Origin of the sequence: Achromobacter xylosoxidans (assembly GCF_014490035.1) — a bacterium.
GTDB classification, from domain to species: Bacteria; Pseudomonadota; Gammaproteobacteria; order Burkholderiales; family Burkholderiaceae_B; genus Achromobacter; species Achromobacter bronchisepticus_A.
In genome coordinates this window covers 3832273-3943540 of record NZ_CP061008.1, presented here as the reverse complement: position 1 = coordinate 3943540, position 111268 = coordinate 3832273, and the positions used below count along the sequence as shown (strand labels likewise).

General features: G+C 65.8%; 111 protein-coding genes (2 of these 111 running past the window's edge). 71 read left to right on the top strand and 40 right to left on the bottom strand.

Annotated elements, in window-relative coordinates; all coding sequences use genetic code 11:
- The 5 genes from cheZ to flhF form a co-directional block, all read left to right on the top strand.
- A protein-coding gene (cheZ, locus tag IAG39_RS18340) for a protein phosphatase CheZ (RefSeq protein WP_054456663.1) crosses the window boundary here: on the top strand, nt 1-589 show its 3' portion. 44 nt of this gene lie to the left of the window's left edge; only the last 589 of its 633 coding nucleotides appear in the window; its start codon lies beyond the left edge, outside the window; its stop codon occupies nt 587-589.
- A gap of 234 nt (nt 590-823) precedes the next feature.
- On the top strand, nt 824-2371 hold the full coding sequence (locus IAG39_RS18335) for a methyl-accepting chemotaxis protein (RefSeq protein WP_223283474.1): 1548 nt from the start codon (nt 824-826) through the stop codon (nt 2369-2371).
- A gap of 186 nt (nt 2372-2557) precedes the next feature.
- Entirely contained in the window at nt 2558-3712 is a 1155-nt protein-coding gene (gene flhB / locus IAG39_RS18330; RefSeq protein WP_059374432.1) for a flagellar biosynthesis protein FlhB, read from the top strand.
- A 3-nt stretch (nt 3713-3715) separates the two neighbouring features.
- Nucleotides 3716-5836, top strand: coding sequence for a flagellar biosynthesis protein FlhA (gene flhA, locus IAG39_RS18325; protein ID WP_059374434.1), 2121 nt, complete (start codon nt 3716-3718; stop codon nt 5834-5836).
- Entirely contained in the window at nt 5833-8694 is a 2862-nt protein-coding gene (flhF, locus tag IAG39_RS18320) for a flagellar biosynthesis protein FlhF (protein ID WP_118934093.1), read from the top strand. The genes flhA and flhF overlap by 4 nt, the downstream gene beginning before the upstream one ends.
- Before the next feature lie 123 nt (nt 8695-8817).
- Here flhF and IAG39_RS18315 read toward each other — a convergent pair whose 3' ends face one another.
- The 3 genes from IAG39_RS18315 to flgA form a co-directional block, all read right to left on the bottom strand.
- Entirely contained in the window at nt 8818-9297 is a 480-nt protein-coding gene (locus IAG39_RS18315) for a flagella synthesis protein FlgN (protein WP_165867943.1), read from the bottom strand.
- Between the two features lie 31 nt (nt 9298-9328).
- Entirely contained in the window at nt 9329-9622 is a 294-nt protein-coding gene (gene flgM / locus IAG39_RS18310; RefSeq protein WP_118934097.1) for a flagellar biosynthesis anti-sigma factor FlgM, read from the bottom strand.
- Nucleotides 9623-9751: 129 nt separating this feature from the next.
- A complete protein-coding gene (flgA, locus tag IAG39_RS18305) occupies nt 9752-10465 on the bottom strand; it encodes a flagellar basal body P-ring formation chaperone FlgA (protein WP_118934117.1) in 714 nt (237 codons plus the stop codon).
- A 175-nt stretch (nt 10466-10640) separates the two neighbouring features.
- Between flgA and flgB the strand changes: the two genes are divergently transcribed.
- From flgB to IAG39_RS18225, 16 genes are all read left to right on the top strand, one after another.
- Nucleotides 10641-11048 (top strand): flagellar basal body rod protein FlgB, encoded by a 408-nt coding sequence (gene flgB, locus IAG39_RS18300; RefSeq protein ID WP_118934099.1) that lies wholly within the window; start codon nt 10641-10643, stop codon nt 11046-11048.
- Between the two features lie 23 nt (nt 11049-11071).
- A complete protein-coding gene (flgC, locus tag IAG39_RS18295; RefSeq protein ID WP_054456669.1) occupies nt 11072-11491 on the top strand; it encodes a flagellar basal body rod protein FlgC in 420 nt (139 codons plus the stop codon).
- A gap of 20 nt (nt 11492-11511) precedes the next feature.
- Entirely contained in the window at nt 11512-12210 is a 699-nt protein-coding gene (locus IAG39_RS18290; RefSeq protein ID WP_118934101.1) for a flagellar hook capping FlgD N-terminal domain-containing protein, read from the top strand.
- Nucleotides 12211-12281: 71 nt separating this feature from the next.
- Complete coding sequence (locus IAG39_RS18285) at nt 12282-13775, top strand: flagellar hook-basal body complex protein (protein ID WP_118934103.1); 1494 nt, start codon at nt 12282-12284, stop codon at nt 13773-13775.
- 37 nt (nt 13776-13812) lie between these two features.
- The gene (locus IAG39_RS18280) at nt 13813-14577 is read left to right on the top strand and encodes a flagellar basal body rod protein FlgF (protein ID WP_059374449.1); all 765 of its coding nucleotides are present in this window, start codon (nt 13813-13815) and stop codon (nt 14575-14577) included.
- A gap of 65 nt (nt 14578-14642) precedes the next feature.
- Complete coding sequence (flgG, locus tag IAG39_RS18275) at nt 14643-15428, top strand: flagellar basal-body rod protein FlgG (RefSeq protein WP_054456673.1); 786 nt, start codon at nt 14643-14645, stop codon at nt 15426-15428.
- Nucleotides 15428-16117, top strand: coding sequence for a flagellar basal body L-ring protein FlgH (locus IAG39_RS18270; protein WP_118934105.1), 690 nt, complete (start codon nt 15428-15430; stop codon nt 16115-16117). Before flgG ends, IAG39_RS18270 begins: the two co-directional genes overlap by 1 nt.
- Nucleotides 16118-16119: 2 nt before the next feature.
- Entirely contained in the window at nt 16120-17256 is a 1137-nt protein-coding gene (locus IAG39_RS18265; RefSeq protein WP_059374452.1) for a flagellar basal body P-ring protein FlgI, read from the top strand.
- 5 nt (nt 17257-17261) lie between these two features.
- Nucleotides 17262-18239 (top strand): flagellar assembly peptidoglycan hydrolase FlgJ, encoded by a 978-nt coding sequence (gene flgJ, locus IAG39_RS18260; protein ID WP_118934107.1) that lies wholly within the window; start codon nt 17262-17264, stop codon nt 18237-18239.
- 70 nt (nt 18240-18309) lie between these two features.
- On the top strand, nt 18310-19983 hold the full coding sequence (gene flgK / locus IAG39_RS18255) for a flagellar hook-associated protein FlgK (RefSeq protein WP_118934109.1): 1674 nt from the start codon (nt 18310-18312) through the stop codon (nt 19981-19983).
- Nucleotides 19984-20030: 47 nt separating this feature from the next.
- A complete protein-coding gene (flgL, locus tag IAG39_RS18250; protein WP_118934111.1) occupies nt 20031-21290 on the top strand; it encodes a flagellar hook-associated protein FlgL in 1260 nt (419 codons plus the stop codon).
- A 141-nt stretch (nt 21291-21431) separates the two neighbouring features.
- Nucleotides 21432-23321, top strand: coding sequence for a methyl-accepting chemotaxis protein (locus IAG39_RS18245; RefSeq protein WP_187774048.1), 1890 nt, complete (start codon nt 21432-21434; stop codon nt 23319-23321).
- A gap of 98 nt (nt 23322-23419) precedes the next feature.
- Nucleotides 23420-25279, top strand: coding sequence for a methyl-accepting chemotaxis protein (locus IAG39_RS18240; RefSeq protein ID WP_118935244.1), 1860 nt, complete (start codon nt 23420-23422; stop codon nt 25277-25279).
- A gap of 29 nt (nt 25280-25308) precedes the next feature.
- Entirely contained in the window at nt 25309-25776 is a 468-nt protein-coding gene (locus IAG39_RS18235; RefSeq protein ID WP_118935242.1) for a hypothetical protein, read from the top strand.
- 139 nt (nt 25777-25915) lie between these two features.
- Complete coding sequence (locus IAG39_RS18230) at nt 25916-27649, top strand: methyl-accepting chemotaxis protein (protein WP_187774047.1); 1734 nt, start codon at nt 25916-25918, stop codon at nt 27647-27649.
- Between the two features lie 295 nt (nt 27650-27944).
- Nucleotides 27945-29540, top strand: coding sequence for a PAS domain-containing methyl-accepting chemotaxis protein (locus IAG39_RS18225; protein WP_118935216.1), 1596 nt, complete (start codon nt 27945-27947; stop codon nt 29538-29540).
- Between the two features lie 53 nt (nt 29541-29593).
- Here IAG39_RS18225 and fliR read toward each other — a convergent pair whose 3' ends face one another.
- The 13 genes from fliR to fliF form a co-directional block, all read right to left on the bottom strand.
- Entirely contained in the window at nt 29594-30382 is a 789-nt protein-coding gene (gene fliR, locus IAG39_RS18220; RefSeq protein ID WP_059380382.1) for a flagellar biosynthetic protein FliR, read from the bottom strand.
- 34 nt (nt 30383-30416) lie between these two features.
- On the bottom strand, nt 30417-30686 hold the full coding sequence (gene fliQ / locus IAG39_RS18215) for a flagellar biosynthesis protein FliQ (RefSeq protein WP_008163193.1): 270 nt from the start codon (nt 30684-30686) through the stop codon (nt 30417-30419).
- Nucleotides 30687-30705: 19 nt separating this feature from the next.
- Nucleotides 30706-31497, bottom strand: a complete 792-nt coding sequence (gene fliP / locus IAG39_RS18210; protein ID WP_059380381.1) for a flagellar type III secretion system pore protein FliP — start codon at nt 31495-31497, stop codon at nt 30706-30708.
- Between the two features lie 27 nt (nt 31498-31524).
- Nucleotides 31525-31848, bottom strand: coding sequence for a flagellar biosynthetic protein FliO (fliO, locus tag IAG39_RS18205; protein ID WP_059380380.1), 324 nt, complete (start codon nt 31846-31848; stop codon nt 31525-31527).
- 10 nt (nt 31849-31858) lie between these two features.
- Nucleotides 31859-32401, bottom strand: coding sequence for a flagellar motor switch protein FliN (fliN, locus tag IAG39_RS18200; RefSeq protein WP_059380379.1), 543 nt, complete (start codon nt 32399-32401; stop codon nt 31859-31861).
- Complete coding sequence (fliM, locus tag IAG39_RS18195) at nt 32394-33401, bottom strand: flagellar motor switch protein FliM (RefSeq protein ID WP_118935218.1); 1008 nt, start codon at nt 33399-33401, stop codon at nt 32394-32396. Before fliM ends, fliN begins: the two co-directional genes overlap by 8 nt.
- A 2-nt stretch (nt 33402-33403) precedes the next feature.
- Nucleotides 33404-34030 carry a flagellar basal body-associated protein FliL gene (gene fliL, locus IAG39_RS18190; protein WP_059380377.1) on the bottom strand — a complete coding sequence of 209 codons (627 nt, stop codon included), beginning with the start codon at nt 34028-34030 and terminating at the stop codon, nt 33404-33406.
- 170 nt (nt 34031-34200) lie between these two features.
- The gene (locus IAG39_RS18185; protein ID WP_187524005.1) at nt 34201-35592 is read right to left on the bottom strand and encodes a flagellar hook-length control protein FliK; all 1392 of its coding nucleotides are present in this window, start codon (nt 35590-35592) and stop codon (nt 34201-34203) included.
- 24 nt (nt 35593-35616) lie between these two features.
- Nucleotides 35617-36066: a flagellar export protein FliJ gene (fliJ, locus tag IAG39_RS18180; RefSeq protein ID WP_118933647.1), complete on the bottom strand. Its 450-nt coding sequence runs from the start codon at nt 36064-36066 to the stop codon at nt 35617-35619.
- Nucleotides 36059-37549: a flagellar protein export ATPase FliI gene (gene fliI, locus IAG39_RS18175; RefSeq protein WP_059380375.1), complete on the bottom strand. Its 1491-nt coding sequence runs from the start codon at nt 37547-37549 to the stop codon at nt 36059-36061. The genes fliJ and fliI overlap by 8 nt, the downstream gene beginning before the upstream one ends.
- The gene (fliH, locus tag IAG39_RS18170; protein WP_118933648.1) at nt 37546-38289 is read right to left on the bottom strand and encodes a flagellar assembly protein FliH; all 744 of its coding nucleotides are present in this window, start codon (nt 38287-38289) and stop codon (nt 37546-37548) included. The genes fliI and fliH overlap by 4 nt, the downstream gene beginning before the upstream one ends.
- On the bottom strand, nt 38282-39292 hold the full coding sequence (gene fliG / locus IAG39_RS18165) for a flagellar motor switch protein FliG (RefSeq protein WP_054456694.1): 1011 nt from the start codon (nt 39290-39292) through the stop codon (nt 38282-38284). Before fliG ends, fliH begins: the two co-directional genes overlap by 8 nt.
- Nucleotides 39282-40943, bottom strand: coding sequence for a flagellar basal-body MS-ring/collar protein FliF (fliF, locus tag IAG39_RS18160; RefSeq protein ID WP_118933649.1), 1662 nt, complete (start codon nt 40941-40943; stop codon nt 39282-39284). Before fliF ends, fliG begins: the two co-directional genes overlap by 11 nt.
- A gap of 330 nt (nt 40944-41273) precedes the next feature.
- Between fliF and fliE the strand changes: the two genes are divergently transcribed.
- A complete protein-coding gene (gene fliE / locus IAG39_RS18155; protein ID WP_054456696.1) occupies nt 41274-41606 on the top strand; it encodes a flagellar hook-basal body complex protein FliE in 333 nt (110 codons plus the stop codon).
- Nucleotides 41607-41701: 95 nt separating this feature from the next.
- Here the strand turns inward: fliE and IAG39_RS18150 are convergent, their stop codons facing one another.
- The 7 genes from IAG39_RS18150 to IAG39_RS18120 all read right to left on the bottom strand — a co-directional run bounded on the left by IAG39_RS18150 (nt 41702) and on the right by IAG39_RS18120 (nt 46963).
- Entirely contained in the window at nt 41702-42505 is an 804-nt protein-coding gene (locus IAG39_RS18150; protein WP_118933650.1) for a flagellar brake protein, read from the bottom strand.
- A 24-nt stretch (nt 42506-42529) separates the two neighbouring features.
- The gene (locus IAG39_RS18145; protein WP_118933651.1) at nt 42530-42847 is read right to left on the bottom strand and encodes an EscU/YscU/HrcU family type III secretion system export apparatus switch protein; all 318 of its coding nucleotides are present in this window, start codon (nt 42845-42847) and stop codon (nt 42530-42532) included.
- On the bottom strand, nt 42847-44208 hold the full coding sequence (locus tag IAG39_RS18140) for a flagellar hook-length control protein FliK (RefSeq protein WP_118933652.1): 1362 nt from the start codon (nt 44206-44208) through the stop codon (nt 42847-42849). The genes IAG39_RS18145 and IAG39_RS18140 overlap by 1 nt, the downstream gene beginning before the upstream one ends.
- On the bottom strand, nt 44205-44558 hold the full coding sequence (locus IAG39_RS18135; RefSeq protein WP_118933653.1) for a flagellar protein FliT: 354 nt from the start codon (nt 44556-44558) through the stop codon (nt 44205-44207). Before IAG39_RS18135 ends, IAG39_RS18140 begins: the two co-directional genes overlap by 4 nt.
- Nucleotides 44559-44605: 47 nt before the next feature.
- On the bottom strand, nt 44606-45034 hold the full coding sequence (gene fliS / locus IAG39_RS18130) for a flagellar export chaperone FliS (protein WP_118933654.1): 429 nt from the start codon (nt 45032-45034) through the stop codon (nt 44606-44608).
- Between the two features lie 18 nt (nt 45035-45052).
- The gene (gene fliD, locus IAG39_RS18125; RefSeq protein ID WP_118933655.1) at nt 45053-46441 is read right to left on the bottom strand and encodes a flagellar filament capping protein FliD; all 1389 of its coding nucleotides are present in this window, start codon (nt 46439-46441) and stop codon (nt 45053-45055) included.
- 144 nt (nt 46442-46585) lie between these two features.
- Nucleotides 46586-46963 carry a flagellar protein FlaG gene (locus IAG39_RS18120; RefSeq protein ID WP_118933656.1) on the bottom strand — a complete coding sequence of 126 codons (378 nt, stop codon included), beginning with the start codon at nt 46961-46963 and terminating at the stop codon, nt 46586-46588.
- Nucleotides 46964-47105: 142 nt separating this feature from the next.
- Here IAG39_RS18120 and IAG39_RS18115 point away from each other — a divergent pair, with 142 nt between their 5' ends.
- Nucleotides 47106-47843, top strand: a complete 738-nt coding sequence (locus IAG39_RS18115; RefSeq protein ID WP_118933657.1) for an IclR family transcriptional regulator — start codon at nt 47106-47108, stop codon at nt 47841-47843.
- Between the two features lie 34 nt (nt 47844-47877).
- Here the strand turns inward: IAG39_RS18115 and IAG39_RS18110 are convergent, their stop codons facing one another.
- The 4 genes from IAG39_RS18110 to IAG39_RS18095 all read right to left on the bottom strand — a co-directional run bounded on the left by IAG39_RS18110 (nt 47878) and on the right by IAG39_RS18095 (nt 51726).
- Entirely contained in the window at nt 47878-49044 is a 1167-nt protein-coding gene (locus IAG39_RS18110; protein WP_118933658.1) for an acyl-CoA dehydrogenase family protein, read from the bottom strand.
- Nucleotides 49044-50273: a CaiB/BaiF CoA transferase family protein gene (locus IAG39_RS18105; RefSeq protein WP_118933659.1), complete on the bottom strand. Its 1230-nt coding sequence runs from the start codon at nt 50271-50273 to the stop codon at nt 49044-49046. Before IAG39_RS18105 ends, IAG39_RS18110 begins: the two co-directional genes overlap by 1 nt.
- Nucleotides 50270-51241, bottom strand: coding sequence for a Bug family tripartite tricarboxylate transporter substrate binding protein (locus IAG39_RS18100; RefSeq protein ID WP_059380362.1), 972 nt, complete (start codon nt 51239-51241; stop codon nt 50270-50272). The genes IAG39_RS18105 and IAG39_RS18100 overlap by 4 nt, the downstream gene beginning before the upstream one ends.
- Nucleotides 51242-51309: 68 nt before the next feature.
- The gene (locus IAG39_RS18095; protein WP_118933660.1) at nt 51310-51726 is read right to left on the bottom strand and encodes a cupin domain-containing protein; all 417 of its coding nucleotides are present in this window, start codon (nt 51724-51726) and stop codon (nt 51310-51312) included.
- Between the two features lie 164 nt (nt 51727-51890).
- Between IAG39_RS18095 and folC the strand changes: the two genes are divergently transcribed.
- From folC to purF, 4 genes are all read left to right on the top strand, one after another.
- A complete protein-coding gene (gene folC, locus IAG39_RS18090) occupies nt 51891-53201 on the top strand; it encodes a bifunctional tetrahydrofolate synthase/dihydrofolate synthase (RefSeq protein WP_118933661.1) in 1311 nt (436 codons plus the stop codon).
- A gap of 63 nt (nt 53202-53264) precedes the next feature.
- Nucleotides 53265-54080, top strand: a complete 816-nt coding sequence (locus IAG39_RS18085) for an SPOR domain-containing protein (protein WP_118933662.1) — start codon at nt 53265-53267, stop codon at nt 54078-54080.
- The gene (locus IAG39_RS18080) at nt 54080-54568 is read left to right on the top strand and encodes a CvpA family protein (protein WP_054456710.1); all 489 of its coding nucleotides are present in this window, start codon (nt 54080-54082) and stop codon (nt 54566-54568) included. The genes IAG39_RS18085 and IAG39_RS18080 overlap by 1 nt, the downstream gene beginning before the upstream one ends.
- Before the next feature lie 30 nt (nt 54569-54598).
- Complete coding sequence (gene purF, locus IAG39_RS18075; RefSeq protein WP_118933663.1) at nt 54599-56119, top strand: amidophosphoribosyltransferase; 1521 nt, start codon at nt 54599-54601, stop codon at nt 56117-56119.
- A gap of 83 nt (nt 56120-56202) precedes the next feature.
- Here the strand turns inward: purF and IAG39_RS18070 are convergent, their stop codons facing one another.
- From IAG39_RS18070 to IAG39_RS18045, 6 genes are all read right to left on the bottom strand, one after another.
- Nucleotides 56203-56724 carry a M48 family metallopeptidase gene (locus IAG39_RS18070; RefSeq protein ID WP_118933664.1) on the bottom strand — a complete coding sequence of 174 codons (522 nt, stop codon included), beginning with the start codon at nt 56722-56724 and terminating at the stop codon, nt 56203-56205.
- A 78-nt stretch (nt 56725-56802) separates the two neighbouring features.
- Nucleotides 56803-57288 (bottom strand): disulfide bond formation protein B, encoded by a 486-nt coding sequence (locus tag IAG39_RS18065; RefSeq protein WP_059380356.1) that lies wholly within the window; start codon nt 57286-57288, stop codon nt 56803-56805.
- Nucleotides 57289-57339: 51 nt separating this feature from the next.
- Complete coding sequence (locus IAG39_RS18060) at nt 57340-58053, bottom strand: MarC family protein (protein ID WP_059380355.1); 714 nt, start codon at nt 58051-58053, stop codon at nt 57340-57342.
- 75 nt (nt 58054-58128) lie between these two features.
- Entirely contained in the window at nt 58129-60735 is a 2607-nt protein-coding gene (locus IAG39_RS18055) for a [protein-PII] uridylyltransferase (RefSeq protein ID WP_059380354.1), read from the bottom strand.
- An 18-nt stretch (nt 60736-60753) separates the two neighbouring features.
- The gene (map, locus tag IAG39_RS18050; protein ID WP_059380353.1) at nt 60754-61575 is read right to left on the bottom strand and encodes a type I methionyl aminopeptidase; all 822 of its coding nucleotides are present in this window, start codon (nt 61573-61575) and stop codon (nt 60754-60756) included.
- 407 nt (nt 61576-61982) lie between these two features.
- Nucleotides 61983-62375, bottom strand: coding sequence for a hypothetical protein (locus IAG39_RS18045; protein ID WP_124260384.1), 393 nt, complete (start codon nt 62373-62375; stop codon nt 61983-61985).
- Between the two features lie 46 nt (nt 62376-62421).
- Here IAG39_RS18045 and rpsB point away from each other — a divergent pair, with 46 nt between their 5' ends.
- The 18 genes from rpsB (at nt 62422) to IAG39_RS17955 (ending at nt 79304) form a co-directional block, all read left to right on the top strand.
- A complete protein-coding gene (rpsB, locus tag IAG39_RS18040; RefSeq protein WP_054456717.1) occupies nt 62422-63171 on the top strand; it encodes a 30S ribosomal protein S2 in 750 nt (249 codons plus the stop codon).
- Nucleotides 63172-63349: 178 nt separating this feature from the next.
- Complete coding sequence (tsf, locus tag IAG39_RS18035) at nt 63350-64228, top strand: translation elongation factor Ts (RefSeq protein ID WP_059380352.1); 879 nt, start codon at nt 63350-63352, stop codon at nt 64226-64228.
- Between the two features lie 97 nt (nt 64229-64325).
- Nucleotides 64326-65042, top strand: coding sequence for a UMP kinase (gene pyrH, locus IAG39_RS18030; protein ID WP_013393440.1), 717 nt, complete (start codon nt 64326-64328; stop codon nt 65040-65042).
- Between the two features lie 15 nt (nt 65043-65057).
- Nucleotides 65058-65618, top strand: coding sequence for a ribosome recycling factor (frr, locus tag IAG39_RS18025; RefSeq protein WP_059380351.1), 561 nt, complete (start codon nt 65058-65060; stop codon nt 65616-65618).
- A 179-nt stretch (nt 65619-65797) separates the two neighbouring features.
- Nucleotides 65798-66559, top strand: a complete 762-nt coding sequence (uppS, locus tag IAG39_RS18020) for a polyprenyl diphosphate synthase (protein ID WP_118933665.1) — start codon at nt 65798-65800, stop codon at nt 66557-66559.
- A 56-nt stretch (nt 66560-66615) separates the two neighbouring features.
- On the top strand, nt 66616-67473 hold the full coding sequence (locus tag IAG39_RS18015) for a phosphatidate cytidylyltransferase (protein WP_118933666.1): 858 nt from the start codon (nt 66616-66618) through the stop codon (nt 67471-67473).
- The gene (locus IAG39_RS18010; RefSeq protein WP_118933667.1) at nt 67470-68669 is read left to right on the top strand and encodes a 1-deoxy-D-xylulose-5-phosphate reductoisomerase; all 1200 of its coding nucleotides are present in this window, start codon (nt 67470-67472) and stop codon (nt 68667-68669) included. Before IAG39_RS18015 ends, IAG39_RS18010 begins: the two co-directional genes overlap by 4 nt.
- A gap of 58 nt (nt 68670-68727) precedes the next feature.
- Nucleotides 68728-70059, top strand: a complete 1332-nt coding sequence (gene rseP, locus IAG39_RS18005) for an RIP metalloprotease RseP (RefSeq protein ID WP_118933668.1) — start codon at nt 68728-68730, stop codon at nt 70057-70059.
- Nucleotides 70060-70112: 53 nt separating this feature from the next.
- Nucleotides 70113-72446: an outer membrane protein assembly factor BamA gene (gene bamA / locus IAG39_RS18000; protein WP_059380346.1), complete on the top strand. Its 2334-nt coding sequence runs from the start codon at nt 70113-70115 to the stop codon at nt 72444-72446.
- A gap of 109 nt (nt 72447-72555) precedes the next feature.
- Entirely contained in the window at nt 72556-73116 is a 561-nt protein-coding gene (locus IAG39_RS17995; protein ID WP_059380345.1) for an OmpH family outer membrane protein, read from the top strand.
- 17 nt (nt 73117-73133) lie between these two features.
- Nucleotides 73134-74231: a UDP-3-O-(3-hydroxymyristoyl)glucosamine N-acyltransferase gene (gene lpxD, locus IAG39_RS17990; protein WP_118933669.1), complete on the top strand. Its 1098-nt coding sequence runs from the start codon at nt 73134-73136 to the stop codon at nt 74229-74231.
- A gap of 70 nt (nt 74232-74301) precedes the next feature.
- On the top strand, nt 74302-74757 hold the full coding sequence (gene fabZ / locus IAG39_RS17985) for a 3-hydroxyacyl-ACP dehydratase FabZ (protein ID WP_008167730.1): 456 nt from the start codon (nt 74302-74304) through the stop codon (nt 74755-74757).
- Nucleotides 74758-75552 carry an acyl-ACP--UDP-N-acetylglucosamine O-acyltransferase gene (gene lpxA / locus IAG39_RS17980; RefSeq protein WP_118933670.1) on the top strand — a complete coding sequence of 265 codons (795 nt, stop codon included), beginning with the start codon at nt 74758-74760 and terminating at the stop codon, nt 75550-75552.
- Nucleotides 75549-76745: a lipid-A-disaccharide synthase gene (gene lpxB, locus IAG39_RS17975; RefSeq protein WP_059380342.1), complete on the top strand. Its 1197-nt coding sequence runs from the start codon at nt 75549-75551 to the stop codon at nt 76743-76745. The genes lpxA and lpxB overlap by 4 nt, the downstream gene beginning before the upstream one ends.
- Complete coding sequence (gene rnhB / locus IAG39_RS17970) at nt 76732-77340, top strand: ribonuclease HII (RefSeq protein ID WP_118933671.1); 609 nt, start codon at nt 76732-76734, stop codon at nt 77338-77340. The genes lpxB and rnhB overlap by 14 nt, the downstream gene beginning before the upstream one ends.
- Entirely contained in the window at nt 77337-78125 is a 789-nt protein-coding gene (locus IAG39_RS17965; protein ID WP_118933672.1) for a TrmH family RNA methyltransferase, read from the top strand. The genes rnhB and IAG39_RS17965 overlap by 4 nt, the downstream gene beginning before the upstream one ends.
- A 133-nt stretch (nt 78126-78258) precedes the next feature.
- Nucleotides 78259-78729 (top strand): DUF2846 domain-containing protein, encoded by a 471-nt coding sequence (locus IAG39_RS17960; RefSeq protein WP_059380339.1) that lies wholly within the window; start codon nt 78259-78261, stop codon nt 78727-78729.
- A gap of 95 nt (nt 78730-78824) precedes the next feature.
- Nucleotides 78825-79304, top strand: coding sequence for a DUF2846 domain-containing protein (locus tag IAG39_RS17955; protein ID WP_118933673.1), 480 nt, complete (start codon nt 78825-78827; stop codon nt 79302-79304).
- A 51-nt stretch (nt 79305-79355) separates the two neighbouring features.
- Here IAG39_RS17955 and IAG39_RS17950 read toward each other — a convergent pair whose 3' ends face one another.
- On the bottom strand, nt 79356-80183 hold the full coding sequence (locus IAG39_RS17950) for a pyruvate, water dikinase regulatory protein (protein WP_059380337.1): 828 nt from the start codon (nt 80181-80183) through the stop codon (nt 79356-79358).
- A 192-nt stretch (nt 80184-80375) separates the two neighbouring features.
- Here IAG39_RS17950 and ppsA point away from each other — a divergent pair, with 192 nt between their 5' ends.
- On the top strand, nt 80376-82742 hold the full coding sequence (gene ppsA / locus IAG39_RS17945) for a phosphoenolpyruvate synthase (RefSeq protein WP_059380336.1): 2367 nt from the start codon (nt 80376-80378) through the stop codon (nt 82740-82742).
- 72 nt (nt 82743-82814) lie between these two features.
- Here ppsA and IAG39_RS17940 read toward each other — a convergent pair whose 3' ends face one another.
- Together IAG39_RS17940 and IAG39_RS17935 are read right to left on the bottom strand one after the other, a co-directional pair.
- Nucleotides 82815-83657, bottom strand: a complete 843-nt coding sequence (locus tag IAG39_RS17940; RefSeq protein WP_118933674.1) for a bifunctional transcriptional activator/DNA repair enzyme AdaA — start codon at nt 83655-83657, stop codon at nt 82815-82817.
- 101 nt (nt 83658-83758) lie between these two features.
- A complete protein-coding gene (locus IAG39_RS17935) occupies nt 83759-84496 on the bottom strand; it encodes a glutamine amidotransferase (protein ID WP_059380334.1) in 738 nt (245 codons plus the stop codon).
- A 169-nt stretch (nt 84497-84665) separates the two neighbouring features.
- Here IAG39_RS17935 and IAG39_RS17930 point away from each other — a divergent pair, with 169 nt between their 5' ends.
- The 3 genes from IAG39_RS17930 to IAG39_RS17920 all read left to right on the top strand — a co-directional run bounded on the left by IAG39_RS17930 (nt 84666) and on the right by IAG39_RS17920 (nt 87309).
- A complete protein-coding gene (locus IAG39_RS17930; protein WP_059380333.1) occupies nt 84666-85100 on the top strand; it encodes an NfeD family protein in 435 nt (144 codons plus the stop codon).
- Between the two features lie 69 nt (nt 85101-85169).
- Nucleotides 85170-86096, top strand: coding sequence for an SPFH domain-containing protein (locus IAG39_RS17925; RefSeq protein WP_059380386.1), 927 nt, complete (start codon nt 85170-85172; stop codon nt 86094-86096).
- Between the two features lie 25 nt (nt 86097-86121).
- Entirely contained in the window at nt 86122-87309 is a 1188-nt protein-coding gene (locus IAG39_RS17920) for a GGDEF domain-containing protein (protein WP_118933675.1), read from the top strand.
- Here the strand turns inward: IAG39_RS17920 and smpB are convergent, their stop codons facing one another.
- Entirely contained in the window at nt 87310-87783 is a 474-nt protein-coding gene (gene smpB, locus IAG39_RS17915) for an SsrA-binding protein SmpB (RefSeq protein WP_059380331.1), read from the bottom strand.
- A gap of 106 nt (nt 87784-87889) precedes the next feature.
- Between smpB and IAG39_RS17910 the strand changes: the two genes are divergently transcribed.
- The 7 genes from IAG39_RS17910 to IAG39_RS17880 all read left to right on the top strand — a co-directional run bounded on the left by IAG39_RS17910 (nt 87890) and on the right by IAG39_RS17880 (nt 93376).
- On the top strand, nt 87890-88324 hold the full coding sequence (locus IAG39_RS17910) for a type II toxin-antitoxin system RatA family toxin (protein WP_042793335.1): 435 nt from the start codon (nt 87890-87892) through the stop codon (nt 88322-88324).
- Nucleotides 88314-88661, top strand: a complete 348-nt coding sequence (locus IAG39_RS17905) for an RnfH family protein (RefSeq protein ID WP_059380330.1) — start codon at nt 88314-88316, stop codon at nt 88659-88661. Before IAG39_RS17910 ends, IAG39_RS17905 begins: the two co-directional genes overlap by 11 nt.
- Before the next feature lie 195 nt (nt 88662-88856).
- Complete coding sequence (locus tag IAG39_RS17900; protein WP_118933676.1) at nt 88857-90011, top strand: acyl-CoA dehydrogenase family protein; 1155 nt, start codon at nt 88857-88859, stop codon at nt 90009-90011.
- A complete protein-coding gene (locus IAG39_RS17895) occupies nt 90008-91183 on the top strand; it encodes an enoyl-CoA hydratase/isomerase family protein (protein WP_118933677.1) in 1176 nt (391 codons plus the stop codon). Before IAG39_RS17900 ends, IAG39_RS17895 begins: the two co-directional genes overlap by 4 nt.
- Before the next feature lie 100 nt (nt 91184-91283).
- Complete coding sequence (gene mmsB, locus IAG39_RS17890) at nt 91284-92174, top strand: 3-hydroxyisobutyrate dehydrogenase (protein WP_059380327.1); 891 nt, start codon at nt 91284-91286, stop codon at nt 92172-92174.
- A gap of 1 nt (nt 92175) precedes the next feature.
- Nucleotides 92176-92613, top strand: coding sequence for a PaaI family thioesterase (locus tag IAG39_RS17885; protein WP_118933678.1), 438 nt, complete (start codon nt 92176-92178; stop codon nt 92611-92613).
- Nucleotides 92614-92686: 73 nt separating this feature from the next.
- Nucleotides 92687-93376 carry a VIT family protein gene (locus IAG39_RS17880; RefSeq protein ID WP_118933679.1) on the top strand — a complete coding sequence of 230 codons (690 nt, stop codon included), beginning with the start codon at nt 92687-92689 and terminating at the stop codon, nt 93374-93376.
- A 30-nt stretch (nt 93377-93406) separates the two neighbouring features.
- Here the strand turns inward: IAG39_RS17880 and IAG39_RS17875 are convergent, their stop codons facing one another.
- Entirely contained in the window at nt 93407-94405 is a 999-nt protein-coding gene (locus IAG39_RS17875; protein WP_187774046.1) for a YgfZ/GcvT domain-containing protein, read from the bottom strand.
- A 152-nt stretch (nt 94406-94557) separates the two neighbouring features.
- Here IAG39_RS17875 and mltG point away from each other — a divergent pair, with 152 nt between their 5' ends.
- From mltG to IAG39_RS17850, 5 genes are all read left to right on the top strand, one after another.
- Nucleotides 94558-95727 (top strand): endolytic transglycosylase MltG, encoded by a 1170-nt coding sequence (gene mltG / locus IAG39_RS17870; RefSeq protein ID WP_118935234.1) that lies wholly within the window; start codon nt 94558-94560, stop codon nt 95725-95727.
- Nucleotides 95724-96347, top strand: a complete 624-nt coding sequence (gene tmk, locus IAG39_RS17865) for a dTMP kinase (RefSeq protein ID WP_059380322.1) — start codon at nt 95724-95726, stop codon at nt 96345-96347. Before mltG ends, tmk begins: the two co-directional genes overlap by 4 nt.
- Nucleotides 96344-97435 (top strand): DNA polymerase III subunit delta', encoded by a 1092-nt coding sequence (holB, locus tag IAG39_RS17860; protein WP_118935232.1) that lies wholly within the window; start codon nt 96344-96346, stop codon nt 97433-97435. Before tmk ends, holB begins: the two co-directional genes overlap by 4 nt.
- A 68-nt stretch (nt 97436-97503) precedes the next feature.
- Nucleotides 97504-98274 carry a TatD family hydrolase gene (locus IAG39_RS17855; protein WP_059380320.1) on the top strand — a complete coding sequence of 257 codons (771 nt, stop codon included), beginning with the start codon at nt 97504-97506 and terminating at the stop codon, nt 98272-98274.
- Nucleotides 98275-98312: 38 nt separating this feature from the next.
- Complete coding sequence (locus IAG39_RS17850; RefSeq protein WP_187774045.1) at nt 98313-99215, top strand: ankyrin repeat domain-containing protein; 903 nt, start codon at nt 98313-98315, stop codon at nt 99213-99215.
- 44 nt (nt 99216-99259) lie between these two features.
- On the opposite strand, the gene IAG39_RS17845 is transcribed toward IAG39_RS17850, so the two are convergent.
- Entirely contained in the window at nt 99260-99958 is a 699-nt protein-coding gene (locus tag IAG39_RS17845) for a GntR family transcriptional regulator (RefSeq protein ID WP_059380318.1), read from the bottom strand.
- Between the two features lie 164 nt (nt 99959-100122).
- On the opposite strand from IAG39_RS17845, the gene gabT reads away from it, so the two are divergent.
- The 10 genes from gabT (at nt 100123) to IAG39_RS17795 (ending at nt 110571) form a co-directional block, all read left to right on the top strand.
- Complete coding sequence (gabT, locus tag IAG39_RS17840; protein WP_118934168.1) at nt 100123-101481, top strand: 4-aminobutyrate--2-oxoglutarate transaminase; 1359 nt, start codon at nt 100123-100125, stop codon at nt 101479-101481.
- Nucleotides 101482-101491: 10 nt separating this feature from the next.
- Nucleotides 101492-102472, top strand: coding sequence for an aminopeptidase (locus tag IAG39_RS17835; protein WP_059380317.1), 981 nt, complete (start codon nt 101492-101494; stop codon nt 102470-102472).
- Nucleotides 102469-103242 carry an enoyl-CoA hydratase/isomerase family protein gene (locus IAG39_RS17830; RefSeq protein WP_059380316.1) on the top strand — a complete coding sequence of 258 codons (774 nt, stop codon included), beginning with the start codon at nt 102469-102471 and terminating at the stop codon, nt 103240-103242. The genes IAG39_RS17835 and IAG39_RS17830 overlap by 4 nt, the downstream gene beginning before the upstream one ends.
- 29 nt (nt 103243-103271) lie before the next feature.
- Nucleotides 103272-104471, top strand: coding sequence for a CaiB/BaiF CoA transferase family protein (locus IAG39_RS17825; RefSeq protein WP_059380315.1), 1200 nt, complete (start codon nt 103272-103274; stop codon nt 104469-104471).
- A 119-nt stretch (nt 104472-104590) separates the two neighbouring features.
- Nucleotides 104591-105826, top strand: a complete 1236-nt coding sequence (locus IAG39_RS17820; protein ID WP_223283476.1) for an ABC transporter substrate-binding protein — start codon at nt 104591-104593, stop codon at nt 105824-105826.
- A gap of 27 nt (nt 105827-105853) precedes the next feature.
- Nucleotides 105854-106729 (top strand): branched-chain amino acid ABC transporter permease, encoded by an 876-nt coding sequence (locus IAG39_RS17815; protein WP_059380313.1) that lies wholly within the window; start codon nt 105854-105856, stop codon nt 106727-106729.
- A gap of 4 nt (nt 106730-106733) precedes the next feature.
- On the top strand, nt 106734-107636 hold the full coding sequence (locus IAG39_RS17810) for a branched-chain amino acid ABC transporter permease (protein WP_054456758.1): 903 nt from the start codon (nt 106734-106736) through the stop codon (nt 107634-107636).
- On the top strand, nt 107633-108394 hold the full coding sequence (locus IAG39_RS17805) for an ABC transporter ATP-binding protein (protein WP_054456759.1): 762 nt from the start codon (nt 107633-107635) through the stop codon (nt 108392-108394). The genes IAG39_RS17810 and IAG39_RS17805 overlap by 4 nt, the downstream gene beginning before the upstream one ends.
- Nucleotides 108391-109137 (top strand): ABC transporter ATP-binding protein, encoded by a 747-nt coding sequence (locus IAG39_RS17800; protein WP_118934172.1) that lies wholly within the window; start codon nt 108391-108393, stop codon nt 109135-109137. The genes IAG39_RS17805 and IAG39_RS17800 overlap by 4 nt, the downstream gene beginning before the upstream one ends.
- Nucleotides 109138-109218: 81 nt before the next feature.
- The gene (locus tag IAG39_RS17795; RefSeq protein ID WP_118934173.1) at nt 109219-110571 is read left to right on the top strand and encodes an amidase; all 1353 of its coding nucleotides are present in this window, start codon (nt 109219-109221) and stop codon (nt 110569-110571) included.
- 41 nt (nt 110572-110612) lie between these two features.
- Here IAG39_RS17795 and IAG39_RS17790 read toward each other — a convergent pair whose 3' ends face one another.
- On the bottom strand, nt 110613-111268 hold the 3' portion of the coding sequence (locus tag IAG39_RS17790; RefSeq protein ID WP_118934175.1) for a LacI family DNA-binding transcriptional regulator. 424 nt of this gene lie beyond the right edge of the window; only the last 656 of its 1080 coding nucleotides appear in the window; the start codon falls outside the window, past its right edge — the gene reads right to left on this strand; it ends in the stop codon at nt 110613-110615.

Genomic DNA, 111268 nt, shown 5'->3' with positions numbered 1-111268 from the left:
GATCCATCGCATCGCGTCGCTGACGCGCATGCTGCGCGACAGCATGCGCGAGCTGGGGCTGGATCAGGCCATCAAGGACGCCGCCAACGCCATTCCCGACGCCCGCGATCGTCTGCGCTACGTGGCGCAGATGACGGAGCAGGCCGCCAACCGCGTCTTGAACGCCACCGAGCAAGCCGGTCCCATCCAGGACGGCCTGTCGCGTTCGGCGCAGGCGCTGGATGCGCGCTGGCAGCAGTGGTACGACCAACCCCTGGAACTGCCCGAGGCGCGCGAACTGGTGAAGGACACCCGCGCCTACCTGCAGGATGTGCCGAAACAGGCGCAGCAGACGCAATCCCAGCTGATGGAAATCATCATGGCGCAGGATTTCCAGGACCTCACGGGCCAGGTCATCATGCGCATGATGGACGTGGTGGGCGCGATCGAGCGCGAACTGCTGCAGGTGCTGCTGGACAACGTCCCGCAAGAACGTCGCGACGAAGCGAACAGCCTGCTCAACGGGCCGCAGATCAGTCCGCAAGGCAAGACCGACGTGGTGACCAGCCAGGATCAGGTCGACGACCTGCTGGCCAGCCTGGGCTTCTAGCCGGGAGCCGCGCCGCCGGACAGGGTCTCCGGCGGCGCGTTTTCCTGGTGGTGCCGCCGCGCATGAAGGTAGTCCGCATGAAGGTAGTCCCTAAGGGCGCAAAGAGCGCCTCATGGATAGACTCCCCTCCAGAACAATAATCAGGGGCTGTGCAGCGTGAATCATGGCGCGCAATGCGCGCCAGGCAACGGATGCCCATAGAAGGCGATCCGGGCCGGCACAAGGAGGTTGATCATGGCCAGATCCGTATTCCGCCTGGGCGGCATGTGGCGGTTGTTGCGGCGGCTCAATCGCGGCGACGCGACACTGTCGGAACGCACGCTATCCATCAGTCCGGCTGTTTGGCCGCTGTACGGTTTCATGACGCGCATACGCAGCCGCATCATGACCGTACGCCAGTCCAGCATAGAAATCGCGCTGAATGCCGCGCGCACGCAGTTCCAGGCGGGCCATTGCTCGATCCTGGCGCAGGAGCAGGCGCGGGCTGCTGAGGCGCTCGCCGCCAGCGGCGCGCAAATCGCCGCCTTGTCGACATCAACATCCACCCATGCGCGCGAGATTGCCGAGGTGTCGGGGCAGAATCTGCACGCGGCGCAGCAGGCGCTGGCCGAACTGTCGGACGTCAAGGCGCGGGTAGAGCGCATGACGCGGGAGATGGCTTCATTCACCGAGGTGGTCGGGCAACTGACGGACCGCGCCCAGTCGGTCGGCGACATCAGCAAGCTGATCAAGGAGATCGCCCTGCAGACTCAGCTCCTGGCCTTGAACGCCGGGGTCGAGGCGGCCCGGGCAGGGGACGCGGGAAGGGGGTTCGCGGTGGTTGCCAGCGAGGTCGGGCGGCTGGCCGAACGCGTGAACTCGGCCACCAGCGATATCGGCCGACATACCGCCGAGATGTTGGAGCTGGTGGAGACGACCCAGCATCAGACCGGCACGCTGCGCGAGGACGTCAACGCTTCCGGCGTAGTGCTGGATCGGACATGCTCAGGCTTTGAGCGTTTCGTGCGCGACTTCGACAGCATGAACCGCCAGGTCGGCGACGTCGTTCAGGCCATCGGCGAGGTGGACTCGACCAACCACGGCATGAGCGAAGAGGTGGGGCGGATTGCCGCGCTGAGCGCCGACGTGCTGAAACGCGTGGGCCATATGTCCGGCGAAATCGACCGCATCCGCCGCCAGACGGAAAGCGTGCAGGAGGTGCTGGCCGACATGCGCACCGGCAATACCGCTTTTGACGGCCTGTCCCAGGCTCTCGAAGCCTTCCGGGATGCCGCCGTCAACCTGCTGGAAGACGCCAGGAGCCGCGGAGCGGACGTGTTCGACCGCCACTACCGGCGCATTCCCGGCAGCGAACCCGCGCGCTACCACACCAGTTACGACCGGCAGATCGACGAGACGGTGACGCAGCTGCTGGATAGCGTGCTGGATGGCGTGCCGGGCGGGATCTACACGATCCTGGTGGACGGCCGGGGTTACGCGCCGGCCCACAATCGCCGCTTTTCCCAGGCGCCTACCGGCGATCCGAAGCAGGACATCCTGCGGGTGCGCAACAAGCGCATCTTCGATGATCCGGTGGGCTTGCGCCTGGCGACCAATACCGGCGGAATGCTGCTGCAGACCTATTCCCGCGATACGGGCGAAATCGTCAATGACATATCCATTCCGGTCTATCTGGGGTCGGAACATTGGGGCGCGGTGCGGATCGGCCTGGATTTCGGCCGCTTCCAAGCGGCGGCCGGAGAGGGCGAGGCAGACCGGCTGGCGGTCGCCACGGGCGGCTGACGCCGCTGGCCCACCCGGGGCCGGGCGCGTTCCGGGCGGGCCTGGAACGCGCTGCCTGAAACGCATCCGGGAATAGCGCCGCTTTCCCCCCGTTTCTTGGCTTATCGCCGAGCCCCTGGGCCTCCTAGAATCTCGGCGGGCAGCTCGTCATTCCATAATCCGCGAGCCGCGACAATACCGCAGAGCATGGCCGAAGAAAGCGACCTCGAAAAAACCGAAGCCGCCTCTCCCAGGCGCCTGGAAAAGGCGCGCGAGGAGGGGCAGATTGCGCGTTCCCGCGAATTGGGAACGTTCATGATGCTGGCGGCGGGCGTGGGCGCCATCTGGGTGGGCGGCAGTTCGCTCTACCAGACCCTGAGCGGCGTGTTGCGAAACGGCCTGGCGTTTGATCAACGTATCGTCCTCGATCCCGGCGTGATGGTCGAACGCGCGGTCGAAGGTTTCGGCGAGGCGTTGCTGGTGCTGCTGCCGATTTTCGGGCTGCTGGCTGTCATCGCGGTGCTGTCCAGCGTGCTGTTGGGCGGCATCGTCATCTCGGGCAAGCCCCTGCAGTTCAATTTCTCCAAGCTCAGCCCCATTGCGGGCGTGAAGCGGATGTTCTCGTCGCAGACGGTGGTGGAGCTGATCAAGGCGCTGGCCAAGGCCGCGCTGGTCGGCGGGGTGGCGGTCTGGGTCATCTGGCGCTACCACGACGACATGCTCAGCCTGATGCACGTGGCGCCGTCGGCGGCGCTGATCAAGGCGCTGACGCTGGTGGCGATGTGCTGCGCCTTCATCGTGGCTTCGCTGATGGTCATCGTCATGCTGGACGTGCCGTGGCAGATCTGGAGCCACCTGAAGAAGCTGCGCATGTCCAAGGAAGACGTGCGCCAGGAGCACAAGGAAAGCGAAGGCGACCCCCACGTGAAGGCGCGCATCCGGCAGCAGCAGCGCCAGGCGGCGCGCCGCCGCATGATGGCGGAAGTGCCCAAGGCGGACGTGGTGGTGACCAACCCCACGCACTACGCCGTGGCTCTCAAGTACGACGAGGAAAAGAGCGGCGCGCCGCGCGTGCTGGCCAAGGGTACGGGCCTGATCGCGGCCAAGATCCGCGAGCTTGCCGCCGAGAACCGCATCCCGACATTGGAAGCGCCGCCCCTGGCGCGCGCATTGCATCAACACGTGGAGATTGGGCAGGAAATTCCGTCCGAACTCTACACCGCGGTGGCAGAAGTGCTGGCGTGGGTCTTCCAGCTGCGCTCCTGGCGGGCCGGTTGGGGCGCCGAACCGACGGCCCCGACCCGGTTGCCCGTGCCGGTCGAGCTGGACCCGCAAGCCAAAACCGCAGCACAAGGAGCTTAAGGAATGAGCGCTTTGCTCACCATGTTGAAGAGTAACGGGGCCACGCATGCGCGGCTGCTGGCAGGGCCGATCCTGATCGTGATGGTGCTGGGCATGATGGTCTTGCCCCTGCCCACGTTCCTGCTCGACCTGCTGTTCACCTTCAACATCGCGTTGTCGGTGATGATCCTGCTGGTGGCCATGTTCACGCGCAAGCCGCTGGATTTTGCGGCATTCCCGGCCGTGCTGCTGTTCGCCACGCTGCTGCGCCTGTCGTTGAACGTCGCCTCCACCCGCGTGGTGCTGCTCCATGGCCATACCGGGCCCGACGCTGCGGGCAAGGTCATTGAGGCCTTCGGCCACTTCCTGGTCGGCGGCAACTTCGCCGTGGGGATCATCGTCTTCGTGATCCTGACCATCATCAACTTCATCGTCATCACCAAGGGCGCGGGCCGTATCGCCGAGGTGGGCGCGCGCTTCACCCTGGACGCGATGCCGGGCAAGCAGATGGCGATCGATGCGGACCTGAATGCCGGCCTGATCGGCGAAGACGAGGCGCGCAAGCGCCGCGCGGAAGTCTCTCAGGAATCCGACTTCTTCGGCTCGATGGACGGTGCCAGCAAGTTCGTGCGGGGCGACGCCATCGCCGGCCTGCTGATCATGGCGATCAACATCATCGGCGGCCTGATCGTGGGCGTGGCCCAGCATGACATGTCGATGGGTGATTCGGCGCGCGTCTACACGCTGCTGACCATCGGCGACGGCCTGGTGGCGCAGATCCCGGCGCTGGTGATCTCCACCGCCGCGGGCGTGGTGGTATCGCGCGTCTCGACCGACCAGGACATCGGCCAGCAGATTCTCAGCCAGCTGTTCTCCAACCCCAGCGTGCTGTTCCTGACGGCCGGCATCGTCGGCATCATGGGCCTGATCCCCAACATGCCGCACGTCGCGTTCCTGACCCTGGCCGGCGCGCTGGGCTGGGGCGGTTGGATGCTGTACAAGCGGCAAACTGCGGCGGCGGCCGCGGCGGCCGAGGTGCCGCCGCAGGCCGTTACGCAGGCTCAGGCCGCGGCGGCCGAGGCCAGTTGGGACGACGTGTCCATGGTGGACCAGCTGGGCCTCGAGGTCGGCTACCGCCTGATCCCGCTGGTGGATCATGCCCAAAACGGGGAGCTGCTGCACCGGATCCGCAGCCTGCGCAAGAAATTCGCTCAGGACGTGGGCTTTTTGCCGCCGGTCGTGCATATCCGCGACAACCTGGAACTCAAGCCCAACGATTACCGCATCCTGCTGTCCGGCGTGGAGGTCGGCCACGGCGTCGCCATGCCGGGCCAGTGGCTGGCCATCGACCCGGGCGGCGTGACCGTGCAGATCAAGGGCACGCCCACGACCGATCCCGCCTTCGGCTTGCCGGCGCTGTGGATCGACGGCAGCCTGCGCGATCAGGCGCAGGTGGCGGGCTATACGGTGGTGGATGCCGGCACCGTGGTCGCGACGCACCTGAATCACCTGATGCACCGTCACGGTTCCAATCTGCTGGGCCGCCAGGAAGTGCAGCAATTGCTGGACCGCATTGGACGCGACGCGCCCAAGCTGGTCGAGGACCTGGTGCCCAAGACCCTGTCGCTTACGGCGCTGCAGAAGGTGCTGCAGGGCCTGCTGTCGGAAGAAGTGCCGATCCGCGACATGCGCACCATCATCGATACCTTGTCCGAACATGGTCCGCGCCTGGCGGCGCTGGCAGCCGGCACCGGCAGCCAGCCCGACATCAACGAACTGATCGCGCTGACGCGCCGTTCGTTGGGCCGCGCCATTACCCAGCAATGGTTCCCGGGAGAGGGCGAGCTGCGGGTAATCGGCCTGGACGTGAAACTCGAGCGTGTGCTTTCGCAGGCGATGACAACCAGCGGCGGCCTGGAACCCGGGTTGGCCGATACGTTGTTGCGCGAAGCGCAGGCCGCGGTCGAGCGCCAGGAATCGCAAGGCAATGCGCCGGTGTTGCTGGTGTCTCCGGTCTTGCGTGCGCCTTTGTCGCGCTTCCTGCGGCACCATCTGCCGCAGCTGGGCGTGTTGTCGAATACGGAAATACCCGATGAGCGCATGGTGCGTGTTACCGCGCTGATCGGCGGAGGTAATGGGGCATGAAGATAAGCCGATTTTTCGGGGCGAACAGCCGCGATGTGATGCGCCAGGTCCGGCAGGTGCTGGGACCGGACGCGCTGATCGTGTCGAACCGTAGCGTCGATGGCGGCGTCGAGGTACTGGCTACCGTCGAAGGCGCTTTTGACGATGCCGCTCACGAGACCGCGCCGCGCCAGGAAGCTGCGCCCGTCCGGCCGCTCGAAGCGCGGCCGCTGCCACCTGCGGGCGCGCCGGCAGGCATGCGTTTCGATGCGTCTGAGCAGGCGGGACGTGCGCCCGCGCCCGTGATGCCCCAGGGCGGATACGCGGCGCCGTCGCGTTCGATCGCCGCATACCAGACCGCTTACGCATCTTCGACACAGCCTGAAGATGAAGCGCCCCAGGTTGCTCCTATCGCGCCCCAGCCGGCGGCGCCCGTGCGGGTTGAATTGCCATCCCTGCCGCCGTTGCGCCAGGTCCCCGCTGATCAGTCCGCCGCATCCGCTGCCGCGCCTGGCGCTCCTGCGGCATCATCCGCGTATGCTGTTGCGCCCGCCGGGCAGGCCCCGGCGGCTGCCGCTGCCTATTCGGGCGTGCCTGCAAGCGCGGCTCCGGCGCCTGCGGCTTATACGCCAGCCACGCCCCAATCGGCACCGGCGCCTTACACGCCGGCCGCCCCTCAACCGGCACCCGCGCCTACGATGGCCCGCATGCCGGATGCGCCGTTGCGCCAACCGCCGGTTTTGCCGCCTGCGGCGATGCCGGCTGACGCCGCAGCGGGACTGCAGGACGCCATCAGCGCACTGCGTGGCGCTCTGGAAAGCCGCATGGACGGCCTGCTCTGGGGCGGCCGCCAAGGACCGGGCCGGGAACCCGCGGGCGCGGCGCTGTTCCGCAGCCTGCTGGACGCGGGGTTCAGCACCAAGCTGGTGCGCACCCTGGTGGAGCGCCTCCCGGAAGGAATGACGCCGGAAGCGGCGCTGAGCTGGGCCCGCAACGAGCTGGTGACCCACCTCCCGGTGCTGCGTTCCGAAGATGAGTTCCTGGCCGGCGGCGTATACGCCCTGGTCGGCCCGACTGGGGTGGGCAAGACGACCACGCTGGCCAAGCTGGCCGCGCGTTGCGTGGCGCGCGAGGGCCGCGAGCAGGTCGCGATGCTGACCACCGACAATTTCCGGATCGGCGCGCTGGAACAGTTGCAGATTTACGGACGCTTGATGGGCGTGCCCGCCCATTCGGTGCGCGATGCGGGCGAGCTGCGCCGCATCCTGGCTGAGTTGGGCAGCCGCAAGATCGTGCTGATCGATACCACTGGCATCAGCCAGCGCGACCGCCAGGTGGCGGAGCAGGCGGCCATGCTGTGCAATGCGGGCAAGCCGGTGCGCCGGCTGCTGGTGCTCAACGCGGCCAGCCAGGGCGACACGCTGGATGAAGTGGCGCATGCGTATCGCAATGGCGTGGGCGAGGATGTCGCCGGCTGCATCATTACCAAGCTGGACGAGGCTACCCGCCTGGGCGCGGCGCTGGATACGGCCATCCGTCATCGTTTGCCGATCCATTACATGTCGGTCGGGCAAAAGGTGCCTGAACACATGGAGCTGGCTCGCGCCGACGTGCTGATCGACCGCGCTTTCTCGATGGTCGAGCGCGCCCGCGCGCTATACACCCCTAGCGAGGCCGACCTGGCGACACTGGTGTCCGCGTCGCGGGAACCCGAAAGTGCGGATCCTGTCCGCAAGCGGCAATTGCTGGCATCGGCCATCTTGCGGCCGCAAGGCGGCGCAGGCTCCATCGAGGCCGCGCAGAATCTGGACGATGCCATTGCCTGGCTCGAAAGCGACCCGGCCTGCGTGCAGGCTCGCGCATCCTGGCGTGGCTATGTCGGGGATGGTTCTGGCGCAGGCCTCGCCGCGCTGGGTGACGAGCCTTTGGCGATGGCGCGCCGCGAATTTTCCTCCGTCTGCGGACGGCATCTGCTTGCCGTGCACGGCAAAGCCTCCTTGACGGGCGAGGGGTTGCCTGGAGGTGCACTGCTGGGCGCGCTGCTGATGAGCGATCGCGGGACCGCCCTGGCGGCACCCGCGCAGCAGCTAGTGTTGCCGCACGGCATGCTGTCCTCATTCGCGCCGGCGGCGCCCGCCCAGCCGGATGCGGCCCTGGCGTTGCAGACGCGCGTGACCTGGCTGGCCGAAAAACTGGCGCGAGTGCCCGTCGTGCACATGCTGGAAGCCGGCACCGCCGCCTTGTGGCCGACCCTGAGCGAACAAGGCGTCGCCTGGGTGGCGCGTAGCGCCGGCGGCCAGCGTGTCATCCAGGATGACTGCCCGACCAATCTGAATGCCGTGGGCAAGAGCGTGGGCTATCTGCCGGTCGGTCAGCCCGGGGATATGCCGGGGCTGCACACCGTGCAGGGTGGCAAGCGTGTGCCGCTGGCGTTGTGGGCCTCCGGCACGGAAGTGACGTTGCCGGGCCGCAGCGGCGGCGAACCTGTGAGGCTGGTCTGCGCACGCTTGATCGATACGGTCAGCGGCGAGGTGGCGGGACAATTGTTCGGCATGACCAATCTTCCTGCGTCTCAGGCAGACGCCGCTACCGTGGCGCGCTGGCTGGTGTTGCAGGATGAGGCCAAGGCGGGCTTTCGCTATATGGCGAGCGCATGGCAGGCTTTGCCCGCCGTGGATGGCGCTGACGCGTTGGCACGCCAATCCCTGATGGCGGGCCAGATGGGCGCGGCTTGCTGGCAGTTGGCGCATACAGCTGGGGCGGATATGGTGCGCGCCCCTCTGTCAGGCATCATGGGAACGGACCGCAAGCTGTCCGGCCGTGTGCTGCCGGTGGCCTTGTTGAAGATGTACGCGATGCTGGAGATGACGGGGACGTAGTGACAATGGCCGCCGTAGTCCGATTGCAGGAGCTCAGGGCTGGGATTCTGGCGGAAGGACGGCGCGTGCGCGGCGTCCGTCCAGTAGCCGATCAATCAGCGCTGATTCGGCCCGTACCGCAGTTCAGCCGGCAACGATAGGCTTGCGGCCAGGGGTGCCACGGGCGCCGCGGCCGCGTGCATCGTACGTGGACGGAGCTCCGCCAGCCGCACCCACATTGCGCAGGGCGTCCAGCGATTGCTGCGTATAGCGCAGGTGAACGTCGATGAGGGCGCCGTTGCGCAGGTTGATTTCGTTGGCGGCCGCCGATTTGCTTAGCAGGGATTGCCACACGCCCGACAGTTGCGGGTGCAGAACGGCTGCTTGTTCGGTGCCGGTGTGCCCAGCCGGCAATCCAATTTCTGCGAGCAGGGAATCACGGACCTGACTCAGATCCACGAGCTTGCGGGCGAGGCCGCCCTTGCGCTCCGTAATTTCCTGCAGCACACCGACGGTTCCCAGCCCCACCAGCACTTCAGTCTCTTCTTCCAGAACGGTCGAGAACTCGGTGATCAGAGTGTCTTCCTGCTGCATGCAGGATTGCAGGGCGTCTACGGTGCTCATGGTCATGCTGCTCGGATCGGAAGGTTGCGGGTTACTTCAACAGGTCTCGGGCGCTGGCGATCAGGCTGTCCGCGATGCGGCCCGTGTCGATCTTGAGCTGACCCGAAGCGATGGCGGCGCGGATGGCGGCCACGCGTTCGACGTTGATGTCATTGGATCCGTTCTGCAGCGCCAACAGCTTGCGCGATGCCGAACTCAGCGCCACCTGCGAGCTGCTGGAGCCGCTGGCGCTGCCGGCGCCATAGGCCTGGGCAACCGCCGAGTCAGCGCGGGGCGCGACGGTGTCAGCCGAAAGGGGGCGGTTGGTGGTGGAATTGATCTTCAAGATTATCTCCGCAGGGCGTCCTGGGTCGGTTGTGCGACGGATTCGCCTACTTATGCCTCTGTAACGGCAGGGCCGGACGGAACTTTAGGGGAGGGCGGTTTCCTGGTGCAATGCAATATGTAACAGTAATTACAGTTGTATTTCGACCAGGCCGGCATTGCGCACCACGCCGCTGACCACTTGGCCGCCCGCGGTCCGCACCTGTACGGTGGCGCCCGGCGCAGCGTTGTCCAACGCCTGGCCTTCGCTGCTGACTACGAAACCTTTGCCGCGAGCGTTGATGCGGACATTGGCGCCCCGGATCACCGATTGTGCGTTGCGCAACCCGGAGCCCCGCACCGCTTGCCCGGCGTTGATCCGGTGAACGGCGGTCATGCCTACCACGGTCTGTGGATCCGTGATCGCGCCCGGGGGCAGGGTGACCAGATCGCCGTCCCTAGGGGCGAGGTCGTCCGGTGTCAGGGCCTGTCCGGCGGCAATCATGCGAGCGGCGACGTAATAGTGGCCCGGGACGCTGACTGTCGCCTGGACATAAGCCGTCCATGGTTTGGGCGCGTTGCAACGTATCCCGACCGTCATGCGCGAGCGCAGCTTCATGCCAGATGGCATGAACGGGGACATGGCGTCGCAAGGCGTCAGGCGTTCTGCGCGCGGAGGATCGATCGCTACCGAAGGCTGCCCGGGCAGGCCAGCCAGTTGGTCCAGTAGATAGGTCTGCGCCGCAAGGGCGATGGCCTCGGGAGCCTGAGTCGCCGCTTCCTGTCCCTGCGCGGCAGCCAGGGGCAGCAGCAGGGCGGCCAGGCAGATGGCGCGCGCGCGGAGTCGGGGTGCGGATATTTTCATGATGGAGGAATTGTAGAAGTCCGCGGCATTCGGCAATACGTGAATTGGATGAGAAATGGCGGGTTATTTGGCTGATTGTGTCGCCTCCCCGGCCCCTATGATGCCGTCATCCAATGGGATAACGGTCTGTCCGGTCCCTTGTTTTGTCCGAATTGCAACGCACCAAGGCGCCCCGATGCTAGACAGGCTCAATGAAGATTTCCGGTTTTACCAGCAGGCCCTGGGGCTGCGCGCGCAACGCCAGGAAGTGCTGTCGTCGAACATCGCCAACGCCGATACCCCCAACTACAAGGCGCGCGATTTCGACTTCAAGACGGCCATGGCCAACGCCATGGAAGGCACCAAACGCTTGCCCGATACCTCGCTCACGCTGACGTCCGCGCGCCATATTCCGGCCAAGGCCGTATCCCAGGGGCCGACCGACCTCCTGTACCGCTTGCCGTACCAGCCCAGCATGGATGGAAACACGGTGGACATGGACATCGAACGGGTGCAGTTCGCGGATAACACCCTGCATTACCAAAGCACGATGCAGATGCTGTCTGGCCGTATCCGGACCATGATGGCCGCAATTCAGGAATGATTCTTTAAAGGGAGCGGCAGGCAATGTCCTTGTTGAGCATTTTCGATATCGCTGGTTCGGCGCTCAGCGCGCAATCGCAGCGCATGAACGTGGCGGCCAGCAACATGGCCAACGCCGACAGCGTGGTCGGCCCCGACGGCAAACCCTACCGCGCCCGTCAGGTGGTATTCCAGGTGAATCCCCCGGCCGGTCAGGCGCTGGGCCAGGAGATCGGCGGAGTGCGCGTGGCTGGCGTGGTCGAAGACCAGTCTCCCTTGAAGCAGGTCTATGACCCGCAGCACCCCATGGCCGACGCCCAGGGCTACGTCAGCATGCCCAATGTCGACCCGGTGGCCGAAACCGTGAACATGATCGCGGCCTCGCGCTCTTACCAGGCAAACGTGGAAGTGCTCAACACCGCCAAGGCGTTGATGCAGAAGACCCTGACCATCGGCCAGTCCTAATTTCCGGAACCAGTTAATCCATGACCACTATCGACCAATCGACGAGCAAAACCGGCTTGGGCCTGGCTCAAACTGGCGCCAATAGCAGCAGCACGGCGCAAGGCCTGCAGGACCAGTTCCTGAAACTGCTGGTCACGCAGCTGCAGAACCAGGATCCCCTGAATCCGATGCAAAACGCCGAGCTGACCTCCCAGCTGGCCCAGATCTCCACGGTGGAAGGCATCACCAACCTGAAGAACACCATGCTCGCCATCAGCGGCCAGATCGACGTGTCTCAGTCGATGAACGCCGTGGCCATGATAGGCAAGGGCGTGCTGATCCCTGGTTCCAAGATCAAGTCCGGCGTGGATGCGGAACATCCCGAGGCCCGTGTCGTCACGCCTTATGGTCTGGACCTGCAGGGCGATGCCCAGAAGGTGCAGATTCGCATTTCCGACTCCAACGGCGCGGTCGTGCGCACGATCGAAACGAAGGACCAGAAGCCCGGCGTGTACACGTTGTCGTGGGATGGCAAGAACGATAACGGCGTGGTGCTGGAACCGGGCGCGTACACCGTGTCCGTCCTGGCCACGGATGCCGACGGCAAGAAAGTGAATGCGGAAGTCCTGAGCTACGGCCAGGTCAAGAGCGTCGCGTACTCCACTGAAGGCCTGAGGCTGGATCTGGGCCTGGAAGGCCAGACCAGCATGCTGGACGTGCGCAAGGTGATCGGCGCCTGAAGCTGGCGCAATGCATTGGTGCCGGCGCATGGGCGGCGGCTTCCCCTAGTTAAAGATTAGCGAGAACAAACATGGGTTTCGGACAAGGATTGAGCGGCTTGAACGCCGCGGCGCAGAACCTGGACGTCATCGGCAACAACATCGCCAACTCCGGCACGGTCGGCTTCAAGTCGTCGACTGCGTCGTTTGCTGACGTCTATGCCAGTTCGCGCGTTGGCCTGGGCGTGAAGGTTGCCGGCATCAGCCAGCGCTTCACGGTAGGGGCGGTGAACGGCGGTGGCGGCGAGTACGACATCGCGATCGATGGCGCCAAAGGCATGTTCCGCGTCACCGACCAAAGCGGCGCCGTGATGTACACCCGCAACGGCGAGTTCATGGTCGACAAGAACAACTTCATCGTGAACGCGCAGGGCTATCGCATGACGGGCTATCCGGCGGGCGCGATCGGGGCGAATCCGGTGGAATTGCAGCTTCCGACGGCCAACGTGGCGCCCAAGGCGACGTCGACGGGAACGACCGTGGCGAACCTGGATGCCAATGCGAAGGTCATCTACGAGGTGGATACGCAAACCAAGGCTCCAGTCCCTGGAACGGTCACGTTGGGCGCGGCCCCCGGCACCGTGTATTCCTTCACTCGCGACGCTACCGGCGTCGCCACGCTGGTGGATACGGTTCCCCCGGGTGGTGGGTTGCCCCCCGCCGGTACTTTTACGAATGGTGCGGATAGTGTGACGGTGAGCGCCACGGGCGTTGTCACCGGCGATCTGTCGAAAATGGCATCGTTCACCGAGTACGTGGCGGCCGTGGTCGAAACCGGCAAGCCGTTCGACCCCAAGCTGTCCAGCACCTACACCAACGCGTCGCCGATGACCGTGTTCGACTCGTTGGGCAATTCCCACCAGGTCATGCAGTACTTCGTGAAGCGTCCGGCGGACGCGGCGGGCAACAGCATCTACGACGTCTATTACACAATGGACGGCCAGGCCATGGCGCCTACCACTGAAGCAGCCGGCGTCTGGGGCAATCCCCAGAAGTTCACGTTCAACAAAGCCGGCGTGATGACCAGCGCGCCGGTGGTGAACCTGTCGTTCGCCGCCCCGGGGGGCGGCGCCACGCCCGCCGATCCGATCAACATCGCGATGAACTACGCAGGCACCACCCAATACGGCAGCGCCTACAAGCTGGTGGCCAAACCTGACGGCTACACCTCGGGTGAATTCAGCGGCATCAATATCAGTGCCGACGGCAGCCTGGTCGCCAGCTACACCAACGGCGAGACCCAGGTCGTTGGCACTATCGTGCTGGCGGACTTTTCCAACCTGCAGGGCCTGCAGCCCGTGGGCAACAACGCCTGGACTGAGACGGCCGCTTCGGGTCAGCCCATCCTGGGCCAGCCCGGCACCAACGGCCTGTCCCGGGTCGTGGGCCAGGCTACCGAAGCGTCCAACGTCGACATGAGCAAGGAACTGGTCAACATGATCATTGCCCAGCGCACCTACCAGGCCAACTCGCAGACCATCAAGACCCAGGACGAAATCATGCAAGTCCTGATGAGCCTGAAGTAAGCCCGGCAGGCACGAGAAGACACCGACGGAATAGGCAATGGACCGTATCATCTACACCGCCATGAATGGCGCGGCGCGCATCACCGAGCATCAGGCCGCGCTTTCCAACAATATGGCCAACGTGAACACGGCGGGCTTCCGCGAGCAGATCGCGCTGTACCGTTCCGTGCCCGTCACGGACGGGACGAGTCTGCCCACGCGTGTTTCGACGGTGGCGTCCACGCCGCGCAACAGCTTCCAGATGGGCAATATGCAGACGACGGGCCGGGATCTGGACGTGGCGTTGTCCAGCGAGCGCGGCTGGATCGCCGTGCAGACGCCGCAAGGCGAGGCCTACACCCGCGCCGGCAGCCTGCAGGTCGGCATCAATGGCCTGTTGCAGACCTCTCTCGGTCAACCCGTGCTGTCGGACCAGGGCGGTCCCATCGACGTACCCGACCAGGCTGCGCTGACGATCACCGCGGACGGCACCATTACCGCCATCGGCGCCGGTGACGCGCCGAACAACATTCTGAACCTGGGCCGGATCAAACTGGCCAACCCGCAGAACGAGCAGCTGGTGCACGGCGACGACGGCGTGTTCCGCATGGCGCCCGTCAATGGCCAGCCTGCGCCTCCGGTACCCGCCGACCCCAGCCTGCGGCTGTTGTCGGGCGTGCTGGAAGGCAGCAATACCAATCCGATGGCGGCGATGGTGGGCATGATCGCCAACGCCCGCCGCTTCGAGCAGCAGATGCAGGTGATCCAGCAGTCCGACCGCAACGCCGAGCGCGCCAACGGCATCCTGTCGGTAAGCGCCTGATACGGCAACTGAACTAGAAACAATTTTTGCGCGCGGCCGGGCCGCGACACCAGGAGTACTTCATCATGATGCGTTCGTTGTGGATCGCCAAGACGGGTCTGGAAGGTCAGCAGACCTCCATGGACGTGATTTCGAACAACTTGGCCAACGTTTCGACCAATGGCTTCAAGCGCGGCCGCGCCGTGTTCCAGGACCTGATGTACCAGACGCTGCGTCAGCCTGGCGCCCAGGTCGGCGACGCCACCCAGTTGCCGTCGGGCCTGCAACTGGGTACTGGTGCGCGCGTTGCAGCGACCGAGCGCATCCACACTGCGGGCAACCTGAACAACACCGGCAGCGAGATGGACATCGCCATCAACGGCCGCGGTTTCCTGCAGGTCGAACTGCCTGACGGCACCCAGGCCTACACCCGAGACGGCGCGTTGCAACGCGACCAGAACGGCCAGTTGACGACCGTCAGCGGCTACGTGATCCAGCCGCCGATGAACATCCCCGACAATGCGCTGTCGATCTCCATCGGCAACGACGGCATCGTTTCGGTTACGCAGCCCGGCGCCGCTGGCATCAACGTACAGATCGGTCAGCTGCAGATCGCGACGTTCATCAACCCCACCGGGTTGCAGAGCGTAGGTGAAAACCTGTACCTGGAAACCGACGCTTCGGGACCCGCCAACCTGTTGCAGCCTGGCGTGGATGGCGCCGGTTCGATCATGCAGAAGTACGTTGAAACCTCCAACGTCAACGTCGCCGAAGAACTGGTCAACATGATCACCACGCAGCGCGCGTACGAAATGAACAGCAAGGCCGTCAAGACCTCGGACGAAATGCTGGCTCGCCTGACTCAACTGTGATGCTTATGTCTGTTCTGCGCCTGGTATCGAGTGCGGCCCTGGCTATGCTGGTGGCCGGTTGCGCCATGATCCCGCCCGAGCCCATCGTGACCGGGCCGACGACGGCGGTGCCGCCGCCTCCGCCTACGGCCATGGCGCAGCCCACGGGCTCGATCTATCAGCCTACGACATACGGCAACTATCCCTTGTTCGAGGACCGCCGGCCGCGCAACGTGGGCGACATCGTCACCATCGTCCTGAACGAGAAGACCAACGCTTCCAAGAACGTCGCCACCAACACCAACCGTAGCGGCAGCGCCTCCCTGGGCATCGCGGCTGCGCCGTCCTTCATGGACAGTTGGGCCAACGCCAACCTGAACACCGACGCCAAGGGCGGCAATGTGTCGCAGGGCAAGGGTGACAGCACGGCGAACAATGCCTTTACCGGCACCATCACCACCACGGTGGTGGGGGTGATGTCCAATGGCAACCTGCAGGTCGCGGGCGAAAAGCAGATCGCCATCAACCGGGGCAGCGAATTCGTGCGCTTCTCCGGCGTGGTCGATCCGCGCTCCATCACCGGCACCAACACCGTGTCGTCCACGCAGGTGGCCGACGCCCGCATCGAGTACCGCAGCAAAGGCGTCATGGACGAAGTCCAGACCATGGGCTGGCTGCAACGCTTCTTCCTGATCGCTTCGCCGTTCTGAACATGAAACAACCGAATCCGATATCCGCCTTGGTGTCCTTGTTGGCGCGCGTCTGCATTTCGGTCGGGCTGGTGGCCGGCGCGGGCGCGGCACACGCCGAACGGCTCAAGGATCTGGCTTCAATCCAGGGCGTGCGGGGCAACCAGCTGATCGGCTATGGCCTGGTCGTGGGCCTGGACGGCAGCGGTGACCAGGTGCGGCAGACGCCGTTCACGCAGCAAAGTCTGACCAATATGCTGTCGCAGCTGGGCATCACCGTTCCGCCCGGCAGCAATATGCAGTTGAAGAACGTGGCCGCGGTCATGGTCACGACCACGCTGCCGGCTTTCGCCCGCCCGGGGCAGACGCTGGACGTGGTGGTGTCGTCCATGGGTAACGCCAAGAGCCTGCGCGGCGGCACGTTGCTGATGACTCCGCTCAAAGGCGCCGACAGCCAGGTCTACGCCATCGCCCAGGGCAATATCCTGGTGGGCGGCGCGGGCGCCTCCGCCGGCGGTTCCAGCGTGCAGATCAACCAGTTGAACGGCGGACGCATCAGCGCCGGCGCCATTGTCGAGCGCGGCGTGCCCACCACGTTCTCGCGCGACGGCTACGTTTACGTGGAACTGAACAACACCGATTTCGGTACGGCGCAGAATGTGTCCATGGCGTTGAACCGCAAGTTCGGCCAAGGCACCGCTACCGCCCTGGACGGGCGCGTGGTGCAGGTCCGTACGCCGATGGACCAGGCGTCGCAGGCGCGTTTCCTGTCGCAGCTCGAAGATTTGCAGGTGACGCGCGCGCCCACCGTGGCCAAGGTCATCATCAATGCGCGCACGGGTTCGGTCGTCATGAACCGTACCGTCATGATCGAAGAGGCCGCCGTGGCGCACGGCAATCTGTCGGTCATCATCAATCGCCAGAACCAGGTGTCTCAGCCTGACACGCCGTTCACCGAAGGGCAGACGGTAGTGGTGCCCAATACCCAGATCGAGGTGCGCCAGGAAAACGGCTCCCTGCAGCGCGTGAGCACCAGCGCCAATCTGGCGGACGTGGTCAAGGGCTTGAACGCCTTGGGCGCCACGCCGCAGGACCTGCTGGCGATTCTGCAGGCCATGAAGACGGCCGGCGCCTTGCGCGCCGAACTGGAAATCATCTGACGGCCATGGCTTACACCAATGATGCGGCGCGCGGCGCCAGCCGGCAGGATTCGGTCTTCGACATGGGCCGCCTGTCGGACTTGAAGCGCGACGTCAAGAAAGATCCTGAGGGGACGGAGCAGCAGAAGCAGGTCGCCAAGCAGTTCGAGGCCCTGTTCCTGCAGATGATGGTCAAGCGCATGCGCGAGGCGACGCCCAAGGAGGGGCTGTTCGACTCGCAGCAGACGCAGATGCTGCAGTCCATGGCGGACGAGCAACTGGCCTTGCATCTGGCGTCGCCCGGCATCGGATTGTCTGGTGCCATCTTGGCGCAGATGCAGCAGGGCAAGCCCGGCGAGCTGGGCGCGGATGCCGTCAAGCGCCTGGGAGAGGGTTCGGATCTCGATTTCCGCTCGGCCGGCTCGCGCGAAGTCTCGGCCCTGTTGAATGTGATGCGCAACAACAGCGCGCAGAACCGGGCGCTGGCCGCCGCGGAAGGCGCGCCCGACCACGTGGTCTCTTTCGTGTCCAAAATGTCGCGCGCCGCCAATCTCGCTTCCCAGCAAAGCGGCGTGCCGGCCCGCCTGATCATGGGCCAGGCGGCGCTGGAGTCGGGCTGGGGCAAGCGCGAGATCAAGCACCAGGACGGCAGCACCAGCTACAACCTGTTCGGCATCAAGGCGGGTTCCAGCTGGAAGGGTCAGGTCGTCAACGTGTTGACCACCGAATACGAAGATGGCGTGGCGAAAAAGGTGACGCAACCTTTCCGCGCCTACGCGTCCTACGAGGAATCGTTCGCGGATTACGCCCGGCTGATCGGCAACAGCCCGCGCTACGAGGGTGTCACGCAGGCGCGAAACGAGATCGAGGCGGCGCGCCGGATCCAGGATGCGGGCTATGCGACCGATCCGCAGTACGCGCAAAAATTGATCGGCGTGATGAGCCAGCTGCGAGGCGCGGCATCCAAGGTGGAAATTTCTCGCCAGATGCTGGAAGGACTCTAAATTCCGATCACCTCCTGCCGTTAATTGGATATCCAGGCATATCAGCGGTTAAATACGGGGCATTGTCAGCATGAACATGTATAAATTGGCACTGGGCGGGCTGAACGCCGCTCAGGCAGGCTTGGCCACCACCAGCCACAATATCAACAATGCCACCACGGCCGGGTACAACCGCCAGCGCGTCATGGTTTCGACCGCCGGCGCTCAGGCCACCAGCAACGGCTTCATCGGCCGTGGCGTGCAGGTCGACACCGTCGTGCGCAGCTACGACAGTTTCCTGTACAAGCAACTGGTCGGCGCGCAGGGTAGCGGCGCCCAGCTTCAGACCCAGTTCGACCAGGTCTCGCAGATCAATAATCTGTTTGCTGACCGCACGGTGGGCATCGCTCCCGGCCTGACCAATTTCTTTACCAGCATGAACACGGTCGCCAGCAAGCCGGCTGACCCGGCCGCACGCCAGGATCTGTTGGGAAAAGCCAATAGCCTGGCCACGCAGATCCGTTCGGCTTATTCGGAAATGCAGAACCAGCGCATGGGTTTGAATGCGCAGATCACGACCACGGTCGACCAGGTCAACAGCTATCTGTCGCGTATCGACGACTTGAATCAGCAGATTTCGCTGGCGACGGGCAAGGCTGGCGGCAGCCCCCCGAACGATCTCCTGGATCAGCGCGACCAGGCGGTGATGGAACTGAACCAGCTGGTGGGCGTCACCACCTACGAACAAGGCGACAAGATCAGCATTTCGCTGGCCAACGGCGGCCAGGCGCTGCTGTCGGGCAATACGATCTACCCCTTGCAGGCGGTGTCTTCGTCCCAGGATACTAGCCGTACTGTCATCGCCTACACCTTGCCTGCCGGCGCCGGCAAGACGGTTGCGGTGGAATTGAATGATGCGGAAGTGACCGGCGGCAAGCTCGGCGGCCTGCTCCAGTTCCGGGCATCGTCCCTGGACGTCATGCAGAGCCAATTGGGCCAGATGGCGGTAGGCCTGGCTTTGTCCTTCAACGAACAGCATAAGCAAGGGCTCGACCAAAGCGGCAAGCCCGGCACGGACTTCTTCGGCATCAGCAACCCGCAGGGCGTGCCGAACGCGAACAACAAGGGCAACGCGCAGATTTCCGGTCAGTTCACCGATCTGAACAACATCAACGCCAAAGACTACGAAATCTCGTTCGATGGCAGTTCTTACCGGGTGTTGCGCATGCCGGAAGGCACGCAAGTCTACAACGGCCCGGCCACCGGCACGCCGCCCTCGGCGACGCTCGACCTGCGGTCCGAAATGGGCGTGACCTTGACGATCGACGCACCGCCTCAGGCGGGTGACAAGTGGTCCTTGTCCCCCACGCGCGACGCGGCCCGCGACCTGCAAGTGCTGATCACGGATCCCGACAAGATTGCCGCGGCTGACGCCGCCGGCGGCGACAGCAACGGCAAGAACGCCCTGAAGCTGGCTCAACTGCAAACTGCAAAGGTGTTGGGCCGCGGCACGATGAACATTACCGAGATGTTCTCCCAGGTGGTCAACACCGTTGGCGTGCAGACCGCGCAAATCAAGACTGCTGCCATCGCGCAGGGGAATCTGATCGCGCAGAAGACCGCAGCGCAGCAGGCCGTGTCGGGTGTCAACTTGAACGAAGAGTACGTCAGCCTGTCGCTGTACCAGGAACAGTATCAAGCCAGCGCCCGCATCATTGATGTGGCCAGCACCATGTTCGACACGTTGCTGGGTCTGCGCGGCTGATCGAATCATTGACTCGTGACCAATAAAGATAAATCCGGAGCTTCACCATGCGCCTGAGCACCTCGATGATGTACTCGAATGGCCTGAAGGGCGTTCTCTCTCAGGAATCCGACATGAACCGCCTGGTCGAACAGGTGGGCAGCGGCCGCAAGTTCCTGAGTCCGGCGGATGATCCGCTGTCGGCGTCGCTGGCGATCAACGTCGCCCAGACGCAGGCAATGAACTCCACCTACCAGCTGAACCGCAATACTGCCAAGACCAACCTGTCCCAGGAAAACAACATCCTGGATTCGGTTACGACCGCGCTGACTGATGTGCGCACCCGGGTGATCAATGCAGGCAACGGCACGTTCGCGGACAGCGACCGTCAATCCCTGTCGACGGCCCTGAAGAGTGCGCGCGACGCCTTGCTCGGCCTGGCGAACAGCACGGACGGCAACGGTCAGTACCTGTTCTCAGGCTACCAGGGCGGACAGATTCCTTACGCGCAAGACGCCACGGGCAAGATCGTGTATAGCGGAGCCACCGGCGAACGCACCGTGCAGATCGACCAGTCGCGCCAGGTTTCCTCCAGCGACATTGGCAGCGACGTGTTCAGCCGGGCTAACCCTGGTTCGCAAGCCTACGTCAGCACCGCTGCGGCGGCGAACACCGGCACCGCCCAGTTCAGCACCGTATCGGTGACGCCCGGCAGCGCCAACATCGGCAAGAATTTCAGCTTGCAGTTTGAAGCGGACCCGGCCACGGGCACCATGGGCTATCGGGTGACGACGACGGATCCGAACGCGAATCCGCCTGTTCCGCCTGTGATCACGCCGATGCCGCCTGCAGCTCCCACGGCTTATACCGAGGGCTCCGCGATCGATCTTGGCGGAATCTCGGTGGTAATCAAGGGGGCTCCCCAGAACGGTGACGTGATCAACGTGGAGAGCATCCAGTCGGCCGACGTGGACCTGTTCAATACGCTTGACAGCCTGATCAAGGTGCTCGATTCCCCCATCGCGGGCGACGAGGTTGCGCTTGCGAGGCTGAACAACGAATTGGCGACCGCCAATAAGAAACTGGCGAGCAATTTCGACAATGTGCAGACCGTGGCGGCGTCTGTCGGCGCCCGCGTGAATGAAATTGAAGCGCTGGACGCGACCGGCACGAACAAGGGCCTGTCCTATAGCAAATCGCTGTCCGATCTCGAAGACCTGGATTACTACGCGGGCGCTAGCCAGCTTGCGCTGCGCCAGGTGGCGTTGCAAGCGGCCTCGGCTGCGTTCATGACCATCCAGGGATCGAGCCTGTTCAGCCGCAAGTAGCAATGCGGTAGGTCCAAAAGCGCGCCCTCGGGCGCGTAGAGTTGCGCCTTTGCGGACGCTACTGGCCAGGGGCCGGGGCGTCCGTGTGTGCGTGCAGGGTAGGAAATTGTCGTCTCACATTGCTTAACGCTCGGATATTCCATGCTTGTCAACTTGAAAGTCCGCACCTGTCTCGTTCTGGTGTTGCTGCTCTTCACGGGCGCCATGTTCATATCCAATGGCGTGGCGTGGATGGGGCTGAACTCGAGCAATGAGAAGCTGGAGCGGGTCAACGACGCCTACTCCACGCAAGCCTCGCAGCTGAACCGTGCCTACATCCTGTTCCTGCGCGGGCGCTTGTTGCTGGCGACTTCCCTGATGGATCTGCAACAAGGAAAGACCGAACAGGCGATCTCGCAGGCCAAGCGTGCGGAAGGCTTGATGCAGGAGGGCGCCCAGGCGCTGGATGCGTACCGCAAGGCACCGCGTCTGGAAGGCTCGGATGCCCTGAATCAAAAGCTGGAAAGCGCCTACAAACAGTTCGACGGCGTGGTCAAGCGTCAGGCGGCCGCGTTGTCGACCATGGCCGTGCAGGATTACCTGGACCTGAACGATGCCGGCAGCGCGGCGAACACCGCGCTGAGGGAAGCGGTGGGCGGTGTGCTGGCGCATATCGACTCCACCACCGACGAGCTGGTGGTGCAGGCCGAGACGGCCCACGGCGTGTCGCGCACGGTCACGATCGTGATGCTGGCGATCGCTCTGGCCCTGGCAGTTGGGTGCTGGCTGTTCATCAGCCGGACCGTGCTGCGCCCGCTGCGTGAAGCAGGAGATCATTTTGAAAAGATTTCGGCCGGCGATTTCACCGGTCGCATCGATGTGCGCAGCACCAACGAGATCGGCCAGTTGTTTGGCGCGATCAAGCGTATGCAGGAAAGCCTGACCCGCACCGTGGCGCTGGTGCGCCGTGGCGTGGACGAGATCAACGTGGGCTCGCGCGAGATCTCGGCGGGCAACACGGACCTCTCCAGCCGCACTGAGCAGCAGGCGGCTTCGCTGGAGGAAACCGCGGCCTCGATGGAAGAGCTGGCGTCGACCGTGAAGCAGAACGCGGACAACGCGCGCCAGGCCAATCAGCTGGCGGCCAGCGCGTCCGACGTGGCGGAGCGCGGCGGTTCGGCCGTGTCGGAAGTGGTCAGCACGATGCAAGGCATCTCGGCCAGCTCGCGCAAGATCTCCGAGATCGTGTCGGTGATCGACGGCATTGCGTTCCAGACCAACATCCTGGCGCTGAACGCGGCTGTGGAAGCGGCTCGCGCGGGCGAGCAGGGCAAGGGCTTTGCCGTGGTGGCGGGCGAGGTGCGCTCGCTGGCGCAGCGCAGCGCCCAGGCGGCCAAGGAAATCAAGGGCCTGATCGAGGATTCGGTGAGCAAGGTCGGCGCGGGCTCGCAGCAGGTGGAGCGCGCGGGCGCAACGATGCAGGAGATCGTGGCGTCGGTGAAGCGCGTGACGGACATCATGGGCGAGATCTCGGCGGCGTCCGAAGAGCAGTCCAGCGGCATCGACCAGGTGAACCGCGCGGTGTCGCAGATGGACGAGGTGACGCAGCAGAACGCGGCGCTGGTGGAAGAGGCTGCAGCGGCTGCGGGGTCTCTGCAAGAGCAGGCGCAGCGCCTGGCCGAAGCGGTATCCGTGTTCAAGATCAATGCGGGCGAAGTGATTGAAGTCCCCGCGCAGCAACTGGCGTCGCAACGCGCCGCGCCGCGCATGCCGGCTCCGTCCGCGCCGCAGGCAGCAGCGGCAAGCAAGGTGTCCACCGAACCTGCCAAGGCAGAAGCGCCTCAGCCGGCGGAACCTGCGCCGAAGGCGGCGCCTGCGCCCCGCCTGACGCAGGTCGCCCGACCCAAGCCAGCGCCGGAAGCAGCCACTACCGTTCGTCCGCTACGCCGGCCGGCCAGCCGCCCGACGAGTGCCAAGGACGCCGCGCCTGCGGCACCAGCCGCCAGCCGACGTCCAACGCCTGTGGCGGACGACGATTGGGAGTCTTTCTGACGGAGGGATCCGTCAGCGCAGCACACGCAGTAAAGCTACCCCCTATTTACGGCTTGGCGGCATGAATGCCGCCGGGACGACTACCGGAATATACGGAAATGTTTAGCAATCTGAAGGTGCGCACGGGCTTGATGCTCGCCCAGTTGGCCGTGGCGCTGGCCGCGCTGGTGTCCATTGTCCTGGGCTGGAACAGCATGCGTTCCAACTCCGAGGCGATCAATGCGCTGGACACCTTGAGCGTGCAGCAGGCGAATCTGATCAAGGACGCTTACACGCAGATGTTGCGCGCGACCATACGCGCCGACATCGCCGCCGCGCAGCGGGCCACGGGCGACGCCAACGGCGCCAGCGAGAACACGCGCACGGTGCAGCAGCTGGTCGCCGATGCCAAGAAGAAGATGGAAACCTTCAAGGCCATCCCGAAGACTACGGCGCTTGGCAAGAGCGCCGAAGGCGATCTTATTTCGTCCTTCAACGGGTTCGCCGACGCGCTGCAAGCCATGATGTCGGCCTTGGACAAGGGCGATTCGGCGGCTTACCTGGATCTGAAGAACACCAGGGCCGGCGCCGCGAGTGGGGCATTCTCGAAGCAACTGACCGAATTTGCCAAGGACATCACCTCCTATAGCGAAGAGATGGTGTCGTCTTCGCGTTCGCAGGCGGCGACGATGGCGATTGTGTACGTCGCGCTCGCCGTGCTGATCTTGGCCGTATGGATGGGAGCCTTCCTGTTCATGAACCGCATGGTGCTGCGTCCCTTGCGCGCTGTCAGCGACAGTTTCGATAAGATCGCCGGCGGCGATCTCACCGTGCGCGTGGACGCGACCTCCACCAATGAGATCGGCATGCTGATGGCGGCGGTCAAGCGCATGCAGGAAAGCCTGACGCGCACGGTGGCGTCGGTGCGTCGCGGAGTGGATGAAATCAATGTGGGTTCGCGGGAGATTTCCGCGGGCAATACGGATCTCTCCAGCCGCACGGAGGAACAGGCGGCTTCTCTGGAGGAAACCGCCGCCTCGATGGAACAGTTGGCTTCGACCGTCAAGCAGAACGCGGACAACGCACGCCAGGCGAACCAGTTGGCCGCCAGTGCCTCGGACGTGGCCGAGCGTGGCGGTTCGGCGGTGTCGGAAGTGGTCAATACCATGCAGGAAATCTCTGCCAGCTCGCGCAAGATTTCTGAAATCGTTTCGGTGATCGATGGCATTGCGTTCCAAACCAACATCCTGGCGCTGAACGCCGCGGTGGAGGCTGCGCGTGCGGGCGAGCAGGGCAAGGGTTTTGCCGTGGTGGCGGGCGAGGTGCGCTCGCTGGCGCAGCGCAGCGCCCAGGCGGCCAAGGAAATCAAGGGCCTGATCGAGGATTCGGTGAGCAAGGTCGGCGCGGGCTCGCAGCAGGTGGAACGCGCGGGCGCAACGATGCAGGAGATCGTGGCTTCGGTGAAGCGCGTGACGGACATCATGGGCGAGATCTCGGCGGCGTCCGAAGAACAGTCCAGCGGCATCGACCAGGTGAACCGCGCGGTGTCGCAGATGGACGAGGTGACGCAGCAGAACGCGGCGCTGGTGGAAGAGGCGGCTGCCGCCGCAGGTTCGCTGCAGGAACAGGCCGAACGCCTGGCCGAAGCGGTGGCCGTGTTCAAGATCAATGCGGGCGAAGTGATCGAAGTCCCCGCACATCAGTTGGCGGGGCGACGCCCGGCGGCGCGCGTGGCTGCCCCGGTTGCTCCCTCCGCCCCGGCGGCGCAGGCGGACGCGCCCGCGGCAGAGGCCAAGGCGGTACCGGCCGTGCGTTTGACGCATTCCGCGCGGGCCAAGCCGGCTGCGGCCGAAGGGGCGACTGCGGCACGGCCGCTGCGCCGTCCCACTGTGCGTCCGGCCGCTGCGCCAGCGGCGAAGCCCGCGACGACGCCAAGCCGCCGATCGGCGCCTGCGGATGACGATTGGGAATCTTTCTGACACCGGCCTTGCCGGTAAATGGGTAGGGTATGCGAGGCTATATACATCTTCTGGCAACGGCCGTGTTGGCGGTCTTTCTGGTTGGCTGCGCGGCGACCGGGCACAATTTCGACCCGGACAAGCTGTCGACCTTGACCCCTGGGCAAACGACGCTGGAAGAGGCCTCTCGTGCGCTGACCGCCCCGCCCGACAAACTCTATAAGCAGACCGACGGTACGTTGCTCGCGCTCTGGGCCTTCAAAATCACCTTCGTCGCGGACGGCTTGTACAGCCGCAAGGAAGCGCTGCTGCAGTTCGGCCCGGATGGCCGGCTGCTGCGCCTCGTCGACAGCACCAATATCTTGCTGGAACCCTGGGAACGCCAGAAGCTGCTGGGACCCGCGCCTGTGCCTGACCTGCGTCAGGATATGGCGCCGCCCGCTGCGGCTCCCGAGGTGCAGACCATCTACATACCGGGTCCGGGTGAACCGGCCGGCTTGCAGCCTCAGGGCAAATAACGCCCTGTAGTCCAGCGGGGAGCATCGCGGCGCGCGCCGCGATGTACGTCGCCCGGAGTTCGTGCCTCGTGTAACAAGGCATGTCCACCGGGTGGTTTTTCATTTGGTCAGAGTAGTTCCTGAGGGATGGGGAAATAATATGGAAGCGAGTCTCGAGTCCGGTACGAAATCCGGAAAAGTCGGCAAGAAGAAGGCCGCGCGCGCACCCAAGGTGAAGCGCAAGCTGCGGTTGCGCGATGCCCGCGTCGGCACCATGTTGCTGTGGGTCATGGCGTTTTTCGCCGTGTTGATCGCGGCGGTGGGCGGTCTGGCCGCGTATTTCCTGCAGAACAACTATGAGTCGATCCGCGAAGTCAATGCCTTGACCGAGCGTGCGAAGCAGGTCGAAGTGATCAACAGCGACATGTTGCGCGCGCGCGTTGCGCTGATGGTCGCCGCGCGCCACCTGCAGGAATCCGGTTGGGGCAGCGGCGAGAACTCGGCCCGCGATGCCGCAGCGGCCTTGAAGGGCGCCACGGACCTGCTGACCGGCGTGCGTAGCCGCTTCGCCGATTTCCAGAAGAACATGCTGCAGGACGATACGGGCCGTCAGTTGTCGATGAACCTGGTCCGTCGTTATCGTTCGTACATCGACGATGGCGTGGATACCATGGTCGAAGCCCTGCGCAGCGAAGACTATTCCACCTTCTACATGGTGAACAACGAGTACGGCACGCCGCGTAGCGCAGCCTTCATCGAGGCGCTCAGCGAGTTCGGCAAGTACATCGGCGACCAGCAGCAGGAGACGATCAACGAGGCGGAAGCCAACTTCAACCTCGCCATGGTGGCGGTGGGCGTCGCCGTCGGTCTGGCGGTGTTGCTGATGATTCTGGCGCGTCTGGTGTTTGGTCGCCTGGTGGTGCGCCCCTTGGTGGAAGCCGGCCAGCACTTCGACAAGATTGCTGCCGGAGACTTGACCAGCCGCGTGGAAGTGCGTTCGCACAACGAGATCGGCCAGTTGTTCGCCGCACTCAAGCGCATGCAGGAAAGCCTGACTCGTACGGTGTCCGCGGTACGCAGCGGCGTGGACGAAATCACGGTGGGCTCGCGCGAGATTTCCGCCGGCAACACGGACTTGTCCAGCCGCACGGAAGAGCAGGCGGCTTCGCTGGAGGAAACCGCGGCCTCGATGGAAGAGCTGGCGTCGACCGTGAAGCAGAACGCGGACAACGCGCGCCAGGCCAATCAGCTGGCGGCCAGCGCGTCCGACGTGGCGGAGCGCGGCGGTTCGGCTGTGTCGGAAGTGGTCAGCACGATGCAAGGCATCTCGGCCAGCTCGCGCAAGATCTCCGAGATCGTGTCGGTGATCGACGGCATTGCGTTCCAGACCAATATCCTGGCGCTGAACGCGGCTGTGGAAGCGGCGCGCGCGGGCGAGCAGGGCAAGGGTTTTGCCGTGGTGGCGGGCGAGGTGCGTTCGCTGGCGCAGCGCAGCGCCCAGGCGGCCAAGGAAATCAAGGGCCTGATCGAGGATTCGGTGAGCAAGGTCGGCGCGGGTTCGCAGCAGGTGGAGCGCGCGGGCGCAACGATGCAGGAGATCGTGGCGTCGGTGAAGCGCGTGACGGACATCATGGGCGAAATCTCGGCGGCGTCCGAAGAGCAGTCCAGCGGCATCGACCAGGTGAACCGCGCGGTGTCGCAGATGGACGAGGTGACGCAGCAGAACGCGGCGCTGGTGGAAGAGGCTGCAGCGGCTGCGGGGTCTCTGCAAGAGCAGGCGCAGCGCCTGGCCGAAGCGGTGGCCGTGTTCAAGATCAACACGGGCGAAGTGATCGAGGTCCCCGCGCACCAGTTGTCGGGCGGTTATGCCGCGCCGACGCTGACGCAGGCTTGATGCCCGTCTTCTAACGTCTGCAACAGGACCGCGGCCGCGCTGATGCGCGGCCGCGGTCCATGTGCTTTACGCCTTGGTGTGCGCAAAATTCATGCGCGCGTTAAGTTTTCGAAAATTTGGTCGTTAACAACAATAACGCCTGAAAAGGGCGGTGAACAGTGTTCGAAAATGCGGGGGCCATGTCGTCCCGGAGCCTGACGAACCTGGCGGGGGAACACGTCTATGCGGGGCGTCAGATCCGGTTTGCTCGCCGATATTCATTCGCTGCTCGACATGATGTATCCGGAGACAAGCTGTGCGCGTCAACCTACCTGTCCACAATGTAGAAACCAAGCTGCGCGAGGATCAATACCTGATCTCGCGTACTGATACCAAGGGCCGGATCGTCTATGCGAACCCGGCCTTTGTCGAAGTCAGCGGTTTTTCCCGAGAAGAGCTCATCGGCAAGCCGCACAATATCGTGCGTCATCCCGACATGCCGCCCGAAGCCTACGAAGATCTGTGGGAAACGCTGCAGGCCGGAGAGTCCTGGCTGGGGCTGGTGAAGAACCGGCGCAAGGACGGCGGTTACTACTGGGTGCTGGCCAACGCGACGCCCATCGTCGAAAACGGCGAGGTCGTGGCGTATTCCTCGGTGCGGGTGCGCCCCTCCGAAGAACAGATCGAAATGGCTGAGGATTTGTATGCCCGCATTCGCGAGGGCACGGCCAAGGGCGTGCGCATCCTGCGCGGGCGTCCCGTGCGGGCAGGCTGGCGCCGCGGCGTGGACGTGCTGGCATTTCCGTTCCGGCGCAATGTCCGCAGCCGCATGCTGCGCCACGCGCTGCTGTCATCGGCGATCATGGCCGGCGCCGGTATTTACGGCCTGCGGGCCAACTGGGCGGAACTGGGCACCTTGGGCGCGAGCGTCGGCTGCGCGGCCATCGCGCTGGGCGTTATCGCCATCTTTGGCATGGGCTGGCGCCTGTCGCGCTCGCTGCTGGATCCGATGGTGGATGCCGCCAATATGGCGCGTCAGGTCGCCGCAGGCAATCTGACCACGCAGATCGTGGCGGATTCCGATGATGAAGTCGGAAGCTTGAAATTTTCGCTCGATGTGATGCGCAAGAGCCTGATCGGGATCGCGCAGGATGTGTATCGCGGCATCGAGGGTACGACCCATGCCGCGGCGCATATCGCGCGCGGCAACCAGGAACTCGCGGGCCGTACCGAAGGCCAGGCGGCGTCCTTGCAGCAGACCGCGGCCAGCATGGAACAGCTGACCTCCACGGTGCGGCAGAACGCGGACAATGCGCGACAGGCCAATCAGCTGGCCGCCAGCAGCATGGAAGTGGCGCGCAAGGGCGGTGTGGCGGTCGGGCAGGTGGTGAGCACCATGCACGGCATTTCGGACAGTTCCCGCAAGATTGCCGACATCGTCAGCATCATCGAAGGCATTGCATTCCAGACCAACATCCTGGCGTTGAACGCTGCCGTGGAAGCGGCTCGCGCCGGAGAGTCGGGCAAGGGCTTCGCGGTGGTGGCGGGCGAGGTGCGCAGCCTGGCGCAGAAGAGCGCCCAGGCAGCCAAGGAGATCAAGGGCCTGATCGAAGACTCGGTGGAACGCGTGACCGAAGGCTCCCTGCAGGCCGAGCAGGCGGGCGCGACGATGCAGGACATCGTGGCCGCCGTGCATCGTGTCACCGACATCATTGGCGAGATTTCGCAGGCCTCGCAGGAACAGTCCAGCGGCATCGAGCAGGTGGATACGGCGGTGTCGCAGATGGACGTGATGACGGTGCAGAACACCGCGCTGGTCCAGGACCTGGGCGGCGCGGTGGTCCAACTGGGCAACCAATCCGGCGCGCTGCGCGAGACGATCCGGGTGTTCCGTCTTACCGGGCAGCAGTGATCGGGCGCGGGGCGGTGTCACACACCGCCCCGGCGGTCCCTATGAGTCCAGTCCTACTTGCCCGCCAGGGCGTCGGCGACGCGGCTCATCGCGGTGAGGCCGGATTCGAACAGCGATTCCAGGAAGGGCCCGGCGTGCGGCAGGACGACCGCCAGAATGGTGACGCCGATGATGAGCGTCACGGGAAATCCGATCGAGAACACGGATAGCTGCTGCGCCGCACGGTTCAGGATGCCCATGGCCAGGTTGATGGTCAGCAGCGCGCAGATCAGGGGCAGGGCCAGCAGCAGACCCGATACGAATATGGTCTTGCCCCATTCCACCACCACGCCAAAGCCGTTCTGATGCAGCTGGATCATGGCGACGGGCAAGGTGTCGAAGGAGCGGACCAGTGCCGCCAGGACCAGCAGATGGCCGTCCAATGCCAGGAATGTCAGCATCGCAATGATGTTGAACAGACGCGACAGCACCGCGGTATTGGCGCCGGAGCTCGGGTCGAAGAACGACGCGAACGACAGGCCCATCTGCAGGCCGACGAATTCACCGGCGGTCTGCACGGCGGCGAACACCAGGCGCATGGTGAATCCCAGCGCGATGCCGATCAGCACCTGCTGCATCACCATCCACAATCCGGCAAACGAACCGGGCGCAATGGGCGGCACGGGATCAAGCGCCGGACTGATCGCAACGGCCAGGACGAAGGACAGCCCGACCTTGACCTTGATGGGAATCAGCGATTCCGAGAACAGCGGGGCGGTGCCCACGAGCGCCAGAATGCGCACGAACGGCCAGAGAAACTGGCCGATCCAGCCGTTGAGCTGCTCGAGCGTGAAGGCGATCATGGGGAAAGGTCCGGTGTCCGGCGGCGGGCGCCGCTCAGGACACCAGCATGGGGATCTGGCCGATCAGCTGCCGTATGTAGTCGACCATGACGCCGATAAGCCAGGGACCGAGCAGCACCAGCACGCCGCACATGGCCAACAGCTTCGGAATGAACGACAGCGTCATTTCGTTGATCTGCGTGGCGGCCTGGAAGATGCTGATGACCAGGCCCACCACCAGTGTCACGAGCAGCAAGGGCCCAGCCATCGCAAGCACGATCTTCATTGCCTGGTAGGTCATGGTCATGACGGTTTCGGCGGTCATGGCGATTCTCCTCCAGGCGTTACTGATAGAAGCTCTGGGCCAGGGAGCCCATGAGCAGGTTCCAGCCGTCGGCCAGCACGAAAAGCATCAGCTTGAAGGGCAGGGCCACCGTGACCGGAGGAACCATCATCATGCCCAGCGCCATCAGCACGCTGGCGACGACCAGGTCGATGATGAGGAAGGGAATGAAGATGGTGAAGCCGATCTGGAAGGCGGTCTTGAGTTCGCTGGTGATGAACGCCGGCACCAGGATGCGCAGAGGCACCTGGGTAGGGTCTTCCAGGGCGGGCTGCTTGGCCAGGTTGGCGAACAGCGACAGATCGTTCTCGCGCGTCTGGTGCAGCATGAAGGTGCGCAGCGGCGCGGCGGCGCGCTCGACGGCTGCCTCGAACTGGATCGAGCCTTCGGACAGCGGCTTGTAGGCGTCGGTGTATATCTTGTCGAATACCGGCGACATCGTATAGAAGGTCAGGAACAGCGCCAGGCCGATCAGCACGTGGTTGGGCGGCGACATGGCCGTTCCCATGGCGCTGCGCAGCAGGCCCAGCACGATGATGATGCGGGTGAAGCCCGTCATCATGAGCAGCGCGGCGGGCAGGAACGACAGCGAGGTCATCAGCAGCAGCGTCTGCATGCTGAGCGAATAGGTTTCAGAACCGTTCGGACCCGGCGTTGCGGTCAGCGCGGGCAAGGTGGCCTGCGCGACGACACCCGCGGGAAACAGGGCCAGGCCTAGCAGGGCGGCGGCGCCGAGCAGGTGTAGCGCGCCGGGCCGGGCGCGGACGGGTGTCGTGCTGGTGAGCAAACTCATGGGTGTCGCTTGGAGGGCGCGGCAGCGCTAGCGGCGCTTGAGCGCCTGGCCCAGCTTGGCCGCGAAGGCGGCCGCGGGCAAGGTCGAAGCCTCCGGCAGTTGGCCGGCGGGCAGGGTATGCAGGGTATTGAGCTGGTTCGGGCCGACGCCCACCACCAGCCAGGTGTTCTCGACTTCCACCACCACGATGCTCTGGCGCGGACCGACGGGCAGGCTTGCGACCTGCCGCAACAGGTTGCCGCCGCCGCGCTGTGTCAGCCCGGCGCGGCGCGCCAGCCAGGCCGAGGCCAGGATGGCGGCCACGACCAGGATCAGGCCGGCAAAGACGCGCAGGAGGGCGGAATCGTCCATGACGCCAGGATCAGCGGCGGTTGTTCAAGCGGTTGATCCGCTCGGACGGCGTGATGATGTCGGTCAGGCGGATACCGTACTTGTCTTCCACGACCACGACTTCGCCCTGGGCGATCAGGTAGCCGTTGACGAAGATGTCCATCGGCTCGCCTGCCAGGCCGTCCAGCTCGACCACGGAACCCTGGCCCAGCTGGAGCAGGTTCTTGATGGTCAGGCGGGTGCGGCCCAGCTCGACCGTCAACTGGACGGGTACGTCCATGATCAGGTCGATATCCGCGCCCGCGCCGCCGGTGGCACCGGCCAGGGGTTTGAATACGGATTGCGCGGCAGGTTGGGCGGCTGCGGCAGGAGCGGCAGGCGCCGCCGCTGCGGGAGCCGGCGCGGCAGCGGGCGCCGCCGCACTGGTCTGCTCGGCCATGGCTGCGGCCCAGTCGTCCTGGGGCTTCAGGCCGTCGGCCTGGGTGGGCGGATTGGCGCGGGATTGTTCGGCGAGCGCGTCGGCCCAGTCGTCGGCCGGGGACGAGCCGGTACCGGGCTCGTTCTTGTCAGTCATGGTCAGAGGCCTCGTTGGATTCTGTATCGTGGGTAAACATGTTCTGTACGCGCAAGGCGTACTGGCCATTGAAGACGCCGTAGCCGCATTCCATCAACGGCACGCCGTCGACGCTGGCGACTATGGTTTCGGGTACGGTCACGGGAAGGACGTCGCCGACTTTCAGGCTCATCAGTTCGCGGATCGACGAGGGAATGCGGGCAAATTCCGCAACCACGTCGATATCGGCGCTGCGCACCTGGCGCGAGAGCTGCTGCGCCCAGCGCTGGTCCACTTCTTCGAGTGTGGTTTCCTGCAGCGGGCGCGTCAGCAGGTCGCGCACCGGTTCGATCATGGAATAGGGCAGGCAGATGTTCAGGTCGCCGCCGGTCGCGCCGAATTCGATGTGGAACGAGGTGACGACCACCACTTCATTGTTGCCGGTGATGCTGGCGAACTTGGTGTGCATCTCCGAGCGCACGTACTCGAATTCGATCGGGTAGACGGGATCCCAGGACTTGCCGTAGCTTTCCAGGGTCAGGTTGAGCAGGCGCCGGATGATGCGCTGTTCGGTCGTGGTGAAGTCCCGGCCTTCGACGCGCGTGTGGTAGCGGCCATCGCCGCCGAACAGGCTGTCGATGACCAGGAACACCAGGTTCGGGTCATAGGTGAAGAGGGCCGTGCCGCGCAGGGGCTTCATCTGAATCATGTTCAGATTGCTCGGCACGGGCAGGTTGCGTTCGAAATCCGCGTACTTCTGGATCTTGATCGAACCTACGGTAATGTCGGCGCTGCGGCGCATGAAGTTCAGCAGCACATGGCGCATCTGCCGGGCGAAACGCTCGTTGATGAGCTCCAGCGTCTGCATGCGGCGCCGCACGACGCGGTCCGGCGAACTCAGGTCGTAAGCGCGGGCGCCGGCGTTCGGGTCCGCGGCGGTAGTTTTGCTGTCGCTTTCGCCGGTGACGCCCGCCAACAGCGCATCAACCTCGTCCTGCGAAAGAAATGCCTCGTAGGCCATGCTTATTGCACCACGAACGCCGTGTACAGTACGTCGGTGACATACTGGCCGTCCGGCAGGGGCGAGAAGGGGCGATTCACGGCCTGCTTGATCGCGTTGGCCATGTCGGTCTTGCCTTGCTGAGTCTGCACGCCGGTGGGCGATTGCGACGACAGCACCATCAGGATGCGGCTGCGCACTTCAGGCATGTACTTTTCGAGGCGCGTACGGGTCTGCTCGTCGCTGACGCGCAGCGTCAGGCCCACATGCATGATGCGTTCCGTATCCGGATTTTGCAGCGTGACCGTAAAGGGTTCGATCGGCACGAAGATCGGAGCGGGCACGGCGACCGGGTTGGCCGGCGGCGCGACAAAGGTGGTCGGGGTGGCTTGCGGGCCTTGTTCCGGCTGACCCGGCTGGCCGGGTTGGCCAGGCTGTCCGGCGGGCACTTGACCGACGCCGAGCTGCACGGTTGCGCTGTTCTGCGGCTGCATGCGTTGGGTGATGAACCAGGTGGCGCCGGCGCTGGCCGCGGCAACGATGAGCAGGACCAGGATTGCCAGCAAGGGGCGAAGAATACGGCCCATGCCGCCGGAGCGGGAAGAAGGCGCGCCGCGCGCAGGCATGGGTGAAGGTTTGGAAGTCGCCATCTCGGTGTCGATGCGTGTTTTGCCGCTGATGAAAACGGGTTCTTAGTGGATGAAAGCATTCTGCCCCAAATGCCGCTTCCGCTTGGAGGCGAAAAACAGGGCGAAAGCCGCGTATCTCAAGCTATTGCTGCACCGCCCGCAGCCGTGGCCAGAGGCGATGCGTTGCTTTGTCAGGCGAAGGTGTCCACCAGCGCGTTGGCGTTGCGCGGGGTTGCCACCGCAACGGGGGCTTCAGCCGCGGCCTCGGCGCCAGTCTGGCTACCGCCGGCATGGCGCTGCGAGCCGTTGCCGCCTTGCTGCGCGAACTCCTGTTGGGCGGCTTGTTCACCCACGCTGGTCTGACCCAGCGAGATGCCGGCCTGGGCCAACGCCTGCTGCAGTTGCGGGATCGCGGTTTCGATCGCCTGGCGGACCGAGGCGTGGGCCGACACGAACGAAGCGCTGGCTACGCCGTCCGTCAGGTTCAGGCTGACGCGCAGCGGACCCAGATCGGGCGGATCGAGGCGCAGTTCGGCAGTTTGCATGCCCTGGCGTGCGCTGTGGCTCATCATGACGACTTGTTGGCCGAGCTCTGTGCCCCAATGGGTGCCGCCCACGGGAGTGGCGACTTGAAGCACCACCGGTACGACGGGTGCGGCTACGGCTGCCGGATTTGCAACCGGAGCGGCGGCAGGACGCTGCGCGGCTGCGGCAAGCGCCTGGGCCAGGTGGTCCTGGGCCGAGGCGCCATGTTGCGGCGCCTGGAATTGCTGTTGGGCGCTGGCCAGGGCCGGCGTTTCGTCGGTCTGTTCAGGCATGGCGGCGTGGTCCGCAGCCGGGCGCGCATCGCGCGCGGGACGGGGCAGCGCGACTTCCGCGGCGAGTCGCGGCGTTTCGGCCTTGACGGGCGCGGCAGCGGCCGGGGTGCGGACCGGCGCTTGCGCGACTGCCGCCGCGTCAGTGCCGGGCTTGGCTGCCGCGGTGACGACCGGCACGGCGATTTCGGCCTCGCGGGCGGCAAGCGCGGCGGCAGCCTCTGCTTGCGGAGCGGTCAGGCCGACAGCGCCAGAGGCGGCGATGGCAGCGGCCTGCGCCTGCGTTGCGGGCGCGGCGTCGGCGGCATTCAGCGCGGCGGTCAGAACGGCGGCGCCGCTGCTCATCGCTGCGGCGGCAGCGGCGGCGTTGCCGCGTGCGAGCTGCACTTGTTCTGCGGCCTGGGCCGCGATTTCCAGGGCTTGCTGCGGGAGAATGACCGCGGGTTGCGCGGCCGCGACGGCCAGCGCGCCTGCCTCGGCCTGCGCGGCGGTTTGCACCGCCTCGTCGATGGCGCCGGCGGCGGCGCCTTCGGCGCGGGCGGCCGGGTCGCTGGAAGTCTTGCCATCAGCGGACGTCTTGGCGCCGTTGTTCGCGGGCCGCGAATCGGCGGCCTGGCTGGGGCGTTGTTGCGCGGGACGCTGCTGGGCCAGCACGTCGGAGAAGCTGGGGCCCTTCTTGTTTACAGGCGCGCTCTTGGCGCCGAGCGCGTCGGCGATCGACGAGGGCGCGGCGGGCGCGATGGAGGGCAGGGGCAGGGGAGCGTTCATCTGGGGCTTCCTGTGAGGTATTGCTTAATGCATGCCGGTCTGGCGTTGGACCAGGCGGGCGGAGTATTCATCGTTGGCGCGCTGTTCGCGGCGGGATTCCACGACGGCCTGGGCGCGCAGTTCGCGCTGCGCCAGGGCGTCGTAGGAGTTGAGCTTGCGTTTTTCCTGTTGCCAGTAAAGCCGGCCCTTGGCGAGGTTGTCGTCCGCCTGGCGCAACACGCTTTGTTGCTGGCTGATGGCGTCGTCCAGCGTGCTGATGAAGCGCTGGTAGTTATGGCAGTCGCTGGCCGACATTCCGCTGGTCATCGCCTGTTGCAGCCGTTCCAGGTAGTCCTGGCGGTAGTCGTGCAGCATGGATAGCTGGCGTTCGGCGTTGGTGCGTTCGGCGCTGAGCCTGCCGAGCAGGCGGGCGGCTTCGTCCGTGCTCTCTTTGGCCAGGTTGATCAGCATGTCCAAAGGCAATTGGCTAGGCATAAGCGTTCCTCAATTCGAAACTGGCCTGCAGTTGGTTGACGGCGGCTTCATAGCCGACGTTTTCGCCTATGTCTTGCTGCAGGAAGGCTTCCAGGCGCGGATAGCGGGCGATGGCGTCGTCCAGCTGCGGGTCATTGCCGGCGGCGTAGGCGCCCACCGCGATCAGATCGCGGTTGCGCTGGTAGCGCGACAGGCTTTGCTTGAAGCGTCGCACCACGGCGAACTGCTCGGGCGTGATCAGCGAGGTCATGGCGCGCGAGATCGACGCTTCGATGTCGATGGCCGGGTAGTGGCCGGCTTCGGCCAGGTGGCGTGACAGCACGACGTGGCCGTCCAGGATGGCGCGGGCCGAATCCGCGATCGGATCCTGTTGGTCGTCGCCTTCGGCCAGCACGGTGTAGAACGCAGTGATCGAGCCTGCTTTGCCGGACGGTCCGGGCGCGCCCATGCCCGCGCGTTCGACCAGCGTCGGCAGCTTGGCGAAGACGGAGGGCGGATAGCCCTTGGTGGCAGGCGGCTCGCCGATGGCCAGCGCGATTTCGCGCTGCGCCATGGCGTAGCGGGTCAGCGAATCCATGATCAGGAGCACGTCCAGGCCCTGATCGCGGAAGTGTTCGGCCAGGCGCGTGGCGTAGGCGGCGCCTTGCAGGCGCAACAGCGCCGACACGTCGGCCGGCGCAGCCACCACGACCGAGCGCGCCAGGCCTTCGGGGCCGAGGTTGTGCTCGATGAATTCCTTGACTTCGCGGCCGCGTTCGCCGATCAGCCCGACGACGATCACGTCGGCCTTGGTGTAGCGGGCCATCATGCCGAGCAACACGCTCTTGCCGACGCCGGAACCGGCGAACAGGCCCATGCGCTGCCCCCGGCCCACGGTGAGCAGGCCGTTGATGGCGCGCACGCCGGTGTCGAGCACCGTATCGATGGGTGCGCGCGACAGCGGGTTGATCGGCTGGGCGGACAGGGGGGCGAGTTCGGCGCCATTGAGCGGACCCAGTCCGTCCAGCGGCCGGCCGGCGCCGTCCAGCACCCGGCCCAGCAGGGCGTTGCCGACCGGCAGGTGGCGGCCCAGCTGCGGCTTGGCGTTGCCGTTCAGTTCGGCCTTGCGCGGCAGCGGGATCTGGCGTTGCACGGGAGGCTCGCCGGGCACGACGCGCGCGCCGGGCGGCAAGCCGGAAATATCCGCCTGCGGCATCAGATAGAGGGTGTGGCCGTCGAAGCCTACGACTTCTGCATCCGCCCAGTGGTCGTGGCCGCGGGCGATTTCGATGCGGGCGGCCGCCCCGACGGGCAGACGCAGGCCGGTGGCGTGCAGCACCAGGCCGGTGGCGCGCGTGATCTTGCCGCTGACGAGCCACGGGTCGGTCGAGGCCGCGCGGATCGAGCCGATCTGTAGCTGAGTCTGCCAGCGGTCGATGACCGGCACCGCGGTAGCGGGCGCGGCCGGCTGGCCGGGCAGGGCGGGAGCCGGATTGGCGCTCACACCGGCTCCTCCCAGGAGACGTTGCGGCCCAGCGAGGCCGCGACCCGGCGCCAGCGCGTCTGCAAGGTGGCGTCGATGTCGCCGAAGGGCGTTTCGGCGCGACAGCCGCCGCGCGAGATGGACTCATCGGCCAGGACGCGCCAGTGGCCTTCCTTGAGCTCGTCCGCCAGATGCAGGCGGATCAGTTCGATGTCGTCGGGGTTGGCCCACAGGCGCATCTGGCCGCCGGCGGTGGGATTGATGTGCAGCACTTCGCGCACCGCGTTGACGACGGTTTCCGGCTGGTCGGCGAGCGTGGTGCGCACGACCTGCTGGGCGATGTCGAGAGCCAGGGTCAGCAGGCCTTGGCCCATTTTTTCTTCGAGCGAGCCTAGGGACGCGGCGCAAGCTTCTACCAGCGCATGCAGGCGCTGCGCTTCCGCGGCGCCCTGTTCGCGGGCCTGGACGAGGCCTTCTGCGTAGCCTTGTTCGCGGCCGGCGGCGAGCCCGGCCTCATAGCCAGCCTGTTGGCCAACTTCGAGGCCGGCGGCGTGGCCCAGCGCGTGGCCTTCCTCGCGGCCTTCGGCAAGCGCCTGGGCGCGCAGCTGGGCCATCACCACTTCGGGATCCGGCCCGGGGTCGGGTTCGGGTTCCGGCTCGGCTTCGACGACCGCGGGCTCGTCGAACGACAGCATCTGCCAACGCCGCCAGGCGGCGCTGCGCGAGATGAGCGCCGTGGCGCCGCTGTCGACCTCAGACATAGGTGTCGTCTCCCTGGTTGCCCAGGACGATCTGGCCGCTCTCGGCCAGGCGGCGCGCGATCTGCAGGATCTTCTTCTGCTCGGTCTCGACCTTGGACATGCGGATCGGACCTTGCGCGTCCAGGTCTTCGCGCAGCATTTCGGCGGCGCGGCTGGACATGTTGCGCAGGAACTTGGCGCGCAGCTCTTCCGGGGCGCCCTTGAGCGCAACCATGAGCGTGTCGTTGTCGATTTCCTTGAGGATGAGCTGGATGGCGCGATCCTCGACGTCGAGCAGGTTGTCGAAGACGAACATCTCGTCGATGATCTTCTGCGCCAGGTCGTTGTCGCGCTCGCGCAGGCTGGCGACCACGGTTTCTTCCTGGGTCGAGTTCATCATGTTGAGGATCTCGGCCGCGGTGCGCACGCCGCCCATCTTGCTGCGCTTTGCGCCCTGGCCGGCCAGGACCGAATTCAGGACTTCCGTGAGCTCGGACAGCGCGGCTGGCTGCACGCCGCCGAAAGTGGCGATGCGCAGCATCACGTCGTTGCGCAGACGGTCCGTCAGGAGCGCCAGCACGCCGGCGGCGCGGTCGCGCTCCAGATGCACCAGGATGGTCGCGATGATCTGCGGGTGTTCGTCGCCGATCAGTTCTGCGACGGTGTTCGGATCGAGCCAGTTCAGCGCATCGATGCCGCTGCCGCCTTCGCCGGCTTCGAGGATGTCTTCGATCAGGCCGGCCGCGCGGTCGCTGCCCAGGGCCTTGGTCAGCACGGTGCGGATGTAGTCGTCCGAACCCAGCGTTACAGCCATGAACTGGTCGGCCTCCTGGCGGAACTCTTCCAGCACCACCGCAACGTCGCTGCGCGTGACCTGTTTGAGGCTGGCCATGGCGGCGCCGACCTGCTGGACTTCACGGGCGCCGAGGTACTTGAAGACCTCGGCCGCCGCATCTTCGCCCAGCGACATCATCAGCACGGCGCTGCGCGTCATGCCGTCCAGCGGAGTGGAATCATTTTTCATCTTTGTTCATCCAGGTGCGCAGAACCATCGCGACGGCGCGCGGATCCTTGGTGGCCATCGTGCGGGCGCGTTCCAGGTTGTCTTGGTAGCGGTCCACTTCCTTGGCGCGGGCCGCGTCCTGGGCCTCGCGTGCGGCTTCGATGCGCTCGGCTTCAGCCTGCTCCGGATCGACCGGCGGGTAGAGGTAGTCGCCCACCGTGCGGCGCAGCAGGCGATACAGCCACAGCGCCAGCACGCCACCGACCAGCCAGGCCAGGATCGTCTTGAACAGCGAGATCATTTCCGGATCGCGCCACATCGGCACCGGCGGCGGGCCGTCGTTGAATTGGCTGTTGACCAGGTTGAGCGAATCGCCGCGGGTCTCGGAGTAGCCCATGGCTTCGCGCACGAGGTTGGTCAGCTTGTTCAGTTCTTCAGGCGGAAGGGGCTGCAGTTCGCCGTCCTTGTCGCGCATGTAGTTGACGACCACGGCGACCGACAGGCGCTTGAGGTTGCCAACCGGCTGCTTGATGTGGCTGATCGTGCGGTCTACTTCGTAGTTGGTGGTGGCGTCGCGGCGTTCATTGAGGTTGCCGGTGACCGCCTGCGTGCCGGTCTGCTGCTGGGCATTGGCCGGTTGCTGCGGCTGGCCGGGGCGGGGCGGCTGGGGTTGCGGCGGGTTGGCGATGGGAGCCTGCGGATTGGCCGGCGCCTGGTTCGACAGCGCGCCAGGCACGCCTTGCGCGGGATTGATGCCGCGCTGGGTCGAGTCGCTGGTTTGCTGGCTGCGCACGGCGGCCTGGCCGGGCTCCTGGTTCGGGCGGTAGACCTCGGAGGTTTCTTCGCGGCGGGCGAAGTCGACGTCGGCGCTGGCCTGGGCGTGCACATTGCCCGGGCCGACCAGCGGATTGAGGATGGTGAGGATGCGTTCGACCGTGCGCTGTTCCATTTCGCGCACGAAACGCATCTGGTCGGCGTCCATGCCGCGGCCTTCGCCCATCGGCGCCGACAGCAGGCGGCCGTTCTGGTCCACGATGGATACGTTTTCGGCGGTGAGTTCGGGGACGCTCGAGGCCACCAGCCAGGAAATCGCGGAGACCTGGGCGTCGCTCAGGCTGCGCCCCGGATGCATGTTCAGCAGCACCGAGGCGGTGGGCGCCTGGCGTTCGCGCACGAACAGCGACTGGCGCGGCATGGCCAGGTGCACGCGGGCGTGCTGCACGGTGTGCATGGCTTCGATCGAACGCGCCAGCTCGCCTTCCAGGCCGCGCTGGTAGTTGATCTGTTCCGTGAACTGGCTGGCGCCGAAGCGGGCGTTGTCCATCAGTTCGAAACCGACGGAGCCGCCGCGCGGCAGCCCCTGGGACGCCAGTTGCAGACGGGCGTCGTACACGCGGTCGGCCGGAACCAGCACGGCGGTGCCGGTTTCGTTGTAGCGGTAGGGCACGTTCATCGTGCCGAGCGCCGCCACGATGGCGCCGCCATCGCGGTCGTCCAGGTTCGAGAAGAGCACCTTGTACTTGGGCTCGCTGCTCCACATCGCCACGGCGACGATGACCGCGACGAGAGCCGCCGCCGCGCCCAGCAGGACAGGCTTGGGCAGCGCGCGCACCTTCTCCAGCACGGGGAACTTCGTCAGCAGCGACGAACTCAGGGTGGCCTGCTGGTTCATTGGCGGCCCCCGCTGGCCACGCGGAGCTGGAATTGGGACTTCATGTCTGGGTAGGGCAGATTACACATGCAACGTGCTTCTGGTCTGGGGAGAGCGTGGATTATTGCCCCTGAGACGTCCATCCCAATCGTTGAAAACGGCCGGTTTTTGGCGTTACTTATCTCCTATGTCCCCGACAAGGCGGACAAAGCCGCGGCCGCCCTGACGGCAAGCGGCTGCATTCGTGGAAATGTCGGGTTTTTTGGCGGTTCTTGTCGGCTATGAACCGGCTGAGTTGGCGTTACGCTGTGCGCACAATTGGTGTAATCCCAACCAGCAAGGAATCAGGTAATGGCTGTATCAGGCTTGTCCGGCATCGAAAGCATGCTTCAGCAGATGCGCGCGGTAGTGAGCAAGGCGGAGACCGGTAATCTCAGCGCGGGTGAAATGGTCGGTCAGCCGGACGGCTTTGCCGCGGAGCTGCAACGCTCCATCCGTCGCGTCACTTCCGCCCAGAATGCCGCCACGGCCCAGGCCAAGGCGTTCGAGCTGGGAGCGCCCGATATTTCCCTCAACGACGTCATGATCGACATGCAGAAGGCCAGCATCGGCTTCCAGACGGCGGTGCAGGTGCGCAACAAGCTGGTTGCGGCCTACAAGGAAATTTCCTCGATGGCGGTCTGAGTCCCGTCGCGGGAACAGCGCTTGCGTGTACGCCGCAAGCGCAGCAGGCATCAGGGGCGGGGCGCTTGCAGCGCATGGCCCCGCCAAACCAGGTATCAATTGCGCTGGGCGCCTCTTTCCAGGCGCCAGACTACCTGCTGCAGCCAGTTTTCCTGGCGCGCATCCAGATTCAGGAAGACGGCTCCCAGGTGGCTGACGGGCGGTTCGCCAGTCAGCGAAACATGCCTTGCCGCCGGTTCGTCCGGATCGGCGGATGAGACCATGGGCTGGCCGGAAACCGGGTATACATTGCGCACTTCCAGGCTGGCGTTGAGCTTGCCCTGGTCGCCAAAATCCAGTTGCACATTTTCCAGCACGGTGCCGCGTTCCGGCAGGGCGGAGACCGCGAGTCCTGCGCGCAGGCCTACGCCGTCGACCGAGATGTCGCGTATCGTGAACGCGTAGGGCTTGTCGTTGGGCGTGGCTTGCCAACTGGCGCGGCATACGTTGGCGGCCGCGATCAGGGACGCGCGGAACATCTTGCGGCGCTGGATGCGGGCCAGGCGTTCCGGGAACGGCGATACCAGCGCGGCGCTGCCGTCGTCGAAATGAATGATCTGGGGCCGCTGCACGCGAAAGCGGATCTGCACGCCGCCATAGGCGGTGGCATGGAAGTGGAAGGTGGTGCCGCTCAGCAAGCCCATGGAGTCGGACTGCTCGAAGTCCGCGCCGGCGTAATCGCGCGGCCTCCAGAAGAATTCGCCGGCCTGCTTGTCCACGCCGAGGATCAGCACGGCCATCTCCCGGTCCGCGGCGTCGCGTACCAGGATGTGGCTGTCGGGGTGGGTGAGTTCGAACAGGGCCGAACGCATCTCGTCAGGCCGGGTCAGCAGGAACTCCGGGTCGCTGGCATCCAACACTTTGGTCTTCCTCAGGTAATAGGGTCAGGCGGGTGGGGCGGGTTCGGGGAACTCGCGCGATTCCAGGCGGTAGAGCCAGGCCAGCAATTCTGCCACCGCTACATAGAGTTGGGGAGGAATATGTGCGTCCAGGTCCACCTGCATCAGCAGGCCGACCAGTTCGCGCGACTCGTGGACGTAGAGGCCGTTTTCCTGCGCGGCGCGGACGATGGTGTCCGCGAGCTGGCCGTAGCCCTTGGCGACGACGCGCGGAGCGCCGTCCTTTTCTTCGTAGGAAATGGCGACCGCCGCGTTGCGGCCGGCGTTCGGGTCCGATTCCGGATGGGGGGTGAGGCGGCTCATCAGATATCGGCGGGAATGTCGAGGCGCGGTTCGACCACGCTCACCGACAGATTGCTCAAGGTCAGGCCGGCTGCCAGCAGGCGCGAACGCAGCGCGTCCGAGGAGTCATTGATCTCGGCCGCGCTGTGCGGCGCGACGAGTTGCAGGACGATCTGATCGCCGGCCAGGTTCAGTCGGGCATCGACCAGGCCCAGGCGGGGCAGGTCCAGCTTCAGGCGCGTGGCCCAGGTGGAAACTGCCGACTCGGGGTCGCCGCCGTAGGGGTCGCGCTCGACTTCCCATTCCATGGGCGCGCCGGGCCAGGCTTCGCCTTGCCAGGTCAGCGCCTGGTTGGCCAGCACGTCCAGTTGCTGGCGGACGAGTACGGTCAGGTCCTGGTGTATGCCGGTGATGGGCGTGCCGGGGGCCGATGAGGTAGAGGAGGCTGCGCCGCCCGGCGCGGGGTCGGCGCCTGCGCGGCCGCTGGGGGCGTTGCCCGCCCGCGGCCGCGAGGGCGCGGTATCTTGCGCTGGCGGATTCTTGCCGAGCACGGCCTGCGGTTCGTTGCGCAATTGCTCAGGGTTGGCGCGGCCGAAGACCATGTCGGTCAGATGGGACTCGTAAAACAGGCCGCTGCCTTGCAGCGCCTGGCGCAGAGCCTGTCCCAGCGCGCGCGCGGAAGGTCCGCCAGCCGCCAGGGCGGCATGCGCTGCGGCGTCGGGTCCTTTGGCTGCGCCGGGATTTACGCCGGGTCCGGCGGGCCGATCCTGTTTGGCGCCGGTCGCCGGCGTGTCGCCGTCAAGGGTTGCCGCGGCTGAGGCGGCGAGCGCGGAGGCTTGCTGGGAGGGAGCCTGTGCCGATGCCTGGCCAGGCATCGGCTGGAGGGTTTGCGTAGCGGTTTGCGCTGTTTGTTGGCCTGCTTGCGGTGCGGGCGTGGGGTTGGCGCTGGCGGCGGATTGTCCCGGCTGCGCATCGGTGGTCCACAAGGGCGCGCGGCCCTGTACCGCTGGCGCGGCCTCCGGAAATTGGGCGAGCAAGGCAAGAATCGTGCGCGCCGTCGTGCCCAGCGTGGTTGGGGCCGAGGCGGTGGTGTCGCTGCTGGTGACCAGGCCACGCGCGGCCAGCGCCAGCGCCGCGGCGATTTTGGGGTCGACGACAGTATTGGGGCGGTCGCCGCGGGCGCCGCCGGGCTGTATGCCTTGCCGCGGATCGCGTGTCGATCCGTCCGAAGCGCCGGGTTTTTCCAGGCTGCCAGGCTGGCTGACTGCGTCGGGGCGGGCGCCGGAGACCTGGTTGGCGCTGGCGGCGGACATCGTCGTGCCCAGCACGGCGTCCAGCCGCTGCACCAGGACGTTGCCGAGTGCGGCAGGACCTACGCTCATTCTTCAGGCGCCTGGTAGCCGTAGGCGGACAGCAGGGTTTGCTGGCGCTTCATGCGTCCCAGCAGGTCGCCCAGGCGGGCCAGTTGCGGCAGCGCCAGGTCGCGGGTGAGCGCGTCGTTTTCCAGTATCCGGACCAGCAGGTCGTACTTCATGGCGCGCCCGGCTTCGTCCAGAGGCATGCTGCTGTCGGTCAGCCGCAGGCGCTCGACTTGTTCGCAGTATTGCTGCCCAAGAACCATCGCGGCATCCCAGTCACCCGCTTGCGCAGCTGACAGCATGTCGTTCGTGATATGGGCGATCTCCTGGTAGTGCTCCAGGATGGGGTGGGTGTACTGGGTCAGGGACGTCATGGAAATCTCGGGCGGTCGATGGCTGGCTAAATTTGTATTCCGGGCCATCAGGGCTGCATCCCGCCGGCAGGCCGATCTATGGAGGTCTGCCAAGCTTCGGCCAGATCCGCCAGCAGACGGTCGGCTATGTCCAACTGTTCGACGTCAGCCTTGAGATTGGCCATCAAAAGAGTGCGGACGATGTAGTCGTAAAGCAGCGAAAGATTGGCAGCGATATCGCCGCCCGCCTCCATGTTCAGGCCCATCTTCAGGCCTTCGTCAACGATCTTGATCGCTTTCGAGATTGCCGCGCCGCGTTCGGCGATCCGCCCTTCCTGCAGGTGTAGGCGCGCCTGTCCGATGGCCGCGCGCGCGCCCATGTAGAGCAGGGTGATCAGCCGCTCGGGGCTTGCGCCCAGAATCTGGGTTTCCAGGCCGATATCGGCGTAGGAGCGGACAGATTGGGACCCTAGGGGGCGGCGGGCGGCATAAGTCATTTAATGCATCTTCTAGGTTTACTTGGACGATTTGTTCATCGCCGCAAATTGCTGAGTCAGGTAGTTGCCGGTGACGCCCAGCTGCGAGACGAACTTATCCAGCTGAACAAAGCGCGTGCGCAGCTGGTCCATTTCGGCATCGCTGCTGGCTTTGGCGCGAGCTTTCTGGGCCGCGAGGTCGTCGATGGTCTTGGTCAGTCCGTCTTGACGGGTTTTCAGCGAGCCATTGGCGCCGAGCACGTCCTTGAAGGCGGCTTCCATCTGCTTGGCCAGGCCGTTTTCGCCCGTCAACAGTTTGGTGACGTCGGCAGAGTTTTCCTTGAGCGCCTTGTCGAGCTTGGTCTGGTCCAGCTTCAGCTGACGGTTCATCGGGTCGGTCGTGATGCCCAGATCCGCCAGGGATTTCACGACGTTTCCACCCAGGACGCCCTGCAGTGCATTGCTCAGGGCCCATTGGATCGAGCGGGTCGTGCCATCGCCCGTCAGGGGCTGATTGGTCGCCGCCTTGGCGTCGAATGCGGTCAGGTCCTTGATGGTGGACTGCAGCGTGTTGTAGACGGTGACGAAGTCCTTCACGGCCTTGGTCGCCACGGTCGGGTCCGCTTCCAGCTTGAGCGTGATGGGTTTGTCCGCCGGGGTTTCCTCGGACAGGTTCAGCGTCACGCCGTCGATTGCCTTGTCGATGTTGTTCGAGCCGCTCTTCACGGTGATGCCGTTGATCACGACCTCCGCGTCCTGCGCCTTCGTGTTTGCCATGCCGGTGGTTACGCCGCCGGCATCGGTGCTGAAGCTCAGGATGTCCTTGAGCGACTGGTCGCCCGTGACGGTGATGGACTTGACGGAAGCCTGGACGCCGGTGTCCTTGGCGGTCAGCATCAGGTAGTTGTTGCCGTTACCGTCGTTGATGACCGTGGCGCGCACGCCTGCCTTGTCATCGGCGTTGATGGCCTTGACGATACCGTTGAGCGAGGTGTCGCCCTTGAGGTCTATGGTCTGTTTGGTACCGTTGCTCAGCTCGATTTCGAAGGAACCTGCATCGCCGTTCTTGGCGGTGCGGTCACTGACGCTGCTGGATTGGAGGGTCTGGGACTTGGCCAGCTTGTTGACCGCGATGGTGTACTGGCCCGCGACGACACCCTCGGCGGCCACGGTGGCCGTCAACGCGGTTCCGCCGGTGACGCTGCCCTTGATCGCCGCCAAGGTTTCGGCCTTACCCAGGACCCCGGCGGCCTTCTGGACCGCTTCCAACGCGCTCTGCAGCTTCGAATATGCGTCGATGCGGGTCTTGTAGCTTGCCGTGCGCGTGTCGTAGATCGAGAGCTTTTTGTCCTCGGCGTCCTGCAATTTCTTCAGGGTTTCTTCCAGAGGCAAGCCGGAAACCGAGCCGAGGTTGGTGATAGAGGCCATGTGAAATTCCTTCCTAGCGATGCGATTTTGTCAAAAATACGGTGTCAGCGATTGGCCGGGTAAGGGCATTAGGCGGGCCTAATTCGACGCTTCCATGGTTGGCCCGCTCGATGGCGGCGGACGGCGCAGGAAATCAGGGTCGAATCAAGCCGTCGTTTTAATGCCATTTCCTTGCATGTTCACGATCATTTTGGCGATTTTCAGCAGTGTTTCGCTGGGGATCGTGCGTATGACGTCACCCGATTCCGCGTCGATCACCGAAACCACTACCTGGTGCACGTTGGGGTCGATTTCGAACTGGAGCTGGGTGGACCAGGCCTTCATCTGATCATTGATTTCATCCAGGGCCTTGTCCAGGGGGAGCTTCTGCGAATCGGATTGATCCGATGTCGCGCTGTCCGAAGCCCCGCTGTTCGTTGCGGCGGCCGCGGGCGCGACGCTCACGGCGGGGTCTGGAGCAACCGGCGGGGTCGCGACCGGCGCTGGTGCAAACGATGCGGGGGCTAGGGGGGTTACGGCCATGATCACTCCAACGGCGATGTGGGCGTCTCGGAGGAACGCGCTGTTTTCAGGGAATTCTCAGCTACGATAACGGCAGGCCCGTAGGGAACTTTAGCCACCGGCGGTCCAGATGTTTCACGTGCTAAATAGTTCGGATCGGGTAATGAGTGTCAAGACGGCGCTGCGAGTCATCGAAATCATCGAAACCTATGCCCGCGAAAAGCGCGCGCTGCCGCTATCGGAACTGGCCCGGCTGCTGGATGTGCCGGTGTCCAGCTGCCTGGCCCTGATCCGTACCCTGACGGGGCTGGGCTATCTGTATGAAACCGGCCGACGCCAGGGCTACTACCCGACCGGCAGGTTGCTGGCCATGGCACAGCGCATCGCCCGCGCCGACCCGGTGCTGGACCGGGTCTATCCCAGCCTCACGGAATTAAGGGACGCTACGCGCGAAACGATTGTTTTCGCCAAGCTGAGCCAGGACGGGCGGGTGGTCTACCTGGATGTGCTGGACTCCCCGCATACGATCAGATACGCGCCGGTTGCGGGTGAATTCAAGGACGTACACGCGAATTCGCTGGGTAAGGCGCTGCTGTCGCTGTTGGACGCGCCGACCCGCGACGCCATGCTCGCGGACATGACCATGACCCGCCACAACGAGCGCACCCTGGTCACGCGCGAGGCGCTGCTGGCGGATCTGGAGCTGTCGCGTCAGCGCGGCTGGTTCATGAACAGCGGCGAATCCATTGCGGACGTGGGTGCGATCGCCTGGCCCGTTACGCTGTCCGGCGAACACTATGCAATTTCGGTGGGCGGGCCGATCTACCGGATCGAGCCGCAGCAGGAGGCCTACGCGCGTATCCTGCGCTCGGCTTGCACCGCGCTGGAGCAGCAGGCCTGACGGGCAGGCCTGGGCGCCTATCGAGCGCCGCTACTCAGTAGGACTTGGGCAGCCCCAGCACTTTTTCCGCAATGAAGCACATGATCAGCTGCGGGCTGACCGGCGCGATGCGGGGAATGAAGCTTTCGCGCAGCAGGCGCTCCACGTGGTACTCCTTGGCGTAGCCCATGCCGCCCAGGGTCATGACCGCGGTCTGGCAGGCGTTGTAGCCGGCCTCGGCCGCCAGGTACTTGGCCGAGTTGGCGTAGGGGCCGCAGGGCTTGCCGGCGTCATACAGGCTGGCGGCCTTGAATACCATCAGGTCGGCGGCTTCGAGCTGCATCCAGGCTTGCGCCAGGGGGTGCTGGACGCCCTGGTTCTGCCCGATGGGGCGTCCGAACACGGTACGTTCGCCGGCGTATTTCACCGCTCGGTCCAATGCGGCGCGACCGATGCCCACCGCTTCGGCCGCGATCAGGATGCGTTCGGGGTTCAAGCCGTGCAGGATGTATTCGAAGCCGCGGCCTTCCTCGCCGATGCGGTCGGCCACGGGGATGCGCAGGCCATCGATGAACAGCATGTTCGAGTCCACCGCCTTGCGGCCCATCTTCTCGATTTCACGCACTTCTATCTTGCTGCGGTCCAGATCCGTATAGAACAGCGACAAGCCCTGGGTGGGCTTGTCGACGTCTGACAGCGGTGTGGTGCGGGCCAGCAGCAGCATCTTGTGGGCGACCTGGGCGGTCGAGATCCAGATCTTGCGGCCATGCACCACGTACTCGTCGCCCTGGCGCACGGCGCGGGTGCTGAGCTTGGTGGTGTCTAGCCCGGCGTCGGGCTCGGTGACGGCGAAGCAGGCCTTTTCGCGGCCGGCGATCAGGGGCCCGAGCCAGCGCTGGCGCTGCTCGTCGCTGCCGAAGACCACCACCGGGTTCAGGCCGAAGATATTCATATGGACCGCCGAGGCGCCGGTGAAGCCTGCGCCGGAGGCCGCGATGGTCTGCATCATCAACGCCGCTTCGGTCATGCCCAAGCCTGCGCCGCCATATTCCTGCGGCATGGCGATGCCCAGCCAGCCGTCGCGCGCCAGATCGGCATGCAGGGGTTCCGGAAAGCCGCCTTCGCGGTCGCGTTCCAGCCAATATTCGTCCGGATAGCGTTCGCAGATGCGGGACACGGCGTCCCGCAGCGCCAACTGGTCGGGGGTGAATTCAAAGTCCATCAGTCGTTTCCATTCAGGGTGATGCCGCGGGCCGCCATGGCGTCGATCCGGGCGGGGTCATAGCCGGCTTCGGCCAGCACCTCGCGGCTGTGCTGGCCCAGCCTGGGAGCGGGGCGGCGTATCGAGGTGGGGGTGCATTCGTATCTGCCCAGCGGCGCGGTCGTGCGTATCGGGCCCTCGCTGGGGTGGTCCATGGTCCGGATGAAGCCGGTCGCGGCCAGATGCTCGTCCTGCAGCAGGTCGTCCACGGAATAGAGCGGCGAGGCGGGAATGTCCGCCTGCGCCAGGCCTTCCAGCCAGTCCTGGCTGTCCCGGGTGGCGATGACGTCGGCGACGAAGGCGTAGACCTCGCCGATATGGGCGGCGCGTGCGCCGTGAGTGCTGAAGCGCGGGTCCCGCGACAATTCGGGCCGGTCGATCAGGTCGAAGAAGTTGCGCCAGTGCTTGTCGTTATAGATCAGCAGGCTGATGTAGCCATCGGCCGTGGCGTAGGGGCGGCGATGCGGCGCCAGCAGGCGTGCGTAACCAGTGGGGCCGAGCGGGGGATCGAAGGTGGCGCCGCCGAGATGGTCTCCCAGCACGAGGTGGGCCATGCCCTCGAACATGGGGATTTCCACCTGCTGGCCTAGCCCCGTGCCGCGCGCGTGCAGCACCGCTGACACCAGCGCAATGCCGACGTGCAACCCGACCGCGCGGTCGGCCAGGGTCAGCGGCGCGTAGCGCGGCACGTCTCCACTGTGCTGGGCAGAGAGGGCGGCGATGCCGGTCTGGCCCTGGATCAGGTCGTCGTAGGCGGGACGCCCGGCGTACGGGCCGGCCTCGCCATAGCCGTAGGCGCCCAGGTAGACGATGCGCGGATTGCGCGCCGCGACCGTCTCGTAGGACAGGCCCAGCCGGGCCATCGCCTGCGGACGGATGTTGTAGAGCAGGGCGTCGCAGCTTTCGGCCAGCTTCAGGCAGGCCTCCAGTCCCTCCGGCGTCTTCAGGTCCAGCACGACCGATCGCTTGTTGCGGTTCAGGTGCAGATAGATATGGCCCATGCCGGGGTTGCGCATGGGGCCGACGGCCCGCATGTTGTCGCCCGCCGGCGGCTCGACCTTGATGACGTCGGCGCCCAGGTCGGCGAGAACCTGGGTGGCATAGGGACCCATCACGACGGTGCTCAGGTCCAGGATGCGCACGCCCGCCAGCGGGCCGCCAGGGGGTTCGGATTGCGGCCGCTCGTTCATTGCTGTTCGATTCCCGCGTCGCGGATCAGCTTGCCCCACAGGTCCAGCTGGGCGCCGACGAACTGGGAAAAGGCCTCGGGCGTGCTGGAGAAGGCGTCGAATCCCAGGCCGGCCAAGCGCTTTTTCACATCAGGCTTGGCGACCACCTGGTTGATCGCGGCATTCAGCTTGGCCACGATCTCCGGGGGCATGCCCGCCGGGCCGAAGTAGCCGTTCCAGGAGTTCAGGTCGAAATCCTGCACGCCGGATTCGGCCATGGACGGCAGGTCCGGGACGATGGCGCTGCGTTCGGCGGTCGATACCGCCAGGGCGCGCAACTGGCCCGATTGCACGAAGGGCAGGCCGGAAGCCAGGTCGGTGAACATGAAATCGACCTGCCCGCCGACCACGTCGGTCAACCCTTGCGGCGTGCCTTTATAAGGTACGTGCAGGATGTCGATCTTGGCGCGGTTCGCCAGCGTGGCGCCGGCGACGATGCCCGTGCTGTTGCCGCTGGCGTAGGTGATGCGGCCGGGACGCTGGCGCGCGTCGGCGACCAGTTCGCCCACGGTTTTCCAGGGGCGTTTCGGGTTCACTACCAGGATGAAGGGCAGGTTGCCGCCGCGCGCGATGGGGGTGAAATCCTTGACCGGATCGTAGGGCACGTTCTTCATCAGCCAGGGCGCGGCCGAATGCGAGGTATTGGTGGTGACGAAAAGCGTGTAGCCGTCGGGCTTGGCGCGCGCCACGTAGTTGGCGGCGATGGTGGCGTTGGCCCCGGGCTTGTTCTCCACCACGACCTGCTGGCCGAGGATGTTGCCCAATTCGGCGCCGAAGATGCGGCCCACGGCGTCGGTGCCGGACCCGGCGGGAAAGGGGACGATCAGGGTAATGGGTTTGGCTGGGTAGTCGGTGGCGTGGGCGGCGGGGCCGGCGAACAGCGCCGCGCCGCCGATGAGGGCGGCGCCCAGCAGGCTTAGTGGTCTCATGGGTTTGTCTCCTGTGTGCTTCGGGTCCAGGCGCGGTTTCTGCGTCCGCTGCCCGGGGCTGCGCCGCGTCAAGCGGCTGGGGATGGCGCCGGAAAGCCGCGTATCACGCGGTCTGGGGATTCTTCATAAGGGGGCGTGTAGATCACCAACAGGCGGGCGGGCTCGTCGCTGGTGACGGTGAAGACGTGCGGAATGTCCGGAGGGAAGTAGCAGCAGTCGCCGGGTCCCATGTCGGCCCATTCGTCCTGCACCTGGGCGCGCGCCGTGCCGGACAGCAGGTAGCAGACCTGCTCGATGCCGGGGTGGGCGTGCGGCAGGGCGCCCTTGCCCTTGTCGATCACGCCCAGCAGCACTTCCACGCCCCGGGAGCCGACGGTGTCCGGGCCGATCAGGCGCCGGTTCAGGGTGCCGGTGTGATTGGCGGGGTGGTAGCCGGGCACGTCGGCCTCGCGCACCAGCCAGGCGGGGGTCTTGCCTTGCGTCATGGTTGATCCGTTTAAGTTTTCATACGTGAAATTATTTTTATGTATGAGAAAAATAGTGGCAAGCAGTTTTTCGCTGCGGATACCTTGCCGCTCCCTGGGGGATTAGGGAAAACACCGGGCGCGGACTGCTAAAATCGAAGGCTGACCTCACTACCGGCTTTGTCATGTCTTCTGCCCGCACGCCCGACGTTTCCGCCACCCTGTCCGATTGGCTGCAGTACCTGGAATCGATCCACGCCACCGCCATCGACATGGGCCTGGACCGGGTGCGCGAAGTGGCGGGGCGCCTGGGGCTGGAGCTTTCTGGCGTGAAGTTCGTGGTCGGCGGCACCAACGGCAAGGGTTCCACCTGTGCCATGCTGGAGGCAATCCTGCTTGCGGCCGGCTACAAGGTCGGGCTGTATACATCCCCGCACCTGATCAATTTCAACGAACGCGCCCGCATCAACGGCCAGATCGCCACGGACGAGGCCCTGATCGCCCAGTTCCAGGCGGTCGAAGCCGCGCGCGGCGACGTGTCGCTGACCTATTTCGAGTTCACCACGCTGGCGATCCTGCGGCTGTTCTCGCAGTCGAAGCTGGACGCCGTGGTGCTGGAGGTCGGCTTGGGCGGACGGTTGGATGCGGTCAATATCGTCGATGCCGATTGCTCCATCGTCACCAGCGTGGACCTGGACCACACCGACTGGCTGGGCGACACACGCGAGAAGATCGGCTTCGAGAAAGCGCACATCTACCGCAGCGGCCGGCCGGCCATCTGCAGCGATCCGATGCCGCCGCAATCGTTGCTGGACCACGTCCAGGAAATCGGCGCGGACCTGTGGCTGTTCGGGCGCGACTTCAACTATTCCGGCGACCGCCAGCAATGGGCCTACGGCGGCCGCGAGCAGCGGCGCAATTCACTGGCCTATCCGGCGCTGCGCGGCGCCAACCAATTGCTGAACGCCTCGGCCGCGCTGGCCGCGCTGGAATCGGTGCGCGACCGCCTGCCGGTGCCGCAGCAGGCCGTGCGCCTGGGCTTGCTGCAGGCGTCCCTGCCTGGCCGTTTCCAGATCCTGCCGGGCCAGCCCGCGGTGATCCTGGATGTGGCGCACAATCCGCATGCCGCGGCGGTGCTGGCGCAGAACCTGGACAACATGGGCTTCCATCCCTACACCCACGCGGTGTTCGGCATGCTCAACGACAAGGATCTGGCCGGCGTCATCGCCAAGCTCGGCACGCGCATCGACAACTGGTACTGCGCCGGCCTGCCGGGTCCGCGCGGCACCTCTGGAGACGCGCTGGCGGAGCAGGTCGCCGCCGCGTTGCCGCCTGCGCCGGCGGATGGCGAAAAACCAGGCATCTCCGCTTACCCGGATCCCGCCCAGGCCTTTGCGGCAGCGCGCGAACGGGCAGGGGAGAATGATAGAATCGTGGTGTTCGGCTCGTTTCTCACCGTAGCCTCGGTTTTGCAGGCTCTGGGTCGCAAGGCATAGGCAGCAGCGGGTCAGTCGCGTCCAGGCGGCCCGCCGCCATATCGCCGCAAGGAATTCTCCTCCATGGGTTTTTTCAAACGCAAAGATCCTGCCGACCAGGCGCAGTCCTCCAAACGGGCGGCTGTGCCCAGCGAGGTGCAGGCTGCGGAGCTGCGCGGCCGCGCGCGGCGCAGGCTGGCGGGCGCTGTCGCGCTGGTGCTGGCAGCCGTCATCATCCTGCCCATGGTGCTCGATTCGCAGCCCACGCCTGTGGACGACAACATTCCCATCAGGGTGCCGGACCGCAATACGCCGTTCCAGCCGCAAGTGACCGAACCGCAAGTCGCCGCGCCGCAGACGCCCGCGCCGGGCAGCGCCACGCCGACGGATCCTTCGGCCATTCCCACGCCGCCTCCGGTCACCTCCGTGCAGCCGCCGGCAACGACGACGCCTCCGGCCGCTCAGCCCGCGACGCCGCCCGCGACCGCTGCCGTCACGCCGCCCAAGCCCGAGCCCAAGCCGGCCACGCCGCCCAAGCCCGAACCCAAGCCCGCGACGCCGGCCAAGCCCGATAACCGTTCGGATGACGGCGCGCGCGCACTGGCCTTGCTGGAAGGGCGTCCGGCGCCCGCGGCTTCGGCGCCCGCGCCCAAGCCGGCCGCCAAGGGCAATTTCGTGTTGCAGATCGCCGCCTACACCACATCCGAGGACGCCCAGTCGCGGCGCAGCAAGCTGCACCAGGCTGGCGTCACCAACGCATTCGTGGAACAAGCCACCATCAATGGCAAACAGCAGTACCGTCTGCGGGTGGGGCCGTTCCCCTCGCGCGAGGCGGCGCAGGCGGCCCAGGCGCGGTTGCGCACCCTGGGCTATGACAATGGTTTCATCGCCGCCCAATAGTGACCGGCTTCGACTTCGTCGTGCTGGCCATCCTGGTGGTTTCGGGTGTGCTGGGCCTGGTGCGCGGCCTGCTCAAAGAGGTGCTGTCGCTGGTCGCCTATCTGCTGGCCTTCGTGGCCGCGATATGGTGGGGGCCCACGGTCTATGCCTGGCTGGAGCCCTATATTGAAACGACGCTGCTGCGCATGGGAGTTTCGTACGCTGCAGTGTTCATCATCGTGCTGCTCGGCGTGGGCTTGGTCAACATGACGCTTGCCGCCCTGATCCGCAGCACCGGACTGAGTCCCGCCGACCACGGCCTGGGCGGGATGTTCGGGCTGGCCCGTGGCCTGTTGATCGTGCTGGCGCTGGTCGCCGCCGCAGGCTACACGCCGCTGCCGCAGGAGCCGTGGTGGAAGGACGCCATGTTTTCGCATTCGGCCATCGAGGCCATCAAACATATCAAGACGTGGCTGCCGCCGTCCCTGGCGACGTGGCTGCCGTATTGATTAGCTTTAAATCAACCAGGAACTCTCACCATGTGTGGAATCGTAGGGGTCATCGGGCGCGGGCCGGTCAACCAGCTGCTCTATGACAGCTTGCTGCTGTTGCAGCATCGCGGGCAGGACGCCGCGGGCATCGCGACATCGCAAGGCAACCAATTCAATATGTACAAGGCGCACGGCCTGGTGCGCGACGTCTTCCGTACGCGCAACATGCGCGCGCTGCCGGGTACGTCGGGCGTCGGCCAGGTCCGCTATCCCACCGCGGGCTCCAGCGCCAGCGAGGAAGAAGCCCAGCCGTTCTACGTCAACGCGCCGTTCGGCATCATGTTGTCCCACAACGGCAACCTGACCAACTGGCGCGAGCTGCGCGAATCGCTCTACCGCGTCGACCGCCGCCACATCAACACCAACTCCGATTCCGAAGTCCTGCTGAACGTGCTGGCGCACGAGCTGCAATCGGCGGCTAGCGGCGTGTCGCTGGACGACGACGCGATCTTCCGCGCCGTGTCGGCCCTGCACAAGCGCGTGCGCGGCGCCTATGCCGTGGTGGCGCAGATCTCCGGTTACGGCCTGCTGGCCTTCCGCGATCCCAACGGCATTCGTCCGCTGTGCATCGGCCGTCAGGAAACCGAAGAGGGCGTGGAGTGGATGGTCGCGTCGGAATCCGTGGCGCTGGAAGGCAGCGGCTTTGCCTTCGTGCGCGACGTCGAGCCCGGCGAAGCCGTGTTCATCGATCTGGACGGCCGCTTCGTCAGCCGCCAGTGCGCCGACAATCCGCAACTCGTGCCCTGCATTTTCGAATACGTGTATTTCGCGCGTCCGGATTCGCTGATCGACGGCGTGTCGGTATACGACGCCCGCCTGCGCATGGGCGAGTACCTGGCCGACAAGGTGGCGCGCAACATGCGCCTGGGCGATATCGACGTGGTCATGCCGATTCCGGATTCCTCGCGTCCCGCCGCCATGCAGCTGGCCGCGCGGCTGAACCTGGACTATCGCGAAGGCCTGATCAAGAACCGCTACGTTGGCCGCACCTTCATCATGCCGGGCCAGGCCGTGCGCCGTAAGTCCGTGCGCCAGAAGCTCAATGCCATCGGCATGGAGTTCAAGGGCAAGAACGTGTTGCTGGTGGACGACTCCATCGTGCGCGGCACGACCAGCCGCGAGATCGTGGACATGGCCCGCGCCGCCGGCGCCAACAAGGTCTACTTCGCCTCGGCGGCGCCCCCGGTGCGCTTCCCGAACGTCTACGGCATCGACATGCCCACGCAGAGCGAACTCATCGCCACCGGCCGCAACGACGAGGAAATCGCCCGCGCGATCGGCGCCGACTCGCTGGTCTACCAGGACCTGCACGACATGCAGCAGGCGGTCCGGGATATCAATCCCAAGCTGTCGCGCTTCGAGGCGTCCTGCTTCGACGGCCAGTATGTTACGGGCGACATCACCCCCGAGTACTTGGCTCGCCTGGGCCAGTCCCGTGGCGAACCGGGCGAGGAAGGCGGGGCCAGCGGCCTGCAGTTCAACATGGGCTACGCCGCCAGCGACGCCTGACGCGTCTGTCTGGTGGCAAGAAAAATGCCGTCCTTCGGGACGGCATTTTTTATTGCGCGGTACTGAGCGCTTGCCCAGGGATATCAGGCCGCCGCCTTCCACAAGGTTTCGCGTGTCGCCTCCAGGTGCGTCAGATACAGCCGCAAGTCGAACTCGTACTGGTGGTACTGCGGTTCCATGCGCAGGCACAGGTTGTAGAAGGCCTTGTTGTGGTCCTTTTCCTTCAGGTGCGCCAGCTCATGCACCGTGATCATCTTCAGGAACTCTGCCGGCACGGTCTTGAACAGCGTCGCCACCCGGATTTCATGCTTGGCCTTGAGCTTGCCGCCCTGCACGCGCGAGATGTAGGTGTGCTGGCCGAGCGCATGCTGGATCACATGGATCTTGCTGTCGAAGGCGACCTTGTTGATCTGGTCGCCGTTGCGCATATAAGTGTTCTTCAGGTCCGTCACGTACTGATAGAGCGCCCGGTCGGTGCGCACGTCATGAGGGCCGGCGGGATAGCGCGCCAGCAGCGCCGGACCCAGCTTGTCTTGGTCGAGCAGCTTTTGGGCCTGGGCGAGCAGGGATTCCGGGTATCCGGTCAGGTATTTCAGGGTGGACATGATCGAGGCGGGCGTGGTCAGGCAGCCCGGCGTTTGGCTGCCGCCCGCAAGACTGCAGGCGGCATCGGGAAGAGGAGGTTACTGCGACCCGCCGCGCCGGAATACGACCGGCAGCGCCATGAAGAAAATGATGACGAAGAGCGCCAGGCTCCAAAGCGCGTATTCGATGCCCAGCACCGGCACCTTGGCGTCCATGCAGGTGGCATAGATGCCGAACAGCCACGGCACGGCGCTTTCCAGGCCGATGCCCGTCATGAAGCGGTCGGCGAAGGTCTGGTCGCAGGACAGCATGTTGGCCGCTACGCTGTACTGATACCAGGCGGCCGCGATGCCGCCCAGGGACAGCAGCGCGGCGAGTGCGCCGCACAGGCGCGTCAGCGCGCGTCCGCCGCCGAATCCGCCCACCAGCGCGATGACGCCGATCACCAGGTAGATCAGGCGCTGCATGACGCACCAGGCGCAGGGAGGCATGTCGAAGACATGCTGGGAAACCAGGGCGAGGCCGACGGCGCCGAAGCAGAAGAGGGCGATCAGGCGGAGCAGGCGTTCTGAGCGAGAGGTCATTGTTGCTTTGCAAGGGTTGGAAAAGGGGGCGGACTCGGCCCCGAGCCAGGCTTAGGCCTTGGGAATCGGAATTGGTTGCATCACTTGCTGCAACACGCCCAGCAGTAGTTCGCGCGAACCTTCCCAGAAGATCTGCACGCCCAGGCACAGCATGATGAAGGCCGACAGGCGCATGAACACGGCGGTGCCATTGTCGCCCAGGCGGTGCAGCATCTGCGCCGCAAAGCGCAGGCAGATGTAGAGCGTGACCGACACGACGATGATGCCCGGAATCGATCCGCCCAGCCGCAGCAGGCTCAGCACGTGGTTCTGGTCGCGCAGCGACACCCCCACGGTGATGGCCGCGGCGATGGATCCGGGGCCGCAGCTGATGGGGAAGGTCAGGGGATAGAACGCGCGGGCCTTGGCCATTTCCGGAGTGAAGGACTCGGCCATGCGCGCCACGCGTTCGGTGTCGGCGTCGGGTGAATTCACCAGCCGCCAGGCGCTGGCGATCACGAGCATGCCGCCGCCGACACGCACGATGGACAGCGAAATGCCGAAGAAGCTGAGCAGCACGTTGCCCGCGACCATGGCGACGATCAGCATCAGGCAGACATTGATGGCCACGCGCTTGGCCAGCACCATCCGGGTGGACGACGACGCGCCCTCGGTCAGCGACAGGAAGATCGGCGCGATCGCGGGCGGGTTGAGGAACGGCAACAGGGTAGCCAGCGCGAAAAAGAAGCTGGTACCGAAAACGCGCAGATAATCGTTTAGCTCCATGGGGAGGGCATCGCCTGGCCGAAAACCGGGATTGTATGCGGTCCCGGCGGCGCTGGCGATGCCGGGCGCCCGCGGTCAGGCGGCGCGCTGCTGGGCTTCCTCGCCCGCCAGGGCGTCCAGGACGTCGCGCTCGAACTGCATCTGGCTGCGCGGGCGCGTCAGCGCGGTGCCGTCGACGATGAAGACGTCTTCGACCCGGTCGCCCAGCGTCATGATCTTGGCCATCAGCAGGTTCACCTCGTGGCTGGCAAAGACGCGGGCCAGGGCGTGCAGCAGGCCGGGCCGGTCGGTGGCAGTCACGGACAGGCGCCAGGAGGTGCTGCGCTCGTCGGGCTGCAGTTCGGCCTGCGGCATGACCGGGAACACCCGTGACACGCGGGACTGGCGGCCGCGGCTGTAGTAGCCGCCGCGAGCGGGCTGCTGCAAGGCGGCGGCGTGCGGGTCCTTGAGGCGTTCGGCCAGTTCGTGTTCGACCAGGGTGGCCTGGGCGCGCAGGTCGCTGGCGCCTTCCGGCAGCAGCACGATGAAGCTGTCCAGCGCCCAGCCGTGGCGCGTGGTGTGGATGCGGGCATCCTGAATGGAAAGCGACTTGGCGTCGAAATAGCCGCAGATCGCCACGAACAGGTCGGGGGCATCGCGGGTGTACACCATGATCTGCAGGCCTTCGCCGTGTTCGGTCGGGCGGGCCTTGACCACCGCCTGCGCCGGCGCGACCTGGTGGTATAGGTGGCGGGTGTGCCAGGCGATGTCCGAGGCGTCGTGGCGCAGGAAGTACGCCACGTCGAGCTGGTTCCAGAAGGCCTCGCGGGCGTCGTCGCGCAGGCCCGCCAGGCGGGTCAGGCGGGCGGCTTCTTCCTTGCGTTCGGTCAGGACAGTGTGGGCGTCTGCATGGGCGCCGCCCAGGGCGGCCAGCGTCAGCTTGTACAGATCTTCCAGCAGCTTGCCCTTCCAGGCGTTCCAGACCTTGGGGCTGGTGCCGCGGATATCGGCCACCGTCAGCAGATACAGCGCTGTCAGATGGCGCTCGTCCTTCACGGTGGCGGCGAAGTCCTGCACCACGGTCGGATCGGACAGGTCGCGCTTTTGCGCCACGGCCGACATCAGCAGATGCTGGCGGACCAGGAACTCGACCAGCTTGGCGTCCTCGGGCTCCATGCCGTGGTCTTGGGCAAACTTGCGCACTTCGCGCGCGCCCAGCTCGGAGTGGTCGCCGCCGCGGCCCTTGGCGATGTCGTGGAACAGCGCGGCCACGTACAGCAGCCAGTGCCGGTCCAGGCCGGCGATCAGCTGGCTGGCCAGCGGATATTCCTGGGCGTGCTCCGGCATGGTGAAGCGGCGCAGGTTGCGCACCACCGCCAGCGTGTGCTGGTCCACCGTGTAGGCGTGGAACAGGTCATGCTGCATCTGGCCGACGATGCGGCGGAATACCGGCAGATAGCGCGGCAGGATGTTCAGCATGGTCATGCGCCGCAGCTCGTGCACGATGCCGCGCGGCTGCTGCAGGATTTGCAGGAACAGCTTGCGGTTGACCGGGTTGCGGCGGAACTGCGCGTCGATGCGGTGGCGCGAATGCCAGATGGCGCGCAGCGTGCGCGCCGACATGCCGGTCAGTTCCGGGTGCTGCTGCATCACCAGGAAGGCGCGCAGCAGCAGGGTGGGATTGCGCTCGAAACCGTCGTCGCGAATGATGTCCAGGCGGTCCCGCAGATTGCGGAAGTCGTCGTCGATGTCGCGCGCGTCGCTATCCGGGCGCGGGAACAGCCGTTCCTCGATGTTCTGCACCAGGATGCCGTTGAGCTGCGTCACCAGACGCGCCGCCCAATAGTAGCGCTGCATCAGCAGCTCGCTGCCGCGGCGGGTGGCGGTGGCGTGGATGCCGTAGACCTCGGCCAGGGCGGGCTGCAGGTCGAACAGCACGCGGTCTTCGCGCCGGTTCGCCAGCAGGTGCAATTCGATGCGCAGGCGCTTGAAGGCTTGTTCGGCCTTGCGCAGGTCGCGCGCCTCGGACGAAGTAAGCAGGCCTGCCTGCGCCACGGAGCGCCAGCTGTTGCCAAAGCCGGCCGCCCGGGCCATCCACAGGATGACCTGCAGGTCGCGCAGTCCGCCCGGCGACTCCTTGCAGTTCGGCTCCAGCGCATAGGGAGTGTCTTGGTAGCGCGCGTGGCGCTGCTGCATTTCGACGCGTTTGGCGCGAAAAAAAGCGCGCGGGTCCAGGCGGGACTTGGTCGCGGCTTCGAAGGCCTTCATCAGCGTGCGGCTGCCGGCCAGCCAGCGGGATTCCAGCAGAGCCGTTTCCACGGTGATATCGGCATCCGCCTCGCGTTCGCAGTCCTCGATGGTACGTACGCTATGGCCGGGCTCCAGGCCCAGGTCCCACAGCGAGGCCACCAGCTTTTCGATGGCCGACTCGTCCTCGGGCGTGGGTGCGTGCGGCAGCAGGATCAGCAGGTCCACGTCGGAGTGCGGGTAAAGCTCGCCCCGGCCATAGCCGCCCACGGCCGCCAGCGTGGCGCCGGCGGGCAGCGGGCAATGCTTGATCAGGTCGCGCAGCGCGGCGTCGACGATGCGGCGCAGCTCGGACAGCAGGGTGTCCGGCCGCAGGTGCGTGCGGAATTGCGCCACCGCGGTCCGCCGGGCTTCCTGGATGCGTTCGCGCAGGGCGCTGAGTATGGCGGCGGTCATGGTGGCTAAGCTTGTGTATCAGACGGCTGGGATGACCAGGGGTTCGGTGACGAAGGCGGGCGGCTTGGGCATTCCTGGCGACAGGGTCAATACTTCGTAGCCGGTCTCGGTGACACAGACAGCATGCTCCCATTGGGCCGACAGGCTGTGGTCGCGGGTGACGACCGTCCAGCCATCGGACAGCTGGCGGATCTCGCGGCGTCCGGCATTGATCATGGGTTCGATGGTGAACAGCATGCCCGTCGTCAGCTTCACGCCCGTACCCGGCTTGCCATAGTGCAGCACCTGCGGGTCTTCGTGGAAGCGCTGGCCGATGCCGTGGCCGCAGAACTCGCGCACCACTGAAAAGCCGTTGGCCTCGGCGTGCTTCTGGATCGCGTTGCCGATGTCGCCCAACGTGGCCCCGTTTTTCACCTGCTGGATGCCCTTCCACATGCATTCGAAGGTGATCTCGGTCAGGCGGCGCGACAATATGGACTGTTCGCCTACCGCGTACATGCGGCTGGTGTCACCGAACCAGCCATCCTTGATGATGGTGACGTCGATATTCAGCGAGTCGCCGTTTTTCAGCACCTTATCGCCCGGGATGCCATGGCAGACTTGGTGGTTGACCGAGGTGCAGATGGCGCCGGGGAAGGGCGGATAGCCCGGGGGCGCATAGCCCACCGTGGCGGATTTCACGCCCAGTTCATCGGTCAGGTACTCCAGGCAGAGGCGGTCCAGCTCCCCGGTGGTGACCCCAGGCTTGACGTAAGGCGTGATGAAATCGAGGACTTTGGCCGCATCCTGGCAGGCGGCGCGCATCTTGGCCAGGTCGGCTTGATTGGTGATAGTGCCCATGGAATAGCTTGGCGATGTCTCGCTTGAATGTCTGCTTGAAAGAATAGTAGAATTATAGGCTTCCCTAAAATTTTGGGGAGCAATCGGGTTACGGCAAAGGCTGAACCCGGCGGGTGCAGGCAGCGGAACCGATGCCTCGCAAACCCGGCAGTTGTTCTGGCAGCGGGTCCTTTCATAGTGATCGGCGGCGCGCCCTGAAGTTTCACCGCAAGCGAAGGTTGTGGAGCGAAATCGGGCAGGCCGTTGATTCCGTGGGTGGATACGCGAACAGGAAACCAGTCGGGCGGGCGGGGACAGCGGCAAATCCGGAGCAGGCGCCAGGCTGGGGACGCGGCGTGCTTGTAAGCCCGGTCATGTTTTAGAGCGGCGATGCAGGCTCAGGGTTTGGACTCGGTGTGGATGTCGGCTTAAGTTCTTGAAAACGTTCGCGTTTTCTTAAGAGATGCCCCGATGGTCTGATGCGCGGTCGAACTGAAGTCTGGGTGTAAAAACCCTTGCTTGAACGCGAAGAGCTGGATTTTCCAGAGCTGGATTTCGCCGCCAACAAAACAGGTCCGGGTGCGCTTTCGGGAAACCGCCGGAAACTTCCAGGAAATTCCTGGTGGGTCTGGAAAAGCGCCTGCAAGCAAGCGGTGCAAGGCTCTTGGTCGTGGCGGCCGTCTGGGTTTATCGCGGCAGCGTAGTAGAAGGCGCCCCAGGGCGTCGTAGTTATTGCGGCAGTGATCGGTCGGCCCGGTTAAAATTTTGTCATCCCGCATTTGCGGGAAATCGCGCGCAACACCACCCAGGGTGTCAGTCAAAGGCTGATGCAGGTGCGGCGCAAGAAATCAACCCTTGGAGAAAGTTATGTCTTTGATGCGCGAAATGCTGGAAGCGGGTGTCCACTTTGGTCACCAGACCCGCTACTGGAACCCCAAGATGGCCCCCTTCATCTTCGGCCATCGCAACAAGATTCACATCATCAACCTGGAAAAGACGGTTGATAAGTACCAGGAAGCCACCAAGTTCGTGAAGCAGCTGGCTGCTCGCGGCGGCAACATCCTGTTCGTCGGCACCAAGCGCGCTGCCCGCGAGCTGGTCGCCGCTGAAGCCTCCCGTTGCGGCATGCCCTTCGTCGACGCCCGCTGGCTCGGCGGCATGCTGACCAACTTCAAGACGGTCAAGACCTCGGTCAAGCGCCTGAAGGACATGGAAGCCGTTGTCGCCGAAGGCGGCGCCGAGCGCATGATCAAGAAGGAAGGCCTGCTGTTCCAGCGTGAACTGGAAAAGCTGAACAAGTCGATCGGCGGCATCAAGGACATGAACGGTCTGCCTGACGCCATTTTCGTGATCGACGTCGGCTACCACAAGATCGCCATCGCCGAAGCCAAGACCCTGGGTATCCCCGTGGTCGCCGTGGTTGACACCAACCACTCGCCCGAAGGCATCGACTACGTCATCCCCGGCAACGACGACTCGGCCAAGGCCATCGCGCTGTACGCCAAGGGCATCGCCGACGCCGTGCTGGAAGGCCGCGAACAGAACCTGAACGGTCTGGTCGAAGAACTGGGCGAAGGCCAGGAAGAGTTCGTCGAAGTGCAGGACAACCAGGCCTAAGCCTGTTGTCATGTCCGGCGGTTAGCGTCTGGGAGCGGTGCCGAAATCGGTCCGCTCCCGCCTCGCCGGCAATGCGAAGGTGGGCTCCCATCTTCCTGATCCGCTAGTCGCGGATGTCCCATCGAATCAAACCACTGTCCCGGTGCGCCGGGGCATGTTCTAGCAAATTGGAGCAAACATGGCTGAAATTACCGCTGCCCTGGTCAAGGAACTGCGCGAAAAGACCGACGCGCCCATGATGGAGTGCAAGAAGGCCTTGACGGAAGCCGAGGGCGACCTGGCCCGCGCCGAGGAAATCCTGCGCGTCAAGCTGGGCAACAAGGCCAGCAAGGCTGCCGCTCGCGTCACCGCTGAAGGCCTGATCGGTCTGTTCATCTCCGCCGACGCCAAGAAGGGCGCCGTCATCGAAATCAACTGCGAAACCGACTTCGTCGCCAAGAACGACGACTTCGTCGGCTTCGTGAACAAGCTGGCCGAACTGGTCGCCACGCAGAACCCCGCCACGGTGGAAGCCCTGTCGGCGCTGCCCTACGGCGACGGCACGGTTGAAAGCACCCGCACCGCCCTGATCGGCAAGATCGGCGAAAACATCTCGATCCGCCGCTTCGAGCGCATCGAGACCCCGAACGCGCTGGCCAGCTACGTGCACGGCGGCAAGATCGGCGTGCTGGTCGAATACACCGGCGCGGAAGAAGTGGGCAAGGACCTGGCGATGCACATCGCCGCCACCAAGCCCAAGGCTCTGAACGCCGACGGCGTGAACCCCGCCGACATCGCCGCCGAACGCTCGGTCGCCGAACAGAAGGCCGCCGAATCGGGCAAGCCGGCTGACATCGTCGCCAAGATGGTCGAAGGCTCGGTCGCGAAGTTCCTGAAGGAAGTCACCCTGCTGTCGCAGCCGTTCGTCAAGAGCGACAAGCACAGCGTTGAGCAGATGCTCAAGGAAAAGGGCGCTTCGATCAGCAAGTTCGTGCTGTTCGTTGTCGGCGAAGGTATCGAGAAGAAGACCAGCGATTTCGCCGCTGAGGTCGCCGCTGCCGCCGCCGGCCGCGCCTGACCCAGGGTAGTGCTTAAGGGCCGGCGCTAGATTAAATTCTAGTCCGGCCTATTTCTTGTCTTACACTTTCGTCGGATTGTTCTTCGGGATATCACCTATGAGCAGCAGAGCATACAAACGGGTTCTTCTCAAACTTTCCGGCGAGGCGCTGATGGGCGACGATGCATTCGGCATCAACCGCTCCACCATCGTCCGCATGACCGATGAGGTCGCTGAAGTCGCCGCCACGGGCGTCGAGCTGGCCATCGTCATCGGCGGGGGCAATATTTTCCGTGGCGTCGCCCCGGGCGCGCAGGGCATGGACCGCGCGACCGCCGACTACATGGGCATGATGGCCACCATCATGAACGCGCTTGCGCTGCAAGACGCGCTCAAGCACAAGGGTGTCGACACCCGCGTGCAATCGGCCTTGAATATCGATCAGGTCGTCGAACCGTACATCCGCCCGAAGGCGCTGCGCTACCTCGAAGAGGGCAAGGTCGTCATCTTCGCGGCAGGTACCGGCAATCCCTTCTTCACCACGGACACGGCTGCTGCGTTGCGCGGCGCCGAGATCGGGGCGGAGATCGTGCTGAAGGCCACCAAGGTCGACGGCATCTACAGCGCGGATCCCAACAAGGATCCCACCGCCACGCGTTACTCGCGCATCAGCTTCGACGAAGCGATCGTCCGCCGGCTGGAAGTCATGGATGCCACCGCCTTCGCGCTGTGCCGTGACCAGAAGCTGCCGATCAAAGTGTTTTCGATCAATAAGTCCGGTGCCCTCAAGCGGGTCGTCAGCGGCGAAGACGAAGGCACCTTGGTACACGTCTAAAGAAAAGGAAATTCCATGAGCGTCGCAGAAATCCGCAAATCCGCCGAAGCCAGGATGGCCAAGTCGCTTGACACGCTCAAGACCAACCTGGCCAAGATCCGTACGGGCCGCGCCCACACCGGCATCCTGGACCACGTGCAGGTCGAGTACTACGGCTCGCCCGTGCCGATCAGCCAGGTTGGCAACGTGAACCTCGTGGACGCCCGCACCATCAGCGTGCAGCCCTACGAGAAGAGCATGGCCTCCGCGATCGAAAAGGCGATCCGCGAATCGGACCTGGGTCTGAACCCCATGTCGATGGGCGACACGATCCGCGTGCCGATGCCTGCGCTGACCGAAGAGCGCCGCCGCGACCTGACCAAGGTGGTCCGCAGCGAAGGCGAGGACGCCAAGGTGGCCGTGCGCAACCTGCGCCGCGAAGCCAACGAAGCGCTGAAGAAGCTGGTCAAGGACAAGGAAATCTCCGAGGACGACGAACGCCGTTCGCAGGACGACGTCCAGAAGCTGACCGACCGCAGCGTGGCTGACATCGACAAGATGGTCACGCAGAAAGAAGCGGAAATCATGACCGTATAATTCCTGGATGCCGTCAGGGTGACAGGCTAGCCCCTATCTCCCTGGCGACCGGGATATCCTGCCTGAGCGCCGTCCTGTCCATTGATTCGCAGCCTTGCTGCCTAGCGGTGGAACGACGGCGCAGGCTTTTCTTCACGTAATTCCGTTTTCGCCGTTTCACCGCGCGCAGCCCCAGACCAATGGCAACCAGTTCGACCCAGGCGGTTCCCGCTACCCGCGACATTCCCGAGCACGTGGCCATCATCATGGATGGCAATGGCCGGTGGGCGACTAGGCGGCTGCTGCCGCGCACCGCGGGCCACGCCAAGGGCGTGCAGGCGGTGCGGCGCGTGGTCGAGGCCTGCGGCCGCGCCGGCGTGCGCTATCTGACCCTGTTCGCCTTCAGTTCCGAGAACTGGCGCCGTCCGGCCGAGGAAGTGTCGCTGCTCATGCGCCTGTTCGTGCAGGCGCTGGAGCGCGAGATCGGCAAGCTGGAAGAGCAGGGCGTGCGCCTGCACGTCATCGGCGACCTATCGGCCTTCGAGCCCCGTTTGCAGGAGCTGATCTTCGCGGCCCAGGAGCGCACGGCCCACAACGACCGCCTGCACCTGACGGTCGCCGCCAACTATGGCGGTCGCTGGGACATCCTGCAGGCGACCCGCGCCATGCTGGCCGCCGAGCCCGCACTGGCCACCCAGCCCCAGCTGGTCGACGAGGAGCGCCTGGCGCGCCATCTGTCCATGTCCTGGGCGCCAGAACCCGATCTGTTCATCCGCACCGGCGGCGAACAGCGCATTTCCAATTTCCTGATCTGGCAGATGGCTTACGCGGAGTTCTACTTCACGGATCGCTACTGGCCGGATTTCGGCGCCGCCGAGCTCGCGGCCGCCTTTGACTGGTACCGCACGCGCGAACGCCGCTTTGGCCGTACCAGCGCGCAAGTCAGCGAAAACGGCGCGTAATAAAACGGACGGCGACTAGCGCGTCTTTCCAGGGCTGTACACGAGGAGACCGTCAAATGTTGGGCCAGCGTATCGTTACCGCAGTCGTTCTGTTGGCCGTTCTGGCCGCCGCGATGGTCAGCGCGAACCCCTGGTGGTTCGTTGCGCTTCTGGCCCTGGCTGCCGCCTGCGCCAATTGGGAGTGGCTGCGCCTGACCCTGCCGCAACCGCCTTCCCCTCTCATTGCCGTCGGCGTCGCCGTTCTGCTGTTCGGGGGCATGCTGGCGTTGGCGTCCGCCTGGCTCGCGGGGCAGAATGCCGGCATCGCGGATCCCGTCTGGGTGCTGCGTTATGTGGTGCCGGCGGTGGCCGCGGTTTGGCTGTTCGGCGGTCTGACGGCGGTGGTGCGCGGGCGCTCCGATGCGCCTCCCGCCAGCTTGGGCTGGTCGGTTTTTTCCGTGCCCGCGGCGTTTGCCGCCTGGGCCGTGCTGGCGCAGATGTTCGTGGCGCATGGCGCCGGTTTCGTGGTGTCGCTGCTGGCGCTGGTCTGGGTCGCCGACATTGCCGCCTATTTTGCCGGCAGAGCCTTTGGCAAGCGTAAACTGGCTCCGCGGGTCAGCCCGGGCAAGACGGTCGCGGGCGCGGTCGCCGGCGTCCTGGGCGCGGTGGTCTGGATCGGTCTTTCCAGCCTGTGGGAAGGCACTTACGGCCATGCGCTGGTCGAGCGCTGGAGCTTCTGGCTGGCGCTGCCCATTGCCGCCGTGCTCGGCGTGCTGTCGATCGTGGGCGACCTGTTCGAATCGCTGCTCAAGCGGCGCGCCGGTCGCAAGGATTCCAGCACGCTGCTGCCTGGCCACGGCGGGGTCTATGACCGCATCGACGCGATTCTCCCGGTCGCGCCGTTTGCGCTACTTTTGTCTGGAGTGTTGTTTTGACGGCTTTTCAACGCGTCGTCGTGCTGGGATCGACCGGTTCGATCGGTGAAAGCACGCTGGATGTGATCGCCCGCCACCCCGAGCGCCTGGCGGTTTACGCGCTGTCGGCGTACAGCCGGATGGCGCGCCTGGCGGAGCAGGCGCAGGCCAGCCGCGCTGCCGTGGTGGTGGTGCCGGACTCGGCGGCCCGCGAGAAATTCATTGCCGCATGGGCGGGCGGCCAGCCCATGCCGGAAATCCGGGTCGGCTCCCAGGCGTTGGCCGATACCGCCGCCGATCCCCAATGCGACTCCGTCATGGCGGCCATCGTGGGGGCGGCGGGACTGCCCGCTGCCCTGGCGGCCGCCCGCAGCGGCAAGCGCGTATTGCTGGCCAACAAGGAAGCGCTGGTTGCAGCCGGCTCGCTCTTCATGCAGGCCGTACGCGACAACGGCGCCGAACTGCTGCCTATCGACAGCGAACATAACGCCATTTTCCAATGCCTGCCTCATGGCGGGCGAGCCGTCGCGCCGGATCGCCCGGCGCCCGGCGTGCGCCGTCTGCTGCTGACCGCCTCCGGCGGCCCTTTCCGCGGACGCGACCTGGAAGACCTGCACGATGTGACGCCGGCCCAGGCTTGCGCTCATCCCAACTGGAGCATGGGCCGCAAGATCTCGGTCGATTCCGCCACCATGCTCAACAAGGGCCTGGAGGTGATCGAGGCGCATTGGCTGTTCGCGATGCCTGCTGACCGCATCGAGGTGGTGGTGCATCCCCAGAGCGTGGTGCATTCCATGGTCGAGTACGACGACGGCTCGGTGCTGGCTCAGCTTGGCCAGCCCGACATGCGCACGCCCATCGCCTACGGCCTGGGCTTTCCCGAACGCCTGGACAGCGGCGTCGGTCCGCTGGACCTGACGCGCCTGGGGCGGCTGGACTTCGAAAAGCCGGATCTGGCCCGCTTTCCGTGCCTGGCCCTGTCGTTCGCGGCGCTGCGCGCCGGGCAGGGAGCCTGCGTGGCGCTGAACGCCGCCAACGAGATCGCCGTGGAGGCCTTCCTGAGCGGTCGGCTGCCCTATACCTGGATTCCGCGGGTAATCGAGGCTTCCCTGGAGTGGCAGGCGCGGCAAGCATCTGTTACGCTCAACAGTCTTGACGACGTGCTCGCGCTTGATTCCGACGCGCGCGTCTTCGCGGGCAACCTGGGCCTGGCCTGACGCAGGCTCGGTCGCCACCGTCCGCCTGCCTCTGATTTCCTAGATTTCTCCGATTCCGATGCTTTTCACCCTGCTGGCCTTTGCGGTTGCGCTTGGCTCCCTGATCATCTTCCATGAACTGGGGCACTATTGGGTGGCCCGTCTGTGCGGCGTGAAGGTGCTGCGCTTCTCGGTGGGATTTGGCAAGGTCATTCTGCGCCGCACCGACCGCCACGGCACGGAATGGGCCGTTTCGGCCCTGCCGCTGGGCGGCTACGTCAAGATGCAGGACGATCCCCCCGCCGGCGCGAGCCCGGCGGAAGTGGCAGGGGCCTTCAACAGCAAGCCCGTCGGCCAGCGTATCGCCATCGTCGCCGCCGGCCCCATTTTCAACCTGATACTCGCGGTCTTCCTCTACGCCGGCCTGAACATGGCCGGCACCGAAGAGCCCGTGGCCGTCATCGCCCAGCCCGCGGCCGACACGCCGGCCGCGCGCGCCGGCCTTTTGTCGGGCGACCGCATCCTGGCCATCGACGGCGAAGAGGTGGCCTCCTGGTCCGACGCGCGCTGGCGCCTGATGGACGTCATGGCTACCGGCGGCAGCGCCAGGATCGAGGTCAAGACGCCTGCGGGCGCGGTCCAGCAGCGCGAATTGGTGCTGCCGTCGAACACGATGGATCCGGCTGGCGGCGACCCGCTGGCCGCAGCCGGCGTGCGCCTGGCCCAGCCCAAACCCGCTGTGCGCGTCGTCAACGACGGCGGCGAAGGGCAGGCGGCCGGCCTGCGGGCGGGTGACCTGGTGCTGGCCGTGAACGGCGTTCCCACCCCGGACACCAGCGCGCTGGTCCGGCAGATCCAGGAAAGCGCCGGCAAGACCCTGGCCATGACCCTGGCGCGCGACGGCGCCAATGTTTCCCTGAACGTCACGCCCCGTGCCGAGACGGTCAACGGCCAGGTAATTGGCCGCCTGGGCGTCCAGCTGGGCGGCGACATTCCCATGGTGACCGTGCGCTACGGTGTATTCGAAAGCCTGTGGAAGGGCGCCGTGCGCACCTGGGACACCGCCTGGTTCTCCCTGCGCATGATGGGGCGCATGGTCACGGGCGACGTTTCCTGGCGCAATGTCAGCGGTCCCGTGACCATCGCGGATTACGCCGGCCAGACCGCCAGAATCGGAATTGTTGCGTACATCGCTTATATCGCCTTGATCAGTATCAGCCTGGGCGTACTAAATTTGCTGCCCATTCCCATGCTGGACGGTGGCCATCTGCTGTACTATCTCGTCGAAATTGTGCGGGGTAGCCCGCCGCCAGCAAGGTGGATCGATATCGGACAGCGCGCCGGCATAGGTTTATTGGCAAGCCTGATGGGGCTTGCGCTGTTCAATGATTTCACGCGTTTGTTCACTTGAACGCGATTTAGCATAAAATCCCCCGCCATTTGCACGACCGAGGATACTCAAGGATGTCTTTTCGCCGGATGTTTCATCACAAAAAGGGTGTACTGCCGGGTTTGATCGCCGCACTGCTGGTTCCGGCCATCGCCCACGCCTTCGACCCTTTTGTCGTGCGGGATATCCGCGTAGAGGGTATTCAACGAACTGACGCCGGCACCGTCTTCGGCTATCTCCCCGTCAAAGTGGGCGAAAAGTTCACCGAAGAAGAAGCCACTGAAGCCATCCGCCGCTTGTACGGCACAGGCTTTTTCACCGACGTACAGATCCAGACGGACAACAACGTCGTCGTGGTGGTCGTGCAGGAACGCCCCACGATTGCGTCGGTGAACTTCAACGGCATGCGCGAGTTCGACTCCAAGGCGATCACCACGTCGCTGGCGCAGGTCGGCTTCGCCGAAGGCCGCATCTTCGACCGCTCCATGCTCGAGCGCGCCGAATACGAACTGAAGCAGCAGTACCTGTCCAAGGGCAAGTACGGCATCGAAGTGACTTCCACCGTGACCCCGCTGCCGCGCAACCGCGTGGGCGTGAGCTTTGACGTGTTCGAAGGCTCGGTCGCGCGCATCCAGGAAATCCGCTTCGTGGGCAACAAGGCTTTCTCCGAAAGCGATCTGCTCGACGAGTTCAAGCTGACCACGCCGGGCTGGCTGACCTGGTATACGGATACCGACAAGTACTCGCGCGAAAAGCTCGAGGGCGATCTGGAGCGCCTGCGCTCGTTCTACCTGGATCGCGGCTACCTCGAGTTCTCGGTTGAGCCGCCACAGGTCACGATTTCGCCGGACCGCAAGGACATCCGCATCACGATTACCGTGCACGAAGGCGAGCCTTACAAGGTGCGCAGCGTGAAGCTGGCCGGCAATCTGCTGGGCCTGGACAAGGAAATCAACGCGCTGCTGGAAATCAAGCCGGAAGAGACGTTCTCGGCCGCCAAGGCCAACGGCTCGGCCAAGGCCATCACCGACTACCTGGGCGAACTGGGCTACGCGTTTGCCAACGTCAACCCGAACCCGCAGCTGGATCGCGCCAAGCATGAGGCCGACCTGACGTTCTACGTCGACCCCAGCCGCCGCGTGTACGTGCGCCGTATCCAGATCGGCGGCAATACCCGCACCCGCGACGAAGTCGTGCGCCGCGAAATGCGCCAGCAGGAAGCCGCCTGGTACGACGCCAAGGACATCAAGACCTCGCGCGACCGCGTCGACCGCCTGGGCTATTTCAGCGACGTCAACGTCAAGACCGATCCGGTCCCGGGTTCGCCCGACCAGGTCGACGTCAACGTCGACGTCAAGGAAAAGCCCACCGGCATGATCAACCTGGGCGTGGGCTACGGCTCGTCCGAAAAGGCCATTCTGTCGGCCGGTATCAGCGAAGACAACGTCTTTGGCAGCGGCACCAACCTGACCCTGCAGCTGAACACCAGCAAGACCAACCGCGCCGTGGTGCTGTCGCACACCGACCCGTACTGGACCAAGGACGGCATCAGCCGCACCACGTCCGCCTACTACCGCGTGACCGAGCCCTGGAACAACAACGACGGCGACTATCGTGTCAAGGCCATGGGCCTGGGCATGAACTTCGGCGTGCCGATTTCCGAGTATGACCGCATCATGCTGGGCGCGAACTTCGAACGCAACCAGATCGATCTGTTCAACAACTCGCCGGCAGCCTACGAGAAATTCGTCAACGATTACGGCGATTCGACCAACTCGGTGATCTTCACCACCGGCTGGACCAAGGATACCCGCGACAGCGGCCTGGCGCCGACCAAGGGCGGCTACACCCGCCTGAAGGCGGACCTGTCGACCGTGGACCTGAAGTACACGATGTTGACGGCTCAGCAACAGTACTTTGTGCCGCTGGGCGGCTCCTACACCCTGGCCTTGAACGGCATGGTCGATTGGGGCCAGAGCTACGGCGGCAAGGACTACCCGGTCATCAAGAACGTCTATGCCGGCGGTATCGGCACGGTTCGCGGCTACGAGGGCTCGTCGCTGGGTCCGCGCGACACGAAGACGGGCGACTACCTGGGCGGTACGCGGCGCGTCATCGCCAACGCGCAGCTTTACCTGCCGTTCCCTGGCGCCTCGAAGGACCGCACCTTGCGCTGGTTCATCTTCTCGGATGCCGGCCAGGTTTCGTCGGGCAGCGGCTTGCAATGCACCGGCGGCAAGCCTGGCAGCGAGGTCGAGGATCCTTGCGGCTGGAGGTTCTCGGCAGGTATCGGGCTGTCGTGGCAGTCGCCGATGGGGCCGCTGCAGTTGTCTTATGCGCGTCCGCTCAATTCGAAGCCTGGCGACGACAAGCAAAGCTTCCAGTTCCAGATCGGGACCGGTTTCTAAGCGCCTCGTTACGCTTGAAAACAAGGGAGAAGGGCGTACGGCCGGCTCCCTTGCTGTTTAGTGGCACAATACACACTTTGGCTTTGCCTTACTGGAAGGTGAGATTTTCATGATGTCTGATTCCGCACTTAAAACCTCGAAATCGCTGCGCACCATGCGCCGCGGCAAACTGGGCGGCTCCATTGCCCTGGTAGGTGCGCTCATTCTCGGTTCGGCTGCTGCGATTCCCGCGCAGGCCCAAGGCACGAAGATCGGTTTCGTCAATACCGAGCGGATCCTGCGCGAGTCGGGTCCGGCCAAGGCTGCGCAAAGCAAGATCGAAGCCGAATTCAAGAAGCGCGACGATGAGCTTCAGCGCCTGAACAACAGCCTGCGTTCGCAAGCCGAGAAGTTCGACAAGGACGCGCCTGTCCTGTCGGAGTCCGATCGCGTCAAGCGCCAGCGTGAACTGTCCAACCTGGATACCGACCTGCAGCGCAAGCGCCGCGAGTTCCAGGAAGACTTCAACCGCCGCCGCAACGAAGAGTTCTCGGGCATCGTGACGAAGGCCAACGACGCCATCAAGCGCATCGCCGAACAGGAAAGCTACGACCTGATCATCCAGGACGCAGTGACCGTCAACCCGCGCATCGACATCACCGACAAGGTGATCCAGAGCCTGGGCAAGTAAGCAGCACCCGTCACGTTATGCCGGTTCTACTGGATCTTGCCCGCGCGCCAACGCTGGAAACACTGTTGAGCGCCGCCAACACCCAGGGGATGGACTGGCGTATCAGCGCGGTTCCCGGCGCGGACCCCATGCGGGTCTGCGGCATCGGAACCCTGTCATCGGCGGGTCGGCAGGAAATCGCTTTCCTGGCCAACCCCCGCTACCAGAGCCAGTTAGGCGCCACGCAGGCGGGGGCGGTCATCGTCTCGCCGGACGTGGCGCAGGCTCTGGAGGCCGAGGGCAACGCCCGGCCGCCGTTCGCGCTGGTCGTCTGTCAGCATCCCTATCTGCTTTATGCCCGCGTGGCGCAATGGTTCGATGCCGCGAGACGGCCCGAGCTGCCCGCATCCACGCATCCTTCCGCCGTGGTCGCCGCTGACGCCATCATCGAAGAAGGCGTGCGCATCGGCCCGAATTGCGTCGTCGAATCCGGCGCCCGCATTGGCCGCGATACCGTGCTCGGACCTGGCTGCGTCATCGGCGCAGGCTCGTCCGTCGGCCCCGGCAGCCGCCTGTACGCCCACGTCACCTTGTATGACGGGGTCAAGGTGGGCGCGCGTGCCATCATCCATAGCGGCGCGGTGCTGGGCGCGGACGGCTTCGGCTTCGCGCCCGATCCCACGCTGGGCAAGGGCGCCTGGGGCAAGATTCCGCAGCTCGGCGGCGTGACCGTCGGTGACGACGTCGAAATCGGCGCCAACACCACCGTTGACCGGGGCGCGCTGGAAGACACCGTCCTGGCCGACGGGGTGAAGCTGGACAACCAGATCATGGTGGCGCACAACTGCCGGATCGGCGCGCATACCGCGATTGCGGCCTGCGTGGGCGTGGCCGGCTCGACCACCATCGGTGAGCGCTGCACCATAGGCGGCGCCGCCATGCTGTCCGGGCACCTCACGCTGGGCGACGATGTGCATGTTTCCGGCGGCACCGCGGTGACGTCCAGCATTTCGAAGCCTGGCCGCTATACCGGGGTCTTCCCGTACGCGGAACATGGCGAATGGCAGCGCAACGCCGCCGTGATACAACAGTTGGCGCAATTGCGCCGGCGCGTGCGGACGCTGGAAAAAGACTAGGGCGGCGCACTGCCGCCCCTGGCGCGTCCGCGCCGCATGATTACTTTACTTCGCAGGAAAGCATAGAAAAATGGAACTCGACATCAAGGGGATCATGGAGAGACTGCCGCATCGTTATCCGATGCTGCTGATTGACCGCGTCGTCGAAATGGTGCCTGGCAAGTCCATCGTGGCCATCAAGAACGTCTCGATCAATGAACCGTTTTTCAACGGCCATTTCCCGCACCACCCGGTGATGCCGGGTGTGCTCATCGTGGAAGCCATGGCTCAGGCCTCCGCCCTGTTCTCGTTCACCGACGAGAATGGCGGGCTGAAGTGTGAAGGTTCCAAGACCGCGTATTACCTGGTCGGCATCGACGGCGCGCGTTTCCGCCGCCCCGTGGTGCCGGGCGACCAGTTGCGCATCGAGGTCGAAGCCGAACGCCTGAGCCGCAGCATCTGTAAGTACCAAGCGCGCGCGACGGTGGATGGCCAGGAAGTCGCTTCGGCCAAGCTGATGTGCGCGATTCGCAGCCTGGAAGAGTAAATGGCAGGAAACATTCACCCCACCGCCGTCGTTGATCCGGCGGCAAAGCTCGACCCGACCGTCGTGGTCGGTCCGTTCGCGACCATCGGTCCCAACGTGACCATAGGCGCGGGCACCGAGATCGGCCCGTACTGCATGGTGGACGGGGTGACGACCATCGGGCGCGACAACCGTTTCTATCGGTACTGCTCGATTGGCGGCATGCCGCAGGACAAGAAGTACCAGGGCGAGCCTACCCGCCTGGAAATCGGCGACCGCAATACGTTCCGGGAATTCGTCACGCTCAACACGGGCACCGTGCAGGACGGCGGCGTCACGACGATTGCCGACGACAACTGGGTCATGGCGTACGTGCACGTTGCACACGATTGCCACATCGGCAGCAACACCATCCTGGCCAATTCGGTGCAACTGGGCGGCCACGTCCATGTTGGCGATTGGGCCATCGTGGGCGGCCTGACCGGCGTGCACCAGTTTTCGCGCATCGGCGCGCACAGCATGACGGGCGGCAACAGCTCCCTGATGCAGGATACGCCGCCGTTCGTGCTGGCCGCGGGCAATCCGTGCCGTCCGGTGGGCGTCAACGTCGAAGGGCTGAAGCGCCGCGGCTTTACGGCCGCCGACATTTCGGCGCTGCGCGACGCCTACAAGATCATCTACCGCCGTGGCCTGTCCCTGGACGCGGCGCGGGCTGAACTGCGCGCCCGCCAAGAGGCGGAGCCCGAGGTGGCCCCGCACCTGCAGACCCTGCTCGACTTCCTGGACGTCGCAAGCCGCGGCATCATCCGCCCATGAACGCTCGGATCGGCATGGTGGCCGGCGAGCCTTCGGGCGACCTGCTGGCTGGTCGCATCATTGCCGGTCTGCAAGCGCGCGACGCCAGCGTACGCTGCGAGGGTATCGGCGGGCCGCAGATGCAGGCCCATGGTTTCGATACCTGGCACCCCATGCATGCCTTGACCGTTTTCGGCTATGTCGACGCGCTCAAGCGCCTGCCCAGCCTGCTTGGCACCTATCGCGACGTCAAGCGGCGCTGGCTGGCGGAGCCGCCCGCCGTGTTCGTCGGCATCGACGCGCCGGACTTCAATCTGCGGCTGGAGCACCAGCTACGCCAGGCAGGCACGCCCACGGTGCACTTCGTTGGGCCGTCGATCTGGGCCTGGCGCTATGAGCGCATCCACAAGATCCGCGAGTCGGTATCGCACATGCTGGTGCTGTTCCCGTTCGAGGAAGAGATCTACCGCAAGGAAGGGATTCCGGTCACTTATGTGGGCCATCCGCTGGCCGGGGCCGTGCCCATGCAGCCGGATCGCGCCGCGGCGCGCGCGCGCCTGGGCATCGACCAGAATGCGCGCGTGCTGGCGATCCTGCCGGGCAGCCGCTCGTCCGAGATCCGTCTGCTGGCGCCGCGCTTCCTGCAAGCCGCGCAGATCCTGCAGAAAAAGGACCCGGCCCTGCAATGCGTCGTCCCCATGGTCAACGACCAGCGGCGCGCGGAGTTCCAGTCCATTCTGGCCCAGTACCCCGTACCGGGGCTGCGCTGCGTCACCGCGAATGATCTGCACGGCGAGGGCGGAGAGCGCCAGGCACCCGTCGCCTGGTCCGTCATGGAAGCGGCCACGGCGGTGCTGGTGGCCAGCGGCACGGCCACGCTGGAAACGGCGCTGTACAAGCGGCCCATGGTGATTTCCTACGTGCTGTCGCCCTGGATGCGCCGCATCATGGCCTGGAAGTCCGGCCAGCAGCGTCCCTATCTGCCCTGGGTGGGCCTGCCGAACGTGCTGCTGCGCGATTTCGCCGTGCCTGAGCTGCTGCAGGACGATGCCACGCCCGAGAAACTCGCGGAGGCGACCTGGACGTCCCTGACCGACGACGCGGGCAGGGCGCGCATCGAAGCCCGCTTTACCGCCCTGCATCAGGAGCTGCTGCGCGACACGCCCGCGCTGGCTGCGCAGGCGATCCTGGAGGTGGCCGGTGGAGCAGCCTGACCTGTTCGTGGCGCCCGAGCAGCCTGCCATGATTACGGCAGGCGTGGACGAGGCGGGCCGCGGCCCGCTGGCGGGCGCCGTGTACGCCGCGGCCGTCATCCTGGATCCCGCCCGACCGATCGCCGGGCTGGCGGATTCCAAGGTGCTCAAGGCTGCCACGCGCGAGGCGCTGGCGCTCGAAATCCAGGAATTCGCGCTGGCCTGGTGCATCGCCAGCGCCAGCGTGGCCGAGATCGACAGCATGAACATCCTGCGCGCCACGATGCTGGCGATGCAGCGTGCGGTGCAGGGCCTCGCCACCATGCCGCAGTTGGCGCTGGTGGACGGCAACCAGGCTCCCAAGCTGGGCTGCACCGTGCAGACCGTCATCAAGGGCGATGCGCTGGTGCCCGCGATTTCCGCGGCTTCCATTCTTGCCAAGACCGCGCGCGACGCGGACCTGCTGCGCCTGCATGCCCTGTATCCCCAATATGCCTTCGATCAGCACAAGGGTTACGGCACCCCGCTGCATCTGGAGATGCTGCGCGAGCACGGCCCATGCGCCGAGCACCGGCGCAGCTTCGCACCCATCAAGGCCTTCGGCCTGAATCCATGAAGCACATCAGTTCTCGCGACAATCCCGCAGTCAAGGCGCTGGCCAAGCTGGCCGGCACGGCGGGCAAGCGCGGCGCGCCGGTGCTGCTGGAAGGCGTGCACCTGTGCCAGGCGTGGCTGCAGCATCACGGCGCGCCCGATCAGGCGATCTTCGACGTGGAGCGCCTGTCCCAGCCCGACATCGCGGCGCTTGCGGCCGCGGTGCCGGACCGCGACTGCCTGGCCTTGGACGCGCGGCTGATGCAGTCCCTGGCGGCCGTGGAAAGCGGGCAGGGCGTGGCTTTTCAGGTGACGCCGCCCGTCCTGGACCTGCCGGATGCGGTGGACGAAAACTGCGTGCTGTTCGACCGCATCCAGGATCCCGGCAATGTCGGCACGCTGCTGCGCACCTGCGCGGCGGCGGGCGTGAAGCGCGTCTTCCTGGCGACGGGCACGGCCGCGGCCTGGTCGCCCAAGGTGTTGCGCAGCGGCCAGGGCGCCCATTTCGCCTTGGCCATCCACGAACACGTCGATCTGGCTGCCTTGCTGCCCAGATTGAGGGTGCCGCTGGTGGCGACCGCGCTGGATGGCGCGCGCGACCTGTACGAGGACGCGTTGCCGCAACGCTGCGCCTGGGTATTCGGTCACGAAGGCCAGGGCGTGGCCGCGGAACTGCTTTCCGCGGCGCGCCTCAAGGTGCGCATACCGCACGACATGGCGGCGGTGGAATCGCTCAATGTGGGCGCCGCAGCCGCGATCTGCCTCTTCGAGCAGCGGCGCCAAGCCTTGCGCGGCAAGCTGGACTGAACGCCGATCTGGCCATCGTTTCGCCGCTTTTCCGCCGATTGCAGGCACCGTCCCCTGTTTATACTGCCCCGTTTGCCTGAGCCGGGCGGTCTTGAGCCGCGCCTCGAGGCCAGGATCCGATCAAGGACGGGACATGAAAAGCTGGATCAAATCGAGTCTTGCCGCGCTGGGCGCGGCGGTGTTGCTTTCCGCTTGCGCCGGCCCCCGGTATGGCGATGTGGCGGACCGCATCCCGGCGCTGGAGGCTGCCGAAGGCCGGATTTACTTCTACCAGCCCGCAACGCCCAATGGCGACAAGGTCGCGCAGCCCGCGATCCTGGTCGACGGCCGCAAGGTCGGCCGCTCCAAATCCGGCCGTTTCTTCTTCGTGGACCGCGCGCCCGGCGAGGTGGAAGTCATCACCGCCACCGACCGCAAGGAGCGCAAGGACGCGCTCAAGGTTCCCCTGGCCGGCGGGCAGACCCAATACGTGCGCGTGGATGTTGCGGGCGGCAGGCAGGTTCTGCGGCTGGAGGCCTCCGCTGACGTAGCTGTGCAGGCGATGTCGGACCTGCGTTACTGGGGCGCCGGACGGCGCGAGCGAGAGCCGCTGCGCTATGAGTAAAATTACAATATGTAGGTTTTAGACTTATTCATATACTTTCTCGCGGGATCCATCGAGCTGATGGCCTGTGGGGCTGGCACATCGGAGAAGACGGAATGAAGCGCAGGTTCAAGATGGTGGCTGCCGCCGTGCTGGGCGCGGCCTTGTTGGCGGGTTGCGGCGGTCCCCGGTACAAGGATGTCGCCAGCACCATCCCCGTGATGGTGCCGGAAACCGGGCGCATCTACTTCTACCAGCCGCCGGCGCCGGTTGGCGTGGTGTCGGCCCAGCCGTACCTGCGCGTGAACGGTCTGAAGGTCGGCCGTTCCAAGCCGGGCAGCTTCTTCTATGTGAACCGGCCTGCCGGCAAGTACGTGGTCGACACGTTGCGCGACGACGAGCAACTGTCGTTCACGCTGGCCCCGGGCCAGACCCGTTACGTGCGCTTGAGCATCGAAGGCGTGAGCGGCAATTCGTCCAACATGGGCCGCCAGGATATGCGCCTGGAAGACTCGGAGGCGACCGCCCAGCAGGAGATGGGGCCGCTGAAGTACTGGGGCGCCGGCTCGCGCGAACGCGTCAAGCTGCGTCCCTGATCCGGACTACGCTGCAAGGAAGGGCGCGCCATGGGCGCGCCCTTGTCGTTTTCAGCCCCGGTCCAGGCCCACTTCCTGCAACACCGTCGTGGCGATCTCCTCGATCGATTTGGTGGTGCTGGACAGCCAGGAAATGCCCTCGCGGCGCATCATGCGTTCGGCCTCGGCCACTTCGTAGCGGCATTGCTCCAGCTGCGCATAGCGGCTGTTGGGGCGGCGCTCGTTGCGGACTTCGGCCAGCCGTTCGGGCTGGATCGACAGGCCGAACAGCTTGCCGCGGTGCGGGGCGATGGTGGAGGGCAGGGTGCCGCGCTCGAAATCGTCCGGCGTCAGGGGGAAATTGGCCGCCTTGATGGCGTATTGCATGGCCAGATACAGGCTGGTGGGCGTCTTGCCGCAGCGCGACACGCCGACCAGGATCACGTCCGCCTGGTCCAGCTGGTTCACGAACTGGCCGTCGTCATGCGCCAGGCTGAAGTTGATGGCGTCGATGCGGTTGCGGTACTTTTCCGAGTTGGCCTGCATGTGCGAGCGGCCGATGGAATGGCTGGACTTCAGGCCCAGCGCCTGCTCGATATGGCTGACGAAGGTGCCGAACAGGTCCAGGAAAACCCCGTTCGCTTGGCGAACGCGCGCCAGGATGTCCGGATTGACCAGGGTGCTGAACACGATCGGGGGAACGCCGGCCTCCAGGGCGCTGCGGTCGATCCGCATGGCCACTTCCGCGGCCTTTTCCAGCGTGTCGACGAAGGGCAGGCGGACAGGCTTGAAATTGACCTCTTCAAACTGTGAGAGCACTGACTGGCTGAAGGTTTCTGCGGTGATGCCGGTACTGTCGGAAACGATGTATACCGTGCGTATGATCGGGGTAGATGTCATGTGTAAAAAATTCCAACCAGGCAGATGGCCGGACGCACTCCACCGAGTACAATCAGGCCCCTATAAGTCACCCCAAGGGCGGTCCAAGGCCAGTTTGGTCAGCGCGTAAATTGGGGCTGTGATCCGACTGTGATCCAGCTTCCTGATGCATTGACCAAACTCGCTTTCATTCCATTGTAAAAGGTGACTTCAATGTCGTACGTTGTTTTGTTCGAGCAGCTCCGCATGACGGACGTGGACTCGGTAGGAGGCAAGAACGCATCACTAGGCGAAATGATCAGCCAGCTGTCTGGCGCGGGTGTCCGCGTGCCGGGCGGCTTTGCCACGACCGCTGATGCTTTCCGCGACTTCCTCAAGGCCTCCGGCCTGGACAAGCGCATCGCCGAACGTCTGACCACGCTGAACCCCGAAGACGTGCGCGAACTGGCCAATGCCGGCTCGCAGATCCGTCAATGGATCATCGACGCGCCGTTCTCGCCCGAGTTCGAATCGCAGATCCGTACCGCCTTTGCCAAGCTCGACGCTGATGGCAAGGGTTCGTTCGCCGTGCGCTCCTCCGCCACCGCCGAAGACCTGCCCGACGCCTCGTTCGCCGGCCAGCAGGAAACCTTCCTGAACGTCGTCGGCATCGACGACGTGCTGGACAAGATCCGCCACGTGTTCGCGTCGCTGTACAACGACCGCGCCATTTCCTATCGCGTGCACAAGGGCTACGCCCACGCCGACGTCGCGCTGTCGGCCGGCATCCAGCGCATGGTGCGTTCCGACAAGGGCAGCGCCGGCGTCATGTTCACCATCGACACCGAATCGGGCTTCCAGGATGTGGTGTTCATCACCTCGTCCTACGGCCTGGGCGAAACCGTGGTGCAGGGCGCGGTCAACCCCGACGAGTTCTACGTCTTCAAGCCGACGCTGGCCCAGGGCCACTACCCGATCGTGGGCCGCCGCATCGGCTCCAAGCTGATCAAGATGGAGTTCGATCCCGAGCGTCCCGAAGGCCGCGCCGTGCGCACGGTCGACGTGCCGGTGTCCGAACGCAACCGCTACTCGCTGACCGACGACGAGGTCAACGAACTGGCCCGCTACGCCGTCATCATTGAAAAGCACTACGGCCGCCCGATGGACATCGAGTGGGGCCGCGACGGCATCGACGGCAAGATCTACATCCTGCAGGCGCGTCCGGAAACCGTGAAGTCGCAGCAGGGCGTCAACGACGTGCAGCAGCGCTACCGCCTGAAGGCCACCGGCCAGGTCCTGATCACCGGCCGCGCGATCGGCCAGAAGATCGGCGCGGGTCCGGTGCGCGTGGTCGGCGACATCTCCGACATGGACAAGGTCCAGCCGGGCGACGTGCTGGTCACCGACATGACGGATCCCAACTGGGAACCCGTGATGAAGCGCGCTTCCGCCATCGTCACCAACCGCGGCGGCCGCACCTGCCACGCGGCGATCATCGCGCGCGAGCTGGGCATTCCGGCAGTCGTGGGCTGCGGCAACGCGACCGACCTCCTGAAGGAAGGCCAGGCCGTGACCGTGTCTTGCGCCGAGGGCGACGAAGGCCGCATCTATGACGGCCTGATCGAAACCGAAGTGGAAGAAGTGCGCCGCGGCGACATGCCCCCCATCGATCTGAAGATCATGATGAACGTGGGCAACCCGCAGCTGGCTTTCGACTTCGCCCAGATCCCCAACGGCGGCGTGGGTCTGGCCCGCCTGGAATTCATCATCAACAACAACATCGGCATCCACCCCAAGGCGGTGCTGGACTATCCGAACGTCGATGGCGAACTGAAGAAAGCCGTGGAATCGGCCGCTCGCGGCCACGCCAGCCCGCGCGCCTTCTTCGTCGAGAAGATGGCAGAAGGCGTGGCGACCATCGCCGCTGCCTTCTACCCCAAGCCCGTCATCGTGCGCATGTCGGACTTCAAGTCCAACGAGTACCGCAAGCTGGTCGGCGGTTCGCGCTACGAGCCCGAGGAAGAGAACCCCATGCTGGGCTTCCGCGGCGCGTCGCGCTACATCGCCGAGGACTTCGCCGAGTGCTTCCGCATGGAATGCGAAGCGCTGAAGAAGGTGCGCGATGAAATGGGCCTGACCAACGTCGAGATCATGGTGCCCTTCGTGCGCACCCTGGGCCAGGCGGCCAAGGTGGTGGACCTGCTCGCCAAGCACGGCTTGGCGCGCGGCGAAAACGGCCTGAAGCTCATCATGATGTGCGAAGTGCCGTCCAACGCCATCCTGGCCGACGAGTTCCTGCAGTACTTCGACGGCTTCTCGATCGGTTCGAACGACATGACCCAGCTGACGCTGGGCCTGGACCGCGATTCGGGCATGGAACTGCTGGCTGCCGATTTCGACGAACGCGACGAGGCCGTGAAGTTCATGCTGCGCCGCGCGATCAAGGCTTGCCTGGCCGCCAACAAGTACGTGGGCATCTGCGGCCAAGGCCCCAGCGACCACCCGGACTTCGCGCAATGGCTGAAGGAAGAGGGCATCCTGTCGATGTCGCTCAACCCGGATACCGTTGTCGATACCTGGCAGCGTCTGGCCAAGAACTGATCGGCTTGCTGATGTGAAAACCCCGCGCCTGCAAGGGCGCGGGGTTTTTTTACGCGTGCAAGCGGGAAAGGACTATGCCGCCAGCGCTTCGCGCGCAATCAATTCGCGCTTGCGGTCTATGCCCCAGCGGTAGCCGGCCAGCGAGCCGTCGGTGCGCACCACCCGGTGGCAGGGGATGGCCAGCGCGATGTTGTTGGTGGCGCAGGCGCGGGCCACGGCGCGCACGGCTCGCGGCGAGCCTATGCGTTCGGCGATATCGGTGTAGGTGGCGGTTTCACCCACGGGGATCTCGCGCAGGGCTTGCCATACCTGGCGCTGGAAGGCCGTGCCGCGTACGTCCAAGGGCAGGTCCAGGCCGCGGGAGGGGTCTTCGACGAAGCCCACCACGGCCGCCACCCAGCCTTCGAACTGCGAGTCCGCGCCGATCAGGCGGGCGGCCTTGAAGCGGTCCTGCAGGTTGCGCACCAGTTGTTCCGGGTCTTCGTGCAGCGCGATCTCGCAGATGCCGGTGTCGCTGGCCGCCACCAGCAGCGCGCCCAGGGAGCATTGCGCCACCGCGAAGCGGATATCCACGCCCTCGCCGCTCTTGCGAAAGGCGGTGGGCGTCATGCCCAGGATGGCGGGGGCGGCTTCGTAGAAGCGGCCGCTGGAATTGAAGCCGGCGTCGTACATGGCGTCCGTGACGCTGGCGCTTTGTTTGAGATGCTGGCGGGCGCGGCTGGCGCGCAGGGCGTCGGCGTAGGCCTTGGGAGTGATGCCGGTGGCCGCCTTGAAGACGCGGTGGAAATGGAAGCGGCTCATGCCGGCCTGTTCGGCCAGGGTGGACAGATCCGGCGGCTGCTCGGCTTCCAGGGCGCGGCAGGCGCGTTCGACGGCGGCGGCGTGCTGTTTGCTCAGGGCGGCGGCTTGGTTCATGAAAAAGCTCCTGTTGCGCGTGGATTCGCGCGCTTGGACCCATCGTCTCAAAAGCCTGCCGCCGCCGCACTCCGTATATTGCGCGGGGGCCGCGCAGGGCGCTACGCGGGGGCGTAGGCGTCCAGAAAGCGCCGCAGCAGGCCGCCCGCGACGGGCGTGGCGCGGACGTTGGCGGACAGCCCCGGGACGTCCAGGTTTTCAGCCGCGTAGCGACGGCCGAAGCGTTCCAGATGGGCGCGGATGAAGTCAGGGCCGAATTCGGGATGGAACTGGGTCGAGAACACGTTGCGGCCGATGCGGATCATCTGATGTTCGTCCAGGTCCGAGCGCGCCAGCACGGCGGCGCCGGGCGGGGGTTGCAGCACGGTCTGCGCATGCAGCATCTGGGCGGGGAAGGTGGACGGCAGTCCGGCCAGCAGCTTGTCGCCAGCGGCGGGCGGCAGCAGCTCAACGGTCTGGGTGCCGACTTCGCGCCCGGCGGGGTTGTAGCCGACCTTGCCGCCCAGCGCGTAGGCCAGCAACTGATGGCCGTAGCAGACGCCGAACATGGGCAGGCCGGTTGCGGCGGCTTCGCGCAGCCAGGCGGCGGTGTCCTCGCTCCAGGGTTCCTTGTCGGTCACCATGGCAGGCGAACCCGTGATCAGCGCGGCGCGATAGCGGGCGGGAGCCTGCGGCCGCTTGCCCTCGTGGACGGGCACGATTTCCATGGCCTCGGCGGTCAGGCCGGCGGCCTGCGCGAGTTGTTCGGCATAGCCGCCGAACTGGCTTTTGAGCGTGTCGTCCGGATCGCCGGTGTGCAGGATCAGAACGGGGAGAACGGTGGGTATTGCAGCGGTCATTGGGGGCTAGTGCGTAAAGGATGCGGGCGCCGGGTTCCAGGGGGGGATCCACCGCCAGCGCACATCATAATCCAGCGCCCGGATCCATGATGAAAGCCGCTTTTCCGTTCCGTCCCGGAAATACGTACAATCGCGCTCAGAGACTCATCCTTTCGGGCGAACGAAGACTATGTGGATTTGGCTGGGACTGGCCGCGCTGGCCCTGATCGGGGAATTGGCGACCGGCACTTTCTATCTGCTGCTGGTGGCCCTGGGGCTGGCTGCCGGGGGCGTGGCCGCCTGGTTCGGCGCCGGCCTGGAGTGGCAATTGCTGGGCTGCGGCATCGTATTGCTGCTGGGGCTGCTGGTGCTGCGCAAGACCCGCGTGTTGAAAAAGCGCGAGGTCAATTCCGCCCGCAATGCCGACGTCAATCTGGACATCGGCCAGACGGTGTCGGTCGAGGCCTGGTCCGGCCAGGGGACCGCGCGCGTCTGGTATCGCGGCGCGCATTGGCACGCGGAACTGGCGCGGGGGCATGCGCCGGTCGCGGGCGAACAGACCATTACGGAAATGCGCGGTTCGACTCTGGTTCTGACCCCCAAGGGCAAGCCCGGCTCCGCCTAAACAGCGCCCGCGCCAGTTCCGCGCGGCGCCCGTGCACCTATTTACCAGAAGGAGAGGCTCCGAATCATGATGATTGATACATCCACCATCGTCCTGCTCGTCATCGTCGCGCTGGCGATACTGATAGTCATCAAGTCGATCGCCATCGTGCCTCAGCAGCACGCCTGGGTGGTCGAGCGGCTGGGCAAGTTCGACCGGGTCCTGTCGCCCGGCGCGGGCTTCGTCATTCCGTTCATCGAACGCGTGTCGTACAAGCACTCGCTCAAGGAAATCCCTCTGGACGTGCCCAGCCAGGTCTGCATCACGCGCGACAACACGCAGCTGCAGGTCGACGGCGTGCTGTATTTCCAGGTGACTGATCCGATGCGCGCGTCTTATGGTTCGTCCAATTACATCTCGGCCATCACGCAGCTGGCGCAGACGACCCTGCGTTCGGTCATCGGCAAGATGGAACTGGACCGCACCTTTGAAGAGCGCGACTCCATCAACAGCAACATCGTTTCTTCGCTGGACGAGGCGGCGCTGAACTGGGGCGTGAAGGTGCTGCGCTACGAGATCAAGGACTTGACCCCGCCCAACGAGATCCTGCGCGCGATGCAGGCGCAGATCACCGCCGAGCGTGAGAAGCGCGCGCTGATCGCGGCCTCGGAAGGCCGTCGCCAGGAACAGATCAACATCGCTACCGGCGAGCGCGAAGCCGCCATCGCCCGTTCCGAAGGCGAGAAGCAGGCTCAGATCAACCAGGCCCAGGGCGAGGCCGCCGCGGTGCTGGCGATTGCCGAGGCCACCGCCAAGGCCATCACCCAGGTGGCGGACTCCGTGCGCCAGCCGGGCGGCATGGAAGCGGTGAACCTGAAGGTCGCCGAGCGCTACGTCGAGGCCTTCGGCAATGTCGCCAAGGAAGGCAACACCTTGATCCTGCCGGCGAACCTGGCGGACGTGGGCGGCATGATCGCCTCCGCCATGACCATCGTGAAGTCCACTCGCAACAGCTGATAACCGCGCCCGGCGGCGCCTGACGATGATCGCTCCCGTTAACTTGCTTTTGATAGCAGCATTGGCGGGAGTGCTTGCGCTGTGCGTGCTGGGGTCGCTGGCCCGCAGCGGCATGGCCGGCATCAAGGAGACGATACGCGCCAACCTGCTGACGCTGGCGGCGTTCGGGCTCTACGCCTTCCAGATCACCGAGGCGCCGCTATGGGTGTCGGTGATGGCGGCGAACACCGCCGTTGCCCTGGCCCTCTGTGCCTATTACACCGGATTGCGCCGCCTGGTCGGCCTGACCGTGCCCAAGCGCCTGATGGCGCTGGTGTCCTGTGCCACGCTGCTGGCGCTGGCGTACTACACCTACATCGATCCTCAGATCGGGCCGCGCATGGTGGTCATGTCCTGGCTGATGTTCGGGTTCATGGTGGCCATCGCCATGACGGTCAGGCGCGGCATGCCGATGAACCGGTCCCGCTACAGCTACCATTTCGTGTGCGTGGTGGCCCTGATCTCGGCGCTGGTGTGCGCGACGCGGGCCGTCGTCTACATGTTCGACATCGCCATCGCGCAGGCCCTGTTGCTGCCCTCGGCCTGGAACATCGCATTCATGACGCTGGGCGTGCTGACGATGCCATGCCTGACCCTGGGCACCATCATGATCATCCACGACCGCATGCTGGCCGACCGCGAACAGGAGGCCAGCACCGACTTCCTGACTGGCCTGATGTCGCGCAAGGCCTGGTGGCTGCAGGCCGAGCGCTATTGCGCCCAGGCGCTGCGCACGCGGCGGCCGCTGACGCTGCTGTTGCTGGACATCGACCATTTCAAGCGTATCAACGACACCCATGGCCACGCGGCCGGCGATGCGGTGCTGCGCCATTTCGGCCTGCTGGCGACCGCCACGCTGCGCACCGGCGATCATGTCGGACGCGTGGGCGGCGAGGAGTTTGCGGTGCTGTTTCCGGATATGCGCAGCGATGCCGTGCTGGATGTGGCGGAGCGGCTGCTGGATTCGGTGCGGCGCACGCCTTGTGCGCACGGCGGCAGCACCATGTCCTATACGTTCAGCGCCGGGGTGGCGGACTGGATGCCCGGAGAGAGCCTGCAGGCGTTTTTCGAGCGGGCCGACCGCAAGCTGTATAGGTCCAAGTCGGCCGGGCGCAACCGCATCACGGGACCGGGGCAGGATGCCGAGCGCCAGATGCTGCCCGAGGCCGCCTGATCAGTCGTCCTTGCCTTTGCGCGGCGCGCGGGTGTCGTGCTTCATGATGCGCTCTTTCTCGCGCTGCCAGTCCTTTTCGCGCGCGGTGTCGCGCTTGTCGAACAGCTTCTTGCCGCGGCCCAGCGCGAAGTCCAGCTTGATGCGCCCGTTCTTGTAGTGCAGGTTGAGCGGCACCAGCGTGTAGCCGCGCTGCTCGACCTTGCCGATGAGCTTGCTGATTTCCTCGGCCTTGAGCAGCAGCTTGCGCGTGCGCATGGCGTCGGGGTGGATATGGGTGGAGGCCGTGGGCAGGGGGCTGACGTGCATGCCCAGCAGGTAGAGCTCGCCGTCGCGCACGATGACGTAGCTTTCCTTGAGCTGCACGCGGCCATCGCGGATCGCCTTGACTTCCCAGCCTTGCAGCACCAGGCCAGCCTCGTAGCGGTCTTCGATGAAATAGTCGTGCGTGGCCTTGCGGTTGTCGATAATGCTCATAAAGCCCTTGTGCCTGGGTGCCGCGCGCTATGGCTAGAGGCGTATTCTGGCCCCAGGTCGTGTTGTGCCGGTAAAATCGTGCCATTCTAGCCATTTGCGATAGTCGATGCACAAAGTACAACGATCCGTCCTGGTGCCTTACAGCGCCGCCCAGATGTTCGATCTGGTCGCCGACGTGGAGAAGTACCCCGAGTTCATGCCCTGGTGCGGCGGCGCCGAGGTGCAAACCCGCGACGAGCACGGCATGCAGGCCTCCATCCTGATCAGCTTCGCGGGCATGAAGCAGCGCTTCACCACCCGCAACACCCATGCCTATCCCGACCGGATCGACCTGGAGCTGGTCGACGGCCCGTTCTCCAGCCTGGTGGGACACTGGGAGTTCCAGCCGCTGGCCGAGGACGCCTGCAAGGTCCTGTTCACCATGGAGTACGCGTTTTCCAACCGCGCGCTGGAAATGGTGGTGGGGCCGGTGTTCAACCGCATCGCCACCAGCTTCATCGATTCCTTCACCAAGCGCGCGCAGGCCAAGTATGGCGAATGAGCCGTTCGCGGGGCCGCAGATCGGCGTCAGCGTCTGCTACGCCTTGCCGGGCCATGTCTGGCTGCGGGAGTTGCGCCTGCCCGACGGCGCCACTGTGGCCGACGCGCTGGCGGCCAGCGGCTTTGGCGAGGCCTTCCCCGTGGTTGAACCCTGGACCCGGGGCGTGGGCATTTTCGGCCGCGCCACCGAGCCGCAGGCCAGGTTGGCCGATGGTGACCGGGTAGAGATCTACCGCGGCCTGAGTTTCGATCCCAAGGAGTCGCGGCGCCGCCGCGCCGAACACCGCCGCGCCAAGACGGCGAAGAACGGCAGGGTCCGCCCGGCCGGGCTGCTGTAGGGCAGCGCTCAGAGGGGCGGCGCGCCGCCCCGCACAATGTCGCAAATAGGACAAATCGCCGTGCCGCTTCCGGCGTAACATAAGCATCGTCACGCATTTACGTTTACGTCAACGTCATGTCAAAATCGACGGGCTGGCGTTCACGAGACGGCAGCAACGCCAACAGACAATACTCAGTACAACAGGAGACAGGCTGTGGACTTTGAACTGACCGACGAGCAACGCGCTTTTGCGCAGGCGGCGCGCGACTACGCCGAGGGCGAACTGGCGCCCAACGCCGCGCGCTGGGACGCCGAAGGCATCTTCCCGCGCGAGGCTTTCGCGCGGGCGGGCGAGATGGGTTTCTGCGCCATCTATGCCAGCGAGGACATCGGCGGCCTGGGCCTGCCGCGGCTGGACGCCACGCTGGTGTTCGAGGAAATGGCGGCGGTGGATCCGTCGACCACGGCTTTCCTCACGATCCACAACATGGCTACCTGGATGGTCGGCAACTGGGGCCAGCCCGCGCTGCGGGAAGCCTGGGGGCCGTTGCTGGCCAGCGGCCAGAAGTTGGCATCCTATTGCCTGACCGAGCCGGGCGCCGGTTCGGATGCGGCGTCGCTGTCGACCCGCGCGCAGCGCCAGGGCGATGACTATATCGTCAACGGCGCCAAGGCCTTCATTTCGGGCGGTGGCGACACGGACCTGCTGGTGGTCATGGCGCGCACCGGCGGCGAGGGCGCGGGCGGCATCAGCGCGTTCGCCATTCCGGCCGACAGCGAGGGCATAGGCTACGGCCGCAAGGAGGAGAAGATGGGCTGGAACAGCCAGTCCACCCGTCCCATCACCTTCGAGAACGTGCGCGTGCCGGCGGCCAACATGCTGGGCCAGGAGGGCGAGGGCTTCAAGATCGCGATGAAGGGCCTGGACGGCGGACGCATCAACATCGGCACCTGCTCGGTGGGCGCGGCGCAAGGCGCGCTCGATGCCGCCCGGCGCTACATGGACGAACGGCGCCAGTTCAACCGCCGCCTGGCCGAGTTCCAGGCCTTGCAATTCAAGCTGGCCGACATGGCGACGCACCTGGTGGCGGCGCGCCAGATGGTGCGCCTGGCGGCCTGCAAGCTGGATGCGGGGGCCACGGACGCGGCGACCTACTGCGCCATGGCCAAGCGCTTCGCCACCGACATGGGTTTCCAGATTTGCCTGGACGCGCAGCAGATCCACGGCGGCTACGGATACCTGCGGGACTATCCCTTGGAGCGTCTGGTGCGCGATACTCGCGTTCATCAGATTCTGGAGGGGACCAACGAGATCATGCGCGTGATCATCGCCCGCCAATTGTTGGAAAAAGGAGCCGACATAAGATGAATGCACCGGTGCTGTTCGAAGAAAAAACCGCTGCCAATGGAGTACGGTTCGGGATCGCGACGCTGAATTCGCCGCAGACCCTGAACGGCCTGTCGCTGGAAATGGTGGACCTGCTGGCCGAACGGCTGGACGTCTGGGCCCGTGATCCCGGCGTGGCCCTGGTGGTCCTGCAGGGCGCGGGCGACAAGGCCTTCTGCGCGGGCGGAGACCTGCATGGCCTGTACCGCAGCATGACGGAAAACGCCGGCAAGCCGGGCTGGAACAACGCCTATGCGCGCCGCTTCTTCGAGCACGAGTACCGGCTGGACTACCGCATCCATACCTATCCCAAGCCGGTGCTGTGCTGGGGCCATGGCATCGTCATGGGCGGCGGCATCGGCCTGATGATGGGCGCCAGCCACCGCGTGGTCAGCGAGACCTCGCGCCTGGCGATGCCGGAGGTCACGATCGGTCTGTTCCCGGACGTCGGCGGCAGCTGGCTGCTGAATCGCATGTCGGGCAGGATCGGACTGTTCCTGGCCTTGACCGGGGCGCAGCTGGGCACCTCGGACGCTTTCTTCGCCGGCCTGGCGGACTTCCGGCTGGATCACGCGGATTGGCCCAAGCTGCTGGCTTCGCTGGAAGAGCAGCCCTGGGCCGGCCAGGCAGCCGGCACGGCGGAGGATGCCATTCCTCCGCGCGCGATCAACGACGGCCTGCTGCGCCGCGCCCTGACGGCGCTGGAGCCCAAGACGCCGTTGGCGCCTGGCAGCCTGCGCCAGCACTCGTTCCTGATCAACAGCCTGTGCAGCGGCAACCGCCTGGACGATATCTACGAAGAGCTGGCCGCGCTGAAGGACCACGAGGATCCTTGGCTGGCGCGCGCGGCCCAGACGATGCTGGCCGGCTCGCCCGGATCGGTGCGCCTGTCGTTCGCGCTGCAGCAGCGGCTGCGCCTGCGTTCGCTGGACGACGTGTTCCGCGCCGAGTACATCGCGGCGCTGGCCTGCACCGCCCATGGCGATTTCGCCGAGGGCATCCGCGCCTTGCTGATCGACAAGGACAAGAAGCCCCGCTGGAATCCCGCCGTCATCGACATGGCGACCGACGCCTGGGTGCAGAAATTCTTTGACGAACCCTGGCCCGAGGGCGAGCCCCACCCGTTGGCGGACCTGGGCCAGGAAGGCCGCTAGGCGCCACGCGGCGGCGGACCGGCCGCCGCCCGCCGGCGCGGCAACGCTAGTACCACGATGGTTTCACACCTATAGCTATAGCAACAGGAGACAGGACATCATGAGCAGCATCGCGTTTATCGGTTTGGGCAATATGGGCGCGCCCATGGCATTGAATCTGGTCAAGGCCGGACATAGCGTGACGGTTTTCGATCTGGTGCCGGCGGCGGTGAAGACCCTGACGGACGCCGGCGCCAAGGCTGCCGCGTCCGCTTCGGAAGCAGTCAAGGGCGCCGAGGTGGTGGTTTCGATGCTGCCCGCCAGCAAGCACGTCGAAGGTCTGTATCTGGGCGAGGACCTGCTGGGCAAGATCCCGTCCAGCGCGCTGGTCATCGAATGCAGCACCATCGCGCCCGACTCGGCGCGCAAGGTGGCGCAGGCGGCCGAGGTGCGTGGCATCGCCATGATCGACGCGCCGGTGTCCGGCGGCACGGGCGGCGCGGCCGCAGGCACGCTGACCTTCATCGTCGGCGGTCAGGCCGCGGCGCTGGAGCGCGCCCGCCCGATCCTGGAAAAGATGGGCAAGAACATCTTCCATGCCGGTCCGGCCGGCGCCGGCCAGGTGGCCAAGATCTGCAACAACATGCTGTTGGGCATCCTGATGGCCGGCACGTCCGAAGCCCTGGCGCTGGGCGTGGCCAACGGGCTGGATCCCAAGGTGCTGTCGGACATCATCGCCAAGAGTTCGGGCCGCAACTGGGCCACGGAACTGTACAACCCCTGGCCCGGCGTGATGGAGCATGCGCCGGCCTCCAAGGGCTATGCGGGCGGCTTCGGCGTGGACCTGATGCTGAAGGACCTGGGCCTGGCGGCCGAGGCGGCCTTGTCGGCGCGGGCCTCGATTCCGCTGGGCGAGCTGGCGCGCAACCTGTATTCGCTGCATAGTTCCGGCGGTTCGGGCAAGCTGGACTTCTCCAGCATCGTCAACCTGGTCAAGCGCGAGCAGGACTGACATGGCGGCATCGCACGCGCAGCCGGACCCAGCCGCACGGGTCCAGGAGAGCTTCGCCCGGCAAAGCATCATGACCTTGCTGGGCGCGGCGCTGGACGTGGTCGAGCCGGGCAGGGTGGACATCGTGCTGCCTTATCGCGCCGACCTGTGCCAGCAGAACGGTTTTCTGCACGCCGGTATTTCCACGACCATCGCCGACAGCGCCGGCGGCTATGCCGCCTATACCTTGTTCGCGCCAGGCGAGGACGTGCTGACCTCGGAGTTCAAGATGAACTTCCTGGCGCCTGCCAAGGGCAGCCGCTACGTGGCCAGCGGTCGCGTGGTCAAACCCGGCAAGCGCCTGTCCGTCTGCCAGGTCGAGGTGCATGCGTACGACGGCGAGCAAGCTACGCTTTGCGTGATAGGCTTGCTTACCGCGGTGCGCGTGACGCCGCGCTGAATCCCGCGCGCGGCGGGTCCTGCGCAAGCCGGACCTGCCGCGCGTTCATCACGCGGCGCATGGGTTTGTGGCAATGCCTTCAAAAGAACATCATCGGATTTTTCGCAGCAACTGGCTGCGCGCGGCCGTGCTGGGCGCAAACGACGGTATCGTGTCCACCGCCAGCATCATCACCGGCGTCGCGGCGGCGCAGGCCACGCAGGGCGCCATCCTGACCTCGGGGCTGGCTGGCCTGGTGGCCGGCGCGCTGTCGATGGCGGCGGGCGAGTATGTGTCGGTGAAGTCGCAGGCCGACATCGAGGCGGCGGACCTGCGCATGGAGCAGCGTTCGCTCAAGCGCAATTCCGGCGAGGAATTGGCCGAGCTGGTCGATATCTACGTGGACCGCGGCCTGACCCGCGACCTGGCCGAGCAGGTGGCGCGCCAACTGACCAGCCACGACGCCCTCGACGCGCACGCGCGCGACGAATTGGGCATCTCTCTTCATAACCGCGCCCGTCCGGTGCAGGCCGCCGTGGCGTCCGCCGCGTCGTTCGCCGCAGGCGCGGCGCTGCCGCTGGCGGTGGCCGCCGTGACGCCAGGGCCGCAACTCATCGGCTGGGTAATCGGCGCATCGGTGGTTTGCCTGGCCGCGCTGGGTGCCCTGGCCGCCGGGGCTGGCGGGGCGCCCAAGGGGCCGGCGGCGTTGCGCGTCACGGTTCTGGGCGCGTTGGCCATGGCCGTGACGGCGGGCGTGGGCGCGTTGTTCGGCGTGGCGGCCTAGGACCGCCACGGTCCGCGCGGGACGGGGAGCTCAGGGCGTGATGGAATAGGGCAGCGCGGCGGCCGCAATGCGCGGACCGTCCGCGGCGCCCAGCCGCAGATCGCCTTCCGGCAGGGCCGCCAGCGTGGTTTCGAATAGCACCGAGACCACGCCTTGCGTGCCGGCCGCATCCACGATCCGTCCGGTGGGTTCGCCGGGCTGGGTGGCGTCATAGACGTCCACGCCGGCCAGCGCCTGGCCTTGAACGGCGGCGTCGGCAATGGTGCCGTAGGCCATGCGCCGCTTGACCGTGCCGCGGTAGTGGCTGCGCGCCACCACTTCCTGGCCCGGGTAACAGCCCTTGGTGAAGCTCACGCCCTGGATCAGGTCCAGGTTGACCGTCTGCGGGATGAAGACATCCTGCGTGGCCGCAGTGATCCACGGGATGCCCGCTGCCAGGTCTGCGGCGCGCCATTGCGCGGCGGGCGTCAGGCCCAGCGCGCCGGCCAGCGCGGCCGACTGGTCCAGTTGTTCGTCCGATGCGATCCACCACCAGCGCAGATGCGCGTTGGCGGACGGCGCGGCGATCCAGGTGCCGGACGGCAGGTCGACGCGCTGCCAGGGCGCGCGCGGCAGCGCGCCGGCGGCGGCTTCCAGCGCCGCCGCGTCCGCGGGCGAGGCCGTCACGCCCGCCACATGCAGCGGCGTGGCGGCGAGCTTGGCCTTGGCGCGCAGCACGAACATCGACAGGCGTTTGAGCAGCGCCTGCGCCAGATCCTGAGGCACCAGGCCGTACAGCTGGGGCGCGTCGTCCGCGCCGGGGGCGGCGCGCCACATCACCAGGGTGGCCAGCAGGCGGCCCTTGGCGGTGCAGTAGCCCGCCAGGCGGGCGGCGTCCTGGGGCAGGCCGGTGACGTCCTGCGTGAGCTGGCCGTGCAGGAAACCGAGGGCGTCCGCGCCGGATGCGGCGAAGACCAGGAAATCGTCCAGCGGCGCAATTTGCGCGCAACCTTCTGCGCGGACGGGAATCGAAGAATGGAAAGCGTGCATGGAGGCGGTGTTATCGCGTCATCAAAGTGCTGATGATAGCCGCGTTCCCCTCCGGGCTGGGCCATGTCCCCGCCGCGCGCAGGGACGCGCGCTACGTTCCGCCCCTCTTTAGCCGCAAGAGTTCCGCGCGATCAATTAAACTTCCGACACTTATGAAGAAGCGACTATTTTTTTACGTCCTGTGGTTTTTCCTGTTGATCGCGCTGGCTGCCGCCGCAGCCGTGGGCGGCGCTTGGTATTGGGCCCACAAGCCCATGCAGCTGAAAGCCGACAGGATCGATTTCGTGGTGGATCCGGGCAGCAGTCCGCGCACGGTCGCGCGGGTGCTCAACGAGGCCGGCGTGCCGGTCTGGGAGCCGGGTTTCATCTGGATGGCGCGCCTGTCCGAACTCGACAAGCAGATGAAGGCGGGCGGCTACCAGGCCATCAACGGCGACTCGCCCTGGAAGTTGCTGGAGCGCCTGGCGCGCGGCGACATGACGCAGCGGCAGATCACCTTCCTGGAAGGCTGGACCTACCGCCAGATCCGCCAGGCGCTGCGCGCGAATCCCGACGTCAAGCAGACGCTGGGCGAAACCACCGATGAAGAACTGATGGAACGCCTGGGCTCGGAAATCAAGCAGCCGGAAGGGCTGTTCTTCCCGGACACCTACATCTTCACGCCCGGCAGCACCGATTACGATCTGCTGCGCCGCGCCTACCAGGAAGGCCAGCGCATCCTGCAGGACACCTGGGCCAAGCGCCAACCGGACCTGCCGGTGACCACGCCCTACGAGGCCCTGGTGCTCGCATCGATCGTTGAAAAGGAAACAGGCCATGGGCCGGACCGCCGCCGCGTGGCAGGCGTGTTCACCAACCGGCTCAAGATCGGCATGCTGCTGCAGACCGATCCGACGGTGATCTACGGCATGGGCGACGCCTACCAAGGCCGCATCCGCAAGCGCGACCTGCAGACCGACACGCCCTGGAACACCTATACGCGTCCGGGCCTGCCGCCCACGCCGATCGCGGCGCCTGGCCGCGCGGCGCTGCTGGCGGCGGTGCAGCCGGAGCAGCACAAGTTCCTCTTTTTCGTTTCCCGCGGCAACGGCACCAGCGAGTTCTCGGTCAACCTGAACGAGCACAACCGCAACGTTTCCCGCTACATCCTGGGCCAGGGCCAAGGCCAGAATGCCGCGCCCAGCCCGGCTTCGAGCCGCGGCGCGGCCAATGGCAATCCGGCCAACGGCACGCCCGCAGCCGCGCCCAGCGCCAGCCCGGCGCCGGACGCCGCGCCCGAGCCGGACCAGGGACAGGCACAAGTACAAGGACAAGACCAATGACCACGCGCGGACGCTTTATCACGCTGGAAGGCGTGGACGGCGCGGGCAAGAGCACGCATACCGTCTGGATCGCCGATTTCCTGCGTGCGCAGGGGCTGGACGTGGTGTCCACCCGCGAACCCGGCGGCACGCCGCTGGGCGAGAAGCTGCGCGCCTTGCTGCTGACCGACTCCATGGGGCTGGACACCGAGACGCTCCTGATGTTCGCGGCCCGTTGCGAGCACCTGCATCAGGTCATTGAACCGGCCCTGGCGCGCGGCGCCTGGGTGGTCTGCGACCGCTACACCGATGCCACCTATGCCTATCAGGGCGGCGGGCGCGGCCTGGGCGCGGCGCGCGTGGCCGCGCTGGAGGCCTGGATGCAGGCCGGCCAGCCCGACCGCACCTGGCTCTTCGACGTGCCGCTGGAAGTGGCGCGCGCCCGGCTGGCCGACGCGCGCGAGCCGGACCGCTTCGAGCGCGAGGGCGCGGCCTTTTTCGAACGCACCCGCGAGGCCTACCACGCTCGCGCCGAGGCTGATCCGCAGCGCATCCGCATCGTCGATTCCACCCAGTCCATCGCCCAGATCCGCACCGGCCTGGAGGCGGGACTGCGCGAACTGCTGGGGCAGTCGGCATGAATGCGACCCGCGCCGCCAAAGACGAGGACGTCAAGGCGTCCAACGCGCCGCAGTTCCTGCCCTGGCAGGCCGAGACGGCGCGCAACTGGCTCGGCAACCGCGATCGCTTCGCCCATGCCTGGCTGATCCATGGGCTGGCCGGCATCGGCAAACTGGACTTCGCGGTCGCCGCGGCGGCCAGCCTGCTGTGCGAAACGCCGGACAATGGCCTGGCTTGCGGCCGTTGCGCCGCCTGCGCCTGGTTCGCCAGCGGCAATCATCCCGACCTGCGCCGCATCCGCCCCGAGGCCGTGGCGGTGGAAGAGGGCGCGGACGCCGCCGAGCCCTCGGAAGACGCCGAACCCGCCACGGGCGCGGCCAAGCGCGCGCCGTCCAAGGAAATACGCATAGACCAGATCCGTTCGCTGGAATCCTGGTTCAACACCGCCACGCACCGCGGCGGCTGGCGCGTGGCGCTGCTGTACCCGGCCCATGCGCTGAACGTGGTGTCGTCCAACGCCTTGCTCAAAGTGCTGGAAGAGCCGCCGCCGCACACGGTCTTTCTGCTGGTCGCGGATGCGCCGGACCGCCTTTTGCCCACGCTGGTGTCGCGTTGCCGGCGTTTGCCGCTGCCCGCGCCGGACCCCGACACCGCGCTGCAATGGCTGCGCGAGCAGAACGTGGAACCGGCCCGCGAATGGCTGGCGGCGGCCGGCGGCGCGCCGCTGGCGGCGTTGAGGCTGGCCCAGTCGAACGAATCCGCTTGTCCGCCCTGGCTGACCCAGCTGGTCGGGCCGCTGTCCAAGGGCCAGTCGCCCGACGTCGGCACGCTGGCCGAGGCCCTGGAAAAAGTGGCGGCCAGCGAATGGATCGACGCCTTGCAGCGCCTATATACGGACCTGATGCTGGCCGGCGCGGGGGCGCCGTCGCGCTACTTCCCGGCCCTGGGCAGCGCGGTCGCGCAGGTCGCCGCGCGCATGAATCCGGCCAAGGTGGCCGAGGCCGCGCGCTGGCTGACGCGCCAGCGCGCGCTGGCCACCCATCCCTTGAACGCCAAGCTCTTCGCCCACGCGACCTTGCAGCGCGTGGTGCTATCCTGCCTGGCGTAAGCCTTTGATCCGGCGGCGCTTCGTCCGGTGAAGGGCGGGGCGCCGCGGCACTTGTATCCAGACTCATCATGTACGTCGATTCCCACTGCCATTTGAACTTCCCGGAACTGGCCGCCGACCTGCCGGCCATACTTGACCGGATGGCTGCCAACCAGGTCACGCACGCGCTGGTCGTCAGCGTCAACATGCCGGAATGGCCGGGCCTGATGTCGCTGGTCGAGCCGCAGGCCAATCTGTGGGCCTCGGTCGGCGTGCATCCCGATTACGAAGACACCCCGGACCCCACGCCCGAAGAGCTGGCGCGCCTGTCCGAGCATCCCAAGGTCGTGGCCATCGGCGAGACCGGGCTGGACTATTACCGCCTGTCCGAACCCCTGGACTGGCAGCGCGAGCGCTTTCGCCGCCACATCCGCGCCGCCCGCGATACGGGCCTGCCCCTGATCGTGCACACGCGCTCGTCCGCCGAGGACACCGTGCGCATGCTGCGCGAAGAGCAGGCGGCCGAGGTCGGCGGCGTGATGCATTGCTTTACCGAAAATTGGGAAGTGGCACAGGCTGCGTTGGACCAGAACTTCTATATTTCGCTGTCTGGCATCGTGACTTTCAAGAATGCGCAGATCGTGCATGAAGTGGCTGCCAAGGTGCCGCTGGACCGTTTGCTGATCGAAACCGATTCGCCGTATCTGGCGCCTGTGCCGTACCGCGGCAAGTTGAACGATCCGTCCAAGGTGATTCACGTGGCCGAGAAGATCGCGGATCTCAGGGGTATACCGGTGGCTGATGTGGCACGCGCTTCAACGGATAATTTCTTCCGTCTTTTCAATAAGATAAAGAAATAATCTAATCTTATTTATTTAAAGTGATTTATAGGAAACCCATGGCTGCCCGCAACGCTTCCGTCCAGAACACCCTCTTGTCGTGTTGCCGTGGAGCGCTGCTGGCGCTGGCCATGGGCATGGCGGTTCCCGCCGCGGCGCAGGCCGCCAATCCCGGCGATTGGTGGGTCTATGTCGCCAATGACTACCCGGACGACATCAAGGAACTGCTGGCGCGCGGCGAAGATCCCAACGTGCGCTACAAGAACGGCCAGCCGGCCCTGATGCGCGCGGTGGTGGACGGCGCCTGGAAGGTGTTCGACGTGATCGCGGCCGACAAGCGCACCGACGTCAACGCCGAGAACCCGGCGGGCGAGACGCCGCTGATGTACCTGGCCATCGCCGGCCAAACCGAACGCGCCAAGAAGCTGATCGCGCGCGGCGCCCAGGTCAACCGCCTGGGCTGGACGCCGCTGCACTACGCGGCCTCGAAGGGGCAGCTGGAAATGGCGCGCCTGCTGCTGGCGCACAAGGCCATGGTCAACGCGCCCGCGCCCAATGGCGAAACGCCGCTGATGATGGCGGCGCTTTCCGGCCGCAAGCCCATGGTGGACCTGTTGCTCAAGGCAGGGGCGGATGTGGGCTCGCGTGATACCAAGGGCCAGACTCCGGCCGATTGGGCCAGGACGGGCAAGTCCACGGCGGTGGCGGCGGAACTGGACAAGCTGATCGCGCAGCAAGAGGAAGCGCGCCGCAAGCTGCGCGCGGCGCGGCCGGCCGAAGAGGGCGCCGAGGCGGCGGGTGCGCAGGCAGGCGCGGCAGTGGGCGCGCCGGCCAGCCCGGAGCAGGGCGCGGCAGCCGCGCAGGCTCCCGCCGCGGAAAAGAAAGCCCCGGCCGCGTCGTCCGCGGTCCAGGGCGTTTCGGGCGTGAAGCTCAACAACTACGACGAGCCCGCCGCGCCCTGAGGCGCGGGCTTGCCCGAGGCCGGCCCGCAAGGGGCCGGCCCGATTCAGATCACGTAGTTCTTGTAGCGCTCGATGTAGTCGCGGGCGCTGCCGTTCAGTTCGCGCACGCAGCGCTCGGCCTCGTCGCCGTCGCCGCGCACCATGGCGTCCAGCAGGGCGCGGTATTGCTTGATCCCCATCTCTGAGCGGCCCGGCAGCAGGGCCACGCGGCGCATCGACACGCGGGTGCGGTCGTAGATGCGCTCGATCATGTCGCTTAGCACCGGATTGCGCGCCAGTTTCTTGATGTGGTTGCGGAACTGTTCGATCGTGGCCACGTGGGCCTCGATGTCGCCGCTTTTCAGGCTTTGTTCGAAAGGCTCGCCCAGCAGGGCCTGCATCGCTTCCCAGTCGGCGGGGGTGGCGTTGGCCATGGCCAGCCGTACCGCCAGTCCGTCCAGGGCTTCACGCACCTGGTACAGGCGGTAGGTGGTTTCCATGTCGACCAGGGCCACCACGGCGCCCTTGTTGGGCACCCGTTCCACCAGCGCGCGGTCTTCCAGCGTCGCCAGCACTTCGCGTGCCTTGGCGCGCGGGATGTCGTAGGCCTGCGCCAGGTCTTCTTCCGGCACGCGAGTTCCGGGCAGCAAGGCCTGCGACGCAATGCGTTCCCGCATATCGAGTATGACTTCGTGGGTGGAGGCCGCCTTGCGTGTTTCGGGGGCGGCGGCGTCAGCAGAGGCAGTCGCGCGTTTAGTGGGCATGTAGGCACCTGGGTTGAGTGGAGCAAAGCATAGCACATTTTGAACGCAAGATTGTGCACAATTTAGAATGCGTAGTTGTAAATCAGCATTGACACAATAAAACGCACAAGAATATAGTGGCTTCACTTCGTCGCGGTACCCACTCATCCAAGGAGCCCTGGGCAATGAAAGACGCCGTGCAGTCCCCTCAACTTCCCGGCCCGCAGTGCCAGGCATATCTGGCCCGGCGCAATGCCGCCGTCGCGCTGGGCGTGGCCAACGGTCCCCCGGTGTTCGCGGCCGCTGCCCGCGGCGCCACGCTGACCGACCTGGACGGCAACGCCTACATCGATTTCGCCGGCGGCATCGGCACCCTGAACGTGGGCCACGCGCATCCCGAGGTGGTGGCTGCGGTCCAGGCGCAGGCGGCGCGCTATCTGCACACCTGCTTCAACATCGTCATGTATCCGGAATACATCGAGCTGGCCGAAACGCTGGTCGGCCTGGTGCCCGGATCCTGGCCGAAGAAGGCCATGCTGCAGACCACCGGCGCCGAGGCCGTGGAAAACGCCATCAAGGTGGCCCGCCGCGCCACCGGCCGGCAGGCGGTGGTGGCCTTCGAGAACGCCTTCCACGGCCGCACCTACATGGCGCTCTCCCTGACCGCCAAGGCGCCCGCCTACAAGACCGGCTTCGGTCCCTTCGCGTCCGAGATCTATCGCGCGCCGTTCCCGGTGCGCTACCGCTCGGGGCTGACCGAAGCCGAATGCGCCGAGGCCGCCTTCAATGAATTCCGCCGCCTGGTCGAAACCGAGGTCACGCCGGAGCAGGTCGCCGCAGTGATCATCGAGCCGGTCCAGGGCGAGGGCGGCTTCCATGCCGCGCCGCCCGCCTTTCTGCAGGCGCTGCGCGCCTATTGCACCCAACACGGCATCGTGCTGATCGCCGACGAGATCCAGTCGGGCTTCTGCCGCACCGGAGAATGGTTCGCCACCCAGCATGCCGGCATCGAAGCCGACCTCTACACCCTGGCCAAGTCCATGGGCGGGGGGCTGCCGATAGCGGCGCTGGTGGGGCGCGCCGACCTGATGGACGCGCCGGCCGTGGGCGGCCTGGGCGGCACCTATGGCGGCAACCCGCTGGCGTGCGCCGCGGCGCTCGCCACCATCGCGGTCATGCGGCGCGAAGACTACGCGGCGCGCGCCCGCGACCTCGGCGGCCGGGTGCGCGCACGCTTTGCGGACTGGGCCGGCCAGTACGGCATCGTGGGCGACGTGCGCGGCCTGGGCGCCATGGTCGCGTTCGAAGTCGTGCGCGGCGCGGGCGACGACAGTCCCGCCGGCGACCTGGCGGCCCACATCGTGCAGGCCGCCTACCAGGGCGGGCTGGTGCTGGTGAAGGCGGGCTTTTACGGCAACGTGATCCGCTTCCTGGCGCCGCTTTCCATTACTGATGAGGAATTGGCCCGCGGCCTGGACATCCTCGGGCGCGCGGTGGCGGATGCCCAGCGCATCGCCGACGCGCGCGCGTCGCAAGCGGCTTGAGGAGCACACCATGCATACGCTGTTGAAACTGAAGAACGCCCGCAAAGTGGTCAGCCAGCTGGGCGCGGCCAAGCCAGGCATGGAAGTGCTGGTGCTGTATGACCTGCATACCCACCACAACGTCGAGCCCCTGGCCATTGCGGTGGACGAGGCGGGCGCCGGCCTGCACCTGCTGCAGATCGCCGGTTCCGCGCGCCATGGCCGGCAGTTGTCGCCGGTGGTGGCCCAGGCCATGCAGGCGGCCGACCTGGTGATTGCATTGACCCGCGCCAACGCCGCGCATACCGATGCGCGCCAGCAGGCCACGCGCGCCGGGGTCGGCGTGATCGTGCTGCCTGAATCGCATCTGCCCGATTTCTTCCTGGCCGAAGGCTGGGACTGCGACTTCGACGCGCTGCGCCCGCAGATCCAGGGGCTGGCCGACGCGCTGACCCGCGCCGACACGGCCCGCGTCACCAGCGAGCTCGGCACCGACGTGACCATGAGCATCGCCGGCCGCCGCGGCCGCGCGCTGCACGGCTTCGCCAACACCACCGACATCTCGGCGGGCTATTGCCTGGAGTCCAGCCTGGCTCCGGTGGAAGGCACGGCCGAAGGCGTGATCGTGGTCAACGCCAGCATTCCCGGCGTCTCGCTGATCCGCGACGAACCCGTGCGCATCCATATGGAAAAGGGCATGGCCGTGGCGATCGAGGGCGGCGCGGTGGCGCGCCAGTTCCGCGAACTGCTGGCCAGCTTCAACGATCCGCTGGTCTACAACCTGGGCGAGCTGGGCGTGGGCATGAACCCGCGCTGCCAGCTGGACGGCACCATGCTGTCCGACGAATCGGTCTACGGCTCGATCCAGTTGGCGCTGGGCACCAGCGCCTACATCGGCGGCACCGTCAAGGCCGCCGCCCACTACGACACCATCGTCACCGACGCCACGCTGGAACTGGACGGCAGGGTGGTGCTCAAGGGCACCGAACTGCGCCTGGAGGACGTGGCATGAGCATAGACCTGAGCCGCGACGCCGACGGCGTGGCCACCGTGTTGATGAACCGCCCGGAAAAGCGCAATGCGTTCACGCTGGACATGTACCGCGAATTCGGCCGGGTCATGCGTGAACTCGATGCCGACGATAGCGTGCGCTGCGTGGTGCTGCGGGGCGCGGGCGGCGCCTTCTGCGCCGGCAGCGATATCGGCGGCTTCGAGGAAGACCGCGACGGCGCGGCGCAGGCGGCCGAGTACGCGCTCTTCACGCTTTCCATGACCGACACGCTCAAGCACCTGCGCCACCCCACCGTGGCCTGCATCGAAGGCGTGTGCGTGGGCGGCGGGCTGGAACTGGCCGCCTTGTGCGACATCCGCATTGGCGGGCGCAACAGCCGCTACGGCATCCCGGTGAATCGCATCGGGCTGACCGTGGACCACCAGGAACTGGCCGACCTGATCCGCGTGGTGGGCGCTGCGCGCGTGCTGGAAATCCTGCTGGAAGGAAACATCTTCGGCGCCGAAGAAGCCATGTCCAAGGGCCTGCTGACCCGCGTGGTGGATGACGAGCGCGTGGCGGAACAAACCTACGCCACCGCCCGCCGCATCGCCGCGGCGGCGCCGCTGGTCAACCGCTGGCACAAGCGCTTCGTGGGCCAGTTGCGCGAAGGACGCGCGTTAAGCGCGCAAGAGCGCAGCGAAGCCTACGAATGCTTCGGCACCGAGGACTACCGGCGCGGCCGCGAGGCCTTTGCCGCCAAGCGCATTCCCGAATTCATCGGCCGCTGATCCGGCCACCGACCCAAGACGGACCGCATATGACTCAAGCTGCATCCCCCCTTGCCGGCATCAAGATCCTGGATCTTTCGCAGATCATGGCCGGCCCGTACTGCACCATGGTGCTGGCCGACCTGGGCGCCGAGGTCATCAAGGTCGAGAAGACCGGCGCCGGCGACGACTCCCGCGAAATGGGTCCCTACGTGAACGGCGAATCCACCTGTTTCGCCCAGATCAATCGCAACAAGCAGGGCGTGGCGCTGAACCTGAAGGATCCCGAGGCGCGCGAGGTGCTGTACGAGCTGGCGCGCTGGGCCGACGTGGTGGTGGAGAACTACCGCGTGGGCGTGACCAAGTCGCTGGGCGTGGACTACGAAACGCTGTCGCGCATCAATCCGCGCCTGGTGTATTGCTCCATCTCCGGCTACGGCCATTCCGGACCCTACGCGGGCAAGGGCGGCTTCGACCTGGTGGCCCAGGGCATGAGCGGCATCATGAGCATGACGGGCGAGCCCGACGGGCGGCCCTTGAAGTCGGGCATCGCCATTTATGACGTGGGGGCGGGGCTGACCGCGGTCTACGCCATCCTGGCCGCCTGCATCCACCAGATGAAGACGGGCGAAGGCCAGCACATCGACATCGCGCTGGCCGAGTGCGGCTTGCCCTGGTTCGTCTGGGAAGCCGCCGCCTATTTCGCCGACGGCACGGTGCCGCAAGGCACCGGCAGCCGCCACCGCGTGTCGGCGCCATACCAGGCCTTCGGCACGCGCCAGGGCTTCATCATGATAGGCGCGGCCAACCAGCGCACCTGGGAGCGCCTGTGCGCGGACGTGCTGGAGCGGCCCGAACTGATCACCGATCCGCGCTTCATCACCAACTCCGACCGGCTGGCCAACATCGCCGAGCTGGAGCCGTTGCTGGAAGCCGAATTCGCGCGTGCCGACGCGGCTGAATGGATCGAACGCTGCGAACGGGCCTCCGTGCCTTGCGGCCCGATCAACGATTTCGGCCAGGCCATGCAGGACCCGCATTACCTGGCGCGCGGCATGGTGCAGGAACTGGACCATCCCGCGCTGGGCAAGATGAAGACCATCGGCATTCCGACCAAGTTTTCCAAAACGCCCGGCGCCTTGCGCACGGCGGCGCCGCTGATGGGCCAGCACACGGACGAGGTGCTGCGCCGCTTCGGCGTGGCGGAAGACAGAATTGCAGGCATGCGCGCCCGAGGAGTCATCGCGTAGCAGGCAAACCGCAGCAGGCAGTATCGAAGTCGCATCCAAGCTCCAAGGGGACGCCGGCGCTATTGACGCCGGCGGCTATTCGAAGTTGAACAAAGATGTTCACGCCGCAAGGAACCTTCATGACACAGCCCATCCATCTTTCCCGCCGCGGCTTTATCGCGGCCAGCGCCGCGCTGGCCGCTTGCGCCGCCGCGCCCTCCCTGGTCCGGGCGCAGTCGGCCCAGCCGTTCCGCCTGGGGGCGCTCAATTCCATCACCGGCGTCGGCGGCCCCTACGGGCCGGCCATGCTGGAAGCCATCAAGATCGCCATCGATGAGGTCAACGCCGCCGGCGGCGCCGCCGGCCGCAAGATCCAGCTCTACGCCGAAGACGACCAGACCAAGCCCGACGCGGCCGTTCTGGCCGTGAAGAAGCTGATCGAGATCAACAAGGTCGAGGCGGTAGTGGGCATCTGGCCCTCGTCGGTAGGCCTGGCCGCCATGCCCATCACCAATGCCGCAGGCCTCATCACCATGAACACCTGCGGCGCGCCGGAAATGCTGACCGAGAACAAGCAGGGGCTGGCCTGGATGTTCCAGGCCTCCAACGCGGTGTTCGGCCGCGCCTTCGCGGAAGTGGCGCGCCAGCGCGGCTTCAAGCGGCCGGCGGTCATGGCCTTCAATAACTCCACGTTTGTGGGGCAGGCCAACTACTTCCGTGATGCCTGGCAGGAAAAGGGCGGACAGGTCAGCGCCTTCACCATCTACGAGCCCAACCAGACCACCTACCGCACCGAACTGACCAAGGTGCTGGCCTCCAAGCCCGACGTGATTTCGCTGAGCGCCTACCGGCCCGACGCCACCATCATCCTGAAGGAGTGGTTCCAGACCGGCCAGGACTGCAAGTTCATCATGCCGGGCTGGACCGCCAACGAAGACCTGGTGAAGGCGCTGGGCAAGGAGGCCACCGAAGGCATCATTTCGATCTCCAACGTCGCCGCCCACGAGCATCAGGCCTACAAGCACTTCGCCGCCGAATTCCGCAAGCGCACCAAGCGTGAACCGGACATCTTCGCGTCGCAGTCCTACGACATGGTGATCACGCTGGCGCTGGCGATCGAGGCGGCGGGGGCTGCCGCGGACGTGGCTGCCATCAACGGCAAGATCCGCGCCGTGACCGCGCAGGGCGGCGGCGAAAAGGTCAGCGGCTTTGCGCAAGGCCAGGCGCTGCTGCGCGCCGGCAAGCCGGTGGACTACGACGGCGCGTCCTCGCGCCTGGACTTCGGCAAGCAGGGCGAGACCGTGCCGGACTTTGGCGTCTTCGACATCCGCGACGGCAAGCTGGTGCTCAATGAAGTCATCGCCGGCAAAGTCTGACGATAAAAACACTAGGGGAACACAAGTATGGATGCAATCACCGTCATCAACGCCGCGATCAACGGCGTTGTGATCGGGATGCTGCTGGCCTTGCCGGCACTGGCGATCACGCTGGTGTTCGGCATCGCCCGCTTTCCCAACGCCGCCAGCGGCGACTACATGACGTTGGGCGCCTACGCCGCCGTCTTCACGCAGGCGCTGGCTGGCGGCTCGATGCTGGCGGGCGGCCTGGCCGCCGTCGCCGGCACCACCCTGGTCAGCCTGTTCTTCTATGCCTGGGTGTTCCGGCCGCTGGAGTCGCGCTCCAACGTGTCGCGCCTGATCGCGTCCATCGGCGTGGCGTTCGCGCTGCGCAGCACGATCACCTTCTTCGCCGGGCAGGACCAGTACACCTTCGACCTGCCGCTCACGCGCGCCTGGAATTTCGGCGGCGTGCGCATCTTGCCTACCGACCTGTACATCGTCGGCACGGCGGTGGCCGCGCTGGCGCTGGTGTTCGCCCTGATGCACATGACGCCCACCGGGCGGCGCATGCGGGCGGTGGCGGACAACCCCGAGCTGGCCGCTGCCAGCGGCATCCGCGGACGGCGCGTGATGATCACGCTGTGGAGCATCGCGGGCGCCTATTGCGGGCTGGGCGGCGTACTGCTGGGTATCAAGGCGGTGGTGATCCCCGAGCTGGGCTGGGAATTGCTGATGCCCATGTTCGCGGCCGTGATCCTGGGCGGCATCGGCAATCCGGTGGGCGCCATCGTCGGGATCATGGTGTTCAGCATTGCGCAGGAAGTCGCCAGCCTGGTGGTGGGACCTGCCTACAAGATCGTATTCGCCTTCGCGGTGCTGCTGTGCGTGCTGCTGCTGCGTCCCCAGGGCATCTTCGGCCGTCCGATGGCGGCGAGGTGAAATCATGGAAGCCTATCTGATTGCTATCGCCATCGGGATCCTGATCTACATGCTGCTGGCCTTCGGCCTGTCGCTGCACTACGGGTTCACCGGACTGATCAACTTCGGCCACGTCGGCTTTTTCGCCATCGGCGCCTACACCTCGGCCCTGCTGTCGCTCAAGGGCGTGCCCATACCCATCTCCATGGCGGCGGCCGCGGCGTTCGCGGCGCTGGCCGCGTGGCCGCTGGGCATGATCGCCTTGCGGCTGGGCAGCGACTACCTCGCCATCGTGACGCTGGGTTTCTCGGAGTCGGTGCGCATGATGCTGCAGACCGAGGAATGGCTGACGCGCGGGATGCACGGCCTGCCGGGCATCCCGCGGCTGTTCGCGGGCTGGGCCTCGCCGCAGACGGTGGACCTGTGGATCATGCTGTTGCTTCTGGCGGTCAACGCCGGCGCCTTGTTCCTCATCCACCTGGTGATACGCAGCCCGTTTGGCCGCGTGATCGAGGCGGTGCGGGACAACGAAGTCGCGGTGCGGGCGCTGGGCAAGGACCCGGCCCGTTTCAAGACCCGTTCGCTGATGCTGGGCGCGGGCCTGGCCGGCCTGGCGGGCGCCTTCCAGGCGCACTACCTGACCTTCATCAGCCCCGAGCAGTTCGTGCCGCTGATCACCTTCTACATCTGGATCGCCATCATCCTGGGCGGGGTGGGGCGCCTGAGCGGCGTGGTGGCCGGCACGGTGCTGCTGGTCGGGTTCCTGGAAGGCTCGCGCTTCGTGCGCGACTTCGTCGGCGGCATCTCGGAGGTGCAGATGGCCAGCGTGCGCATCGGCGTCATCGGCCTGGCGCTCATCTGCGTGGTGCTTTACCGGCCCCAGGGCATTTTTGGCAACGCGGGCACTACGCGCAGGAGAAAGGCATGACGCTGCTTTGCATCAAAGGGCTGAGCGCCAGCTTCGGCGGCTTCAAGGCGCTGGACGACGTATCGCTGGAAGTGCGCAAGGGTGAAATGGTCGGGGTGATCGGCACCAACGGCGCGGGCAAGAGCACGCTGTTCTCGGTGGTCACGGGCTACATCCCGCCCAGTTCCGGGTCGGTGCGCTTCGCCGACGAGGACATCACGGGCGTGGCCGTGCACCAGCGCGTGCGCCGGGGCCTGGCGCGGACCTTCCAGGTGCCGCGCGAGTTCAGCCAGCTGACGGTCTTTGACAACATGATGGCGGCCGCGCCGGACCAGCGCGGCGAAAAGCTGGCGGCGCTGGTCTTCGCCCGCCGCGAAGTCGCCCGCGAAGAAGCGCGCAACGCGGAGCGGGTGCACGAGCTGCTGGCCTTCCTGAACCTGTCCCGGGTGGCGGACGAGCCCGCCGGCAAGTTGTCGGGCGGGCAGAAGAAGCTGCTGGAGCTGGGGCGGCTCTTGATGCTGGAGCCGCGCTGCATCCTGCTGGACGAGCCGTTCGCCGGGGTCAATCCGGTGCTGATCGAAGAGCTGTCGGCGCGCATCGTGGAACTGAACCAGCGCGGCCTGACCGTCGCCATCATCGAACACAACCTGGAAGAGCTGTCGCGCATCGTGCCGCGCATGTACGTCATGGACCGCGGCCGGGTCATCGCCGAAGGCACGCCCGACAGCGTGCTGGCCAATGAACAGGTGCGCGAAGCGTACATGGGGGGAGTGATATGAGCCAGCTCGTCATGCAAGGCCTGTCCGGGGGCTACGGTGAGGTCGATATCGTGTCCGGCATCGACATGCACGTGGCGCCGCGCGAGATCGTCACCATCGCCGGCACCAACGGCGCGGGCAAGTCCACGCTGGTCAAGGCGGTGATGGGTTTGTTGCCGCGCATCGCCGGCACCATGACCTTCGATGACCGCGACCTGCTCGCGCTGCCGGTCGAGGAGCGCGTGCGCATCGGCATCTCATACGTGCCGCAGGTGCGCAACGTGTTCGGCGCGCTGACGGTGCTGGAAAACCTGCAGGTGGTGGAGCACGTGCAGGCGCGCGAAAAGCGCATCCGCGACATGTTCGACCTGTTTCCCGCGCTGGCCGGGCGGCGCAAGACCCATGCCGAGAACCTCTCCGGCGGCGAACGCCAGCAGCTGGCCTTTGCCCGCGCGCTGATGTCCTCGCCGCGCCTGATGGTGCTGGACGAACCGTCCGCCGCCTTGTCGCCGGCGCTGACCGAGCAGGTGTTCGCCGAAGTGCGGCGCTTGCCCCAGATCGGCGTGGGCGTGCTGATGGTGGAGCAGCGCGCGCGCCAGGCGCTGGCATTCAGCGACCGCGGCTACATCCTGGATTCCGGCCGCATCGTGCTGACCGACACGGGGCAGGCGCTGCTGGCCAACCAGCACATGAGCGATCTGTACATAGGGCGGGGCGGCCATGCGGGCGCGGACCGTCCGCCCAGCGGCAGCGTCCCCGCTTGAAAGCGCCAGAGCCATCCCGCCGGCAGCCGCCGTCGCGGATGGCAAATCCATATTCCCATATCTCTTTGCAGGAGCCGTATCTTGCCTATTTCCGAAACCATGGTTTCCCCGGCGCCCGTTGCGCGCCGTCCGGCGCCTGGCGCCATCGCCGCTTTGACCGCCACCGAGGGCCTGGCCGCGCTGGAGCAGGGCAAGCTGACTTGCGAGGCCTGGGCGCGCGCCTGCCTGGAGCGCATCGAGGAGCGCAACGGCGGCGTCAAGGCCTGGGTCCGGGTGGACGCCGAGGGCGCGCTGGCCCGCGCCCGCGAATGGGACCGCCATGGCCGGCAGCGCGCGCTGGACGGCGTGCCGCTGGGCATCAAGGACACCATCGACACCGCCGCCATGCCCACCGAATTGGGCGACCCCGAGATCTTCCCCGGCCGCCAGCCCGAGGCCGATGCGCCCGTGGTGACGCAGGCGCAGGAGCTGGGCTTCAACGTGCTGGGCAAGAACACCGTGTCGCGCCACGCCATCATGCTGCCCGGGCCTGCGCGCAACCCGCATGACCTGACCCGCACGCCGGCCGCGTCCTCGGCCGGTTCGGCGGCGGCCGTCGCCGACTTCATGGCGCCGCTGTCCATCGGCACGCAGACGGCGGGCTCCATCCTGCGGCCATCTGCATTCTGCGGCGCGGTCGGCTTCAAGCCCACGCTGGACGCCATTCCCTACGTGGCGATCCGGCGCTATTCGCGGGTACTGGACGTGATCGGGCCGATCTCGCGTTCGGTCGACGACGCGGCCTTGTTCATGCGTGCGTTTACGGGCGATCCCCGGTTTGATCCGGCGTCCTCGTTGCGCAACGACTTCCGTCTGGGCGTGTGGCGCCCCAAGGATTGGGCCGACACCGAACCCTGCATGCGCGAGAGCTTCGAGGCCAATCTGCGCGCCTTGTCGACCGCCGGCGTCAAGGTCACAGAGCTGGTCATGCCGCCGGCCTTCGACACCATGGGCGAGGCGCAGGACGTGATCATGGCCTACGACCTGGCGCGCGAGTATGCCGCCATCAAGCGCGACCATGCGGCGCTGTGCGATCCCGGGCTGATCGAGTACCTGACGATGGGCGAGGGCCTGTCCGCGGCCGATTACGCCGGCGCGCTGGACGCCGCCGACGCCTGCCGCCGGGCGTTCTACGACGTTGCGCGCGAGGTCGACGCAGTGGCCATGCCGTCCACGCTGGGCGAGGCGCCGCTCGCCAGCTCGACCGGCAGCTCGGCCTTCATCCGCATCTGGTCGTTGCTGCACAACCCGTCCATCACCTTGCCGGTCGCGCGCGGCCCCAACGGGCTGCCGCTGGGCTTCCAGATGGTCGGCTTCGTAAAGGAAGATGCGCGGCTGCTGTACTGGGCGCGTTGCGCCGAGCGCATCCTGGGGTCGACCGCCCACCAGGTTTGAATAGCCGCGGTCCGGGCAGGCGCATGATCCGGTGCCGGAGGTCACCGGGTTTGCAAGTTCGTCCTTGGACTTTTAGAAACAACCGGCGTGCTGTTCCAGGCCGCCGTTGTTTCGCGCTGGATCAGATGGATGGGCAGCACATCCCGCGATCCCGTCGTGGGAATTGGTCCGTTGATGCGATCCAGCAGCCTGCGCGCGGCAGTGCGAGCCATCGTTTCAACCGGTTGCCGGATGGTCGTGAGGGACATCACGTGCGTGCCCGCCAGGGGCATATCGTCGAATCCCAAGACTGAGAGGCCTTGCGGCACGGCTATTCCCTTGCGTTTGGCCGCTTCGAGCACACCCAGCGCCATCGTGTCATTGCCGGCAATGATTGCGGAGACGGGATCAGGGCCGGACAGCAACGTCATAGCGCTCGAGTAACCGCTTTCCATCGTGTACATGCCAAAAATCAGCGGTACGTCCTGACGGCGAATTTTCTGGCTTTCCAGCCAGGCCAGGGCACCTTCCGACCGGTCGCGGCTCGTTGACGTATTGCGTTGCCCCATGACCAGCCCGATCCGTCTGTGGCCCAGTTCGAAAAGATGACGTGCCGCTTCTGCGCCGGCATGGACGTTGTCGATCTCGACGGTATCGACATTCGAGTTGTCTACCGAGCGGATGACGAGCACCAGTGGAATGGCTCGGCGCTTCAGTT

Excerpts from the sequence above, each read along its gene's own strand:
- fliE (WP_054456696.1), top strand. The coding sequence starts at position 41,274 with ATGGCTGTATCAGGCTTGTCCGGCATCGAAAGCATGCTTCAGCAGATG.
- IAG39_RS17925 (WP_059380386.1), top strand. The coding sequence starts at position 85,170 with ATGATTGATACATCCACCATCGTCCTGCTCGTCATCGTCGCGCTGGCG.
- IAG39_RS17810 (WP_054456758.1), top strand. The coding sequence starts at position 106,734 with ATGGAAGCCTATCTGATTGCTATCGCCATCGGGATCCTGATCTACATG.
- IAG39_RS18060 (WP_059380355.1), bottom strand. The coding sequence starts at position 58,053 with ATGGAGCTAAACGATTATCTGCGCGTTTTCGGTACCAGCTTCTTTTTC.
- IAG39_RS18185 (WP_187524005.1), bottom strand. The coding sequence starts at position 35,592 with ATGAACGCTCCCCTGCCCCTGCCCTCCATCGCGCCCGCCGCGCCCTCG.
- fabZ (WP_008167730.1), top strand. The coding sequence starts at position 74,302 with ATGGAACTCGACATCAAGGGGATCATGGAGAGACTGCCGCATCGTTAT.
- fliH (WP_118933648.1), bottom strand. The coding sequence starts at position 38,289 with ATGTCTGAGGTCGACAGCGGCGCCACGGCGCTCATCTCGCGCAGCGCC.
- fliS (WP_118933654.1), bottom strand. The coding sequence starts at position 45,034 with ATGACTTATGCCGCCCGCCGCCCCCTAGGGTCCCAATCTGTCCGCTCC.
- gabT (WP_118934168.1), top strand. The coding sequence starts at position 100,123 with ATGAAAGACGCCGTGCAGTCCCCTCAACTTCCCGGCCCGCAGTGCCAG.
- IAG39_RS17995 (WP_059380345.1), top strand. The coding sequence starts at position 72,556 with ATGATGTCTGATTCCGCACTTAAAACCTCGAAATCGCTGCGCACCATG.
- IAG39_RS17955 (WP_118933673.1), top strand. The coding sequence starts at position 78,825 with ATGAAGCGCAGGTTCAAGATGGTGGCTGCCGCCGTGCTGGGCGCGGCC.
- flgJ (WP_118934107.1), top strand. The coding sequence starts at position 17,262 with ATGGCTTACACCAATGATGCGGCGCGCGGCGCCAGCCGGCAGGATTCG.
- IAG39_RS17930 (WP_059380333.1), top strand. The coding sequence starts at position 84,666 with ATGTGGATTTGGCTGGGACTGGCCGCGCTGGCCCTGATCGGGGAATTG.
- purF (WP_118933663.1), top strand. The coding sequence starts at position 54,599 with ATGTGTGGAATCGTAGGGGTCATCGGGCGCGGGCCGGTCAACCAGCTG.
- IAG39_RS18140 (WP_118933652.1), bottom strand. The coding sequence starts at position 44,208 with ATGAGCGTAGGTCCTGCCGCACTCGGCAACGTCCTGGTGCAGCGGCTG.
- IAG39_RS18110 (WP_118933658.1), bottom strand. The coding sequence starts at position 49,044 with ATGGACTTTGAATTCACCCCCGACCAGTTGGCGCTGCGGGACGCCGTG.
- IAG39_RS18115 (WP_118933657.1), top strand. The coding sequence starts at position 47,106 with ATGAGTGTCAAGACGGCGCTGCGAGTCATCGAAATCATCGAAACCTAT.
- IAG39_RS17910 (WP_042793335.1), top strand. The coding sequence starts at position 87,890 with ATGCACAAAGTACAACGATCCGTCCTGGTGCCTTACAGCGCCGCCCAG.
- IAG39_RS18230 (WP_187774047.1), top strand. The coding sequence starts at position 25,916 with ATGGAAGCGAGTCTCGAGTCCGGTACGAAATCCGGAAAAGTCGGCAAG.
- IAG39_RS17820 (WP_223283476.1), top strand. The coding sequence starts at position 104,591 with ATGACACAGCCCATCCATCTTTCCCGCCGCGGCTTTATCGCGGCCAGC.
- IAG39_RS17920 (WP_118933675.1), top strand. The coding sequence starts at position 86,122 with ATGATCGCTCCCGTTAACTTGCTTTTGATAGCAGCATTGGCGGGAGTG.
- IAG39_RS18120 (WP_118933656.1), bottom strand. The coding sequence starts at position 46,963 with ATGGCCGTAACCCCCCTAGCCCCCGCATCGTTTGCACCAGCGCCGGTC.
- flgB (WP_118934099.1), top strand. The coding sequence starts at position 10,641 with ATGCTAGACAGGCTCAATGAAGATTTCCGGTTTTACCAGCAGGCCCTG.
- pyrH (WP_013393440.1), top strand. The coding sequence starts at position 64,326 with ATGAGCAGCAGAGCATACAAACGGGTTCTTCTCAAACTTTCCGGCGAG.
- IAG39_RS18240 (WP_118935244.1), top strand. The coding sequence starts at position 23,420 with ATGTTTAGCAATCTGAAGGTGCGCACGGGCTTGATGCTCGCCCAGTTG.
- IAG39_RS18055 (WP_059380354.1), bottom strand. The coding sequence starts at position 60,735 with ATGACCGCCGCCATACTCAGCGCCCTGCGCGAACGCATCCAGGAAGCC.
- bamA (WP_059380346.1), top strand. The coding sequence starts at position 70,113 with ATGTCTTTTCGCCGGATGTTTCATCACAAAAAGGGTGTACTGCCGGGT.
- fliF (WP_118933649.1), bottom strand. The coding sequence starts at position 40,943 with ATGAACCAGCAGGCCACCCTGAGTTCGTCGCTGCTGACGAAGTTCCCC.
- IAG39_RS17850 (WP_187774045.1), top strand. The coding sequence starts at position 98,313 with ATGGCTGCCCGCAACGCTTCCGTCCAGAACACCCTCTTGTCGTGTTGC.
- fliD (WP_118933655.1), bottom strand. The coding sequence starts at position 46,441 with ATGGCCTCTATCACCAACCTCGGCTCGGTTTCCGGCTTGCCTCTGGAA.
- IAG39_RS17855 (WP_059380320.1), top strand. The coding sequence starts at position 97,504 with ATGTACGTCGATTCCCACTGCCATTTGAACTTCCCGGAACTGGCCGCC.
- IAG39_RS18245 (WP_187774048.1), top strand. The coding sequence starts at position 21,432 with ATGCTTGTCAACTTGAAAGTCCGCACCTGTCTCGTTCTGGTGTTGCTG.
- rpsB (WP_054456717.1), top strand. The coding sequence starts at position 62,422 with ATGTCTTTGATGCGCGAAATGCTGGAAGCGGGTGTCCACTTTGGTCAC.
- flgL (WP_118934111.1), top strand. The coding sequence starts at position 20,031 with ATGCGCCTGAGCACCTCGATGATGTACTCGAATGGCCTGAAGGGCGTT.
- fliL (WP_059380377.1), bottom strand. The coding sequence starts at position 34,030 with ATGGCGACTTCCAAACCTTCACCCATGCCTGCGCGCGGCGCGCCTTCT.
- map (WP_059380353.1), bottom strand. The coding sequence starts at position 61,575 with ATGGGCACTATCACCAATCAAGCCGACCTGGCCAAGATGCGCGCCGCC.
- IAG39_RS17845 (WP_059380318.1), bottom strand. The coding sequence starts at position 99,958 with ATGCCCACTAAACGCGCGACTGCCTCTGCTGACGCCGCCGCCCCCGAA.
- flgA (WP_118934117.1), bottom strand. The coding sequence starts at position 10,465 with ATGAAAATATCCGCACCCCGACTCCGCGCGCGCGCCATCTGCCTGGCC.
- IAG39_RS17960 (WP_059380339.1), top strand. The coding sequence starts at position 78,259 with ATGAAAAGCTGGATCAAATCGAGTCTTGCCGCGCTGGGCGCGGCGGTG.
- flgK (WP_118934109.1), top strand. The coding sequence starts at position 18,310 with ATGAACATGTATAAATTGGCACTGGGCGGGCTGAACGCCGCTCAGGCA.
- flgC (WP_054456669.1), top strand. The coding sequence starts at position 11,072 with ATGTCCTTGTTGAGCATTTTCGATATCGCTGGTTCGGCGCTCAGCGCG.
- mltG (WP_118935234.1), top strand. The coding sequence starts at position 94,558 with ATGAAGAAGCGACTATTTTTTTACGTCCTGTGGTTTTTCCTGTTGATC.
- fliN (WP_059380379.1), bottom strand. The coding sequence starts at position 32,401 with ATGACTGACAAGAACGAGCCCGGTACCGGCTCGTCCCCGGCCGACGAC.
- uppS (WP_118933665.1), top strand. The coding sequence starts at position 65,798 with ATGGCAACCAGTTCGACCCAGGCGGTTCCCGCTACCCGCGACATTCCC.
- tsf (WP_059380352.1), top strand. The coding sequence starts at position 63,350 with ATGGCTGAAATTACCGCTGCCCTGGTCAAGGAACTGCGCGAAAAGACC.
- fliM (WP_118935218.1), bottom strand. The coding sequence starts at position 33,401 with ATGGCCTACGAGGCATTTCTTTCGCAGGACGAGGTTGATGCGCTGTTG.
- IAG39_RS17805 (WP_054456759.1), top strand. The coding sequence starts at position 107,633 with ATGACGCTGCTTTGCATCAAAGGGCTGAGCGCCAGCTTCGGCGGCTTC.
- IAG39_RS18315 (WP_165867943.1), bottom strand. The coding sequence starts at position 9,297 with ATGAGCACCGTAGACGCCCTGCAATCCTGCATGCAGCAGGAAGACACT.
- mmsB (WP_059380327.1), top strand. The coding sequence starts at position 91,284 with ATGAGCAGCATCGCGTTTATCGGTTTGGGCAATATGGGCGCGCCCATG.
- IAG39_RS17895 (WP_118933677.1), top strand. The coding sequence starts at position 90,008 with ATGAATGCACCGGTGCTGTTCGAAGAAAAAACCGCTGCCAATGGAGTA.
- lpxD (WP_118933669.1), top strand. The coding sequence starts at position 73,134 with ATGCCGGTTCTACTGGATCTTGCCCGCGCGCCAACGCTGGAAACACTG.
- IAG39_RS18265 (WP_059374452.1), top strand. The coding sequence starts at position 16,120 with ATGAAACAACCGAATCCGATATCCGCCTTGGTGTCCTTGTTGGCGCGC.
- IAG39_RS17965 (WP_118933672.1), top strand. The coding sequence starts at position 77,337 with ATGAAGCACATCAGTTCTCGCGACAATCCCGCAGTCAAGGCGCTGGCC.
- ppsA (WP_059380336.1), top strand. The coding sequence starts at position 80,376 with ATGTCGTACGTTGTTTTGTTCGAGCAGCTCCGCATGACGGACGTGGAC.
- flhA (WP_059374434.1), top strand. The coding sequence starts at position 3,716 with ATGAGCGCTTTGCTCACCATGTTGAAGAGTAACGGGGCCACGCATGCG.
- IAG39_RS18270 (WP_118934105.1), top strand. The coding sequence starts at position 15,428 with ATGCTTATGTCTGTTCTGCGCCTGGTATCGAGTGCGGCCCTGGCTATG.
- IAG39_RS17825 (WP_059380315.1), top strand. The coding sequence starts at position 103,272 with ATGACTCAAGCTGCATCCCCCCTTGCCGGCATCAAGATCCTGGATCTT.
- frr (WP_059380351.1), top strand. The coding sequence starts at position 65,058 with ATGAGCGTCGCAGAAATCCGCAAATCCGCCGAAGCCAGGATGGCCAAG.
- IAG39_RS18335 (WP_223283474.1), top strand. The coding sequence starts at position 824 with ATGGCCAGATCCGTATTCCGCCTGGGCGGCATGTGGCGGTTGTTGCGG.
- IAG39_RS17935 (WP_059380334.1), bottom strand. The coding sequence starts at position 84,496 with ATGACCGCTGCAATACCCACCGTTCTCCCCGTTCTGATCCTGCACACC.
- IAG39_RS18145 (WP_118933651.1), bottom strand. The coding sequence starts at position 42,847 with ATGAGCCGCCTCACCCCCCATCCGGAATCGGACCCGAACGCCGGCCGC.
- IAG39_RS18285 (WP_118934103.1), top strand. The coding sequence starts at position 12,282 with ATGGGTTTCGGACAAGGATTGAGCGGCTTGAACGCCGCGGCGCAGAAC.
- folC (WP_118933661.1), top strand. The coding sequence starts at position 51,891 with ATGTCTTCTGCCCGCACGCCCGACGTTTCCGCCACCCTGTCCGATTGG.
- IAG39_RS18015 (WP_118933666.1), top strand. The coding sequence starts at position 66,616 with ATGTTGGGCCAGCGTATCGTTACCGCAGTCGTTCTGTTGGCCGTTCTG.
- IAG39_RS17835 (WP_059380317.1), top strand. The coding sequence starts at position 101,492 with ATGCATACGCTGTTGAAACTGAAGAACGCCCGCAAAGTGGTCAGCCAG.
- IAG39_RS17875 (WP_187774046.1), bottom strand. The coding sequence starts at position 94,405 with ATGCACGCTTTCCATTCTTCGATTCCCGTCCGCGCAGAAGGTTGCGCG.
- fliP (WP_059380381.1), bottom strand. The coding sequence starts at position 31,497 with ATGAGTTTGCTCACCAGCACGACACCCGTCCGCGCCCGGCCCGGCGCG.
- IAG39_RS18135 (WP_118933653.1), bottom strand. The coding sequence starts at position 44,558 with ATGACGTCCCTGACCCAGTACACCCACCCCATCCTGGAGCACTACCAG.
- fliQ (WP_008163193.1), bottom strand. The coding sequence starts at position 30,686 with ATGACCGCCGAAACCGTCATGACCATGACCTACCAGGCAATGAAGATC.
- flhF (WP_118934093.1), top strand. The coding sequence starts at position 5,833 with ATGAAGATAAGCCGATTTTTCGGGGCGAACAGCCGCGATGTGATGCGC.
- IAG39_RS17800 (WP_118934172.1), top strand. The coding sequence starts at position 108,391 with ATGAGCCAGCTCGTCATGCAAGGCCTGTCCGGGGGCTACGGTGAGGTC.
- flhB (WP_059374432.1), top strand. The coding sequence starts at position 2,558 with ATGGCCGAAGAAAGCGACCTCGAAAAAACCGAAGCCGCCTCTCCCAGG.
- IAG39_RS18290 (WP_118934101.1), top strand. The coding sequence starts at position 11,512 with ATGACCACTATCGACCAATCGACGAGCAAAACCGGCTTGGGCCTGGCT.
- IAG39_RS17885 (WP_118933678.1), top strand. The coding sequence starts at position 92,176 with ATGGCGGCATCGCACGCGCAGCCGGACCCAGCCGCACGGGTCCAGGAG.
- IAG39_RS17830 (WP_059380316.1), top strand. The coding sequence starts at position 102,469 with ATGAGCATAGACCTGAGCCGCGACGCCGACGGCGTGGCCACCGTGTTG.
- IAG39_RS18100 (WP_059380362.1), bottom strand. The coding sequence starts at position 51,241 with ATGAGACCACTAAGCCTGCTGGGCGCCGCCCTCATCGGCGGCGCGGCG.
- holB (WP_118935232.1), top strand. The coding sequence starts at position 96,344 with ATGAATGCGACCCGCGCCGCCAAAGACGAGGACGTCAAGGCGTCCAAC.
- IAG39_RS18280 (WP_059374449.1), top strand. The coding sequence starts at position 13,813 with ATGGACCGTATCATCTACACCGCCATGAATGGCGCGGCGCGCATCACC.
- IAG39_RS18085 (WP_118933662.1), top strand. The coding sequence starts at position 53,265 with ATGGGTTTTTTCAAACGCAAAGATCCTGCCGACCAGGCGCAGTCCTCC.
- IAG39_RS17815 (WP_059380313.1), top strand. The coding sequence starts at position 105,854 with ATGGATGCAATCACCGTCATCAACGCCGCGATCAACGGCGTTGTGATC.
- fliG (WP_054456694.1), bottom strand. The coding sequence starts at position 39,292 with ATGAAAAATGATTCCACTCCGCTGGACGGCATGACGCGCAGCGCCGTG.
- smpB (WP_059380331.1), bottom strand. The coding sequence starts at position 87,783 with ATGAGCATTATCGACAACCGCAAGGCCACGCACGACTATTTCATCGAA.
- IAG39_RS17950 (WP_059380337.1), bottom strand. The coding sequence starts at position 80,183 with ATGACATCTACCCCGATCATACGCACGGTATACATCGTTTCCGACAGT.
- IAG39_RS17880 (WP_118933679.1), top strand. The coding sequence starts at position 92,687 with ATGCCTTCAAAAGAACATCATCGGATTTTTCGCAGCAACTGGCTGCGC.
- fliR (WP_059380382.1), bottom strand. The coding sequence starts at position 30,382 with ATGATCGCCTTCACGCTCGAGCAGCTCAACGGCTGGATCGGCCAGTTT.
- IAG39_RS18105 (WP_118933659.1), bottom strand. The coding sequence starts at position 50,273 with ATGAACGAGCGGCCGCAATCCGAACCCCCTGGCGGCCCGCTGGCGGGC.
- lpxB (WP_059380342.1), top strand. The coding sequence starts at position 75,549 with ATGAACGCTCGGATCGGCATGGTGGCCGGCGAGCCTTCGGGCGACCTG.
- IAG39_RS18070 (WP_118933664.1), bottom strand. The coding sequence starts at position 56,724 with ATGTCCACCCTGAAATACCTGACCGGATACCCGGAATCCCTGCTCGCC.
- IAG39_RS17940 (WP_118933674.1), bottom strand. The coding sequence starts at position 83,657 with ATGAACCAAGCCGCCGCCCTGAGCAAACAGCACGCCGCCGCCGTCGAA.
- IAG39_RS17905 (WP_059380330.1), top strand. The coding sequence starts at position 88,314 with ATGGCGAATGAGCCGTTCGCGGGGCCGCAGATCGGCGTCAGCGTCTGC.
- flgG (WP_054456673.1), top strand. The coding sequence starts at position 14,643 with ATGATGCGTTCGTTGTGGATCGCCAAGACGGGTCTGGAAGGTCAGCAG.
- lpxA (WP_118933670.1), top strand. The coding sequence starts at position 74,758 with ATGGCAGGAAACATTCACCCCACCGCCGTCGTTGATCCGGCGGCAAAG.
- IAG39_RS18065 (WP_059380356.1), bottom strand. The coding sequence starts at position 57,288 with ATGACCTCTCGCTCAGAACGCCTGCTCCGCCTGATCGCCCTCTTCTGC.
- IAG39_RS18095 (WP_118933660.1), bottom strand. The coding sequence starts at position 51,726 with ATGACGCAAGGCAAGACCCCCGCCTGGCTGGTGCGCGAGGCCGACGTG.
- tmk (WP_059380322.1), top strand. The coding sequence starts at position 95,724 with ATGACCACGCGCGGACGCTTTATCACGCTGGAAGGCGTGGACGGCGCG.
- fliJ (WP_118933647.1), bottom strand. The coding sequence starts at position 36,066 with ATGCCTAGCCAATTGCCTTTGGACATGCTGATCAACCTGGCCAAAGAG.
- rseP (WP_118933668.1), top strand. The coding sequence starts at position 68,728 with ATGCTTTTCACCCTGCTGGCCTTTGCGGTTGCGCTTGGCTCCCTGATC.
- IAG39_RS18235 (WP_118935242.1), top strand. The coding sequence starts at position 25,309 with ATGCGAGGCTATATACATCTTCTGGCAACGGCCGTGTTGGCGGTCTTT.
- fliO (WP_059380380.1), bottom strand. The coding sequence starts at position 31,848 with ATGGACGATTCCGCCCTCCTGCGCGTCTTTGCCGGCCTGATCCTGGTC.